This window comes from Rhizobium sp. BK529, from assembly GCF_014194105.1.
GTDB lineage: Bacteria > Pseudomonadota > Alphaproteobacteria > Rhizobiales > Rhizobiaceae > Rhizobium.
In genome coordinates this window covers 1-113,675 of the sequence record NZ_JACIAU010000005.1, presented here as the reverse complement: position 1 = coordinate 113,675, position 113,675 = coordinate 1, and the positions used below count along the sequence as shown (strand labels likewise).

Annotated in this window: 107 protein-coding genes and 5 pseudogenes (1 of these 112 running past the window's edge); 69 read left to right on the top strand and 43 right to left on the bottom strand. The window is 60.2% G+C overall.

What is annotated here, in order from left to right; all coding sequences use genetic code 11:
- Positions 1 to 759, bottom strand: the 5' portion of a protein-coding gene (locus FHX08_RS25810; RefSeq protein WP_184327840.1) for a nitrilase-related carbon-nitrogen hydrolase. Its footprint begins 282 nt before the window's first position; 759 of the gene's 1,041 nt are visible here — the first part of the coding sequence; it begins with the start codon at positions 757 to 759; the stop codon falls past the left edge of the window.
- 230 nt (positions 760 to 989) lie between these two features.
- On the opposite strand from FHX08_RS25810, the gene FHX08_RS25805 reads away from it, so the two are divergent.
- A complete protein-coding gene (locus FHX08_RS25805; protein WP_184327839.1) occupies positions 990 to 1,673 on the top strand; it encodes a GntR family transcriptional regulator in 684 nt (227 codons plus the stop codon).
- 53 nt (positions 1,674 to 1,726) lie between these two features.
- Here the strand turns inward: FHX08_RS25805 and FHX08_RS25800 are convergent, their stop codons facing one another.
- A complete protein-coding gene (locus FHX08_RS25800) occupies positions 1,727 to 3,073 on the bottom strand; it encodes a dihydroorotase (RefSeq protein WP_184327838.1) in 1,347 nt (448 codons plus the stop codon).
- A gap of 138 nt (positions 3,074 to 3,211) precedes the next feature.
- On the opposite strand from FHX08_RS25800, the gene FHX08_RS25795 reads away from it, so the two are divergent.
- From FHX08_RS25795 to istB, 5 genes are all read left to right on the top strand, one after another.
- Entirely contained in the window at positions 3,212 to 3,826 is a 615-nt protein-coding gene (locus FHX08_RS25795) for an NIPSNAP family protein (RefSeq protein ID WP_184327837.1), read from the top strand.
- Entirely contained in the window at positions 3,823 to 4,284 is a 462-nt protein-coding gene (locus tag FHX08_RS25790) for a RidA family protein (RefSeq protein WP_184327836.1), read from the top strand. The genes FHX08_RS25795 and FHX08_RS25790 overlap by 4 nt, the downstream gene beginning before the upstream one ends.
- A gap of 283 nt (positions 4,285 to 4,567) precedes the next feature.
- A complete protein-coding gene (locus FHX08_RS25785) occupies positions 4,568 to 5,116 on the top strand; it encodes a PrpF domain-containing protein (RefSeq protein ID WP_246698376.1) in 549 nt (182 codons plus the stop codon).
- A 158-nt stretch (positions 5,117 to 5,274) separates the two neighbouring features.
- A complete protein-coding gene (istA, locus tag FHX08_RS25780) occupies positions 5,275 to 6,795 on the top strand; it encodes an IS21 family transposase (protein WP_184328037.1) in 1,521 nt (506 codons plus the stop codon).
- On the top strand, positions 6,785 to 7,579 hold the full coding sequence (istB, locus tag FHX08_RS25775) for an IS21-like element helper ATPase IstB (RefSeq protein ID WP_184327835.1): 795 nt from the start codon (positions 6,785 to 6,787) through the stop codon (positions 7,577 to 7,579). Before istA ends, istB begins: the two co-directional genes overlap by 11 nt.
- 149 nt (positions 7,580 to 7,728) lie before the next feature.
- Here istB and FHX08_RS25770 read toward each other — a convergent pair whose 3' ends face one another.
- Positions 7,729 to 8,619, bottom strand: coding sequence for a LysR family transcriptional regulator (locus tag FHX08_RS25770; RefSeq protein WP_184327834.1), 891 nt, complete (start codon positions 8,617 to 8,619; stop codon positions 7,729 to 7,731).
- 103 nt (positions 8,620 to 8,722) lie between these two features.
- Here FHX08_RS25770 and FHX08_RS25765 point away from each other — a divergent pair, with 103 nt between their 5' ends.
- A complete protein-coding gene (locus tag FHX08_RS25765) occupies positions 8,723 to 8,989 on the top strand; it encodes a helix-turn-helix domain-containing protein (RefSeq protein WP_184327833.1) in 267 nt (88 codons plus the stop codon).
- Between the two features lie 318 nt (positions 8,990 to 9,307).
- Here FHX08_RS25765 and FHX08_RS25760 read toward each other — a convergent pair whose 3' ends face one another.
- Positions 9,308 to 13,378 (bottom strand): helix-turn-helix domain-containing protein, encoded by a 4,071-nt coding sequence (locus tag FHX08_RS25760; RefSeq protein WP_184327832.1) that lies wholly within the window; start codon positions 13,376 to 13,378, stop codon positions 9,308 to 9,310.
- A gap of 100 nt (positions 13,379 to 13,478) precedes the next feature.
- Between FHX08_RS25760 and FHX08_RS25755 the strand changes: the two genes are divergently transcribed.
- Together FHX08_RS25755 and FHX08_RS25750 are read left to right on the top strand one after the other, a co-directional pair.
- Positions 13,479 to 14,081, top strand: coding sequence for a type IV toxin-antitoxin system AbiEi family antitoxin domain-containing protein (locus tag FHX08_RS25755; protein WP_184327831.1), 603 nt, complete (start codon positions 13,479 to 13,481; stop codon positions 14,079 to 14,081).
- Positions 14,078 to 14,995, top strand: a complete 918-nt coding sequence (locus FHX08_RS25750) for a nucleotidyl transferase AbiEii/AbiGii toxin family protein (protein ID WP_184327830.1) — start codon at positions 14,078 to 14,080, stop codon at positions 14,993 to 14,995. The genes FHX08_RS25755 and FHX08_RS25750 overlap by 4 nt, the downstream gene beginning before the upstream one ends.
- 821 nt (positions 14,996 to 15,816) lie before the next feature.
- Here the strand turns inward: FHX08_RS25750 and FHX08_RS25745 are convergent.
- Both FHX08_RS25745 and FHX08_RS31670 read right to left on the bottom strand, forming a co-directional pair.
- On the bottom strand, positions 15,817 to 16,830 hold the full coding sequence (locus tag FHX08_RS25745; protein ID WP_184327829.1) for an IS110 family transposase: 1,014 nt from the start codon (positions 16,828 to 16,830) through the stop codon (positions 15,817 to 15,819).
- 101 nt (positions 16,831 to 16,931) lie between these two features.
- Positions 16,932 to 17,924, bottom strand: coding sequence for a TRAFs-binding domain-containing protein (locus FHX08_RS31670; protein ID WP_184327828.1), 993 nt, complete (start codon positions 17,922 to 17,924; stop codon positions 16,932 to 16,934).
- Positions 17,925 to 17,973: 49 nt separating this feature from the next.
- Here FHX08_RS31670 and FHX08_RS25735 point away from each other — a divergent pair.
- Positions 17,974 to 18,207: pseudogene (locus FHX08_RS25735) on the top strand (NTP-binding protein); the annotation flags it as partial.
- A gap of 44 nt (positions 18,208 to 18,251) precedes the next feature.
- On the top strand, positions 18,252 to 19,223 hold the full coding sequence (locus FHX08_RS25730) for a TniQ family protein (RefSeq protein WP_312862189.1): 972 nt from the start codon (positions 18,252 to 18,254) through the stop codon (positions 19,221 to 19,223).
- On the opposite strand, the gene FHX08_RS25725 is transcribed toward FHX08_RS25730, so the two are convergent.
- The 10 genes and pseudogenes from FHX08_RS25725 to FHX08_RS25685 all read right to left on the bottom strand — a co-directional run bounded on the left by FHX08_RS25725 (position 19,203) and on the right by FHX08_RS25685 (position 28,642).
- Positions 19,203 to 21,230 (bottom strand): bifunctional DedA family/phosphatase PAP2 family protein, encoded by a 2,028-nt coding sequence (locus FHX08_RS25725; RefSeq protein ID WP_184327827.1) that lies wholly within the window; start codon positions 21,228 to 21,230, stop codon positions 19,203 to 19,205. The genes FHX08_RS25730 and FHX08_RS25725 overlap by 21 nt on opposite strands.
- Before the next feature lie 9 nt (positions 21,231 to 21,239).
- On the bottom strand, positions 21,240 to 21,791 hold the full coding sequence (locus FHX08_RS25720) for a phosphatase PAP2 family protein (RefSeq protein WP_312862203.1): 552 nt from the start codon (positions 21,789 to 21,791) through the stop codon (positions 21,240 to 21,242).
- Between the two features lie 58 nt (positions 21,792 to 21,849).
- Positions 21,850 to 22,131 (bottom strand): annotated as a pseudogene (locus tag FHX08_RS31665) (MFS transporter); the annotation flags it as partial.
- An 84-nt stretch (positions 22,132 to 22,215) separates the two neighbouring features.
- Positions 22,216 to 23,055, bottom strand: coding sequence for a hypothetical protein (locus FHX08_RS25715; RefSeq protein WP_184327825.1), 840 nt, complete (start codon positions 23,053 to 23,055; stop codon positions 22,216 to 22,218).
- 76 nt (positions 23,056 to 23,131) lie between these two features.
- Positions 23,132 to 23,521, bottom strand: a complete 390-nt coding sequence (locus tag FHX08_RS25710; protein ID WP_184327824.1) for a hypothetical protein — start codon at positions 23,519 to 23,521, stop codon at positions 23,132 to 23,134.
- A gap of 235 nt (positions 23,522 to 23,756) precedes the next feature.
- Positions 23,757 to 24,008, bottom strand: a complete 252-nt coding sequence (locus tag FHX08_RS25705) for a DUF1344 domain-containing protein (protein ID WP_184327823.1) — start codon at positions 24,006 to 24,008, stop codon at positions 23,757 to 23,759.
- An 82-nt stretch (positions 24,009 to 24,090) separates the two neighbouring features.
- The gene (locus tag FHX08_RS25700; protein WP_184327822.1) at positions 24,091 to 26,745 is read right to left on the bottom strand and encodes an FtsX-like permease family protein; all 2,655 of its coding nucleotides are present in this window, start codon (positions 26,743 to 26,745) and stop codon (positions 24,091 to 24,093) included.
- A complete protein-coding gene (locus FHX08_RS25695) occupies positions 26,727 to 27,410 on the bottom strand; it encodes an ABC transporter ATP-binding protein (protein ID WP_184327821.1) in 684 nt (227 codons plus the stop codon). The genes FHX08_RS25700 and FHX08_RS25695 overlap by 19 nt, the downstream gene beginning before the upstream one ends.
- Entirely contained in the window at positions 27,403 to 28,065 is a 663-nt protein-coding gene (locus FHX08_RS25690; protein WP_184327820.1) for an ABC transporter ATP-binding protein, read from the bottom strand. The genes FHX08_RS25695 and FHX08_RS25690 overlap by 8 nt, the downstream gene beginning before the upstream one ends.
- 4 nt (positions 28,066 to 28,069) lie before the next feature.
- Positions 28,070 to 28,642, bottom strand: a complete 573-nt coding sequence (locus FHX08_RS25685; RefSeq protein ID WP_184327819.1) for a hypothetical protein — start codon at positions 28,640 to 28,642, stop codon at positions 28,070 to 28,072.
- Positions 28,643 to 28,776: 134 nt separating this feature from the next.
- On the opposite strand from FHX08_RS25685, the gene FHX08_RS25680 reads away from it, so the two are divergent.
- The 16 genes from FHX08_RS25680 to FHX08_RS25610 all read left to right on the top strand — a co-directional run bounded on the left by FHX08_RS25680 (position 28,777) and on the right by FHX08_RS25610 (position 45,295).
- Entirely contained in the window at positions 28,777 to 29,433 is a 657-nt protein-coding gene (locus tag FHX08_RS25680) for a response regulator transcription factor (RefSeq protein WP_184327818.1), read from the top strand.
- A complete protein-coding gene (locus FHX08_RS25675; RefSeq protein ID WP_184327817.1) occupies positions 29,430 to 30,761 on the top strand; it encodes an ATP-binding protein in 1,332 nt (443 codons plus the stop codon). The genes FHX08_RS25680 and FHX08_RS25675 overlap by 4 nt, the downstream gene beginning before the upstream one ends.
- Before the next feature lie 803 nt (positions 30,762 to 31,564).
- Positions 31,565 to 32,221 carry a response regulator transcription factor gene (locus tag FHX08_RS25670; protein ID WP_184327816.1) on the top strand — a complete coding sequence of 219 codons (657 nt, stop codon included), beginning with the start codon at positions 31,565 to 31,567 and terminating at the stop codon, positions 32,219 to 32,221.
- Positions 32,218 to 33,645: an ATP-binding protein gene (locus tag FHX08_RS25665; protein ID WP_184327815.1), complete on the top strand. Its 1,428-nt coding sequence runs from the start codon at positions 32,218 to 32,220 to the stop codon at positions 33,643 to 33,645. Before FHX08_RS25670 ends, FHX08_RS25665 begins: the two co-directional genes overlap by 4 nt.
- A gap of 366 nt (positions 33,646 to 34,011) precedes the next feature.
- Positions 34,012 to 34,869: a glycosyltransferase family 4 protein gene (locus FHX08_RS25660; protein ID WP_184327814.1), complete on the top strand. Its 858-nt coding sequence runs from the start codon at positions 34,012 to 34,014 to the stop codon at positions 34,867 to 34,869.
- Positions 34,870 to 36,088: 1,219 nt separating this feature from the next.
- The gene (locus FHX08_RS31660; RefSeq protein WP_246698375.1) at positions 36,089 to 36,292 is read left to right on the top strand and encodes a hypothetical protein; all 204 of its coding nucleotides are present in this window, start codon (positions 36,089 to 36,091) and stop codon (positions 36,290 to 36,292) included.
- 56 nt (positions 36,293 to 36,348) lie between these two features.
- Complete coding sequence (locus tag FHX08_RS25655; protein ID WP_246698374.1) at positions 36,349 to 37,200, top strand: pyridoxal phosphate-dependent decarboxylase family protein; 852 nt, start codon at positions 36,349 to 36,351, stop codon at positions 37,198 to 37,200.
- Between the two features lie 119 nt (positions 37,201 to 37,319).
- Positions 37,320 to 38,003, top strand: coding sequence for an MtnX-like HAD-IB family phosphatase (locus FHX08_RS25650; RefSeq protein ID WP_184327812.1), 684 nt, complete (start codon positions 37,320 to 37,322; stop codon positions 38,001 to 38,003).
- A 24-nt stretch (positions 38,004 to 38,027) separates the two neighbouring features.
- Complete coding sequence (locus tag FHX08_RS25645) at positions 38,028 to 39,449, top strand: aspartate aminotransferase family protein (protein ID WP_184327811.1); 1,422 nt, start codon at positions 38,028 to 38,030, stop codon at positions 39,447 to 39,449.
- A gap of 4 nt (positions 39,450 to 39,453) precedes the next feature.
- The gene (locus FHX08_RS25640; RefSeq protein ID WP_184327810.1) at positions 39,454 to 40,407 is read left to right on the top strand and encodes an arginase; all 954 of its coding nucleotides are present in this window, start codon (positions 39,454 to 39,456) and stop codon (positions 40,405 to 40,407) included.
- Positions 40,404 to 40,757, top strand: coding sequence for a permease (locus FHX08_RS25635; protein WP_184327809.1), 354 nt, complete (start codon positions 40,404 to 40,406; stop codon positions 40,755 to 40,757). Before FHX08_RS25640 ends, FHX08_RS25635 begins: the two co-directional genes overlap by 4 nt.
- The gene (locus tag FHX08_RS25630; RefSeq protein WP_184327808.1) at positions 40,754 to 41,626 is read left to right on the top strand and encodes a fatty acid desaturase family protein; all 873 of its coding nucleotides are present in this window, start codon (positions 40,754 to 40,756) and stop codon (positions 41,624 to 41,626) included. Before FHX08_RS25635 ends, FHX08_RS25630 begins: the two co-directional genes overlap by 4 nt.
- The gene (locus tag FHX08_RS25625; RefSeq protein ID WP_184327807.1) at positions 41,616 to 42,431 is read left to right on the top strand and encodes a carboxylesterase; all 816 of its coding nucleotides are present in this window, start codon (positions 41,616 to 41,618) and stop codon (positions 42,429 to 42,431) included. Before FHX08_RS25630 ends, FHX08_RS25625 begins: the two co-directional genes overlap by 11 nt.
- Entirely contained in the window at positions 42,412 to 43,557 is a 1,146-nt protein-coding gene (locus FHX08_RS25620) for a peptidogalycan biosysnthesis protein (protein WP_184327806.1), read from the top strand. Before FHX08_RS25625 ends, FHX08_RS25620 begins: the two co-directional genes overlap by 20 nt.
- Complete coding sequence (locus FHX08_RS25615; RefSeq protein ID WP_184328035.1) at positions 43,557 to 43,988, top strand: EamA family transporter; 432 nt, start codon at positions 43,557 to 43,559, stop codon at positions 43,986 to 43,988. Before FHX08_RS25620 ends, FHX08_RS25615 begins: the two co-directional genes overlap by 1 nt.
- A complete protein-coding gene (locus FHX08_RS25610) occupies positions 43,988 to 45,295 on the top strand; it encodes a cyclopropane-fatty-acyl-phospholipid synthase family protein (RefSeq protein WP_184327805.1) in 1,308 nt (435 codons plus the stop codon). The genes FHX08_RS25615 and FHX08_RS25610 overlap by 1 nt, the downstream gene beginning before the upstream one ends.
- Here the strand turns inward: FHX08_RS25610 and FHX08_RS25605 are convergent.
- Together FHX08_RS25605 and FHX08_RS25600 are read right to left on the bottom strand one after the other, a co-directional pair.
- Positions 45,266 to 46,090, bottom strand: a complete 825-nt coding sequence (locus tag FHX08_RS25605; RefSeq protein ID WP_184327804.1) for a MipA/OmpV family protein — start codon at positions 46,088 to 46,090, stop codon at positions 45,266 to 45,268. The genes FHX08_RS25610 and FHX08_RS25605 overlap by 30 nt on opposite strands.
- 642 nt (positions 46,091 to 46,732) lie before the next feature.
- Positions 46,733 to 47,443: a hypothetical protein gene (locus tag FHX08_RS25600; RefSeq protein WP_184327803.1), complete on the bottom strand. Its 711-nt coding sequence runs from the start codon at positions 47,441 to 47,443 to the stop codon at positions 46,733 to 46,735.
- A gap of 450 nt (positions 47,444 to 47,893) precedes the next feature.
- Between FHX08_RS25600 and FHX08_RS25595 the strand changes: the two genes are divergently transcribed.
- From FHX08_RS25595 to FHX08_RS25580, 4 genes are read left to right on the top strand one after another with little or no spacing between them, the layout of a single operon-like run.
- A complete protein-coding gene (locus FHX08_RS25595; protein ID WP_132657882.1) occupies positions 47,894 to 48,151 on the top strand; it encodes a type II toxin-antitoxin system VapB family antitoxin in 258 nt (85 codons plus the stop codon).
- On the top strand, positions 48,148 to 48,549 hold the full coding sequence (locus FHX08_RS25590; protein ID WP_132657884.1) for a type II toxin-antitoxin system VapC family toxin: 402 nt from the start codon (positions 48,148 to 48,150) through the stop codon (positions 48,547 to 48,549). The genes FHX08_RS25595 and FHX08_RS25590 overlap by 4 nt, the downstream gene beginning before the upstream one ends.
- 13 nt (positions 48,550 to 48,562) lie before the next feature.
- Entirely contained in the window at positions 48,563 to 48,853 is a 291-nt protein-coding gene (locus tag FHX08_RS25585) for a hypothetical protein (protein WP_184328034.1), read from the top strand.
- Positions 48,850 to 50,001, top strand: coding sequence for a site-specific integrase (locus FHX08_RS25580; protein ID WP_184327802.1), 1,152 nt, complete (start codon positions 48,850 to 48,852; stop codon positions 49,999 to 50,001). Before FHX08_RS25585 ends, FHX08_RS25580 begins: the two co-directional genes overlap by 4 nt.
- 191 nt (positions 50,002 to 50,192) lie before the next feature.
- Here FHX08_RS25580 and FHX08_RS25575 read toward each other — a convergent pair whose 3' ends face one another.
- Positions 50,193 to 50,924, bottom strand: coding sequence for an SDR family NAD(P)-dependent oxidoreductase (locus FHX08_RS25575; protein WP_184327801.1), 732 nt, complete (start codon positions 50,922 to 50,924; stop codon positions 50,193 to 50,195).
- Positions 50,925 to 51,005: 81 nt separating this feature from the next.
- On the opposite strand from FHX08_RS25575, the gene FHX08_RS25570 reads away from it, so the two are divergent.
- Positions 51,006 to 51,398 (top strand): helix-turn-helix domain-containing protein, encoded by a 393-nt coding sequence (locus FHX08_RS25570; protein ID WP_184327800.1) that lies wholly within the window; start codon positions 51,006 to 51,008, stop codon positions 51,396 to 51,398.
- Between the two features lie 153 nt (positions 51,399 to 51,551).
- A complete protein-coding gene (locus tag FHX08_RS25565) occupies positions 51,552 to 51,845 on the top strand; it encodes a GCG_CRPN prefix-to-repeats domain-containing protein (RefSeq protein ID WP_184327799.1) in 294 nt (97 codons plus the stop codon).
- 329 nt (positions 51,846 to 52,174) lie between these two features.
- Here FHX08_RS25565 and FHX08_RS25560 read toward each other — a convergent pair whose 3' ends face one another.
- The 5 genes from FHX08_RS25560 to FHX08_RS25540 all read right to left on the bottom strand — a co-directional run bounded on the left by FHX08_RS25560 (position 52,175) and on the right by FHX08_RS25540 (position 57,720).
- Positions 52,175 to 52,465: a DUF2934 domain-containing protein gene (locus tag FHX08_RS25560; RefSeq protein WP_184327798.1), complete on the bottom strand. Its 291-nt coding sequence runs from the start codon at positions 52,463 to 52,465 to the stop codon at positions 52,175 to 52,177.
- Between the two features lie 215 nt (positions 52,466 to 52,680).
- On the bottom strand, positions 52,681 to 53,961 hold the full coding sequence (gene repC / locus FHX08_RS25555; RefSeq protein WP_184327797.1) for a plasmid replication protein RepC: 1,281 nt from the start codon (positions 53,959 to 53,961) through the stop codon (positions 52,681 to 52,683).
- 154 nt (positions 53,962 to 54,115) lie between these two features.
- The gene (repB, locus tag FHX08_RS25550) at positions 54,116 to 55,123 is read right to left on the bottom strand and encodes a plasmid partitioning protein RepB (RefSeq protein ID WP_184327796.1); all 1,008 of its coding nucleotides are present in this window, start codon (positions 55,121 to 55,123) and stop codon (positions 54,116 to 54,118) included.
- 4 nt (positions 55,124 to 55,127) lie between these two features.
- Positions 55,128 to 56,321 carry a plasmid partitioning protein RepA gene (gene repA / locus FHX08_RS25545; RefSeq protein ID WP_184327795.1) on the bottom strand — a complete coding sequence of 398 codons (1,194 nt, stop codon included), beginning with the start codon at positions 56,319 to 56,321 and terminating at the stop codon, positions 55,128 to 55,130.
- 1,177 nt (positions 56,322 to 57,498) lie between these two features.
- Entirely contained in the window at positions 57,499 to 57,720 is a 222-nt protein-coding gene (locus tag FHX08_RS25540; RefSeq protein ID WP_184327794.1) for a hypothetical protein, read from the bottom strand.
- Between the two features lie 143 nt (positions 57,721 to 57,863).
- Between FHX08_RS25540 and FHX08_RS25535 the strand changes: the two genes are divergently transcribed.
- From FHX08_RS25535 to trbI, 11 genes are read left to right on the top strand one after another with little or no spacing between them, the layout of a single operon-like run.
- The gene (locus FHX08_RS25535) at positions 57,864 to 58,493 is read left to right on the top strand and encodes an acyl-homoserine-lactone synthase (protein ID WP_184327793.1); all 630 of its coding nucleotides are present in this window, start codon (positions 57,864 to 57,866) and stop codon (positions 58,491 to 58,493) included.
- Between the two features lie 10 nt (positions 58,494 to 58,503).
- Positions 58,504 to 59,463, top strand: coding sequence for a P-type conjugative transfer ATPase TrbB (trbB, locus tag FHX08_RS25530; RefSeq protein WP_184327792.1), 960 nt, complete (start codon positions 58,504 to 58,506; stop codon positions 59,461 to 59,463).
- The gene (locus tag FHX08_RS25525) at positions 59,453 to 59,821 is read left to right on the top strand and encodes a TrbC/VirB2 family protein (protein ID WP_184327791.1); all 369 of its coding nucleotides are present in this window, start codon (positions 59,453 to 59,455) and stop codon (positions 59,819 to 59,821) included. The genes trbB and FHX08_RS25525 overlap by 11 nt, the downstream gene beginning before the upstream one ends.
- On the top strand, positions 59,818 to 60,117 hold the full coding sequence (locus tag FHX08_RS25520; RefSeq protein ID WP_184327790.1) for a conjugal transfer protein TrbD: 300 nt from the start codon (positions 59,818 to 59,820) through the stop codon (positions 60,115 to 60,117). The genes FHX08_RS25525 and FHX08_RS25520 overlap by 4 nt, the downstream gene beginning before the upstream one ends.
- 8 nt (positions 60,118 to 60,125) lie before the next feature.
- The gene (locus FHX08_RS25515) at positions 60,126 to 62,555 is read left to right on the top strand and encodes a conjugal transfer protein TrbE (RefSeq protein WP_184327789.1); all 2,430 of its coding nucleotides are present in this window, start codon (positions 60,126 to 60,128) and stop codon (positions 62,553 to 62,555) included.
- Positions 62,556 to 62,589: 34 nt separating this feature from the next.
- Positions 62,590 to 63,339 carry a P-type conjugative transfer protein TrbJ gene (trbJ, locus tag FHX08_RS25510; protein WP_246698403.1) on the top strand — a complete coding sequence of 250 codons (750 nt, stop codon included), beginning with the start codon at positions 62,590 to 62,592 and terminating at the stop codon, positions 63,337 to 63,339.
- A complete protein-coding gene (gene trbL / locus FHX08_RS25505; protein WP_184327787.1) occupies positions 63,333 to 64,535 on the top strand; it encodes a P-type conjugative transfer protein TrbL in 1,203 nt (400 codons plus the stop codon). Before trbJ ends, trbL begins: the two co-directional genes overlap by 7 nt.
- 17 nt (positions 64,536 to 64,552) lie before the next feature.
- Positions 64,553 to 65,212, top strand: coding sequence for a conjugal transfer protein TrbF (trbF, locus tag FHX08_RS25500; protein WP_132658051.1), 660 nt, complete (start codon positions 64,553 to 64,555; stop codon positions 65,210 to 65,212).
- A 14-nt stretch (positions 65,213 to 65,226) separates the two neighbouring features.
- On the top strand, positions 65,227 to 66,057 hold the full coding sequence (gene trbG, locus FHX08_RS25495; protein WP_184327786.1) for a P-type conjugative transfer protein TrbG: 831 nt from the start codon (positions 65,227 to 65,229) through the stop codon (positions 66,055 to 66,057).
- A 1-nt stretch (position 66,058) separates the two neighbouring features.
- Positions 66,059 to 66,484: a hypothetical protein gene (locus FHX08_RS25490; RefSeq protein ID WP_184327785.1), complete on the top strand. Its 426-nt coding sequence runs from the start codon at positions 66,059 to 66,061 to the stop codon at positions 66,482 to 66,484.
- A gap of 11 nt (positions 66,485 to 66,495) precedes the next feature.
- Entirely contained in the window at positions 66,496 to 67,797 is a 1,302-nt protein-coding gene (gene trbI / locus FHX08_RS25485) for an IncP-type conjugal transfer protein TrbI (protein WP_184327784.1), read from the top strand.
- A gap of 253 nt (positions 67,798 to 68,050) precedes the next feature.
- Here trbI and FHX08_RS25480 read toward each other — a convergent pair whose 3' ends face one another.
- Together FHX08_RS25480 and FHX08_RS25475 are read right to left on the bottom strand one after the other, a co-directional pair.
- Positions 68,051 to 68,752 carry an autoinducer binding domain-containing protein gene (locus tag FHX08_RS25480; protein ID WP_184327783.1) on the bottom strand — a complete coding sequence of 234 codons (702 nt, stop codon included), beginning with the start codon at positions 68,750 to 68,752 and terminating at the stop codon, positions 68,051 to 68,053.
- Between the two features lie 121 nt (positions 68,753 to 68,873).
- Positions 68,874 to 69,581, bottom strand: a complete 708-nt coding sequence (locus FHX08_RS25475) for a response regulator transcription factor (protein WP_184327782.1) — start codon at positions 69,579 to 69,581, stop codon at positions 68,874 to 68,876.
- 201 nt (positions 69,582 to 69,782) lie between these two features.
- Between FHX08_RS25475 and FHX08_RS31885 the strand changes: the two genes are divergently transcribed.
- Both FHX08_RS31885 and FHX08_RS25465 read left to right on the top strand, forming a co-directional pair.
- Complete coding sequence (locus tag FHX08_RS31885) at positions 69,783 to 70,481, top strand: response regulator transcription factor (protein ID WP_184327781.1); 699 nt, start codon at positions 69,783 to 69,785, stop codon at positions 70,479 to 70,481.
- A 14-nt stretch (positions 70,482 to 70,495) separates the two neighbouring features.
- Positions 70,496 to 71,896: an amidohydrolase family protein gene (locus FHX08_RS25465; RefSeq protein ID WP_184327780.1), complete on the top strand. Its 1,401-nt coding sequence runs from the start codon at positions 70,496 to 70,498 to the stop codon at positions 71,894 to 71,896.
- Here the strand turns inward: FHX08_RS25465 and FHX08_RS25460 are convergent.
- The gene (locus tag FHX08_RS25460) at positions 71,893 to 73,239 is read right to left on the bottom strand and encodes an MmgE/PrpD family protein (protein WP_184327779.1); all 1,347 of its coding nucleotides are present in this window, start codon (positions 73,237 to 73,239) and stop codon (positions 71,893 to 71,895) included. The two genes, FHX08_RS25465 and FHX08_RS25460, sit on opposite strands and share 4 nt — an antisense overlap.
- Positions 73,227 to 74,300, bottom strand: coding sequence for an ornithine cyclodeaminase (locus FHX08_RS25455; RefSeq protein ID WP_184327778.1), 1,074 nt, complete (start codon positions 74,298 to 74,300; stop codon positions 73,227 to 73,229). Before FHX08_RS25455 ends, FHX08_RS25460 begins: the two co-directional genes overlap by 13 nt.
- 270 nt (positions 74,301 to 74,570) lie before the next feature.
- On the opposite strand from FHX08_RS25455, the gene FHX08_RS25450 reads away from it, so the two are divergent.
- The 7 genes from FHX08_RS25450 (at position 74,571) to FHX08_RS25420 (ending at position 85,613) form a co-directional block, all read left to right on the top strand.
- The gene (locus FHX08_RS25450) at positions 74,571 to 74,834 is read left to right on the top strand and encodes a DUF6894 family protein (RefSeq protein ID WP_184328033.1); all 264 of its coding nucleotides are present in this window, start codon (positions 74,571 to 74,573) and stop codon (positions 74,832 to 74,834) included.
- A 210-nt stretch (positions 74,835 to 75,044) separates the two neighbouring features.
- The gene (locus FHX08_RS25445; protein ID WP_184327777.1) at positions 75,045 to 75,329 is read left to right on the top strand and encodes a hypothetical protein; all 285 of its coding nucleotides are present in this window, start codon (positions 75,045 to 75,047) and stop codon (positions 75,327 to 75,329) included.
- A 302-nt stretch (positions 75,330 to 75,631) separates the two neighbouring features.
- Positions 75,632 to 78,847 carry a maltotransferase domain-containing protein gene (locus FHX08_RS25440; RefSeq protein ID WP_184328032.1) on the top strand — a complete coding sequence of 1,072 codons (3,216 nt, stop codon included), beginning with the start codon at positions 75,632 to 75,634 and terminating at the stop codon, positions 78,845 to 78,847.
- Position 78,848: 1 nt separating this feature from the next.
- Positions 78,849 to 82,142, top strand: a complete 3,294-nt coding sequence (treS, locus tag FHX08_RS25435) for a maltose alpha-D-glucosyltransferase (protein WP_184327776.1) — start codon at positions 78,849 to 78,851, stop codon at positions 82,140 to 82,142.
- The gene (glgB, locus tag FHX08_RS25430) at positions 82,139 to 84,361 is read left to right on the top strand and encodes a 1,4-alpha-glucan branching protein GlgB (RefSeq protein WP_184327775.1); all 2,223 of its coding nucleotides are present in this window, start codon (positions 82,139 to 82,141) and stop codon (positions 84,359 to 84,361) included. The genes treS and glgB overlap by 4 nt, the downstream gene beginning before the upstream one ends.
- A 251-nt stretch (positions 84,362 to 84,612) precedes the next feature.
- On the top strand, positions 84,613 to 85,344 hold the full coding sequence (locus FHX08_RS25425; protein ID WP_184327774.1) for a Crp/Fnr family transcriptional regulator: 732 nt from the start codon (positions 84,613 to 84,615) through the stop codon (positions 85,342 to 85,344).
- 38 nt (positions 85,345 to 85,382) lie between these two features.
- A complete protein-coding gene (locus tag FHX08_RS25420; protein WP_132657980.1) occupies positions 85,383 to 85,613 on the top strand; it encodes a DUF6894 family protein in 231 nt (76 codons plus the stop codon).
- 196 nt (positions 85,614 to 85,809) lie between these two features.
- Here the strand turns inward: FHX08_RS25420 and FHX08_RS25415 are convergent, their stop codons facing one another.
- Positions 85,810 to 87,342 (bottom strand): sensor histidine kinase, encoded by a 1,533-nt coding sequence (locus FHX08_RS25415; protein ID WP_184327773.1) that lies wholly within the window; start codon positions 87,340 to 87,342, stop codon positions 85,810 to 85,812.
- A 236-nt stretch (positions 87,343 to 87,578) separates the two neighbouring features.
- Here FHX08_RS25415 and FHX08_RS25410 point away from each other — a divergent pair, with 236 nt between their 5' ends.
- Positions 87,579 to 89,240: an alpha-amylase family protein gene (locus tag FHX08_RS25410; protein ID WP_184327772.1), complete on the top strand. Its 1,662-nt coding sequence runs from the start codon at positions 87,579 to 87,581 to the stop codon at positions 89,238 to 89,240.
- 158 nt (positions 89,241 to 89,398) lie between these two features.
- Here FHX08_RS25410 and FHX08_RS25405 read toward each other — a convergent pair whose 3' ends face one another.
- Positions 89,399 to 89,701 (bottom strand): DUF982 domain-containing protein, encoded by a 303-nt coding sequence (locus FHX08_RS25405; protein ID WP_184327771.1) that lies wholly within the window; start codon positions 89,699 to 89,701, stop codon positions 89,399 to 89,401.
- A gap of 279 nt (positions 89,702 to 89,980) precedes the next feature.
- On the opposite strand from FHX08_RS25405, the gene FHX08_RS25400 reads away from it, so the two are divergent.
- The 7 genes from FHX08_RS25400 (at position 89,981) to FHX08_RS25370 (ending at position 96,331) form a co-directional block, all read left to right on the top strand.
- Positions 89,981 to 91,003: an ABC transporter substrate-binding protein gene (locus FHX08_RS25400; protein WP_409527421.1), complete on the top strand. Its 1,023-nt coding sequence runs from the start codon at positions 89,981 to 89,983 to the stop codon at positions 91,001 to 91,003.
- A gap of 9 nt (positions 91,004 to 91,012) precedes the next feature.
- Positions 91,013 to 91,912, top strand: a complete 900-nt coding sequence (locus FHX08_RS25395) for an ABC transporter permease (RefSeq protein ID WP_184327769.1) — start codon at positions 91,013 to 91,015, stop codon at positions 91,910 to 91,912.
- Positions 91,909 to 92,712, top strand: coding sequence for an ABC transporter permease (locus FHX08_RS25390; RefSeq protein ID WP_132657987.1), 804 nt, complete (start codon positions 91,909 to 91,911; stop codon positions 92,710 to 92,712). The genes FHX08_RS25395 and FHX08_RS25390 overlap by 4 nt, the downstream gene beginning before the upstream one ends.
- Positions 92,709 to 93,791, top strand: a complete 1,083-nt coding sequence (locus FHX08_RS25385; RefSeq protein ID WP_184327768.1) for an ABC transporter ATP-binding protein — start codon at positions 92,709 to 92,711, stop codon at positions 93,789 to 93,791. Before FHX08_RS25390 ends, FHX08_RS25385 begins: the two co-directional genes overlap by 4 nt.
- A 114-nt stretch (positions 93,792 to 93,905) precedes the next feature.
- The gene (locus FHX08_RS25380; RefSeq protein WP_184327767.1) at positions 93,906 to 94,769 is read left to right on the top strand and encodes a TauD/TfdA family dioxygenase; all 864 of its coding nucleotides are present in this window, start codon (positions 93,906 to 93,908) and stop codon (positions 94,767 to 94,769) included.
- Between the two features lie 24 nt (positions 94,770 to 94,793).
- Entirely contained in the window at positions 94,794 to 95,447 is a 654-nt protein-coding gene (locus FHX08_RS25375) for an RraA family protein (protein ID WP_184327766.1), read from the top strand.
- A complete protein-coding gene (locus tag FHX08_RS25370) occupies positions 95,444 to 96,331 on the top strand; it encodes a carbon-nitrogen hydrolase family protein (RefSeq protein ID WP_184327765.1) in 888 nt (295 codons plus the stop codon). Before FHX08_RS25375 ends, FHX08_RS25370 begins: the two co-directional genes overlap by 4 nt.
- A gap of 191 nt (positions 96,332 to 96,522) precedes the next feature.
- Here FHX08_RS25370 and FHX08_RS25365 read toward each other — a convergent pair whose 3' ends face one another.
- Genes FHX08_RS25365 through traA form a run of 4 tightly spaced genes read right to left on the bottom strand, consistent with a single transcriptional unit; the run spans position 96,523 to position 102,172 of the window.
- Positions 96,523 to 97,134: a TraH family protein gene (locus FHX08_RS25365; RefSeq protein WP_184327764.1), complete on the bottom strand. Its 612-nt coding sequence runs from the start codon at positions 97,132 to 97,134 to the stop codon at positions 96,523 to 96,525.
- 14 nt (positions 97,135 to 97,148) lie between these two features.
- On the bottom strand, positions 97,149 to 98,309 hold the full coding sequence (locus tag FHX08_RS25360) for a conjugal transfer protein TraB (RefSeq protein WP_184327763.1): 1,161 nt from the start codon (positions 98,307 to 98,309) through the stop codon (positions 97,149 to 97,151).
- Positions 98,299 to 98,865, bottom strand: coding sequence for a conjugative transfer signal peptidase TraF (gene traF, locus FHX08_RS25355; RefSeq protein WP_184327762.1), 567 nt, complete (start codon positions 98,863 to 98,865; stop codon positions 98,299 to 98,301). The genes FHX08_RS25360 and traF overlap by 11 nt, the downstream gene beginning before the upstream one ends.
- Position 98,866: 1 nt before the next feature.
- A complete protein-coding gene (gene traA, locus FHX08_RS25350) occupies positions 98,867 to 102,172 on the bottom strand; it encodes a Ti-type conjugative transfer relaxase TraA (protein WP_184327761.1) in 3,306 nt (1,101 codons plus the stop codon).
- 257 nt (positions 102,173 to 102,429) lie between these two features.
- Here traA and traC point away from each other — a divergent pair, with 257 nt between their 5' ends.
- The 3 genes from traC to traG are packed head-to-tail and all read left to right on the top strand — an operon-like array spanning position 102,430 to position 104,852.
- Positions 102,430 to 102,726 (top strand): conjugal transfer protein TraC, encoded by a 297-nt coding sequence (gene traC / locus FHX08_RS25345; protein WP_184327760.1) that lies wholly within the window; start codon positions 102,430 to 102,432, stop codon positions 102,724 to 102,726.
- Between the two features lie 4 nt (positions 102,727 to 102,730).
- Entirely contained in the window at positions 102,731 to 102,943 is a 213-nt protein-coding gene (gene traD / locus FHX08_RS25340) for a type IV conjugative transfer system coupling protein TraD (protein WP_184327759.1), read from the top strand.
- The gene (gene traG / locus FHX08_RS25335; protein ID WP_184327758.1) at positions 102,933 to 104,852 is read left to right on the top strand and encodes a Ti-type conjugative transfer system protein TraG; all 1,920 of its coding nucleotides are present in this window, start codon (positions 102,933 to 102,935) and stop codon (positions 104,850 to 104,852) included. Before traD ends, traG begins: the two co-directional genes overlap by 11 nt.
- Before the next feature lie 150 nt (positions 104,853 to 105,002).
- Here traG and FHX08_RS25330 read toward each other — a convergent pair whose 3' ends face one another.
- The 6 genes and pseudogenes from FHX08_RS25330 to FHX08_RS25315 form a co-directional block, all read right to left on the bottom strand.
- Positions 105,003 to 105,173, bottom strand: coding sequence for a hypothetical protein (locus FHX08_RS25330; protein WP_184327757.1), 171 nt, complete (start codon positions 105,171 to 105,173; stop codon positions 105,003 to 105,005).
- Positions 105,174 to 105,426: 253 nt separating this feature from the next.
- Positions 105,427 to 105,697, bottom strand: a pseudogene (locus FHX08_RS31650) (hypothetical protein); the annotation flags it as partial.
- 12 nt (positions 105,698 to 105,709) lie between these two features.
- Positions 105,710 to 106,129 (bottom strand): type II toxin-antitoxin system VapC family toxin, encoded by a 420-nt coding sequence (locus FHX08_RS25325; protein WP_184327756.1) that lies wholly within the window; start codon positions 106,127 to 106,129, stop codon positions 105,710 to 105,712.
- A complete protein-coding gene (locus tag FHX08_RS31645; protein WP_246698399.1) occupies positions 106,126 to 106,380 on the bottom strand; it encodes a FitA-like ribbon-helix-helix domain-containing protein in 255 nt (84 codons plus the stop codon). The genes FHX08_RS25325 and FHX08_RS31645 overlap by 4 nt, the downstream gene beginning before the upstream one ends.
- 306 nt (positions 106,381 to 106,686) lie before the next feature.
- Positions 106,687 to 106,770 (bottom strand): annotated as a pseudogene (locus FHX08_RS25320) (GFA family protein); the annotation flags it as partial.
- 138 nt (positions 106,771 to 106,908) lie between these two features.
- Positions 106,909 to 107,220 carry a DUF736 domain-containing protein gene (locus FHX08_RS25315; RefSeq protein ID WP_184327755.1) on the bottom strand — a complete coding sequence of 104 codons (312 nt, stop codon included), beginning with the start codon at positions 107,218 to 107,220 and terminating at the stop codon, positions 106,909 to 106,911.
- Positions 107,221 to 107,661: 441 nt separating this feature from the next.
- On the opposite strand from FHX08_RS25315, the gene FHX08_RS25310 reads away from it, so the two are divergent.
- Complete coding sequence (locus FHX08_RS25310) at positions 107,662 to 107,832, top strand: hypothetical protein (protein WP_184327754.1); 171 nt, start codon at positions 107,662 to 107,664, stop codon at positions 107,830 to 107,832.
- A gap of 58 nt (positions 107,833 to 107,890) precedes the next feature.
- Here the strand turns inward: FHX08_RS25310 and FHX08_RS25305 are convergent, their stop codons facing one another.
- Positions 107,891 to 108,154, bottom strand: a complete 264-nt coding sequence (locus tag FHX08_RS25305) for a WGR domain-containing protein (protein ID WP_184327753.1) — start codon at positions 108,152 to 108,154, stop codon at positions 107,891 to 107,893.
- A gap of 567 nt (positions 108,155 to 108,721) precedes the next feature.
- Between FHX08_RS25305 and FHX08_RS25300 the strand changes: the two genes are divergently transcribed.
- The 4 genes from FHX08_RS25300 to FHX08_RS25285 all read left to right on the top strand — a co-directional run bounded on the left by FHX08_RS25300 (position 108,722) and on the right by FHX08_RS25285 (position 110,723).
- Entirely contained in the window at positions 108,722 to 108,973 is a 252-nt protein-coding gene (locus FHX08_RS25300; RefSeq protein ID WP_132658036.1) for an AbrB/MazE/SpoVT family DNA-binding domain-containing protein, read from the top strand.
- A complete protein-coding gene (locus FHX08_RS25295; RefSeq protein ID WP_184327752.1) occupies positions 108,970 to 109,368 on the top strand; it encodes a type II toxin-antitoxin system VapC family toxin in 399 nt (132 codons plus the stop codon). The genes FHX08_RS25300 and FHX08_RS25295 overlap by 4 nt, the downstream gene beginning before the upstream one ends.
- Positions 109,369 to 109,867: 499 nt before the next feature.
- Positions 109,868 to 110,041, top strand: coding sequence for a hypothetical protein (locus tag FHX08_RS25290; RefSeq protein WP_184327751.1), 174 nt, complete (start codon positions 109,868 to 109,870; stop codon positions 110,039 to 110,041).
- 10 nt (positions 110,042 to 110,051) lie between these two features.
- Positions 110,052 to 110,723, top strand: coding sequence for a zeta toxin family protein (locus tag FHX08_RS25285; protein WP_184327750.1), 672 nt, complete (start codon positions 110,052 to 110,054; stop codon positions 110,721 to 110,723).
- 36 nt (positions 110,724 to 110,759) lie between these two features.
- On the opposite strand, the pseudogene FHX08_RS25280 reads toward FHX08_RS25285, so the two are convergent.
- Together FHX08_RS25280 and FHX08_RS25275 are read right to left on the bottom strand one after the other, a co-directional pair.
- Positions 110,760 to 111,761 (bottom strand): annotated as a pseudogene (locus FHX08_RS25280) (IS30 family transposase).
- Positions 111,762 to 112,018: 257 nt separating this feature from the next.
- Positions 112,019 to 113,446, bottom strand: a complete 1,428-nt coding sequence (locus FHX08_RS25275; protein ID WP_184327749.1) for an ISNCY family transposase — start codon at positions 113,444 to 113,446, stop codon at positions 112,019 to 112,021.
- Positions 113,447 to 113,675 lie beyond the last annotated feature (229 nt).

The following is a 113,675-nucleotide window of genomic DNA, read 5'->3' as shown; positions in this document are numbered from 1 at the left end:
GTTGCCGAAATGATCGAGAATATGCGAGCGGCCGCCCAGGATGGAATTGTCGGGAGAAAAGCCGATCGGGCCTGCGACATTGGCGCTGATCAGATAACACATGTTTTCTGCCGCGCGCGCGACCTTGGCTGCCTCTTGCCCCGTCGTGAACTTGGAGTTGGTCGGATGCAAGATCACTTCAGCGCCCTGCATCATGTAACAGCGGGCTACCTCGGGAACGTTGATTTCGCCGCAAGGGATCAGCGCCAGCCTGCCGAGTTCGGTATCGGCGATCGGGAAGACCTGGTCCTGCGGCGTCGCACGCAGATAGTCGGACATGAAATCGTGGACCGAGGGAAAGGCCGCCGTGTTGACGCGTCGATAATTGACGACGATCTCGCCGTCGCGTCCGATCAGGAAGGACGAGTTGAAGTAACGGCCGGGCCATTCGGGCGGCGCTTCGAACATGTTGCCGGCGATGTAAATCTTCTCGCGCTTCGCAAGCGCCTGCAGCGGCGCGGTCAAAGGACCGGGGATTGTCGAACAGGCCCTCTGGATCCAGGGCACGACAGTCATCGACAGCGGCGGCCCCTGCAATGCGAACTCCGGAAATACTACGAGATCCGGCTTCTCGTCGGAAGCGCAGGCCGTTTCGATGAGACCGATCAACCGATCGAGATTGCGCCCGATGACGGCACGCGCCGTCTCGTCGTCGGGTGCCTGTGTGGCCCGCTCACTGCGCATCTGGATGCTGGTCGCGCGCCAGGGTTTGACAGCCATAATCGATCTCCACTTCTTGGCAGACACATTGCACGCCATTGGTATACCAAGGTTTTAGCGCGGCTTTTCGATTTTGCCAAGCCCCGTTTCAGAACGGATTTCGAGGCAGGACCGGGAATGGCCGGGTTTGGTATAGAAAACGTGGGGTTTGGAATACCGAGATTATTCCCATCGTCTTCCAGTGGAGCACAAGCTGGGTTAGTGGATAGAAGATTTGATCGGGGGTGAGCATGACCGAATCTGACCATGACCAGTTTGCCGAAGCGCTTTCGGCCGAGCGCGCGAACCTGACCGAGCAGGTATATGAGCAGTTGATCGACATTCTGATCCGCGGCGAGTTGCGGCCGGGCGATGTCATCGTCGAACGGCGCATGGCCGACCGGTTGAACGCCTCGCGCACGCCAATCCGCGAGGCTCTTGGCCGGCTCGAGGCCGAAGGACTTGTCTACAAGCAGCCCGGTCGCGGCGTCACCGTCAGCCCGTTCTCGACGGAGGCTTTCGTCGAACTGCTGCATGTGCGCCAACTGCTGGAATCAGAGGCCGCCCGGCTTGCGGCAGGCCGTATTCCTGCGGAGCGCCTCGAGCAGATCCGCGCCGCTTTGCAGGAACTCGGCAACAAGACCGCGCCATCGCTCAGCGAAATCTGGGAGGTCGACGACATGCTGCATGGCGAAATCGCCGATGCGGCCGGTAACGCGCTGCTCGCAGGCATGATCCGCGACCTGCGTCGGCGCACCCATGTCTTCAACGCCTATCGCAATCCGTCAAAATACAAGTTCGGCGTCGAAGAAAATGCAGCTTTGCTTGATGCCATGTCGAGCGGAGATCAGGAGATGGCGCGCAAGGCGATGGCCCATCACATCGAAAGCGTCAAGCTTGCCATCATCGATCGGCTGGCTAGCAGCGCCCGCTAGCCTTGCAATCGCTTCCGCTTATGCCAGGGCGGGAAACCCGATCGATTGAATCATCACTGGCGCGGAATATAGCGACCGTAACCCGGCGCTTCGGTTATGGCTACGCCGTCGAAGACCTTGCGGCCGCGCACGAAGGTCGCCGCAGGCCGAACCGAAAATGCCATGCCATGATAAGCGCTCCAGCCCGGACCCTCCGGGTTGGCCCTGGCGTCGTAGACATAATTATCAGGCGCAAGCACGGCGATGTCGGCATCGAAACCAGGCGCGATACGTCCCTTTTTTGATAGTCCGAAGAAGCGCGCCGGGCGATCGGCAAGATAGTCAGCAGTCATAAGAGCTGCCTGAGCATCGCCTTTGCGCTTTGCTGCTGCGGTAAAGAAGGCCGGCAGCATCGCTTCCAGGCCCGGCATGCCGGCCGCCACGTCGAAGATCGACGCATTGGTCTTTCTCTCCAGCGGCCAGGCGCTGTGGTCCGAAGAAACGAAACTGCAAAGCCCCTCTTCCAGCACCTGCCAGAGCGCATCCATCTGCCCCGGACGGATCGGCGGGTTGACTTTGAGCAGCCCTTTCAGCCGCGGCATGTCGATCTCTGCGTCGAAGAGCAGATAGTGCACGCACATTTCCGCCGTGGCTTGTCGGCCGCGCGCGCGATAGGCCCGCACCATCTCGAAACCCTCCGGTATGGAGATGTGGACGATATGCGCATGTGCCTGCGTCGAAGCAGCGAGTTCTAGAAAGGTGCCTGTGGCGGCGAGTTCCGCCACAGGCGGACGGCCCTGGCTGTGATATTCGGCGCCCGTCTTACCCGCCTCCTTCAGTATCCTCGTCGCATGCGCCACGATTTCCTGATCCTCATTGTGGAGGCCGAGCGGCAGGCCCGTGCCCTCCAGCGCGTGAAGCAAGGTCAGCGTCGCGGCATTGTCGATCCGGGGAAACCGATCCGGATGCGCCTCGAAGGACGAAATCTTGAAGGCACAGACGCCGAGATCGATCAGCCCCCGGATATCGGCAGGATCCGGTTTCGGAGGCACCGTGCCATAGAGGGCGACATCGCAGACGGCATATTGATGGATGGCGCTGACCTTTTCCCGCAGCACAGGCGCGGCGGTGACCGGGATTGGATGATCGTAGGGCATATCGACGATGGTTGTGACACCACCAATGACGGCAGCCTTCGTCGTCGGCGCCATGCCGGGAAAACCGATCTGGCTGCCGGCGTGCGTCTGTCCATCGACCGCTCCCGGCAATAGCCAGGCTGAACCGAAATCCTGCATTTCCGCCGCCGTTGGCGCGTTGCCGGTGCCGACTGCCGAAATCTTGCCGCCAGTCACGGCGATCCAGCCATCCTCGACGATATCGGACGCCGTCACCACCCGCCCCTTCAATATAAGTTCCGTCATTTGCAGGCTCCTTTCGCGCTCTTCCCTCGATCCAGTTGCCGCTCAATTTTTGGCGTGCAATTGGAATTCCTTTGGTGTACCAAGCAAAAAACGAGTTTGAAAGACCCCTTCAACATTTCGGGAAGAACGAGACTGAATATGATCTACGACCTGACGATCCTGTCGCTGCTGCCCAACACGCTCGGCGCCGTCATGCCCATATTGCCTGAGACCTATCGGAGCTTTTCGGCGACCGGCAAACCGCTCGGCGCTTTCGCCTGTGAGTTCGGTACGCTCAACCGCTTCGCCTTCCTGACGGCCTATGAGGGTGTCGAGGCGCTTGCCGAGGAGCGCGCCCGGCTGATGACCGCCGATGACCCGTACAAGATCGGTCCTTATCTTGCGGGCGTCATGAGCACAGCCTTCAAGCCGTTGTCTTTCGCCAAGCCAATCGTGCCCGGAAACTACGGGCCTTTCTATGAGTTCCGCACCTACACGCTTGCGCCGAACGGCCTTGCCGGGACGGAAGCAGCCTGGGCGAAGATCATCGATCGCCGTCACGAAATGTCGCCGCTCCTGACCAACATGGCATCAATCGAGGAAGGTCCTCAGAAGATGGTACATATCTGGCCCTACCAGACCATCGAATCTCGCGTGGCCGCAAGAGCGCAGGCGAGCAAGGAGGGCATCTGGCCGCCGCCGGGCGGTTCCGGCAGTCTTACCAACCTGCAGTCGGAACTCTTCGTCGCGACCGCTTTCTCGGATCTGAAATGAGCATCTCAGACCGTCTCCAACAACTCGGGATCGAACTGCCGCCGCCGCCTGCCCCGATCGCGCGCTTCCTCCCGGCCGTCGAGGCGGGCGGCCTGCTCTTCCTGTCAGGCCTTGCTCCCCTCGATGAGAACGGCAAGGCCTATGCAGGCATCGTCGGACGCGACTACAGCGCTGAGCAGGCGCAGCACTTCGCAAGGCTGGTCGGTATCAACCTCCTGGCTGTCGCCCGAGCCAGCCTCGGCAGCCTCGACCGGGTGACAAGGGTCGTTAAAGTTTTCGGCATGGTCAATGCCACGCCCGATTTCACCCGCCACCCCTTCGTAATTGACGGATGCTCGAATCTCTTTTGGGACGTTTTTGGCGACAGCGGCATGCACGCGCGCACCGCCATGGGAGCGGGGTCCTTGCCAGGCAGAATTCCGCTTGAAATCGAAGCAGTGCTCAAGGTGAGGTCGTGACATGGACAAAGAGATCGCCTCGCGAGTGGCGTCGATGGTCCAGCCCTGGCGATCACGAGCCTCACGACCTGTCCAAACATGTCGAACAAAGAGCAGGTAGTTACCAGTACCTCAAAACAACGAACATAATCTCAGAGCGTCATAAATAGCGGCGTGGATGTTGCGGCTAGAAATCGCATCACCGATCCGCACAGATCGAAGCGTGCAGAACGACCGAGATCGCAGGCGTCCCCGGCAGCCACGCGGCGGTCCCTCTCCTGTTCGAAAACACTGCCGGCTCGCATTGCGGAGCTCTCTTGCGAACTGGCCGGGAGGTGATGCGATCGTCGGCATCAACGCCACGCTGATCGACAACGGTATGCCCTGCGTCGTCATGCTCGCATCCGATCTTGGCGTGAACGGTCGTGAAACGCGCGAGGAAATGGAAGCGAACGAGGAGTTGAAACAGCGCGTCGAGAAGATCCGCCTTGTTGCGGGACCGATGATGAATCTGGGCGATGTGAAGACTGCCTCTGTTCCGAAAATGGTCCTTGTTTCCGCTCCGACAGCCGGTGGAGGGATCAACACACGTTGCTTCATCCCTGACCGGGTCCATGCAACGGTTGGCGTCCTCGCCGCCGTGACGATCGCTACGGCCTCGGGTCTGAAGGAGTCGCCGGCACATTCGGTGGTCGCTGCTCCTGATGACGGACGATACAAGGTGGAGCACACCACCGGCGACATGGAGGTCTTCCTCGACATCGCGGAAAATGGTTCGATCAAAGGCGCGGGCACGATCAGAACGGCGCGAAAGCTATTTGATGGACGGGTGTTCCCGAAGGTCACCCTCTGAGCAGAGAGGCAGAGAGCTTTGAGCTTGGCTCGGTCCATTCAACAAGTGTTGGTTTCCACGCAGAACTGAGCCGGTTAGGCGCATAATTTCCATTGAGAATTGAGCCATGTGAACCTTCCCCCAACGCGGTGAGCGACGGGGGCAACGGAGTGATCCACATGGGACTTTTAAACATCATCCGTCGGATGGCGCTGCGCGAGAAGTTGTCGGTGCGCGAGATCAGTCGACGAACCGGATTGTCGCGCAATACGATTGCAAAGTATCTGAACGCTGGCACGATCGAGCCGAAGTTCACGATACCGGAACGAGCCAGCAAGCTGGACCCTTTTGCAGACAAATTGGCGGGCTGGCTGAGGACCGAAGCCGGGCGGTCGCGCAAGCATCGCAGAACGCTGAAGCAGCTTCATGCCGATCTGGTGGCTCTCGGCTTCACCGGCTCCTATGGCCGCGTCGCCGCGTTCGCCCGTGAGTGGCGGGCTGAGCAGCAGACGGCGGGTCGCGGCATATTCGTACCGCTGTCTTTCCGCCCAGGCGAAGCATTCCAATTCGATTGGAGTGAGGATTATGCCGTGATCGGCGGCGAACGCACGAAGCTTCAGGTCGCGCACATGAAGCTATCGCACAGTCGGGCTTTCCTGATCAGGGCCTACCTGCTGCAAACGCACGAGATGCTGTTTGACGCCCACTGGCATGGCTTCCGTGTGTTTGGCGGCATACCTGGTCGCGGCATCTACGATAACATGAAGACGGCTGTCGATCGCGTCGGCCGCGGCAAGGAGCGACAGGTCAACATTCGCTTCCTCGCGATGACGAACCACTACGTCTTTGCGCCTGAGTTCTGCAATCCGGCTGCGGGCTGGGAGAAGGGTCAGGTCGAGAAGAACGTCCAGGATGCCCGACCGCGGCTGTGGCAACAGATGCCCGACTTCCCGGACCTGGCGGCGTTGAATGTCTGGCTGGAACAACGATGCCAGGAGCTGTGGCGGGAAACGCCGCATGGCACCTTGCCCGGCACGATCGCGGATGTTTGGGCTGATGAACGGGCAGCCTTGATGGCATTGCCTACCGCTTTTGACGGCTTTATCGAGCAGAGCAAGCGCGTCTCGCCGACATGCCTGATCACCTTCGAGCGGAACCGCTACAGCGTGCCTGCGTCTTTTGCGAACCGGCCCGTCAGTCTGCGGATTTATCCGGAGCGGCTGGTCGTTGCGGCCGAGGGCAATATCCTCTGCGAACATCCGCGGATCATTGAACGCAGCCACGATAAGCCGCCGCGAACGATTTACGACTGGCGGCACTATCTCGCCGTCATCCAGCGCAAGCCCGGTGCCCTGCGCAATGGCGCACCCTTCCAGGAATTACCGGTAGCCTTGCGGCAACTGCAGGACCAGATGCTTCGCCGCCCCGGCGGTGACCGTGAGATGGTCGATATCCTCGCGCTTGTGCTTCATCACGACGAACAGGTCGTTGTCAGGGCTGTGGAACTGGCTCTGGATGCAGGCGTAGCGACCAAGACGCACGTGCTGAACCTGTTGCATCGGCTGATCGACGGCAAGTCGACCGACGGCCCCGACGTCGATACGCCACAAGCGCTGACCTTGCTGCGTGAACCCAAGGCCAACGTCGAACGCTACGACGGCTTGCGGGTCCGGATCGTAGGAGGTCGTCATGCGTCATGATCCTGCCAGTGCAGCCGTCGTCATCATGCTGCGTAGCCTGAAGATGTATGGCATGGCCCAAGCGGTCACAGACCTGATCGAGCAAGAGGCACCAGCCTTCGATGCGGCCGTGCCTATCCTGTCCCAGTTGCTGAAAGCCGAAATGGCCGAGCGCGAGGTGCGCTCCATCGCCTATCACATGAAGGCCGCTCGCTTCCCTGCCTACAAGGATATCTCCGGATTCGACTTCGCCGCCAGCGAGATCAACGAAGCAACGGTGCGCCAACTGCATCGATGCGAGTTCATGGACGGAGCACAGAATATCGTGCTCGTCGGCGGACCTGGCACAGGCAAAACACATGTCGCGACCGCCCTTGGCGTCCAGGCCATCGAGCATCATCGCCGAAAGGTCCGCTTCTGCTCGACCATCGAATTGGTCAATGCCCTCGAGCAGGAGAAGGCCAAAGGCAAGGCGGGCCAGATCGCTGAGACCCTGGTCCGCCTCGATCTGCTGATCCTGGACGAGTTGGGCTACCTTCCCTTCAGTGCCTCAGGCGGAGCGCTGCTCTTCCATCTGCTGAGCAAGCTTTATGAACGCACCAGCGTCATCATCACCACCAACCTCAGCTTCAGCGAATGGGCGACCGTCTTCGGCGACGCCAAGATGACGACCGCGCTGCTCGACCGCCTGACCCACCGTTGCCATATTCTGGAAACAGGAAACGACAGCTTTCGCTTCAAGGCCAGCTCGGCCGCAGCAGCACAGAAGAGAGGAGAAAAGACGAATCCCTTGACCAAACCCTGATCAGAAAACCATACTCAAAGGTGGCTCACTTCTCGGTGGAAAAACCGGCTCAGTTCCGCGTGGAAACCAACACCGAACTCTTAGAGGCGCCAGAGGCTTGGAAATCCCAGTGCCATGTCGGCAACCGGCGTCCCGGCCCTCTCCTGCCCTCACCGGCCCGGCCGCGCCAATGACCGCGCGATATCGATGATGTCGTCACGGCCGGCAGTCGGATCCTCCCGGTTCCAGGCGACACCGAGCCCGATCTTGAAATCGATGCCCTTCACCTTCTTCAGCTCAAAGCCGCGGTTCGGCAGATCCTGCGTCCATTCCGGCACAAAGCCGATCCCAAGCCCGGCCGAGACCAGCGACACCAGCGAGAAGGTGTCGTCACAGGTGTAAGCGACATTGTCGGTCAGATCGTGCTCCTCGAACTTTTCTGCGAAATAGCGCTCGCTGTAGGAGAGGTTCTGGCGGGAGAACGAGATGATTTTCTCGGAGCGCAGATCCTCAAGATCGATCTCGCTCTTCAATGACAGCGGGCTCTCTTTGGCCACCGCCAGCAGGTAGCGCTCATGAGCAATCGAGAAGAAGCGCAACGAGCCGATATTCTCCACCGGCCGGATGAAGCCGAGATTGACGCGGCCTGCCTCGATATGGCGGATGATGTCATCGGTGGTGCCGCTTTCGATATGCATGCGGATGTCGGGATATTTGCGGCCGATGCGCGACAGGAAGGATGGCAGCACGCCGATGGTGGCCGGATAGACGGTGCCAATGGCAATCCTCCTCGCTGCCTTACCGGCCACCGACCGGGCGATCTCCCTCGACAGATCGACTTCGCTCAGAATCCGCACCGATCGGTCATAGAACGCCGCCCCTGCCCTCGTCAGTTCCACCCTTCTCGTCGAGCGGATGAAGAGCTGCACGCCGAGTTCCTTCTCCAGCGCCATCACCTGGTTCGACAGCGCCGGCTGGGCGATATGCACCTTGGCTGCAGCCCTGCCGAAATGCAGCTCCTCGGCCACCGCAACGAAATAGGACAGCTGGCGTAGTTCCATAGAGCAAATCTCCTCGTGATGCCTCTCCAAATCCTGCATCACGATTTAATTAGGGACTGTCAGTCCGTCGATTGTCAAGCCTCGTATATGCGTTTCTTGTCGAATGGATGTTCGAGAAACGATCGGCTGGAACCTACGACGCCTGCGCGTAGCCAAGGGGCTATCGCAAGAACGCCTCGCGTTGGAATCGGAGATCGACCGGTCTTACGTCGGGCGTGTCGAACGCGGAAAGGAAAACGTCACGGTGTCGACGCTGGCGGCTTTTGCCCGGGTTCTGGAGGTGGATGTCTCGGCGCTGTTCTCCCCTATCGATCCCAACGCCCAAAAGCCAAACGCTCTTCAGTCCGGGAGAAAGCGAAAGCGATCCTGACGCCAACAGTATGTCAATCGCTCATGTATTGGCGCTCTTGAAAGGATGTGAACCATCGGCCCAGTTATTGCAATTGAGCTAAGATACCGAGATTCCTCAACGCGGCACCTCTGTACGCCTCTCGCAGGAATAATGGGCCGAGCGCCTTCCTAATCTACTGGGTAGCTTAGAAACACGGTCCTCATGCGGCCGAAGTCAGTTCTTTGACCGTTCTATTGTGACAAAAAGGGCGATGCGCATTTTCGGCACATGTCCGCACGTCTCGCAAGACCCCCGTTCATTCCCATCACTCTGACGGCAAAGTCGACAGGGAAAACACTAGTCGCGCCAATCTAGCCGTTCGGCCAGCTCGTCCTCGCGTCTGGCGTCTCGCTCGTAGTAGTCCGCAAGGCGGATCAAAGCGTTGGCCGTGCGAGGATAATCAAAAATGAGGGCATCTGCCCACCGACGATAGCGCGCTTCCTCTCTTCGCTCCAACAATCCGCCATCGCGAGGCATACGGGTTGTCACGCCGCGGCGGTTCATTTTGCCCACGACGAAGCCGTCGATCATTTCCTTACTGTGGAACAGATCAATGACCTCCCTGACAGCCTCGGCTGGCCAATTGCCATCCATGCCATCTGGTGACGAGGAGAGCATATGCCCGATGCGGCTATCGCCGATATCAAGGCGGCCGGCCTCGCGGGCGAGCTTCCTCGCCTCTTTAATCCATTCAGTCAGTCTGATTGGATCGATTGACCCGTCGCTCTGTGAGCCAGGAATTCTGTTCCAATGTCCGAGCAATGCGTAAGCACGGTTCGCCACAGCTTTCGCCATTTCAGGCATCGCGGGCACCGGTTCGTCCGCGTCACTGTCTTCATCATCGCTTTTTCGATAGACGGCTTTCAGGAGATCGACAAAAAGCTTCGGTTGTTTCGAAAGCTCGGCGAGAAGCGCTTTTGCAGGTCGCTGGGAATGCTCGAGGACTTCAAGATAATTCCATTCGAGCGTCGCGAGCACTTCCTGCTCGACATCATCGCGATTGTCGAGGATCTGCATGAGCTCCGCAACATGATGACGAAACATGCCGAGTTCATTATGGTTTACATCGCCAGTGAACGGTTGCTTTGCTGCCTCGCGCAGTACCTCGATGATAAGGTCCGAAGGAAGATCGGACTTTCGCATCCGGCCAGCGAGCCCCACCGCTCGCAGTGGCACGCCCATCTGAATGAGCTTCCGTACAGCATATACGACGTCATCCTCGCGATCATCAATCCACATGACCTGCGCGGTCTGCCAATATGTCGTTTCGATGGCGCCGCCGATTTCGGCGACGCGCTCCCAGACCCAGCGAGCTGCAGGCATGGCGCGAACTAATGTGAGAAGCGCCACCTCGTTCCAGTTCTCAGCAAGTGCTTTCTCGATCAGGCCCTCGAGCCATTCTTTCTCACGATCCCGCGACGCGGTGACCACAATGCCATGCGCGACATCCCGTTCTGAGGGATCCTCGGCTTTGAGAAAAAACTCAAGCAGGCTATCGAACTCGGTGGAGGGCAGGCCAGCATCGTAAAGCGCCTTGCCAATGTAGCCTGCAGCTTCCGCTCGTCGTGCAAGCTTTTGGATCCCCTGGATTCCTCCGACTTCGTAAACTGACGCCGCTGCTCGCTTGCGGGCTTCCTCAATATCGCGTTGTTCCGTTTCCCAACCGGCAGAGACGCGGTCAGGGAGTTCCACGGTCTGGTTGAACAGCCATGCCTCCCTCTCGATCGGATCGACAGGAGCAAACCGATGATAGACCTCTTCCAAGGCGATCAAGACGGGCTCGTCCAGCGACCATTCGGCATCGGGAAATTGCCGATGTCTGTGGAGAGTTGAACGGAGCTTGCGCCACATGGTAGCGCGAGCGTCCACGTCAATCATCTTCGGCTCGGCGGCGGCAAGGTTCGCGAGTGCGACTTCCGTGCCCGGGACGAGGTCGGCGAGGCAGTCCAGCAGGTCCGACCACCGTTGCGGATCAAGCCCAGCATCATCGAGCAAACGCTTGCTGATTTCCGTTGTACCTCGTTCTACGAGCCCCCAGGTGAGGACTTCCTCGTCATCTACCGAGTAGTCACGCCACCGCGGCACAGCAGACGGCGACATGTGATCGCGCCCCTGCGGAAGTATTCCGATCATCAGCTTCCAGGCACTCGCCGGCTCGCGCTTCCTGATCAGGTCAAGCGCTCTCAGTCGTTCGTCGAGTGTCGCAAATGTCTCCGGATGCCATAGAAGGTGGATGTTGCGAAGGCTGTTGGCCGGGCCGTTTGTGAATCGACGCGGCTTCGCATCAATCGCGTTGAGGCGTGCGAGCACGTGGGTGACACGCGGCATAAGCTGCTTTGACCAGGCGAGGGATTCGAGAGCCCACATCAGGTCGGCAAGATGTTCCTGACCGGTAATCCCACCTCCATCGCTTCCGAAAAGCGCCTCGATCGGAGGCTGATTTCGATCAAGGCTTTCCTCGATAGCGTCCAGGAATGCACCCGGAGCGGCCTCCGCGAGGAGCCTGAAATCACCTGAGAGAGACCACCACCGATGCCCGTCGGCTCCATGGAGGAGTTTTCGCACGATATGATCTACACGTCGCCCCACGTCTGGAACTGTCCGGACCCTGTCGCCCCATAGCGCCATCAGGATCATCGAATGACCGATCCCGTGACGCAGGAGGCCAGAGTAGGCGGGCTGAATTCCGCGGACGTTGGCCATCCAACGGTCATCTGGTTCCATATCGAAACGGGGGTCCGATGCGCCAAAAATCTCCAAAGCCGCAGTCTCATACCGGGAGATATCATCAGTGGTGAGATTCTGAGCGAGCAGAAACCAGGCATCGATTGGCGAGGTTATACGCCATGCCGGTCCAACCTTCTGCAAGGGGCTGTCCAAGTCGCGAACCATAGGAGCTAGCTCCTTGATGATTTCTTCATATGGCTGGCCAGCGATTTCCTCGAGAATGCGACAATCATCCTTTCTCTCTTCATGCCAGCCACCAATCAGCAGCGCTGCCAGTAAGGCGCGAGGGGGTGACGCAACTGCCCAGGCCGGCAGGCGGCCCGGCGCGCCCGGCAGGCGCCGCCTGAGGACCGACAGCTCTCGCGCGCTATCGCGCGCAAGTGTTTCCGCCCGTTTATCAGACATGCCAGCTGCGATAAGCGCGTTCGCGATGCCTTCCCGAGACGGCCGGGCAAGTGTCCTCGCATCTCCATTGACCGCCGCCCGCTCATCATAGATCTGAAGGACGAAATGTCCCTTCCCGGCAAGGACCCGGCTGAGGCCTGGGTTTGGATCCGTCAAAACGAGTATGAGAGACCCCGAAGCATCTCCAAGCCGTCGCGCAGCATCTTCGCTCGTAGCCACAAGGCAGCGTGCGCGGTAAGTCTGCGCAAATTCATCCGGCAACTCGCTCAATGCCGCATGAAAAAACGCCACAGCTTCGTCGGCCGTTGTCGCCCGGATGGACATGACCGACGGAGGGGTTCTCAGCCATCGAAGTACCGCCGCGACATCCTCGTCGCGGTCGGTAAGGACGAGATCGGCCGTGAGCGGCAGTTCCGTGGCTTGCGACCACTCGTTCCACACGTCCTCTAGCTCGCGAGTTTCGTCGGGACGCTTACCGAGCCTTCTTGCAAGCCACGCGCCGACGGCCGGGCTTTGCTCGATCCAATGCACCAGGTCGTTTACGTCGTAGACCCGGACGTCGCGCCACGGACCCTCCTTCTTCCGCGTCTTCGCCCATTCGTCTTTGCCCGGCCAATGCCGGGGTGTAACGAAGATGTAGGTCGCATCAGCAGGCTCAATGGGTGAAGGGTTTAGGCTACGTTTCTCGTAGTCTGCGGTGGCCTTATGAGAGACATTCTTGCGCTGGGCGCCAATTTCCCAGCCGGCCTCACCTTGCGGGACATAAACACTTCCCTTCGCAGTAATTGTGTGCCCGTCCCAGCCCGAGTGCCGGACACCTTCATCAGAAGGAAACCGCAAGTGGGCCGATCCATGTGTGGCACGGACGAGGTTTGCAATCAGCGTCGGTAGGCCAGAAACGCCGTCATTGCGGTCTGCCCAATCTGAAAGATCCTGTGCACTCACCCAGCGAATGGGCATACCCGGTCGATCGGACACGTCCATTGGCGGAATGGCTGGACCGATGACTGCACCTGTCGGCAAAAACCGTACGCCGGCGGTTTCAAGCGCGCTCCTGATTGCCTGTGCGTTGTTGGAGACAGGTGTTCGTTGTCCTCGTTCGAAATCAGCGATAGTCGAAGTCGCTACGCCTGCATTCTTGGCGAGGTCTTGCTGAGACCACGCCAAGAGGGCGCGCGCGGCGCGCACGTGTTTCGGTGTCAGTTCAGAGATCTGGCTAGACTTCATCATGGTCATATGAAATATATGACGTCATGCGATTAATTCAACCTGTTATTTTTTTACGGCAAGACGTATGTATCTGCCTACATAAGGTAACAAGTAAGGCGATGGTCATATGAATTATCGGGATAGCGCACTCGAACTGGCCAGATCTCGCGGCATAGTGCGGGCCCGTGATTTCAAGTCCGCTGGCATTCCACTTGTCTATCTGAAACGCCTGACCGATTCCGGCGATCTCGTGCGACTGGGACGTGGACTGTATCAGGATCCGGACCGTGTCGGTGAGCATGTCGCACACGATCTGGCAGAAGCTACCCGGCTGATGGCGAACGGCACAGTCTGCCTGATCAGCGCACTTCGCCAACACGAACTGACCACTCAGCTACCGCACGCGGTCTGGATGATGATCCCCCATAAGGCAAGAGCGCCGAGATCACCATCGTTTCCGCTAAAAATCGTTCGGGCAAGCGGTGATGCGCTTACGACCGGCATTGAGAGGATATCGGTCGAAGGTGTCGAGGTGCCTATATATGGCGTCGCAAAAACCGTAGCGGACTGCTTCAAATATCGGCGCCTTGTTGGCGAGGATGTCGCGATTGAAGCACTTCGCGATGCGCTGCGATTTCGCAAGACCACACCAGGCGAACTTATGAAATACGCAGCGATCAACCGATGCTCGGCGCGCATGGAGCCTCTTATCCGGGCGCTACAGGAATGACTAAAATAATCAAGGACAAATCGGCGTCGATCCGCGCAAGACTGCTAATGCACTCGAAGCAGTTTGGTGAGGAATATCAGCGTACTTTAACACGCTTCGCTATCGAACGTTTGCTTTTTCGGCTAAGTCAGTCGGATGTGCGCGACCGCTACGTTCTCAAAGGAGCGATGCTCTTCGTAACCTGGCCAGAGCATGTCTTTCGACCGACCGGCGATCTCGATCTCTTGGGTCACGGCGATCCTGACCCCTCCGCGATAGTTGAAACCTTCCAGCAAATCTGTGCGGTCGAAGCCGACGACGGTCTGCACTTCGACCTTGCGAGCATCAAGGTCGATCCGGTCCGGGAGGCGGACAAGTATCAGGGCGCGCGGGTCATGCTGAATGGCAAGCTCGCCAGAGCGATCATTCGCGTGCAGGTCGACATCGGCTTCGGAGATCATGTCTATCCGGCCCCCAAGCTCGCATCTTTCCCAAACATTCTTTCGGATCTGCCGGCGGCCAAGATCCTGATGTATCCGCCCGAAACCGTCGTCGCAGAGAAGTTCGAAGCAATGATCCGTTTCGGACTGACAAACGGCCGGATCAAGGATTTCTATGACATCTGGCTCACAACCCAGATTTTTCGATTTCAGCTCTCAACTGTGATAGATGCGATAGCGGGTACATTGACGCGCCGAGGCACCGACGTCCCGACGGCGACGCCGCAATGTCTCGAACAGGCTTACGCGACAATCGCCGACGAGAAAGGTCTGTGGCGCGGTTTCCTCGAGCGCAACCCGCCAATGCTTGCGCCTCCCGCCTTTCCGGAGCTTCAACGCCAGCTCGCGCGTTTCTTTGGACCAGTCATTGCTGGCCTTAATGCGTCCGTTAGCGGCGACAGCAACTGGGACCCGATCGAATACAGCTGGCGATAGCCGATCGGGACCTCTCCTGTCTTACTCAACCCGCTGATGTGCCGGGTCAGACTGCCAAAGGAATCTCATTGGCTGCGCTAACGAGGCAACTCAGCCGATGTGGTCGGCACCTGGCTGCGGCCGTTTATGCAGTCGCAATCGGACTCATTTGGCCTGAGGTATTGTTGAAACGCCATAGGTCGTGTCCGCGATAGTGCTTTCCAGAAAAATTGGATCGTTACGTCTCCAAGCCCTAAGATAAACCACACGTTCGATCACTACAAAGTCAGCTCTTGTGCCTCCTCACGCCATCTCCTGTTCGCGATCCTTGTTACCCACTAAGGCACTAAGGGTCACCTTGGTTTTCTCAAAAGTCTCCACATGCTGAACTGATGGGGTGGATGCCCCCTTCGGCGGGCGTCGTATGATGCCTGCTCAGCGCCGGGGTGGCGCTCACGAAGGAGAGGCAGATGACAGCAGTGCATATCCTTGCGATCGACCTTGCAAAGCGAAGCTTCCAGGTCTGTGCAACAGATCGCGGCGGGGCGTGTGTGGATGCCCCCGTTTTGGCAAGAAGAATTTTCTGACGATTGTCCTCGGAATAGGAATTCTATCGGTCGTGTGTCAGGCCTCTCGATGTGGCCTGAGTAGCCACGGGCCGGGATGCAGTTCGAAGAACAAGGGCCACATCGGTTCAGAGAGCTTTTCTGCTCGAGCGCCGGGACTGGTTTACCCCATTCTGAACATTGAAGTCCTTTCCGCATCGTTTCGTCAGTCGATCTTCTCACCGGAGCTCTTCGCCCCAGGCGCTTTCCGCGTTGCCTTCACATGAAGGCAGCGGATCACGCCATTCTGTAGTTCTGTTCCCTCGTCATCATGGCCCATATGATGCGGGCCATCTTATTGGCGAGCGCGACGGCCGCCACCATTCGAGGCTTTCGTCCCAGGATGCTCCCCAGCCAATTGTCGGGTAAGACGCCCTTGCGCACGATCCAGCGGATCAGACTCATCGCTCCGACGATGAGCAGCTTGCGAATGTCAGTCTGTCCCATCTTGCTGACGCTGCCCAGACGGGTCTTTCCACCGGTGGAGTGCTGTCGAGGCACAAGGCCGAGCCAGGCGGCAAAGTTCCGGCCGCTTCTAAAGGCGCGAAGATCGGGAGCAAACGCGAGGATTGCTCCCGCCGTCACAGGTCCGACGCCCGGAACGGTGCAAAGCCGGCGCATATCTTCATTCGCTTTGGTGGCCTCTCGAAGCCTCAGGGTCAGGCCGTCGATCTTCTCGGTGAGCAGCTTGATCTGCTCCAGATAAAGATGGCCGACTTCTCTCACTTCCGCAGGGAGATCAACAGCCTTATCTGCCAGAATGCCTGCGACCGCTCCGAGATTGGCTGGTCCTTGCGCAACGATTATCCCAAACTCTGCGAGATGTCCGCGCAGTGCGTTGATGAGCTGCGTGCGCTGACGGACAAAGCACTGATGTGTGCGGAATGCAACGGCGCGGGCTTGATGCTCGGCACTCTTTACCTCGACATAATGCATGTTCGGGCGAAGCACGGCCTCCGCAATCGCGGCTGCATCGGCCGCGTCATTCTTCTGGCGTTTCACGAACGGCTTCACGTAGATAGGCGGGATCAGCCGCACGTCATGGCCGCGGCTTTGAGCGAACCGGCCCCAGAAGTGACTGGTGGCACAGGCTTCCATCGCCACGATGCACGGCGATTGCTCGCTCAGAAATTGTTGCAATCGAGCCCGCGACAGGACCCGGTTAAATAGAACCGCCCCGCCGCGATCTGTTGCACAGACCTGGAAGCTTCGCTTTGCAAGGTCGATCGCAAGGATATGCACTGCTGTCATCTGCCTCTCCTTCGTGAGCGCCACCCCGGCGCTGAGCAGGCATCATACGACGCCCGCCGAAGGGGGCATCCACCCCATCAGTTCATGCCATTCGGGTGGGTTTAGCTTCCTGAATTCATCTTCGTATAATGCACCCTCCGCAGTGCGGCCGAGTCCATACATCGTATTCGCCAAGGTGCATAGACCCAAGCCTGGTCGGAGCGCTCAGAGAAGGAAGGCTCCGACACTATAGACTGCAATATGCCAACCAGGGCTACCCGCGTCTTGCTTGCGCTCATTTTGTCGAATAGTCGCTCCGCCGGATCTTCTTGCTCGATGGAACGCATATCGAAGCAGCTGGCCAGATTCTCGCCATTGTAGTAGTCGCGCCTGATTTCGAAACCGCGACTATAATACCTGAGAGCGAAATCAAGATGCACACGTTCCCCCTGCAGGAGCCAAAGGTTTTTATGGATGGCTCCCGTGATCCCGAGGGTTTCCGGATCATTGGAATCATCGGGCTTGAGCACTTCCATAATTTTTAACGCTCGCAGCAGGGCGACCTCTGCGGATGGCTTTTGGGATTTATAGGTCGCCAATGCAAATTGCTGCCTAAAGGATGGTTCCTCGGGCTTCAATTCGGACGCCTTCTCAAACGCCACGGCCGCTCCGATCATATCGCTGGCATCGAAAGCGTCCCTACCCTGCTGCAGGACCGCACTCAAAACCTGATGGGCTTCCTCTGCCTCGTTCAACACCTCGGCGTATTGCTCATCCGATAGCCGAGGCCGCTGCAACTTCGGTAGATATGTGTAGACCGGACTATCTGGAACGGTCGATGCCAGCGCCTTCTTTATGAGGTCGCCGAGTTCGGCACTGGCACGTTTGGCTTCTTTATGGCCGATATCTGGCCCGAGGTGCTCATACATAAACGTATTGATATGATTCAGGTCGAAATGGAGTTTCCCGTCCTTTTCCTTCATGATGACGGTAGTATTCGGCCGTAACGCGTGCCTCACTCCCAGTTCGTAGACAGCATTAACATTTCCTGTTGAGATGTCAGCAACCACGACCTCGGCCCGGAGAAGTAGGTCGTACATTGCGACATCGATCACGCCGCTCGCATTGATGTCGATTGCTCGAATTGGTCGAAGCCCCGCAGATTCGGCAGCGGCTAGTCGCTTCGACCTAGTGCCAATTCCTCGGTGGCAATATGACGAGAACTATCTGATGCTGCTCGACAGCCTCGAGGCCGCTTTGCCGCTTGTCCGAACCTCGGACCTATCAAACCAGCCAATGGCGCGCCGGATATACAGCCTCTCGGAAGGCTTGATCGGTGAGATCGTTGGCATCGTCACCAAAGCAGCCGTCGCTGCGATCAGATCCGGCGCCGAACGTAGATCCTCGGGCCGGCAATCAGCATCGGCGAACGATATCGTGACGTGGCCTCTCATCGATGGCCCGTTATCGTTGCGCCACAGTTCGACGAGCTGCTGTCGAGCTGGCTACATCGGCTTGCCTTTGCCAATGGTGTTGCGCCTCGAGCGTTTGCCCGTGTGCTCGGCCTGGCGCCAGGTATGTGGTCCGCTTCGCTTGATCTGAGGCTTCCGGGCAACACCGCAAGCCAGCTGTGTACGAATACCGGCGTTTCTCTCGATCACCTCTCGGGCATGACGTTGTCGCACGCGCTACCGAAACGCATCTTGTTGCCACTTCGCAGTAGCGGTCGGCGCGATCGCTCGACCTGGCTGCAATTCTGCTCGAGGTGCCTTGCCGAGGACCCACATCCCTACTTTCGGCGGCGATGGCGGCTGGCAAGCCGGGTTGCATGCTCCAGGCATGGCTGTAGATTGCGGGACCGATGTCCCTTCTGCCGCAGTCGAATTGCGGTATTCGACCAGGGCAAGCTCGTGCCGCAACATTATTGTGTCCGTTGTTGGTACGATCTGCGCCGCGCATCCATCGTCGCGATCAGTCCAGGAGCAAAATGGTTCGACGGCTGCATCGACGATATCTTTCGGTCGGAAGCACTTTCGAGCTCGCCGCCGGGTCGGGCGCTCGTTCGACGTCTCCAGAGCATTCCTCGGCTCGCCGGTAGCTTTCCAGAATCTGTCCTTACCAATCTCTCCACCGCTGCGCGGACGCGCTGCGTCGAACGGTTGACACGTCACCTCAGTGACTGGTTGATGAATGAGGAGGATGTGGACGATGGTGTGCGGCAAAGTTTGATCCCGGCTGCGGACAGCCACAGCTCATTGGTTGAGCTACTTGTGGCAGCCCTCGCGCCCAAAAGGGGACGGCCATCAACCGCGATGAATGGCCGCCGTCCAACTTTGGACCCTGCAAAGCTGTTCAAAGCCCATATAGAGACCTTAGACATGCGCTCGTTGTCGTCAACCGGGATCGGACAGTAGCAAAATACGACCATCCCAGTCGGCATTCTCCGCAGACCCAGATCTCGCAACGAGCCGGTCCGACTGAGAAGTGCCGAGAAGCAGGCCGCGTGACGCATTCACGTTCGATCGTGTTTGGGAGACGGTGATGAGAGAAACTGGTCGATCGAAATGCTCATCGACCACTGAGCCGATCCAGACATCGGATGAGTTCCTATCTGACAATTCGAGGCCACTTGCCCACAGCCGCAGAACGAAGCGTGACGCCTCCGGCATTTTGTCGTTTGCCAACACAAGAGTAAGGGTCGGGAGCCTGCCACTAGCCAGACGCGGGACCACCGGCAATTCGACGGGAGCGGCCTTGGCCGTAAGCCAGCCGAGCGCGTTTGTCGCGGTCCACGGAGCGGGCGTGCGCCAACCTATATTTTGCAAGTGCTGCTGGATTACTGACAGGCTGCCAGCCCACTGAACCGTCAGGGGTTCCTCAATCTCGCCAAACATATCGATGCGATGAGACGGAAGCCTTTCCCAACCCTTCGTCCACCAGTCGGTCGCCGTCATCGTCTGTTCGGCCGGTTTGAAGGCGTAACGACCGGTGTCAGAGGAATGGTGCCTGTAGACGTTCAGGCTACCCACCAGCGCAAGCGCCGTGATGCTGACAATCGCAAGACCAATCACGCCATAAGGCTGAGTTGGCTTGCGCAGGTATGTGAACGCAAGCACGGCGATCCAGGCGGTCCCGAAAGCCAATCCTCCGGTCACATCCGAGAACCAGTGGGCTCCCAGATAGAGGCGCGAAAACGCGATCAGAAGCACAATAAACGTGGCCGTGAACGCGATGGGCAGACGCCAGGCTGGGCGCAGCCCGAGTGCAATCAGGAAGGCGAGGAACCCGCAAAGGATGGTGTTGGCGGTGCTGTGGCCGCTCGGAAAGGAGAAGGCGCTGGAGCCAGTATAAGACAACCCGGCGGGACGCGTGCGATGGAGCGCAATCTTGATCACTGTATTGATCGCCGAAGCCCCAGCGATTGCAAGCAACCAGAATGCGGCGGTCCGCCAACTGCGTCTCCAGGCGAGCCAGAGCAAAACGGCGGTCGCTACAGCTACGACGACGACGGTGTCGCCCAGTTCGGTGACCGCGATCATCACGGCGTCGCCGGGTCCAGTCCGCAGGTCCTGGAGAGCGTTGTAGATTGCTGTGTCGGCCCTGACCAAAGGATCGCCGCTAACGACGTCTTCCAAGATGCCGAAGAAGAGCCAGGCAGAGCCGATCAGCACGACGGCCAGAACGGCAAGAAAGCGCACGTCCGGCCGTGCGGGATCAAGAAGATCAAGGACGATCCGACTGGAGCGGGAATCGCGAGCGGCCGCCCAGGTTCGCAGCCTCTGCGTTGCCGCCAAAGCGAGCGGAATCGCATGCCGTAGTGACAGACGAACCGCGTGGATTGCCGCCCGGATCGTCACAATGAGGATGATCAGCAGGATGGCAAGCGGCGCGGCCGCCGCGCCGAAGTGCTTGAACGCGCTTCCGACCAGGACTGCAGGAAGAATGTGAGACGGCGCCCAGACAAGTGCGGAAAGGATGTTGGCCACGTAGAAGCGCGATACTCGCATTCGAAGAGCACCTGCGATCAACGGAATGAAGGCGCGCACGCCCGGGACGAAGCGGGCGATGAAGACGCTCTTGTCGCCATGACGTGCAAAGAAGGCTTCGCTTCGAGTAACAAGATCGGGATGGCGGTTGATCGGCCAGCTTTCGAGGATTCTTTGATTATAGCGATGACCGATCCAGAACGAGAGGCCGTCGCCGAGGATAGCACCGACGACCGCGGCGGCGAGCAGCGGCCAGAGGGTCACTACACCCGTTGGAACGAGAGCGCTGATAGCCAGAATGACGGCGGTGCCCGGCACGACCGCTCCGATCACCGGGATGGATTCCGACAGGGCCAGCAGGAGCACGGCCGCATAGGCGAAATGCGGATGCGCTGCAATGAATTCGGTAACGGCAGAAAAGAACGACGCCACCATTCCAGGCCTTTACAAGATCCTCGTAATGAGCCGGTCCAGTCGCGTCCCCTCCCAGTAAAGGGCGCGGATGACAATCGCGGCAACGATGCCGGTCAATGCTCCTCCGAGCACGTCGCTCACATAATGCGTACCGATGTAGACTCGGGAGACGGTCACCAGGAGGGCGGCGGCGAGGAACCAGTGCCCGAGACGGCGCATTCCGTGCATCAGAAATGCAGCCGCGATCGCGAATGTTGCGGTCGCATGATCGGAGGGGAAGGAGGGATCGGCGCTTGGGGCAATCAGGAGATGGCTGATACCTGCGTCATAGGGTCGTATGCGATGGACTAGCAACAGGATCACCTGATTGATGGCGAGACCGAATAGAAAGGAAAGCCCTGCGGCGACGAGTGCGTGGCGCGTGTGATCCCTGTCGCCTTGTCGCCACCACTGCCCGGCGACTGCCAGAACCAGAAGCGGAACGCCGATTGCCGAGACCCATATCATCAGAAAATCGACGGCGGCGTTGGTTCCGGCAAGGCTGTTGACGGCACGTGTGAGGGAGGCATCCAAGTCGTACAATTGCATCTCGACATCCTGCTCTGAGATTGGTTCGATCTTTTTCTGTTGTGCCTTCCAGTCAGGCACCGGCATTCATTGTGAGCCAGGAGCGGACGGCCCCGAAACCGGCGATAGTCAGCGCTGCGAATCCTGCGCCGGCGAGGAATGTCCGTTGCGGATCCGCGGGGAATCGCACCCGCAATGACGCTGGCGAGCAGCAGTGCAATCTCGGTGATCAGGTTGAACATGCCGAAGGTGTGCCGCGCAGTTCCGCAGGCGACGTGTCGGCAACCAACTTCGCCAGCAGCCCTTGCGTGAACCCCATATGCAGGTCCCGAAGAACGACGCCTAGTCCCGCGCCGTAAGCGTCCATCGGAAATCCATATCAACGCCCTAAACCGACACTGGTGTATTCATAGGTGACAATGTAAATGGCGGCCCATTTTTAGAGCTCTTCTTCGGCAACCATAAACCTCTCGCCTCGGCTGGCCTTTGTCAATTTGCCATCCTCGTCGATCTCAGCCAACTCCTCGCCTTCATGCCGCACGCTCATGAAGGCGACGATCGTGACGATCGCGGCGAGGAAGATTGCACTCGTTATGATCGTGCCGAAACCGAGGCCGCCATATTGTGCGGGCTGAGACATCAGGTCGCCAAACGAAGCACCCAGAGGCCTTGTCAGAATGTAGACCAGCCAGAAGGCAAGTATCGGATCGAGACCCAAGAAGAAGTAGCCGATGGCAAGCGAGATGATGATCATGCCGAACAGGACGCCGGTAGCCAGGTATCCCAGCGCGAATTTTTCGGCTACCAGATCGCCGGCGGCCGTGCCGAGCGCGAAGGTGAACAGAATGGCGAGCCAATAGAAAGCCTCGCGCCGCCCGGTGAATATGGAGTGGATCGAAAGAGTCCGCTCCGTCTGGAACCACCGCAGGAAAGTTACCGCCAGGGCGATCGAGAAAGCAATGGTCGTATCCAGCAGCGGCACACGGAAGTTGTCGACCAGATTGTCGGTAATCAACGTACCAACGATGCTGATCAGCACCACGGAAAACCAGTAGGCGGCGGGAACATATTTCTTCTGCGCAAACTGCCATACCAATGCGACGGTCAGAATAGCAGACATAATCAGCGATGTCGCCGTCAGCCCCAAACCCATTTGCACGTTAAGATAGTCGGCCGCGGTTTCACCCATGGTAACGGCCATCAGCTTGATGAGCCAGAAATCGGTCGTGACGCGAGGAACGCGATTATAAACGGCAGCTTTGGCAATCGGTGCAGACATAACGGGTCTCCTTTAACGAGCTTTGAACGTCTCGCGGGCAATTCGGGCATGCGGGATGACTCGGTTCGCCGACCGCCTATTGAGCAGGCTGCGCCGGATTGTTGAGAACCGCCATGAGAGCGGCAAGCGTCTTATTGACTTTGTCCGCCGACGGAGCGGATTGACGCAGCGCCTTCAGGGCCGCGTCGGAGGCGGCGTCAATATTGTTCCAGTCGTTCGGGTTCAGCGGACGGATCGCGGTCTCGGCCTGGTCCCAGGCCGTCTCATAGTCTGTGATGCGCTTTGCGGCGGCCGACAGATCCCCCTTGGAAGCGAGGCTCTGGACGTCGGCGATGATGGCCTTGAACGATGATAGATCGCCGAGATTCCCCGTTTTGGCGGGAGCGTTGTTGGCGTAGAGTTCAAAACTCGTGAAGGCCGCCACCGGAGCGGCAATGAGCGCGATGACAAGAAAGATCTGTCTCATCAGCGGATTTCCCGAATTTGGCAGTGCAAGGAAGGCGTCACTTCAGTGTCACCCCTCGCCGGTTGAATGGCCCGCGGTGGCAGCGCCATACGTTCGCTCCTGTGCCGGCAGCTTTCGGCTGGCCTGCTTTGACTACGCGGGTTTAATTAGCTGAGAATTAGAGCGGATATCGGCGTAGCACCCGATAGTAATCACCGGGTGCGGCGGCCGGTAATGGCACCGGCCGCCGCAATCTTCATTTCTGCGGAACCAGATGGGAGACAACCGCCTTACCGCCCTTGTCCGCATAGGTTAGCTGGACCTTTTCGCCGACGCTGAGTTTGGTGTCTTCGATCCCTTCGGGCAGGACGTAGGTCTTTCCGTCCGACAGCGTGATCGTATCGGCATTCTTGCTGATCGCGGTGATCGTGCCGGACGTCTGGGCAGCGAATGCGGTACTGATCGGCGCCAGCACCAGCATCGCGGCCATAAGCATTTGCGTTTTCATTGTCGTTCTCCTTTCATGGCTTCAGCCCCGTCTCTGCAAACTTTCACAACCGCAGCATGGTCTTGCCAAGTCACGCCCGTTCTCATTCACCTCTGAGTTTCTCGGTGACATGTGTCCGGCTACGCATCGCTTCGCCTGTCGCGGCCAGCAAAGCGGCGCCGGCCGCCGTGACAATGAGGGCAGCGAGATAGAGCCAGGGCACGGAAAGGACATCGGGCGGCGGATCGAACACGCCCGTCAGCAGCTTGACGAGCACATAGGCAATCAGGGCGCCCGCCAGGAGACCGAGGACCATGCCGCTGCCGACGACCAGTGCGGCTTCGCTCCAAACGAACGCGCCGAGTTGTCGTGGTCTGGCCCCGAGCGCGACGAGGACTGCGAAGGAGCGTTCGCGGTCGGCAAAGCCGAGGCCAAGTACCAGTCCGCCCGAGGCAGCCAGCACGACCAGCGCGAAGATCAGCTCAAGCCGCGTCAAACCGGCGAGATCGACTGCGGTGAGGCTCGACCCGATCAAGGCGACTGCATCACCGATCTGACTGACCTTGAGCCCAGGAAGCCCCGCAGCCGCGCTTTGGGCGGCCCGCGCGATGCGGGCCGGATCGCCGTTCGACCGGATGAGAACGACCTCGCTTTCCGCAGAACCTGTCTGCTGCGCAATGTAAGCGGCGTTGGCCACCAGAAACGAATCCTTGGGTGCAGTCGGGAATTCGCGGACCACGCCCACTATGTGGAAGGGCACGATATGGTATTGGTGATCGGTCGCGTTTTGCAGGCGAAGATTGATGCTGTCGCCGCGACTGAGTTGGTAGTCGTTGACCGTTTCCTGCGATACGAGCACGCCGTCGGGCGTTTGTGCAAGGTCGGTGAGTGTCGCCTTGGCGTCGCCATTGGCGAAATAGGCATCGGACATCGCCGTGGCTGTCCCGATGCGCACCGGATCGATGCCGTATAGATCCTGAAGGTCGGTTCCGACGTAGGCGTATCGATGTTGCATCGGCTGGGAAGCCACTATGCCCGGCAACTTGGAAAGACGCTCGAGCGCCTGGGATGCGGGCACTGCGGATGTGCCTGTGACGGTGATGTCGGCCCCGTTGGTGAGTTCAGCATCGACCCGTGCCTGAGCCTGATAGGTCGCGTTGAAAATCGCCGTCGATGCGGCGAAGGCAAAGGCAAGCGCAGCCAGGCCGATGCCCGCAGTCAGTCGCGGACTTTGCCGTCCCCATGTTGCGGCCACCACATCCGCGAGACGACCGGCGACGGGTCGCAAGCCTCTGGCGATCACCGACCGGCCTTGTTGCAACCCGGCCCCGACCAGTCGCATCGCCGATAGCCCCATGCCAGTCCAGAGCAACAAGGGGGTGAGGAAGGCGGTGTAGTCGACCGCCGACGCTGCCACGCCTTCCGGCGCAAGAACGACCTGGTATCCGCTCGCTGCCGAACGCCAGTAGAGCGCTGCAGCGAGCGCCAGCAGCACGAGGTCGAGATGGAAGCGGGCCCTAGGCGGTGTCCGGTCATTGCCGATTGGCCGCCGCGCGACCGCAACGGTCGAGCCGCGTGCATCGCGCCAGGCGGGGATCAGGATCGCTGCGAGCGAAAGCGCGATCCCGGCCACCGCCACAGCGCTGAGCAAAGGAACAGCTGCGCTGCGCAAGAGCACCACCCCGAGAATGAAATGTGCAGCAGCAGCAGCAAGGAGAATACCGAGGATCGCACCGCCGACGCCCGCAACTGCCGCTTCAGCGGCAGCCAAGCGAAGAACCGTATCGACCGTTGCCCCCCGCAAGCGCAGCAACGCCTGGTCGCGGCGACGTTTGTCCCGTCCTGCTCCGGCTACGGCAAGGGTCAGCAGGATGGCAAGGATGGCGCCGGGGGCGCCAAGGAACAGGAAAACCAGCCGCGCATAGAGGGCATCCTCGCGCACCGCTCCCAATCGGGCCGCCAGGTTGTTTGCAAGCAGCGCGGTTCCAGCGACGCGAGCCTCGAAATTGTGGCCGCGCTCAGCTGCCCAGGTGCTCGCAGCGACCGGGTCTGACGGAAGATCATCATGATCGAGCTTGACGTGGAACTCGGTCCGAATGGTATCGGGCCGTCTGGCACCTTGCTGCTCGAACACCTGCTGCCACTGAGATATCGGCAACAGCAGAACGTTGTCCGGTGGCGCTTGCGGTGCAGCGCCAGCCGGGACGCCGATCGCCTGAAACATCGCATCGGCGTTCGGCAAATCGACGATGCCGGCGATCGTCACGCTGAGATCAGGCGCTTGGTGGCGGTGGATGATGACCTGGTTCCCCACCGCGACATGCAGGTTGGCGGCAGCCTGCTGCGCTATCAGGACGCCCTCGACCGATCCTGCGAGCCCTCGAACCTGTGCCGGGAATTGGTCGAAATAGCCCGGTCCGATGCCAAGCACCGTGCCGCCACCCGAGGTCTGCACGGTGCCTCCCGTGTTCGCCTCAAAGCCTGGTACGTCGGCATAGTTGATCAACTGCAAGCCGGCAACCCGCGCGGCGGAACGGATCGCAGCCTCGATTGCAGTATGATCTGCCCCCGGCAGCGACTGAACCTGCCAGTCGACGGGAACCTGGGCGACCGACCGCGCCGTCATCTGAGCCGCGCTAGATTGCAAAAAGGCACCGAGGCACGCGATAAAGGCGACCGTGAGCGCTACACCGCCGATGGTCCCGACGAGGCGGCCGGAACGGGTTCGCACAAGTCCGATCAACCAGTGCCTATACATGTGAGCCTCTCGTCCATGCTTTCAAATTTGCCATGACGCATGCGCCAGATATGGTTCATTTTCGCCGCTACGCGCTCATCATGCGTAGCGATGATGATGGCGCTTCCAGTCTGCTGTCCCCACGCAAGGAGCCGGTCGACCAGCAACGCAGCCCCAGCCTGGTCGAGTTGGCCTGTCGGCTCGTCAGCGACGATCAATTCCGGATTGGTGACAATGGCACGGGCTACGGCTATCCGCTCAGCCTGGCCGCCGGAGAGCTGCTCCGGCAACTTTCCTGCGAGCGCTTCGACGCCGAAAGTGGCAAGTGCTGCCAGGGCGCGCGCCTCGGCTTCGGAGCCGTTACCGAGAAGGATCGGTAGCTCGACATTCTCGACGGCGGTGAGTGCGGGCATCAGGTTCGCAGATTGGAAGACGACGCCGATCCGCTCGGGGCGCAATGTGTCGGGCGAACCAAGCCCAGGCCATTCCACTCGTCCTGAACTCGGGACGTCCAGTCCTGCGATCAGGTTTAAAAGGGTCGTCTTGCCGCAGCCCGACGGTCCCACGATTGCAATAGTTTCCCCGGCTTTAATCTTGAACGCGCATCCCTGAACGGCTGCCACGACGTCACGTTCGCGCTGGAAGCTGCGCCAAAGATCGGCGGCCACAACTAGGGTTCTAGTCATGCACGATGCCTCCATTCCGGATGTCGATCATGCGATCGGCTTGTGCGGCGAGCGCGCCGCTGTGCGTAACGACCAGGACGGCAGTGCCGCTGCGACAAATTTCGATGAGGCGATCGATGACAAGCTGTTCCGTTGCCGCGTCGACTTCGGCAGTGGGCTCATCGCAGAGCAGGATCTGTGGTTTTGCTGCGAGCGCGACGGCTAGGCCAGCACGTGCTGCCTCCCCGCCTGAAAGGTGGGCAGGTAATATTTCGGCGAGGCCATCGAGGCCCAGGCTGCCGACAAGATCGTCAATTTCGCCCGATCGGCCGCGGCCGGAAATCTCCATCTGAAGACGGATGTTGGCTCGCACCGTCAGATGCTCGAACAGATTGCCGGATTGCATGAGCATGCCAAAATGGCGCGCCCTAAGCCGAGCCCGCTCCGGCTCGGGGCGCCGGGTCATGCGCTCGCCGAGGACAGACACCATCCCCCCGTCCGGCTCGTCGAGCCCGGCAAGACAGGCAAGCAGCGTCGATTTCCCGCTGCCCGACGGGCCCCTCAAAGCGGTAAACTCCCCGGCATCGAGCGTGAGGGCAACCCCGCGCAAAGCCACGACTTCGTCGTCGCCTGCATGATAGAAGCGATAAAGCTCGGTCGCCTCCAGTACACGCATGTGGTCATCTCCACTGCAATGAGTTGGAGATCAACTGCCACTGGTCGACATTGTCTGCACCTGCCGGTGCAGCAAGATCGAGTGTGACCGTCCTGCCATCCTTGAACAGAATGAAGCGCTCGTGCTCGAGCCTGATCTGCTTGTTCGTCACCGGATTTGGCGCGGAGTTCGACACATAACTGATGCGGACGGCCGGCCCGGCTGCGAGATTTACATCCTTGACTGCGGTAACTTTGACGGCGTGTCCGGCCGTTTTGAGGTCAGGGATTTCGTGGGCTTTGGCTGAGGACGCCGTTGGAGGAGCGCTCGCGGCGCCAAGGGTAGCATCGATTTCATCGTATTTATCGAAGAACCGAACGCCATGGTCGATCTCAGTACGTGACCATCCTTCCGGCACCTTCAGATCAAACCCCTCAGGAGAGGTGTAGGTGACGAAGACCTGATTATCCGGAATGTCACCCGGCGGGTTCGTCTCAGGCGCAACGAGTTTCTCCTGCGCCATAGCGGGAGGGGCCGCGCCGGATGACACTATGAGCAGCAAGGCTAATGCGGCGGATATTCGATAGCGGACAGTCATGATATAGCGCTCCTCTTCGGACTTGGGCAGGCATGTGACGCCGGCAGAATTAGGAGGGGCTTAGAAGATCAGCCACAGTGCAGTTGGCCCACACCAAATCTGTCCAGGGGGACGCGTTTAGGCTAGTTTGAAGCATGCGTATTCTCGTGATCGAAGATGATGTCATGCTTGGCCGGGCCCTCGTACAAGCCCTCGACGATGCCGGCATGTCGGTAGACTGGGTGCGGGACGGGCACCTCGGGGACGAAGCCGCCGCGGTTGGCGGGCATGGTCTTGTGTTGCTCGACCTCGGCTTGCCTGGCCGTTCCGGCCTTGAAATTCTTAGCTCGCTGCGGGCAGCCGGCGACAAGAGGCCAATCCTGGTGATCACCGCGCGTGACGAACTCGACGATCGCGTGACGGGGCTCGACCTCGGGGCCGACGACTATCTTGTGAAGCCGTTCGAGGTCAAAGAACTGCTCGCACGCATGCGTGCGGTCCTGCGCCGGCACGGAGGTCAGGCGGTTTCCATCCTCTACACGAGCGAAATCGAGCTCGACCTATCTAGCCATGAAGTAAAATATCGTGGGTGCGGCGAAGTGCTGCCGGCGCGCGAATTCGCGCTGCTTCAGGCACTCTTGGAGCGTCCCGGAACCATTCTCTCGCGCACCCAGCTTGAGGAAAGGCTCTATGGCTGGGGTGAGGAGGTGGAAAGCAACGCTATCGACGTCCTCATCCATTACGTGCGACGCAAGTTCGACAAGGACATCATACGCAACGTCCGAGGGGCCGGCTGGATGGTCCCGAAGTGACAAACACCATATCGATCCGACGCACGGCTTTCTTATGGCTCGCCGGCTTGATGGCGACCATCGGCGTCTGCGCGGCGACAACGTCATATGTGCTGGTTCAGAACGAGGCATCCGACTTCCTTGACAATCAGCTTCGGCAGATCGCACTTTATGTCGGGGATGCGCATTCATCGCCAGAAACAGGACCAGATAAAGTTGCGCCGCACGATCCCGAAGACGACTTCGTCATCCAGGTCTGGGACGCGGCCGGAAGGACGTTACGACAATCACATCCCGCCGTGGGTATTCCCCGCCAAACAGCGACCGGGTTTGCCGACGTTTCGACCGGCAGTGACAATTGGCGCGTCTACACGCTGGCCGCGCCGGATCGAACCGTTCAGGTTTCCCAGGACATGAGCGTCCGCCAGGAACTGGCGGCCAGTGCAGCGCTCCAGGCGGCACTTCCCATCATCGTTCTCATTCCATTGTCATTGCTGACACTGAGCTGGATCATCGACCGGATCATGGCTCGACTGAATCGCCTGGCCGTCGCGGTCGCCTCCCGAGACACGACGGTTGACAGCCCTGTTCCGACCGACGACGTGCCCGCCGAAGTCATTCCCTTCGTAAGTTCGATCAATTTGTTGCTCTCCCGGCTGCGCGCATTGCTGGAGAAACAGCGGCGGTTCATCTCGGATGCGGCCCATGAATTGCGCACCCCGCTCTCGGCGCTGCAAATTCAAATCGACAACCTTCGACACGACGATCGGGATGGCCGATTTTCCGAGCGTTTGACCGAGCTCGAAGCCGGAATAGGCAGGGCGACTAGCCTCGTGAGCAAGCTCCTGCGTCTCGCGCGCTACGACGCTCACGAGACCGCGCCCGCGCCGCAGCCGATCGACCTCGTCCAGCTTGCGCTTGACACTGTTGCGCGCCTCACCCCGCTCGCCGAGAGCCGGGGCATTGACCTAGGCATCACGCGCCGAGACGCGGCTATCACGGTCGGTGCGCTGGCTGATTTCGAGATCATCCTTGACAATCTGGTTGAGAACGCAGTGCGGTACACGCCACCGAGCGGAACCGTCGACGTCGCGGTGGCCGTCGCTGGACAAGAGATACGAATCGAAATCCGCGACACCGGTCCCGGCATCGCGGAGGAAGAGATGCCACGCGTCTTTGAACGGTTCTTCAGGGCAAGGCCTCAGGATAGCGAGGGGAGCGGCTTGGGGCTAGCGATCGCGAAAGCCGCAGCCGAAAGGCAAGGAGCGCGGCTGGCCCTCGCCATGCGAGAGGACGGCCTCGGCCTTGTCGCAAGCCTCATTGTGAGAAATGCCTTACTGCAAGGTTAGCTTTTGTTTCCCTACAAGGTCTCGTCGAAAGTCTAATTGGCGGTTTTGCACCGCACGGGCATCAGTATCGCTCGGCTAAGCGGGCTCTTGCTAGACTAGGATGCTGCCCCTTCTGCGAACGCCCCTTCCCGTCGATCAATGTCCCGCTAGAGATTTCGACCGATGTGGCCGGCGGCTCCAGGTTCCACATCTCGGCCACACTGCGGGTTGGCTCGCTGAGCGTTGGGTCGGCCGGTGAACAGACCCGCGCCTATGTTCGCGATTTGATCGCCGATTTCAAGACGGCGGCCCCGGATTACAATCTACCCGAGAGCGGCCAAGAGTTTGGCTAAGGGCATCTACTTCAGAGACGATCCTGAGGGGCCCTCGAGAACCTGTCGGTACAGGGCAGCACATCCCGGTTGCGTCTCATCACGCATTGCATCCTCAAATATTCGAAAAATTCGCTGCCCGAAATATCGGAACATGAGGCGGTTGCGACCGCTTTTATCTCCATACCGACGATCCACCTGTCGGCCGAGTTCAGCATGACTCCGCTCCAACCGGCAACCAGAGGTCGTCCTGCACGACCTGGCGCACGACATCATCAGCCGCAGTTCGTGGTACCCAGCACACACACCAGCCTGCCGCGCATACTGTTATATATCCGTCGCATCGAAGAGACCTAAAAAGGGCACAGGTCACCCAATCTGTCGATTAGCCAGACGGTTCTGAATTTTGCCATTCTATCGCCGTCTGCCACAACAAAGCTTCAAATCGCGCTTCTCATCGAAAGCGTCCGCTACCGCAGGAATGAAACGACCTTGCGCATTCTACTTGTCGAAGACGACAGCATTCTCGGCTCATCCCTGAAGAAGGCACTGGAAAAGCATGCCTATGGCGTCGACTGGATGCGTGACGGCCAATCCGGCCTGGAGGCAATGGAGCATTCGGATTTTGCAGCCCTTGTCCTCGACATAAACCTGCCACTTCTTAGCGGCATCGAGGTTCTGAAGGGTATAAGACGCAAGGGCAACACCGTCCCCATCCTGCTTTTGACGGCGCTCGACAACGTCCGGCGCAAAGTCGAGGGTCTCGACGAGGGAGCAGACGACTATCTGGTAAAACCCTTCGATCTCGACGAATTACTGGCCCGCCTGCGTGCGCTTATCCGACGACGCGACGGCCGGACGGAAAGCCTGCTCCGGTGCGGTGATGTCGAAGTGGATCCGTCGGCAATGGTGGCGCGCAAAGGCAATATGCAAGTGCACACGACGGCAAAGGAATTCCATCTGCTCAAGCTCCTAATGGAGCGCAGCGGTCGCTACGTGACGAAGAACGATATCGAATACGCGCTTTACGATGCCTATAGCAGCGTCGAAAGCAACGCCATCGAGGTAACGATCTACAATCTGCGCAAGAAGCTAGGCACCGAATTCATCAAATCGATCCGCGGCATAGGCTATATGATTGAACGATGAGCCGATCAACCCTTACGCGCAACCTCTTCCTTCGTGTGGCCCCCGTCGTCGTGGTGACCATCCTGGTCATCGGCGCCTTCGCCTTTAACAGTGCCACGCGCGAGATCAACAACATCTACGACGCGCAACTCATCAATGACGCCAACATCTTATGGGGACTGTTGCATAACCGGCTGCGGCACCCGCTGGAGCACGCGCCGCAACAGGTCGACGACATCGACTTTAGCATGGACAATCAGCTCGCCTTCAACGAAGACGCAGACGATTATGCCGATGCGCATATGTTCCGAGCCTGGGTGAACGGTAAGATCATGTTCTACTCCAGCACGGCCTTTCTCTCCGACGTGCAGTACCAAAAGGCGGGCTTCACCGACCTTTCCTACCGCGGCGAGAGCTGGAGGGTCTATTCGCTACCGATCCCGGCTTCGGGAATTGTCATGGAAGTCGGCGAAAAGATCTCCCTGCGTCAGACGCTGGTCTCCAACATCCTTCTAAATCTGTTCTTTCCACTGCTCGTGCTGGTGCCCGTGATCGGATTTCTGATCTGGCTCGGAATCCGCAATGGCCTGCGGACCATCCACGGGCTCGTGCACCAGATCCGCACCCGTTCGCCGGACGATCTTTCAGCCGTTGCTGTGGAGGATCTCCCGAGGGACCTTCTGCCTCTCGGCCGATCGATCAACCAGCTCCTCGCTAAGCTCAGTCGATCTCTGACCCTTGAACGGCGCTTTTCCGATCTGGCGGCCCACCAGCTTCGCACGCCGCAGGCGAGCGTCAAGCTGCTGCTGCAGATGCTCGCAAGCACCGATGACCAGCAGGAACAGAAGGCAATCATTTCGGATCTGGTGACCAGCAATAACAGGGCCACGCATCTCATCGAGCAATTGCTGCGCCTTGCTAGGGTCAGTCACTATCCGCTCAATCCGATGCCGGTTCCGCTCTATCACATGATCGCATCGACGCTGGCGGACTTTGGCAACATCATCAATAGCCGCAATCTCGATGTCTCGCTGGAGGGGCCGGAATCGGCGTCGATCAGGACGGATGAATCGCTGTTGCAGATGATGATCAGCAACCTCTTGGATAATGCGATCAAATATTCACCGGTCGGCGGCATGATCGAGGTCGTCCTCTCCTTGGAAGGCGAGGTCTGGCTGATATCGATCAGCGATAGCGGACCGGGCATACCGCCCAAAGAGCGGGAGGCCGTGTTCAACCGCTTCTATCGCCTCGAAACGCTGAATGCCGAAGGTGCGGGCCTAGGCCTTGCAATCGTTGCCGACACGGCGGAGCGGCTTGCCGCTTCCGTGAAGCTTTCCACACCCTCCTGGGGCAGCGGCCTGCGGGTCGAGCTGCGACTGTCCATGAACGGCGACATCACCGGCCCTTCGGTCCCGATCGAGCTTGGTCGGAACCGACGATAGTCTCGTCATTTTAGACAAGATCCTGGGCGACCGCAGCGGCGGCTGCTGCATTTTCATTTTCGCGTCATTTTCACCTCAGGCCTGCTTCATCGTCAGTTGGTAAAAGGTAAGTACCGGGCAGACCCAGAAAACTGCGTTGATACCATGCGTCGCCTCGTCTCCGTGATCAATCTGGAGAGTTGCTTTTGATTTACCGGAATGCAACAATAGGGGAATCTAACCCTTTTCGAAGATTTCGATCGGGATCTATTCAAAATATCCCCTTTCCACCACAAAATGAGCTTCGCATTCTCCATGTTTTGTTTGCATCAAACATTGCCGGATCACAGATATACTGCGTCGATCTTGCCAATGCGCAGGCCGAACTTGGCAACGAAGTTCACCTCGTCTCAGTCCGTCACGCGGCGATGTCCGCTCGGCTCTCGAAGGAAGTTGTCTTTCACGGTTTTGCGACATCTGAGCCCCGCCTGCAAGGCGCTTAGCGGGGTTCGCGACGGCGTGACCAAAGTGGCAACACTTCATGTCGGCTTCAAGCCGAAGCAGCACGGGCATCTGGATGGTGTTATTTGCGTGAATAAGGCCGAATTGTCGCGCATCGGCGCCTATGCCGGCTACGTCAGTCACGTTCCAAATTGGCTGCCCGAAGTGAAGGACGTCAAGAGCATTGATTTGCGCGCCAGGCTCGGTTTGCCGCCCGAGATAAAACTTGTCGGAGCGGTTGGCCGTCTGCACCCAAGCAAGGGAAACGATGTTCTCATTTCGGCCTTCCTACGCGTTGTGGCCGACGACGCCGCCTTGGTGATCGCCGGCGACGGACCCCAGCGGGCCGCTCTGGAGAGACTGTCGAAGGCGAGCAGGCGCATCCATCTCGGCTTTTGTGAGGACGTCGCAGGTTTTCTGCAGAACCTCGACCTCTTCGTGTCACCCTCGCGCGAAGAAAGTGCGGGTCTGGCTATTCTGGAAGCGATGAGCGAAGGGCTTCCGATCATTACCACCGCGACGGACGGCCCCTCAGAATATCTAAAAAATTATCCGGTGCGCTTCGTTCAAGCGGGGTCCGTCGAAGACTTGAGCGCGGCCCTGACGGAAGCGCTTCGAAGTGAGAAGGGCCCTTCACTGGCGCGTATTGACTACGACATGGATCCTTTTGCAAGAGCGACAGGGGTTGGCAACGTGTTGTGGTTCTATTCGCAAGTCGCAGCTTCTAAGAAACAGGCGCAGTAGGTGACAAGCGGAGCCACCGACAAGAGACGGCGGAACGAAGGCTGCCCATGCCGCTGAAGGAAAGGTGCTCCGATCCTTCATAGGAGGAGCGTATTCCACGGAGCCGCCAAGCGTTATGATCCACTGACTATCCGAGGATTTCGCCTCTTGGCTCAAGGCCGAATAAGGAGCGCTCCCCCAACAGACCGCCCGGTGGACTACGACGACGAGATGGACAAAGCACCCATCCGTTCAGGCCTTTGTGGACTATGGGACCGGCAAGGATGGGGGGCAATCCAAGCGAGGGCACCTCGTTCGAATATGCGATCGGCAAGGGAGCGGAATCCAATTCGAAACTTGTCTCTCCGACAAAAGGCCGAACCGGTTAAGCTAACACTAGAGGGTCACCGAGCTCCCGAGCGACGCTGGAATTCTCTGAATGCGTAGCAATCTCTCTTCAGACTTGTGGGCGCCATCGAGGCGGCCGTAACGACACCACGACACCACGGAAGGACATGACAAGTATTTTCCTTCCAAGTACGAGGGTCTGGGCGCACGGAGCCGGCGCCAGTTTTGTGGAGCGACAGCAGAGCACCCGGTTGGCACCGCAGCTCTTATATGAGCTCGCCGCCGGCCCGAAATCACTCAGCCGCCTTTGTGAGTCCCGTCGACCGTCCTTGTGAAGGGCACGAAGTTGACGATGGAGCCGTGGTAGCGGTCGGCTGCCCGGCACGCGTTGGATCTTGGGAGGGGACGGGTTTTCGGGCTTATCGATGCCTGCCAGTTGCGGTCATCTCCCGCACGTCTGCGAGAAGATATCGCCGACGGCTTCATTGTCGCCGTCACCGGCTCGAAATATCTGGCTGGTCCGCCCTCCTGCGGTGCCCTGTTACTGCCCGAACCGCTCGCCAATGCCCACGCGAATAAGCTTTGCCCCGCTGAACTTAAGGATTATTCCTGCAAGCCCGACTGGCCGGACGGGCTTGCTGGGCGCGTTTCGCGTTCGAGCCTATCCCGAGCTTTAATCTCGGCCTTGGGCTCAGGTGGATCGCCGCCCTCGAGCAGGCTGCACACTGGCCCAGCCGGCCGCGCGCGAAGCAAAGCAGTATTTCGTCCAACTCGTCCGCGACCGCGCAGCACGCGGCAATGGCCAGAGAATTAATCCTGATGACGAGGGAGCGCATATCGCCTCGAGCGCAATGGTCTCCTTGTCGCTGATCGATCCTGGATACAAACAGGTATGATCGCCGACATGATCGGCGCCGGTCTCAACACGAATTGCGGCGGGCGCAATCACATCGGCATCGATATAGAAAACCAGATCGTGCGCTGGATCGGCCAGACCGTCGGCTATCCGCAATACGCTTCCGGAGTATTCGTCACCGGTTCGTCGATCGCCAATTTCATGGCCGCCCCAGCCACCGGGCGGGGCTGCGCGGCATAGGGGTCGATCTCATTGCCTATGCTTCCAGCGAAGCGCATGGTTGCATCGCTCAACCCATGGAACTTGCAGGCATCGGGTCGGCAAATCTTCGATCGATCCCGGTTGAACGAGCGAGGCAGATGGATTTGCTGGCGCTTGAGCGCGCCATAGAAGAAGACCGGGCCGCAGGCCTTCATCCCTTTCTCGTCGTCGCAACTGCTGGAACCGTCAATTCCGGGCCATCGATAGCCTCGAAGCCATTGCCAATATCGCCAGTCAGTGTGGCCTCTGGTTTCCCGTCGACGGTGCGATCGGCGCTCTGGCTGTTTTCGGACGAGCTTCGCGCAAAGTTCCGCGGCATAGAGCGATCGTCCTCGCTCGCGCTCGACTTTCACAAATGGGGCCATGTTCCCTACGATGCAGGCTTTCTGCTGGTGCGCGAACGCGAGCTTCATAGGCAGGCTTTCGCTCAGGACGTCGCCTATCTTCAAAGGACCAACCGAGGCCTCACCAAAGGAGAGACTTGGCCTTGCGATCTCGGCCCCGACCTATCGCGTGGATCCCGGGCTCTCAAAACCGGGATGACGCTGCGCGTGCTTGGCACAGACGCGATCGGAAGGTCGATTGCCCATACCTGTATCCTTGCCCGGTACCTGGGCGAGCGCCTAGCGGGGCTGAACGAGATCGAACTGAAGGCTCCCGTCGACTTGAACATTGTCTGCTTCGGCATAAGGGGAATGGGAGCCGACGACCTCAAGCGGCTGGTCCTCGACCTGCATGAACAGGGGCTGGCGGCGCCTTCATGGACAATGATCGACGGAGAACTCACCATTCGCTGTGCCATCGTCAACCACCGCACCACCAGGAAGGACATCGACGTCTTCGCGGGTTTATTATCGCAACGAATTCTAAGGCTGGGCGCCACCTGAGCGGTAACGTGCAGATGGGCTCCGTTCCATCAATTTTCATCTTCGCATCATTTTCCTCTCAGGTCTGCCTCATCGGCCGTCGGTAAACACGACCGCAAGGCAGATCGAAGGGCTATTTGATGCAGCTATTTTCTGATTTCGACGGCACGATTTCCATACAGGACGTGACGGACGTGGTGCTGTCCTGTTTTGCTGAACCTGAATGGGAAGATATCGAGCAGCAATGGAAAGATGGCCTGATCGGATCGGCAGAGTGCATGCACCGCCAGATTGCCCTCGTCCGGGCAAGTCGTCGCGAACTTGATGCGATCCTCGACACCGTGGCCATCGACGTCGGCTTTCTCGCATTCCGCGACTACTGCCGCATCAACGGCTTGGCCCTGACGATCGTCAGCGACGGCGTCGACTATTTCATCCGCCATGTGCTGATGCGCAACGGCATCACCGATCTGCCCGTCGTCGCCAACTTGCTTCACTGCAACCTCGTCGACGGCCGTGAGAGCTACAGCCTGGCACCCGCGCCGAACTCGGCCGGCTGTTCGTCAAGCTCGGGCGTGTGCAAGTGCCGGGTCGTCTCCGGCACCGAGCCGCAGGTCTATATCGGCGACGGACGGAGCGATTTCTGTGTCGCCGGCAGAGCCGACCTCGTCTTCGCCAAGGACAACCTCGCCGATTACTGCAGCGACAAGAACATCCCTTTCATCGCCTTCGATAATTTCGCCGACCTGCTTTCCAGAATGAAAGCTGTCATTCCGAGCATCGCGCGTCAGCGCCGTGCGGCGCTGCAATCCAAAATCGCCTAACCAGAACACCGAAAGGCCTCCTTAATGAACATTGTGAACGCTCAATCCTTCAACGAAAAGACGCCGCTCTCCGACCTGTCGGAAGCCGAGCTGCGTTCGCTAGAGGAGACCTATTGCTCTCACGGCGATACGGTCCATTATTCGGCGGAACCGAAATTCTTCGAGGAATGCGAAGGTTCCTACGTCTATGATGCCAAGGGAACACCGTTTCTCGATCTGCAGATGTGGTATTCCGCTGTCAATTTCGGCTATCGCAACGAAAGGCTGAATGCCGCCGTTCATCGCCAGCTCGATCGGCTGCCGCAGGTCGCCTCGCAATATCTGCATCGCGAGAAGGTCGAACTGGCCGCCATGATCGCGCAGGACGCGGAACGCAAATTCGGCCGCAAGGGACGCGTTCATTTCAATGTCGGAGGGTCGCAAGCAATCGAGGATTCGCTGAAGCTGGTGCGTAACTATACCGGCGGCAAAAGCCTGATGTTTGCCTTCGAAGGCGGCTATCACGGCCGGACGTTGGGCGCCTCGGCGATCACCTCCAGCTATCGCTATCGCCGCCGCTTCGGGCATTTCGGCGAAAGAGCGCAATTCATCGAGTTTCCCTATCATTTCCGTGGGCCGAAGGGCATGTCGAAGGAGGAGTATGGCGAACATTGCCTGCGCAAGTTCGCCCGCCTCTTCGAGAGCGAATACAACGGCGTCTGGGATCCCAAAGTCGGCAGCGCGGAATATGCCGCCTTCTATGTCGAGCCGATCCAGGGCACGGGCGGCTATGTCATTCCGCCGATGAATTTCTTCACCGAGCTCAAAAGGATTTTGGATCAGCACGGCATCCTGCTTGTCGTCGACGAGATTCAGATGGGTGTCTACCGGACCGGTAAACTCTGGTCGATCGAACATTTCGGCGTTTCGCCAGACGTTCTCGTCTTTGGCAAGGCGATCACCAATGGCCTCAACCCGCTGTCGGGCGTCTGGGCAAGGGAAGAGATGATCAATCCGACGATCTTCCCGCCCGGCTCCACCCATTCCACGTTCGCCAGCAACCCGATGGGAACCGCCGTCGCGCTAGAAACCATGAAGATGCTGGAGGAAGAGGATTTCGGCGCCGCGATCATGGCGAAGGGGGCTTATTTCCTCGATGGTCTGAAACAGCTCCAGAAGCGCCATGCGATCGTCGGTGATGTCGACGGGCTCGGGTTGGCGCTGCGGTGCGAGATCTGCGAGGAAGATGGTTTCACGCCTGACAAGGCGACGATGGACTGGCTTTGCGACGAGGGCATGAAGGGCGATCTCAAGATCGGCAACGAGACCTACGGTCTCGTTCTCGACGTCGGCGGCTACCATAAAAACGTCATCACGCTGGCCCCGAACCTGCTGATTACCCGCGAGGAGATCGACCTGGCGCTGACGCTGCTCGACCAGCTCTTCACCCGCGCAGTCCGGAGGTAGGACAGTGCAGCTTCTCCTCCTTCATCTCGACGATGCTTTGGAGTTGCAGCCGGACTTCGTGCGCGCCTGCACGCTTGCAGGCGCGTGCCACCATGCCGACAAGTTGAGCGGCAAGGCGATCAGACTATGGGGCAGACACAAGATGCTTGCCGAACTCGGACGGGACATAGCAAGGTCGCTGCCGCCGCGCAGCAAAGGACCGCAGCTTGCCTTCATGGGCTCGGGCGATTTCCATCATGTGACCGCCCTGCTGCTCGATGCCGCCCTCGAACGGCACCCCGCCTCGACCACGCTCGTTCATTTCGACAATCACCCCGACTGGGTGAACTTCCGAGGCGGCATGCATTGCGGCTCATGGGTCAACAGCGCCCTTTCAAACCGTTACATCGAAAAGGTTGTTACGGTCGGAGTCTGCAGCCACGACCTGCGCAATCCGGAGCGCAAGGGCGCCAATCTGGACTGGCTGCGGCAAGGCAAGCTCGAACTTTATCCTTACGAGCATCCGCCAAGCCGGGTGAAGGCCGATTATGGCAACGGCGCGAGCTATCACCAGGACGGGGGCGCCTTGCACTGGAATTCCATCTCTGAGATCGGCGAGGACAATTTCATCGACCGCATCCTCAGCCGCATCGGCACCGAGGCGGTCTATTTCACGATCGATAAGGACGTGCTCACCGCCGATGACGCCGTGACCAACTGGGATCAGGGGCGCATGCGGCTGCCGTACCTGATGGCGCTGATCAGCGAGATCGGCAGCCGCCATCGCATCATCGGTGCCGATGTCATTGGCGACTATTCGGTGCCGAGTTATGCCGGCGGCTTCACGACCCGCCTTCTCAAACAGGCCGAAATCTTCATGGATCAACCGCGTCTGCGGCAGGCGGCGGACGCCGTGCGAAACATCAACAGCGCCGCGAATTACGCGCTGCTCGAAGTCCTGGCGGAATCGATGGGATGACCGGCAGCCTCACATTGCCGATGCTCGGCCTGATCTTGTTCTGCGTGCTGGCGGACACGGCGCGCGAGGTCTGCTTCAAGCAAGCCGCAAGCAACAACCCCGTGCTGGCGACGCTCACTAAACCGCTGACCTGGCTCGGCATCGCCTTCTGGGCCATCGAACTGCTCGCCTGGACGGCTGTGCTTGCCAGCGTGCCGCTGACCATCGCCTTCCCGCTGATGGCACTGAGCTATGTGGCGACCGTCGTCGCCGGCGCCGTTATCTTCAGGGAAAATATCAACCTTCGTCACGCGACGGGCGTGTTCTTCGTTACCGCCGGCGTGGCCTGTGTCGGAGCAACCGGACTATGAAAATCTTTGCTCACACCAGGTGGGATGCCGCTCCCGTGCTTGCCGCTGTGGCGCATCTCGCTTTCGACGTCTACCTGATCGCGGGTTTCCAGAGCCGGCCGCTGTGGGCCTCATGGGTCCTGGGATGCCTCTATGCCGTGTCGATATCCTGGAACATCAACAGCATCTCGCACAATTTCATCCACACCCCCTATTTCAAGCCGCGCTGGATGAACTACGCCTTCAGTCTGACGGAGTCGGTGGCGATCGGCTTTTCCCAGACCTATTACCACTGGGTGCATATGCGCCATCATTCCGGCAACAGCGACCGGCCGGACGACAAGGGCGAGACGATCGACCTTCTGTCGATCTATCGCCATGGCCGCAACGGCGAACCGGAAAACGTCTGGTCCTATACGCTGAAGAGCTTCTTTCGCGACAGTCTCGGCGACATTCATAAGGCCATCGCCAAGAATCGTCCTTTCGATGCCGCATGGGGCCGTTTCGAGCTTGTGGCCTTTCTCGGCCTGGCGGCGATCGCGCTGATCTACGACTGGAAGGCCGTACTGTTCTTTGCACCCTTCTATTATGCCGGCAACTGCCTGTCGTCGCTGAACGGCTATTACGAGCATCTCCACGGCGATCCGGACGAACCGATTGCCTGGGGCGTGAGCAGCCACAAGCCGTTCTACAATTGGCTTTGGTTCGGCAATGGCTATCATGCCGAACATCATTACCGCCCGCGCACCCACTGGACGAAGCTTGTGGCGTTGCACGAACAGATCAAAGAGGAACAGGAAAAAGCCGGCACGCATGTGATCAGCACCTGCCATGCGCTAGGCTTCATGGCTCCGGAAAACCGCGAGGCGGAGCTTCGGCATGAGGTCTGAGGGATTGAGTTTCTTCCTGGAAGGCACGAACGGCAAAGGTGTGCTGCTGATCCATGGCCTGACCGGGGCGCCGGCCGAGATGAAGCTAGTCGCCCGCCAGCTCAATCGACGCGGCTACAGCGTGCATGCGCCGCTGCTGGCCGGCCACGGCGAGGATATCAGGACATTGCGCCGGACGCATTGGGAAGACTGGCTGAAAAGCGTGCTTCAGGCCTGCGAATTCCTGGCCGAGCGCACGCAGGAGACATTTGCAGCCGGCATCTGCGTTGGCGGCAAGCTGTCACTGCTTGCGGCCGAACAGCGACCGGATCTAATAAAGGCGGTCGCCATCTATTCGCCCTGCTTCCACTATGACGGCTGGGACGTTCCCAGACACTATACATTGCTATCGCCGCATATTGGATGGTTGTCGCGCATCCCGTTCCTGGACCGTCTCAATTTCAGGGAGAATGATTCGCTCGGCATCAAGGACGAGCGGATGCGGCGCATGGTCGAAGGTATGGCAGGCGAAGGTATGCTCGAGAAATTCCCCGGCCGCGGCATCGTAGAAATGCACCGGCTGGGCAAGGCGCTTCGCGGAACCCTACCGCAGATCCAGACACCGACCCTGATCCTGCATGCGGAAGAAGACGATCTGAGCAATCCCAGACATGCGCTCTATATTTCCGAGCATATTGGCGGTCCGCACGAACTGCGATGGATCAAAGACAGCTATCACATGATCCATCTCGATCGCCAGCATCGGCAGGTCGCGGCTTTCACGGCGGATTTTTTCGAGGCAAGCCATGCTGCAATTCGCGCATAAACGTCCCCTCTCCGGCAGGCCCGAGCCCACCACGCAGATCTATGAGACGATTCGTGCCATCGGCCGCGAGGCGTGGAACGCCTGTTTCCGTGGTCATGTCGAGGATTACGATTGCCTGCTGGCGATAGAAGGCGCCGGTATCGGCGACTTCGAGTGGCGCTACCTGACCGTCGTGGAAGACGGCAACATCTGCGCCGCCATGCCGGCGTTCCTGTGCCCCTACCCGTTGGATACCACGCTGGAAGAAGGCATGCCGCGCCGGCTGATACGTCGGGTGCGCCAGCATGTACCGGGTTTTCTCGTTCTGCGGCTGGCCTGCCTTGGCTCGCCGTGCACCGAAACGGGCGCGATTGGCTTGCATCCCGACGTGCCGAACGAGCGCCGCGAGGCGCTGTTTTGCGAATTGCTCACTGCCTTCGAGGCGCTTGCGGCCGAAGAAGGCTGCGCACTGATGGGGATCAAGGATATTCCGGCACCGGTTGCCGCCGAATTCGGCGCGCTGTTTTCAAAACGCCATTATGCTGCCGTCGGCGCCCTGCCGTCCGCCTGGCTCGATATCGATTTCGAGGCCATCGACAATTACATGGGCCGACTGTCGGCAGGCACACGAAAGGACATGCGGCGCAAGCTGAAATCCTTTGACGCCGTTAGGGTCGAAATCAGGACCGATATCGGCGATCTGCTTTCACGGGTGATGGCGCTCTATCATGATACGCGCAATCGCAGCGAGTGGCAGTTCGAGGAACTGACCCCGGCTTATTTTGAAGGCATCCTTAGCCATATGGCCGGCCGCTCGTTCTGCGCCCTTTATTTCGTCGGCGACGAGCTGCTCGCCGCCAACCTGATCGTTCATGACGAACGGCTCGCCATCGACAAGTTCTTTTGCATGGATGGCGAGCGAGGAAGACCTTACAACCTCTATTTCCTCAGCTGGTTCACCAATCTGCGCTATTGCCTCGATCATGGCCTTTGCCGCTACCAGAGCGGCCAGGCCTATTATGAAAACAAAGTGCGGCTCGGCAGCCAGCTTACGGCAAACACCATGTTCTTCCGCCACCGCAATCGGTTGCTGCAGGCGCTCTTGCGGCTAGTCTCCCCGCTCTTTTCGCAGGATAAGGCCAAGTGATGAAGTCGATGCGTCTGACATGGCTTGCCGTGCCTATCCTCAACACACTGTTCCAAATCTTTACCAAGTTTGGCGCGACGCAGCTCGGCAATGCCGAGGGGACGACGACCTGGATTAAGGATGCACTGACCTCGCACTGGATCCTGGCAGCCGTCGTCGTCGAGATCGCCTGCTTCTTCATCTGGATGACGGTGCTTGCCGAACTCGACCTCAGCAAGGCCTTTCCGCTTTCCGGCGTCAGCTACGTGCTAATCATTGCCACCGGCTGGCTCGCCTTCGGCGAACCAGTCATAGGCCTTCAAATCGTCGGCAGTGGTCTCATCCTCGCCGGTGTCTGGCTGATCGCCGGCGCAACGGACAAAACGGGCTTCGCCAGTGATCGCGATGCCGGACCGATCCTGCCGCACGCCCATGCCAGCAAGGATCGCTGATGCAAGCACTTCAGAATTTCATTCCCCGGCGTGGTAAGGCCGCAGCGTCGGCGTTCAGCAATTGGGTCCTGGAGCGTGCGCTCTCGCGCATCGTCACCCGCGGTTGCCTCAGCGTCACAGCATCCGATGGGCAGCTGTTTTCCTTTGGCGACGGGTCGGGAGAGCGGGTGAACGTCGCCTTTGGCGACCTTGCAGCGCAATGGTCGTTTCTCATCGACGCCGATCTACGGCTCGGCGAACTCTATATGGATCGGCGCTTTCTCATCGAGCAGGGCTCGCTCCATGACTTCCTGGCGATGATGCTGCGTGAGGCGCAGAATGCCAAGCATCCGCTGATCGCCCGGTTGATCGATCGTGCCCGCACATGGCTGCGAATCTTCCGCCACCGCAATCTACCGGCCTGCTCCAAAGCCAATGTCGCCCACCATTACGATCTGGATGGCCGCCTCTACGAACTCTTCCTCGACGCGGACCGGCAATATTCCTGCGCCTATTTCGAGAGCCCGGACCAGGCGCTTGATGCGGCGCAACTTGCCAAGAAGCGGCATCTCGCCGCAAAACTACTGCTTGAGCCTGGCAAGAGCGTGCTCGATATCGGTTGCGGTTGGGGCGGGCTCGCTATGCATCTCGCCAGGCATGTGCCGTACGGGCATGTGCTCGGCATCACCCTCTCGGAGGAGCAGCATGGCTACGCCCAGAAGCGGCTCGCCGAACACCAGCGAATGGAGGCGGGCATCCAGTTTGGTCTGCAGGACTACCGCAGCCTGAGCGGACGGTTCGACCGGATCGTGTCGGTCGGCATGTTCGAGCATGTCGGCCTTGCATCCTATCGCGCCTTCTTCGAGAAATGTGCGGGCCTGCTGGAAGATGACGGTATCATGGTCTTGCACACGATCGGCTGTTCTGCGACACCTGGCTTCACCACCCCTTGGCTCGATAAATATATCTTTCCAGGCGGCTACATTCCCGCCTTGTCGGAGATCCTCCCGGAAATTGAAAAAGCCGGTCTTGCGGTTACCGATATCGAGGTTCTGCGCCTGCACTATGCCTGGACGTTGGCTCATTGGCGAAAGCGCTTTCTGGCGCGCTGGCAAGAGGCTGCCGCCCTTTACGACGAACGCTTCTGCCGCATGTGGGAATTCTACCTTGCAAGCGCCGAAGCGGCGTTCCGCCACGAGGATCTGGTGGTTTTCCAGATACAGCTAAGCAAGCGCAACGACGTCGTTCCCGTAACGCGCGACTATATCGCCGGGCATGAGACAGCAGCAGCACAAGGCTTAAAAGCTGATCTGGAAGGAGCGGTTTAGCGTGATACCGATGACGTTCTGGTCGGCCGCACCAAGTCTTGAGGTAATCGGGCTGTCGGCGGCATCGCCCACCAGGCGGCTATATTTGTCGTAGATCTGGACGCTCCAGGCCGGTGACAGCGTATAGGTGGCGGCCACCGTGAAACCGATGGATTTGAGACCGCCATTCGCGTCAAACGCCTCGACACGACCACTATTTGCGGCTTCCTCGGCGGAAACCGAGAAATTGTTGCGCATATAGGTGCCGTTTGCCAGGGACAGGCGCGGACCGGCTGACAGCAGCCACCGATCACCGAGCGGCTGGAACCAATCGAGATAGAGATCGGCAAGCAAACCGTCGCCGCCCCAAAGTGCCTGACGCGTCTCGGCCCGCACCCGCAGGCGATCCTCTATCGGCCAGTATTGCGCAACGACGCCAGCATCCAAGTTCCACTGGACCGAATGCAAACCCTGCAGTTCGGAATCGTCGAATGCCGACCGTCCACCTCTCAAGCCCAAGACGGGGCCGATTTCGACACCACCGATGTCGAACAGCCTGTAGTCGATATTATCGTCCGGCGCGCTGTATTCGGGCGCTTCGCCGAGGCGTCGAAAATCGAAAGACGGCGTGCCGCTGAAGGAAAGGTGCTTCGATCCTTCATAGGAGGGACCGTATTCCACGGAGCCGCCAAGCGTTATGATCCACTGACTATCGGAGGATTTTGCCTCTTGGCTCAAGGCCGAATGAGGGTCCAGGAATATCAGCGGGAACGATAGCATCGCCGCCCGGAATAAAGCCGTGTCCGATGAGACCATATATACCCTGCTCCCTGCCTCCGATGTCAGCCAACGATCGCACGTTCACAGGCGGCGCCGCAGCAGTCTTTTAAAGCAATTTTCTCGACTAAGCCAACTGCCTTAGCGGCATGCGGGTTGATCTGGCGCACCGCATTTCTTCCTTTCGGCGGCAGGCGGTCTCTTCGCCTGCTGCTCGACGGCCGCCGGCTTGGGTTGAGGCTGCGGCTTCGGTTCGGCGTGACCTTTGGGCTGAGCCTGGGGTTTGGGCTGAGACTGCAGCTTCGGTTCGGCCCGCAGCTTGGGTTCGGCCGGTGCTTTCGGAGCAGGCGCCTGTGGCGGCGCTGCAATATGCGGCTCCCTGGGTAAGGATGGCGGAGGGGCAACATGCCGCTGATTGCGGATCTGCGGTTCGCTGTTATTGCGAAGGCCGGGCTTTGCTGGCGTGTTGTCAATAATTGCAGTCGTCGCAGGCTTTGTCTGCAGGCTGTGAACCTCAGGTTCCAAAGTTGAGCCGCCTCCCTTCGGCTTCGCATTTGCAGCTGCCGTTGGTGCCGTGGCCTTGGTAATCCGCCTCTGATCTTTGACGGCAGGCGCATTGGCCCCGGGCAATCGCGGCTGGCCCTTCGCACCGGGAAGCGCATGCGCGTCGGGGGTTGCACCCTAAAGCGGCGGTTGCGTGCCCCTCGTCAGCTTCTGCGGCTGCGCTTTTTCGGGCTGCGTTTTTGCTGCTGCGGCAGATTGCGGCCTGTTTGTCAGCCCGCCCGCTCGCAGCGGCCCGGCCGCACTACCGGCCTGGGTTTGCAGCTGTTGTGCGTGTATCTTTGTCTGCGCCTCCGGCTGGCCGGAAGGGACCGGTGCCGGCGCTAAACCAGCTGCGGGTGTCGCCTTCTCTACTGCGGGCCGGACCTGCGTTTGCAAAATCGTCGTCAAGTGGCAAGAGAGCTGCGACCAACGCAGATAGTACGCAAATATGGAAGGAAGTGGAGCGCCGGCTGCCCGGTTCCGATCGCGGGCGACATCGAAAGTGCGAGCCTGTTCAAGGAGAATTTCGACACTCGGAGATAATGTGGCAGCGCGACTGAGGTGAAATATAGCTCGGTCGAAATCTCGCCACGACCGCGCGATACGGCCGGCAAGCAGTCGGCCGGGCGCGTTATCAGGCGTGTCCGCCAAACTCATTTCAATATAGATGCTTGCCTTTGCAGCATCGCCCTTGCCGAACAGAATCGCCGCGAAAAGGTGGTTAAGGGTCGGGTCGCTCCGATTTTGCCGCAAGCTTGTCTCACGCAAGGACATCGCCTGGTCCAAACGGCCGGCGTTGAAATCAGCCACGATTCGCCGCACCTGATTTTCGACCGCCGCAACACGCATGCCCAGCTCCCCTTTATCCGCCGCCGCCGCAGGACAAGGCGGCGCTCGCGGCAAAAATCCTGAACCAGGTCTGGGAAGCGGCATAGCCGGAACGAGCGATCGGGCCGAACTCCGTTTACATACTGGTTCAGTCAGTGGCCAGCCGAGCTTCCCGTCGCGTCGATGGCAGGCTCGGTCTGCCTCGGTTGCCTATGGTTTCAGCGTCGCCGTTATCGCCACTTCGCGGAAGTTGCTGGTGTTTGCGCCTCGTTAACCATATGGATTAACGCTGTTCTTTTCTATAGCCGAAGCCAACGGTTCACTAGCTTCCGTCACCTATGATGACCTGAAGTGCGAATGCTAACCATCGATAAGTGATGTTTATCGAATGTAAGCCATCCAATCCTGTTTCCCTTGCCATCTGAAGCCCCGACCGCTATATTTCAGGCACGATTTCGATGAGGAAACGCAATGTCCGAACCGCAACTCTCCGTCCGCAGCACCAAGGCCAGGGATCTCGCCCATGCGCTGGCGAAGCGCACCGGCCAGCCGATCAACAAGCTTGTCGAAATCGCGCTCGAGCGCTACGACCGGGAACTGCGGCAAAACCCGACGCAGACGCCTGGTGACGCGCTCTGGGAACTGATGGTCGAAGGCCGACGATCCGTGCCGCCCGGCACAACCTCTGCGCATGATGACCTCTACGACGAAAACGGCTTACCGAAATGATCGCCGTCGATACGTCGGTCATTGTCGCCACCGCACTCGGCGAGCCTGAAGCTGAACAGTTTCATGCGCTGGTTACCGGTGAGGAGATCGTGATCGGGTGGCCCACCTTACTTGAAGCGCGCATGGTGCTGGCCGGCAAGAACTTTCCCAATGCCGCGACAATCATTTCACAGCTGGTTGCCTTGCCAAATGTCACCGCCGTGGCTTTTGGTGAGCGGCACTACTACGCCGCTGAGAAGGCTTTTGAACTTTTCGGTAAGGGCCGTCATCCGGCCGGCCTCAACATGGGCGACTGTTTTTCCTATGCGGTGGCCGCAATCGCCAAGGCGCCGCTCCTATTCAAGGGTCAGGATTTTGGGAAGACGGACCTGAAACTTCACCCGTCGTCGTCGCAGTGAAGGACACAGAGTGATCGAAGACCGAGTGAGATTTGCGCTGGAGAAATTGTTGAACGTCGCCCACGAAGACACCGGCCAGGGCCGGCGGGTGGCGAATTTCCTGCTGGCCTGGTGGAACGCCGAAGTGCATGGCGGCTTCGATCTCACCGATCTCGCCAATGTCGATCGCGATATTGCCGAGGACATGGCGACGATCTTCACATTTCTCGCCCGCGAGGAGGATGTCATCTATCCCTACGACTACCGCAGCGAAATCGAAGCGATCATCGCGCGCTGGCGACCACAGGCGGAGAGCGTCGGATGACCCTGGCGTCGGAACCACCTGCGAGCGATGTCGAACGTCGGGCCGAAGCGCTCGACACCATCGCCGCCATCCTGCCGATCGACCGGCGCGACAAGCTCGCCGAACTACTCACCGACGCCGACGTCGAGACGCTGCGGCATCTGGTCAACGAGGGGATGGGCGACAATACTGTTCGGGCGCTGTCGTCCGACTTGGCCTACCTCGAAGCCTGGTCGCTTGCCGCGACCGGCGCTCCCCTGCCCTGGCCAGCGCCCGAAGCACTGCTTTTAAAATTCGTCGCCCATCATCTGTGGGATCCGGCGAAACGGGAGAGCGATCCCGATCATGGCATGCCGGCCCCCGTTGACCGGGTCTTGCGGGAGGGTGGCTTCCTGCGGGCTGCCGGACCGCATGCGCCGGACACGGTGCGCCGGCGGCTCGCCAGCTGGTCGACCTTGACGAAGTGGCGAGGCCTCGACGGCGCCTTTCCCTCCCCTGCCCTGAAATCCGCCATTCGGCTTGCGGTGCGCGCCGTGCCGCGGCCTCGACGGCGCAAGAGTGCAAAGGCGGTCACCGGTGACGTCCTTGCCCAATTGTTGGCCGCCTGCGGCGGCGACAGCCTGCGCGATATCAGGGACCGGGCGATCCTGATGGTTGCCTTTGCCTCCGGCGGCCGCCGGCGCAGCGAGATCGCCAGTTTGCGCAAGGAGCAGCTGACGGTCGAGGCGCCAGTAAAGGGTGGCGAGGATCTCCCCCTCCCCTCGCTCTCCATTCATCTCGGCCGTACCAAGAACTCCGGGGCCAGCCAGGATGAAGTCGTCTATCTCGTCGGTCGGCCGGTCGACGCGCTGAACGCCTGGTTGGCCGCCGCCAGGATCGACAGCGGCAGTGTGTTTCGGGCGATCGACCGTTGGGGCAATGTATCCCGCCGGGTACTCGACCCGAAGGCGGTCAACGATATCGTCAAGCGGCGGGCGAGATTGGCTGGATTGGATGCTGGAGATTTTTCGGCGCACGGGCTGCGGTCAGGATACCTGACTGAAGCAGCGAACCGCGGTATCCCTCTTCCCGAAGCGATGGAACAATCACGCCATCGCTCGATTCCACAAGCGTCGAGCTATTACAACAGCGCGACTCGGCGCAGCGGCAGGGCGGCGCGGCTTCTGTGATGGCCGGCCCGAAGCCGACGTTTCATGACAGGCAGACGGGGTTTGCCGAGGACAGAGGAGGCGCTAACAAGATCAATGTTCAGTGACTTCTTTTCGATGTTGAACGGCTCCGGCTCAAAGTCGATCTATCGTCCGGCGCGTTTTGCTATACCCGACCTACTGAGGATCGGGTACAGCGCGTTGAGAGCTCCTTAGACTTGCCGCAAGCCGCCGTCGACGCACAGTTCGGCACCGGCGATATAGCTCGCGTCATCGCTCAACAAGAACAAGGCGGCTGCAGCGACTTCTGAAGGCCGCGCCATTCGCCCCATCGGGATCGGAGCGACAAGTGCTGCACGCATGTCTTCCGGAACCGCAGCCATCATTTCCGTATCCGTTGGCCCGGGCGCAACAACGTTGACGCGGATACCTTTGGGCGCGAGTTCTGCCGTCCAGGTTCGGGCATAGGAACGGACGGCCGCTTTGGTGGCGGCGTAGGTTCCGTAGGAAGAATAGCCCGCGCTATCGGCGATGGATCCAACGAGGACGACCGATCCACCTCCTATCATCGCGGGGAGAGCCGCCTGCAGACCGAAAACCATCCCGCGGACGTTGACGCCGAAGTGGCGGTCGAAGTGGTCTGGCGTTATGTCCGCGATTTGCGCAGGCTCGGAGAGACCCGCATTCAATACGAGTGCGTCAATACGGCCGCATGCTTTTCGCACTTTTCCGACAGCCTCCACCATATCTTCGGGGACACTGGCATCGGCGGCAATGCCGACCGCGTCATTGCCGATACCCTTGGCCGCCTTCCCGGCATCTTCACTTCTACGACTGGTGATGAAGACCTTCGCCCCTTCGGCAGAAAGCCGCTCTGCAATTGCCAAGCCGATACCCTTGGCGCCCCCGACGATCAGGGCAACCTTGTCACTCATTCGAGCCATCGTGAATCCTTTCAATTGATGGTCTCATCATGATATACGTCCTATATCTGGTATCAATTACGCACCTGAAGTAGCCTAGATATGGACGAGTATACTGACCTGGAAGCCCTTTCTCAGTGCGCCTTTGACGACATGGCACGGGTTCGCCCGGTGCTGGACAAGATCGCTGACAAATGGACGATCCTGATACTGACAGTGATCTGTCCCAAACCGTCGCGCTTCAACGAGATCAAGCGGCGCCTCGATGGGATCACGCACAAGGCTCTGGCCGACGCTTTGAAGAGGCTTGAGCGGAACGGCCTTGTGACGAGAACCGTACTCCCGACGCAGCCGATTGGCGTGGAATACGCGATTACCCCACTCGGCCATTCACTGCGCGAGCCGTTTGAAGCACTGTGTTCATGGGCAGCGGCCAACGCTGACAAGGTCGAGGCAGCCACGCTGCACTATGACAACACGGCATCTCCTCGCTGACGATGTCGCTTAGCAACGATCGACGGGCCGATTACAGACGTGATCGGTGGGAGCGCGATTAGCGGCGGAAGCTGTCGCTTGCGTGAACGGCGTCTTCAGCGCCGGTTCACGCCAACGCGCGTTAAATGTGCCCACAACATCAGGAGAGTCCAGATGCGAAAACTGCTTATCACAGTGGCCCTTCTTGCGGCCGGAGCAACTTCAGGAGTGGCGAACGCGGCGCCTGTGGGCGGCGTTGCCGTTTCGAACACTTCGAATGTCCTAACGGTCGATTATGCTTGCGGGCGCGGATATCATCTGAGCCCCCGTGGCTTCTGCCGCCCCAATCGATGGGGACCACCGCCACGCTATTACGGATGGGATCGCGGCTATGGTTGGGGGCGCCCGTATCGCGGCGAATGGCGCGAATACAGGCGCTACGATCGTTGGGACCGCGACTGGCGGTGATAGCCGCGTGCAGATCCTCGATCTGCTGCGGGGCTTATCCGGTGTTAAGGGCAGCTCCGCAGCGCGTCAATGTCGGCCATGAGCAATTCGACCAGTTCCGGCCGGCTCGCCGATCTGCAGAACCTGGTGGATCCCGTTGCGATCACAAGGCGGGGACTATAGCTTAAGGCGCTAGCACGACCTGGGACAAGGTGCGGCATGAAAGTTGATATGTCCCGCCCGACGATGCGGACTGGAGATCCTCACTTCGATAGTGACATCGCCGAGCGGGATGACCGCGACGTGATCTTGCGTCGGGTCGAAGCTGCCTCGACAGCCGAAGAGTTGCCTCAGTGCCTTGTAGCTCCTCGTGCTGTTCTTTGGCCTGCAGGAGGCGGGCTTGTGGTCGAAACGCCCTGTGCGCTGCCGGCCTTTGGTTTTGCCCTCGACTTCGGCGCTGCAGCCGTGGCTGTCGCCTTCTTGGCCCGAGGCTTCTTGGCGGCTTGGTCATCCGCCTCCGCCTTCGCGGCAATCTCCTGGAATGCCTCCAGCCAGTGCTTCATATCCTCGCCATGTGGCCGGCCTTCCCGTTCCCATATCTCGTAGGCCCTCTGCCTGATGCGATCCTCGTTCGACGCCATCTCTGCCTCCATCCAAACCGTGACCTGCAAAGTCAAATGGCGCAGGAACCCGGTATGGCAATAGCCGTTCTTCGCGGTTTCCGTGCGCTTATTCCGCTGTCACCCAGGCGTCGCGTGCACCATCTCTCGACCAGTCCGGTTCTCGCAGATTTTAGATCCGCTTAACCATGTTTCACTGACCAGGTTCAAACGAAACGCTTGTTGGCGCCTTACGATCATCCCGTTCTTCTGGCGGTAACGCCATTTGCCCTTACGAGCGCCATCAGCATCGGACCAAGCGCAAATTCACCGCGTTCGGCCCGTCTTGTCAGGTCACGCAGATAGCCGCCAGCCGAGTTGATGTGCCCTCCCCTCTCCAGGATGCAGGCAATGACCGTTGCGGCATTTTCCGGCCCCATGATGTCGCAGGCCTCCTGATAGGCAGACGGGCTGACGCCAAGCATCGAGCGGACGATAACGGCGGCCGCCATCAGATCCCGCCAGCTGCTGATCGAGCCGCCCGCCGCATAGTCGGATATTTGCGGGCAGGCCTGTAGCACCAAGCCCAGCGGAAAGGATTTCAGGTCTCCGATGGGCTGCCCCCTTGCCCGTCTTGCTGCTGTCCCGCTGCGGCTGTCCTGCTGGGCGTCCGTCTTGGCAGGCCGTTCGTTGTCGCCCTCGCCTTTCGCGCCCAGCTTCGTTTCGAAGCCAGGTTCAAGTTCAGAAATAGAGTCGGGGTTTGAATTCTGTATGTGCCGCTCATCCTGATCGGGATTGCCGCTTATTTTTCTGGAATCGAGCAGGTTTTCCAACTGGTTGACCACATCCTCGCGCAGCTGCTCCATGTCTTCGAGGGCTCCCTCGAGTTCAGAGGCGCCGGGATTACGCGAGAGTGCGCCGATAAGGTCCCGCTGATATGTGATCACAGCGTCCCAATCGCCGGTAAGGTCCTCTTCGAGCGCGGTTTCCACGAGCTTTGAAACGTCGCGACGGCAAAGGGTGAGGCGCTCTCTCAGGCGCTGCAGATGCAGCCGATCGGCGACGACCTGGGCGGCCAACGCCTCGATTTCGTCCGAGCGCGCAAGCAGCGGAGCGAGCGAAAAGCCGAAAGCATCCTCTATGGACCCGGACCTGTCCTTGCGCGCGTAGCGCTTGCCATTCGGGCTATCCTTGCGGATCAATAGCCCAGCGCCGACAAGGACCGCCAGATGGCGACGGATCGTTTGCTCGGCCATGCCATGGGCGCGCAGGGACAATTGAGCATTGGACGGGAAAACCACGAGGCCGTTTTCCTCCGAAAGCTCATTCTTCGGATAGAAGCTCAAAAGTGCGTTCATGACGGCGAGCGCCCTGTCGGATATGCCAAGCAACAAGCGCGCTTCGCACAGCGCCCGATACAGTTTCCATTTGTCGACCGATTTGTCCGGTTCGATCTGGCGCGAGACGACCTGGCTTGAAAACATGCCAAGCGTCATCGCCCGCCGCCCAAAGGGCGTCGTCACACTTCCACCATTCATTTTCTTTCACCCTCTGTCAGGCAAAAGAAACCCGCTCGCCAAACTGACGCCTAAAGACTCTTGACTGCGATTCGTGGAAATGCGATTCTTGATTTGCTAGAACGAGAAGGGCTTCCACGACGGTGACGTTTGGGGGCCTTTTTCTTTTGCTTTCCTAAGCTCCTCTTTGCTCTTGATATTCCGCATAGAGGCGCTTGAGCCTCTCCTGCACGAATTCATCGAAACCAGGCGCTGCCTTACTGTCGAAGACGAAGGTTGCAGTCGCCGGCGTACGTTTGAACTTCACCGGCAGATCGCCGACTCGCGTGGACGTTGGGGCAGCCTTCGCACCCCCAGGTTTTTTCGTCGCAAGCGCAAAGGCATGATGGAACCGGTCATTGCTCGACATGCCGCGCATGTTGTCCGCGGACAACATTGTTAGGAGCGCGTCTATGTCGGCCGTCTCGAGATGCTCGCCGAACTCAAACCAGCGCCGTCGGCCGATCTCCGGCGCCGATCCGATCGCACTGATCAACGCGATGGGAACCTGACGCGTGACGACGCGCATTTTTGACAAGGCAGCCCGGTCGACGTTCAGCGCAGCCATCACCACGTCGCTGCCGAAACCTTTTTCATCGAGCCGATAGGCAAAGAGCGCCCGCTCGATGTAGGAAAGATCCGTGCGGGCATTGTTTTCCTGACCTTGGCTGACGACCAGCTGTTCGTCGCTCAGCACCCGCACGATCGCCTTGACCTTGATGCCCAGTGCTTTGGCCGCGGCGAGGCGGCGATGGCCGAAGGCAACCTGGAAACGGCCTTTGGCATCAGGATGCGGACGCACCAGAATGGGAACTTGCTGGCCGTGTTCGCGGATCTGATCAGTCAACTGCGCAAGCTCGGCCGCGTCGACCTCAAGCCTGTCGGCGACGAAGGAGGCATCGATCAGCGCCGTGTCGAGTTCAACGACCGTCTGGCCTTCGGCAAGTTGGCGCTCCAGGTCATTGGCGCGCTCAACCTTTTCGGTGATATTACCAAGCGTCCTGGTAATCCCGCCGACCGGGCCGCCACTGCGAGCCTGGGGAATGAAGCCGGCGATCGGCCGGCTATCACGCGGCGCTACCGATGGCGGTTCGGGACGAACCTCGTTTGGGTTTGCGACTTCGATAAGGTTCTTGCGCGCCATTCAGCTATCTCCTGCCCCAGGTCGAGCGGATGTGGGCCTCTATCTCGCCGTTGACGAGATTCATCGATTCCAGCGCCCGGTCGTAAGTCCCACGGGTGAACTGGGAGCGGTCGACTTCGTAGAGCGTCTGCTTGGTGACGCCGGCATCCGAGATTGCCGTCGACTTCAGCATCGAATTCTGAAGCATACGATTGCCGAAGATCGCCCGCATGAAGCCGGTCATCTGGCTCTGCGGTCCGTCATTGGGTTCAAAGCGTGTCACGAGATAGCGCATCCAGTCGTAGCTGGTGCGCCCGCCTGCCCGCTCGACGACCGACATCAGTTCGCTCGTCATCGTCAGGAACTGCGACATCGACATGACGTCGAGCATCTGCGGGTGCACGGTGATCAACACGGAGGTCGCAGCACAAAGGGCCGACATCGTGAGAAAGCCCAGCTGCGGCGGGCAGTCTATGACAACGATATCATAAAGGCTTTCGATATCGGTCAGCGCTTCACCGATGCGGGCGAAGAACAGGGACTCGGCAGTGCCCCCCGCCATCGCCTTCGGCGTCTCGTGCTCGAATTCCATCAGTTCGAGATTGCCGGGGACGATATGGAGGTTCGGCGTGTAGGTCGAGCGTACCACCTCCGAGATCGGCACCGGGTTCTCGTAGCGGATGGCGCCGTAAATCGTTTCTCCCTCACCGACGTCGAGTTCCGGCTGATGGCCGAAGAGCGCCGAGAGGGAGGCCTGCGGGTCAAGATCGATGGCAAGGACGCGGTAACCGCGCAGCGCCAGAAACTGTGCCAGATGCGCTGCAGTCGTCGTCTTGCCGGACCCGCCCTTGAAGTTCATGACCGAGACGACCTGCAGTTTTTCGGCGCCGCGCCGGATCGGCACGTATTTCGGCGTGCCGTTGCGCTCGTCGAGCGCCTGACGGATGCGGTTCATGTCGTCGGCATCATACTGGCGCCGGCCGTTGGCCAGCGGATCCGGTCCGTGACCGTCCTTGGCGATCTGACGGAGATAACCTTCGCCGATGCCGATATAGGAAGCGGCTTCCGCCGGAGAAAATAGCCGCATCGTCTTTCGAGACAGGGGCGGGAAGATTTTCGCCTGGTGCTGCTGGAGCTGATAGGCGAGCTCCTGAGCATCCGTTGCCAGAAGCGACGGAAGGTGCTCTTGATCGTCTTTCAGAACTGGATTCGCTAGCATCTTGGTTTCCGATTCAATTGCGCAATTTTGGGGGAAAGGGCATCAACTGCGCAGTTATATTATCGCGCGATTCGTTACCGATTTACAAACGCTTAACCATAAGGCTATCCACAGGCCTGTTTGACCTCCTTTTCTCCAGCACGACCCTCCTTGATGCCCCGCTGTCGAAGCGAAAAAGGCCTGCTGGTCAACTGCATGATCCGCGTACCAAGAGCTTCGATAGGCGCAACGATCCTGTACCTTCTGCGTACTTGTGCGCCGGAATCGATGATATGCGAAAGTCCACCGAGTCTCATCCCCACGCATGTGAGGGGGCCCGCGTTGCGTTGCCAATCGTGAGAGCAAAAATGTTGTCCGCGGACTACATCAGGTGTGATGCAACGAATGCAGCGGCGAGATCAGAGCGGCATCGGTCAGGCCAAATGCCCGATTGACCCATCACTCGCGCGCTGTCCGCGTCTCGGGTCTTAGAGTTGCTCAGCCGCGAAATCCCTCTGTCCGAACCAGCAAGACTCGAAGAACGTGACTCGTGCGGGAAACGACCGAGGGCTTCGGCGATTGTCCGTTGAGCAGACCAGAGGCCAAAACGGTCGCCATTCCCATAAAGGACCGATCCACGATCGCATCAGCTTCCGATACCGCCCTCGACGCTCACCACCGATCAGGTCTGTTCGCAGAAGTAACGCAGGGCAGGAACTGAAGGGCCCGGGGTGAGGTCGCCATCGGCCAAGGTAGCGCGACAGCTTGCGGATCACATGAAACGGTCACGACTTGACTGTGGGGGAGGGGAGGGGGATCGAAGCGGCAGTGGAGGGGCGCAGAAGGTTGGCTTCAGGAAACCACCCCACGGCACCTCTGGCTGGCGCCGCCAAGCCAGGAACAGCATTTCGTGCGCGTGGATCCGCTCTGATGACTGCGAGCTCTGGCTCCGCACCACAGCCCAATTCGCGTGCCGCTTGCCCGTCGATCGAGCGATCTCGAATGGCCCGGCAGTCTTGCTTGAGGGCTGCAATCGATAGACGACGACCTTCGATTTGCTCAAATCCGGTCACGTGGCCGGGCGCCCAGATGGCGGGTTCTCTGCGCGACATCAACATGCCCAACGGAAGTGAGCGCAAATTTCGCTTCCGCCTGCCGAAATAACGCAATTTAGTCACATGGTTAATGAACCTGAAATTCAAGCACCCGGCTGCTCACGAGCAACAGCGCGTGTCGCTTGCAGGTCAGGGCCTGGCGAAAAGCATCCCCGGTCGAAACTTCGCTGCCGAGCACCAAGGGCTGTCCAGCGCACGCCGCCAGTGTTGCAGAGATCGTCAGCAATGGCTGCACTGAGGATCTCGTTCCCGGCAGCCGCGATCGTCGCCGACGTGCCGACGAGCATCGTTTCGAATGGCTTCACCGACAACATGTCCAGCCCACGACGGATAGGGGCACATGTGCGCCGGGGCCAGCATGATCAGGGGCCCCTCACATTAGAGGGTCTGACAAGCTGCAGACATCGTGATTTGGATACCCGCAGCTCAATTGGCGTGGAGAACCATCATGTTTACGACGGCTATCGCACCGGCAGATGCGGCATCACATCAATATCTTCTCGACAGTATGTTCCGCCTCAGGGCGCGCGTGTTTGGCGCGCGGCTGAAATGGCAGGTCACGGTCGAAGAGGGGAGGGAGCGCGATTGCTTCGACGCCCTTACAGCCTCCTACATCATCATCGTCGATGAGGGCGGTGAGGCAATCGCCTCGGCACGTCTGCTTCCAGCGCTTGGCCCGACCATGCTTGTCGATGTCTTTCCGGAACTTCTGGGTGACAGGCCATTCGTGCCGCATGCACGAATGGTGGAAAGTTCCAGGTTCTGCGTCGACACAGAGACGAATCCGGCCGCGACCGGAGCCTTCGGTTTGAACGAGGCGACGGTCTTTTTGTTTGCCGGCATTCTCGAATGGTGCCTGGCCAACGACGTGACGGAAATTGCCACCGTGACGGACCTGCGGTTCGAGCGCATTCTCAAACGCGCCGCCTGGCCGCTTTCGCGCTACGGCAAACCGCGTTTGATTGGCAACGTCATGAGCGTTGCCGGAAGCCTGCCGGTCTCGCAGCAGCTTTTCCAGGCGCTGCGGCCGCCTACCTATCGCTCGACCCTGTCGAGCTCCTTTCGCTGTGCGGCTTGAGGACCTGGCCATGCAAGCACGCTCATTGCCGCGGCTCGTGCGAAAGCTCGAGGACGCTCTTGGTCCCTCGCTCCTGACTGCGCTCGAAGACGCCTCGGTAAGCGAGATCATGCTCAACCCTGATGGGTGCCTCTTCATCGAACGGCTCGGCGCCGGCATCGCCCGCGCGGGCGAGATGGAGCAAGGGAGCGCCGAAATCATCATCGGCGCCGTCGCTCATGTCCTGAACACGGAGGTCGATACGGCACGACCCATCGTATCAGGGGAGCTGCCGATCGGCGGCCATCGTTTCGAGGGCCTGCTCCCGCCGATCGTGGCGGGTCCAGCCTTCTCTATCCGCAGGCATGCGAGCCAGCTCATCGCGCTCGATGACTACGTGACCTCGCGTATCATGACCGCAAGACAGGCCAGCATCATGCGCGAGGCCGTCGATGCCCGGCTGAACGTCGTCGTCTCGGGCGGCACCGGATCGGGCAAGACGACGCTGTCGAACGCGCTCATCGCCGAGATTGCAAGCCGTTGCCCCAACGATCGTCTCATCGTTCTTGAAGACACGAGCGAGCTTCATTGTGCTGCTGCAAACGTCCTGTCCCTGCGAACGAGTGACGAGGTTGGCATGGCGCAGCTCCTCAAGAGCACGATGCGCCTGCGCCCCGACCGCATCATCGTCGGCGAGGTACGCGACGGCGCAGCACTGACCCTTCTGAAAGCATGGAACACCGGTCACCCTGGCGGTCTGACGACCCTTCATGCCAATTCGGCGCGGTCTGCGCTCGTCCGTCTCGAACAGCTGACCGCCGAGGCCAGTCGCCAGCCCATGCAGGCGGTCATCGGCGAGGCCGTCGATCTCGTCGTGTCGATCGAACGGACCCCGCTGGGCAGACGCATCACGGATATCCTTAGGGTGAAAGGATTTTCCGGCGGCGCCTATCATCTCGAACCCGACATGGAGGGACGTCATGCGGCATAGACATCGTGCTCTGATCGGAGTTGTTTTCCTGGCGCTCACAGGCCTTCGACATCCGGCTCTTGCAAGTTCGGGAGGTAGCTTGCCCTGGGAAGCGCCGCTCGAACAGATCCAGGAATCGATCACAGGTCCGGTCGCAGGCTTCATCGCCCTTGCGGCTGTGGCGGTCGCCGGGGGCATGCTGATCTTCGGCGGCGAACTCAATGATTTTGCGCGGCGCCTGATGTACGTGGTTCTCGTAGCCGGCGTTCTCCTCGGAGCCACCCAGATCGTCGCCCTCTTCAATGCGACAGGCGCCACGGTCGGCATATCTGCGCTCGCGGTCCAGGTGAAAGACGAGCGGGGAGGCGAGGCCCGATGAGCCCGCACCTCCCGGCGCTGCAGAAAAACCGGATCCACCGCGCCCTCTCTCGGCCGAACCTTCTGATGGGCGCCGATCGTGAGCTTGTGCTCGTCACCGGCCTCGCAGCCATCATTCTCATCTTCGTCGTGCTGACCGTCTACTCCGTCCTGATCGGCATTGCGATCTGGCTGGCGATCATCGGGCTGCTGCGTCGCATGGCCAAGGCTGATCCGATGATGCGCAGGATCTATCTTCGCCATATTCGGTACCGCTCGCACTACCGGGCAACGTCGACGCCCTGGCGAAGGGTTTGAGGTGGGTCATGGTGGCGCTTCGCCTTTTCCGCCATGCCGGACCGTCCTTTGCCGATCTCGTCCCCTATGCCGGCCTCGTCGGCGAGGGGGTCCTTCTCCTGAAGGACGGCTCCCTGATGGCGGGGTGGTATTTCTCCGGGCCGGATTGCGAAAGCTCGACCGACGGCGAGCGTAACGACGTCGCCCGGCAGATCAACCAGGTGCTTTCGCGTCTTGGCTCCGGATGGATGATCCAGGTGGAGTCCGTCCGCGTGGCAACGGCCGATTATGCCAGCCCCGATCGCTCGCATTTCCCAGACCGCGTGACGCGCGCAATCGACGAGGAGCGCCGGCGGCATTTCGAGAGCGAAGGCGGCCACTTCGAATGTCATCACGCCATCATTCTCACCCATCGACCACCCGAGCCCCGCCGGTCCGCTTTCGTCAAATACCTCTATTCTGACCCCGGCAGCCGCAAGCAAGGTCATGCCGAGATCGCACTTTCAGCCTTCGAGGCGGCAACACGCGAGATCGAGCAATATCTCGCGACCACGTTGTCGATCCGCAGGATGCGCACGCGCAGCTTAAAGGCCGGACGCGATAGCGGCCGCTATGACGAGCTCCTGCAATTCATCCGCTTCTGCATCACCGGCGACAATCACCCCGTCCGGCTGCCCGACGTGCCCATGTATCTCGATTGCCTCTTGACCGCACAACTGGAGCACGGGTTGGCGCCAAAGATCGACAACCGGTTCGTCGCAGTCGTTGCAATCGACGGATTGCCGGCCGAAAGCTGGCCCGGGATCCTCAACAGTCTCGACCTGATGCCGCTTGCCTATCGCTGGTCGTCGCGCTTCATCTTCCTCGACGCCACGGAAGCGCGGATCAGGCTCGAGCGAACGAGAAAGAAGTGGCAGCAGAAGGTACGACCATTTGTCGACCAGCTCTTTCAGACACAGAGCAGATCGATCGACCAGGACGCGCTGTCGATGGTAAGCGAAACCGAAGATGCGATCGCTGAAGCCGCATCCGAGCTCGTCGCCTATGGTTACTATACCCCCGTCGTCGTCCTTTTCGACGATCATGCAGAAGGCCTGCAAGCGAAGGCCGAAGCGGTTCGCCGGCTGATACAGGCCGAGGGGTTTGGCTCTCGTATCGAAACGCTCAATGCCACAGAGGCCTATCTCGGCAGCCTGCCCGGCAACTGGTACTGCAATGTCCGCGAACCCCTTATCACCACCCGCAACCTCTCCGATCTCCTGCCGTTGAACGCGGTGTGGACAGGCAGCGCGACCGCCCCATGCCCGTTCTACGAGGAGGCCGCACCGCCCTTGATGCAGGTCGCCTCCGGCTCGACCCCGTTTCGCCTCAACCTGCACGTTGACGACGTCGGCCATACCTTGATCTTCGGGCCGACGGGCTCGGGAAAATCGACGCTCCTGGCTCTGATCGCCGCCCAGTTCCTACGCTACCGCGGTGCACAGCTCTTCGTCTTCGACAAGGGCTCGTCCATGTTGCCGCTCACTCTTGCTGCCTGCGGCGACCACTATGAGATCGGCGGGCAAGGGGAGGGCGCCGCCCTCAGCTTCTGCCCACTCGCGTCCCTGTCGGACGAGGCCGATCGCGCCTGGGCGTGCGAATGGATCGAAACGCTGATCGGCCTTCAGGGCATTTCCATTACGCCCGATCATCGCAATGCAATAGCGCGGCAGATCGCACTGATGGCCAATTCACCAGGGCGTTCGCTATCGGATTTCGTAAGCGGAGTACAGGTGCGCGACCTGAAGGCGGCGCTGCGTCATTTCACGGTGGACGGTCCGATGGGGCAGCTACTCGATGCCGAAAGCGACGGGTTGGTGCTCGGGCATTTCCAGACATTCGAGATCGAACAGCTGATGACGATGGGCGAGCGGACACTGCTTCCGGTTCTGACCTATCTCTTCCGGCGTATCGAAAAACGGCTGACGGGCGCACCGAGCCTCATCATTCTCGATGAAGCCTGGCTGATGCTCGGCCATCCGACCTTTCGCGAGAAGATCCGCGAGTGGCTCAAAGTACTGCGCAAGGCCAATTGCGCCGTCGTCCTCGCCACCCAGTCTATTTCGGATGCCGATCGATCGGGCATCATCGACGTCCTGAAGGAAAGCTGCCCGACGAAGATCTGCCTGCCGAACGGTTCGGCGCGCGAACCCGGCACACGCGAGTTCTATGAGCGGATAGGGTTCAACGAACGCCAGCTCGAAATTGTCGCCACCGCCAGACCAAAACGGGACTATTACGTCGTCTCGCCTGACGGCCGGCGCCTCTTCGACATGGCGCTCGGACCGCTTACGCTTTCCTTCGTCGGTGCCTCCGGCAAGGACGACCTCAAACGCATCCGCAAGCTGCGCAGCGAGCATGGCGATGAATGGCCCTCGGTCTGGCTGAGGGAGAGGGGAGTGTCGGATGTCATCTTCTAACAGCCGCATCTTGGCCCTCTCACTGACTGTCCTCATGACGGTAGCAGCCAGAGCGCCTATCGTTATGGCGGGGGCGGCAACCGGTGCTGCCACCGAGTTCACGCAACTTGCCAACAATGGCGAGCTCGTCAAGCTGCTCGAAAGTTCGGGCGTCCAGGTCGACAATCAGCTGACCCAGATCACCCAGCTTGCCGAGCAGATCCAAAACCAGCTGAAGATCTACGAGAACATGCTGCAGAATACGAAGCAGCTTCCAGCCCATATCTGGGGAGAGGTCGAAGGCGACCTCAATCAGCTGCGCTCGATCGTCTCCGACGGCCAGAGCATCGCCTTCTCGATGGCCAATGCCGACGACCTTTTGCGGCAGCGTTTTGCAAGCTACGCGAGCCTGCGGACAAACCTGCCGGAAGCAGAGAACTTTTCAACGATCTATCAGACCTGGTCGGATACCAATCGAGACACGATCGCGGCAACTCTGAGTGCGGCGAGCCTCACCGCAAGACAATTCGACAGCGAGGAGTCGACGATGGCAGCCCTTCGCTCGCTATCGGAGGGCGCCGACGGGCAGCTGAAGGCACTTCAGGTCGGCCACCAGATCGCCGCCCAGCAAGTCGCCCAGATGCAGAAGCTGCGTGGTCTCGTCTCGCAACAGATGACGATGATGGGCGCGTGGCTGCAAAACGAGCAGACGGACAGGGACCTTGCGCAGGCCCGCCGCGAGCGCTTTTTCGAGTCCACCGTCCCGCCGACGACGGGCGGCCGGACCATGGAGCCGCAATGGTGAGGTTCGTAAAAAGTCACACCGCGCCGATTGCCGGGCGCGCCGTTGCCTCCACAGTCTTCTTTCTTGCCCTGACGATCGTTCCCGCCCATGCCCAGGAAGGTTCCCTCATCACATCCTTGCAGGACGAGATCAGCAGTGCGGCCAGGGGTTGGGAACAAACCGTTTCGAATGCGGCACGATCGCTCTTCTGGATCCTCGCCTCGATCGAGATCGGTCTGGCGGCGATCTGGCTCGCATTGCAGGCGCCATCGCTGCAGGAATGGTTCGCAGCGCTGGTGCGCCGTATCCTGTTCGTCGGCTTCTTCGCACTCGTCCTCGACCAAGGCCCGAGCTTTGCAAAGGCCGTTGTCGACAGTCTCTTCCAGATCGGGGCGTCCGGCGGCAACGCCTCACCGGCAGACATCTTCAACGCAGGCCTGGTGGTGGCCGGCAAGATGGCTGAAAAAATCCGTTTCGGCCTTTTTGAGGACAACGCGCTCGCCATCTCGGCCGCCTTCGCAACGATCGTGGTGGTCATCGCCTTTTCGCTGGTGGCAGCGATCTTCGTGGCGATCATGGCGGAGATGTATATCGGCCTTCTCGCCGGCATGATCATGCTCGGGCTCGGCGGTTCGTCCTTCACCAAGGACTTCGCCATCAAATATCTTGTCTACGCGTTCAGCGTCGGAATGAAATTGATGGCGCTCGTCATGATCGCCCGCATAGGCTCGCAGGTTTTGATCGGTCTGGCCAACCGTCCGGAGATCGGCGAGCAGTTCCAGACGCTGCTTGCGATCGCCGGAATTGCTGTCGTGGTCTTCGTTATCGCGATCTATGTACCAAACATCATCCAGGGCGTCATCCAGGGTGTGTCGGTCGGCAACGGCATGGAGGTCATGCGCCACGGCGGCCAGGCCGCATCCTTTGCAGCGGGCGCAGGCTTCCTCGTCGCTGGCAGCGCATCGGCCGGCATGGCGGCGGCCCGGTCGAGCCGGGCAGGCGGCGCTTCGATGGCGGGCGCCATCTTAAGCGGCATGGCCGAAGGTGTCGGTGCAGCAGGCAAGGCGACCGCGTTGGCCATGAAGGACAAGGCCATCGAAGCGCCCGGCTCCCATGCGAGCTCGCTGCTCGGCCTTGCCAATGCCAAGCTCGACCAGGGACGCATGACCGCGGCCAGGCCGTCCTCGACGGCGGCCAGACAAGGGCAGCGCCGATGAGGAGCGACGACAAGGTCATGATGCCGGATGCCCCGGAGAACCCCTACCTGGCGGCGCGGCTGGAATGGAACGAGCGCTACGGGTCCTACGTGAGGGCAGCGACGGTCTGGCGCATCGTTGCCATTCTCTCCCTGTCGATCGCCCTCGTCGGCGTCGGCTACGCATTATACCTTAGCACTCAGGTTAAACTCGTGCCCTATATCGTCGAGGTCGACAGGCTTGGCACGCCCGTTTCGGCCGGCTTTCCCGAGCATATCGAATATGCCGATGCCCGCGTCGTGCGCGCGACCCTCGGAGGCTTCGTTACCAGCTTTCGATCGGTTACCCCAGATGCGGTCGTGCAGAAGCAATATATCGACCGGACCTATGCGTTGCTCAGAACCTCCGATCCGTCGACCCAGAAGATCAACGCCTGGTTTCGAGGCAATTCCCCCTTTGAAAAGGCAAAGACCGCAACGGTAGCCGTCGAAGTCAACAATATCGTCGCATTGTCAAACCAGTCATACCAGGTCGACTGGACCGAATTCGAACGGGATCGGCGCGGCAAGGAAACCGGCACGCGACGGTTCAGGGCAATCGCCACGGTGACGATGACGGCACCACAGGACGAGGCGACGATCCGCCTAAACCCGATCGGGCTTTATATCAAAGACCTCGACTGGACCGCACAGCTGTGAAAGGAGGACAATTCATGGATCGCCGGACATATCGATTGCTTACCTTCTCCTTTGTGATCCTTGCTGCGACGGCCACCGCCATGGCGCCGGCCAAAGCACAGTCGATGAGCGCAAACGAGACGAAGGGGACGAGCCTGTCGTCCAGATGGCGCGACGGTGCCGGCCTCGTCACCAGGGGCCCCGATGGCAAGATTGTCTTCCTCTTCGGCGAGACCCAGCCGTCCATTGTGTGTTCACCCCTTCAGGTCTGCGACATCGAACTCGAACCGGGCGAAGTCGTACGCGACGTTCTCGTCGGCGATACTGTCAGATGGAAGGTGGAGCCGGCAACTTCGGGAGCGGTCGGGGGTCAGGCGATCCACCTGATCGTCAAGCCCGCAGAGCCCGGCTTGGTGACATCGATGGTCATTACAACATCGCGGCGCACCTATCATATCCAGCTAAAATCTCACCCCAGTCAGTACATGGCACGCGTCGGCTTCTCCTATCCGGACAACGTTTCCGACAGGCTCGCCGAAATCAATGCGCGCCTGGAGGCCAAAGGAGCGCCCGGAACGGGCGTGCCGGCAGAAGCTCTGAACTTCTCCTATACCGTCAGCGGCAACGCATCATGGAAGCCGACGCGCGTCTATTCCGACGGGTTAAAGACCTATATCCAGTTCCCCCGCACGCTGGCCGGACAGGACGCACCCGTTCTCTTCGTCGTTTCCGGCGGGCAGAACCGCATCGTCAACTATCGCCTCGCAAACAATATGATGGTGGTCGACTACAATGTCGAACGCGCGGTCCTTGTCTCCGGTGTCGGCTGGCGCAAGCAGCAGGTGACGATCCGGCGGAGCAGCTGACATGCGCCGACCCCTCCTTGCATTGGCCTGCTGCATGGCTCTCGACGGCTGTCAGGCCCCGATCGAGGACGGGAGGCCTGCGATCGAGCCAGTCCAGGTTTCGCCGGATGTCGCGGCGGTGATCGCAGGCGACATGGCGGTCCGGCTTTCCGAGCGTCTGTCTCCTGCATCGAGCCTGATCAGGCTCTCAGATGAGGCATCGGAATTCTCGCCGGCGCTGCGCGCGTCCCTGAAAGCGTCGGGGTACACCGTCGTGAGCGATTCAGCACCCAAGGCGAAGGCGATCGTCCTCTCCTACGGTCTTACGCAATCTTCCGATGGCCTTCTCGCCAGTCTCTCGACAGATGGGATCCGGCTTGCCCGGATCTACGCCGTCTCGGGTGCACGGGTAACGCCGATCGGCCCCTTGTCCGTTGCGACATTCTAGAGGAGCACGCCATGGCCCAATCACTCCAGCTCGGCCTCCCAACGGAGGGACAGGGCCAGGCGATGCGTCGCCTCAGCCGGTTGCCGGTGCTCGTGGCGCTCGGCCTGATCCTCATCTTCTTTGCGGTGATCGTTTTCGGCCTTGCAGGACGGGGATTCTACGGCAGGCAAGCGCAGCAGGAAGAGCGAACCGGCAGCCCGGCCTCGAACTATGCGGACCAGCTCAAACGGGGGATTCAGGACGGCATCATCGGCGAGCCAGAGCCGGCCGACGGCTTCAGACCGCAGGCTCCCGAGATGCCCAAACAGCTGGCGCCCGATCCAGCGCCCGTCGTCCAGAAGGCGGCTCGCGAAGCGGTCGAGCCTGAATCCGATGACAATTTTGAAGCTCGCCTGGCGCGCGAAGGGCGCGAACGCTATCTGCGGGAGATCGAGCGCCGCCGCATGGCACGCTTGCAGGCGGCGGAAGCGGCGCTGGATTCGCCGCTTCAGGTCGATATCACGCAGGCGCGCGTCCAGGCGCAGCCCGGCGATGAGGCAGAGGGACGATCCGACAGCAGCAAGGCGGCAGCGGCGCCTCTCGATCTCTATCAAGCGGCGCTTGAGGCGGGATCTGCCGGCCAGAATGCAGATCCGAACAAGCAGCTCTCGAAGGAGGACTTCTTCAACGAGGACATAAAGGAACTCGGCTACCTGCCAAACAGGGTCGTGCCGCAGCTTTCGCCCTACGAGCTCAAACGGGGATCTGTCATTCCCGCAACGCTGATCTCCGGCATCAATTCGGACCTGCCGGGGCGGATCAGCGCCCAGGTCAGCCAGAACGTCTATGACAGTGCGACCGGCAACCGCCTGCTGATCCCGCAAGGGGCAAAACTCTTCGGTCGTTACGATTCGAAGATCGCTTTCGGCCAGGCGCGCGTGCTGGTCGTGTGGACCGACCTCATCTTCCCGAACGGCCAGACGCTGCAGATCGGCGGCATGGCCGGAACGGACGCCGAAGGTTACGGGGGCTTCAGAGATCGCGTCAACAACCACACGCTTCGGACGTTTGGGTCAGCAGCACTCATCGCACTGATTGGAACGGGCATCGATGCCTCTATCCCCGAAAGCTCGACACGAGCGACACAGGACACCGCCTCTAACGCGGCAAGGCGCAATTTCGCAGAAAGCTTCGGACGCGTTGCCGAGCGGACGATCGAGAAGAACCTGAACGTTCAGCCGACATTGCAGATCCGGCCCGGTTACAGGTTCAACCTCCTCGTCGACCAGGACATCGTCTTTCCGGGCGCCTATCCCCGATTCTCGGATCGATAGCCATGTGATTTGATCGAATTCTCCAACAGAGACATCTATTGTCAGCGCGTCGCTTGCTCCAGTTGTGTGTAGCGAAAGGACGACGCCAAGCGGGACGTCGCGGTAGGACACCGCGAAGGGAGTGTGTAGCACGCAGCTCCAATCCGACCCTTATCTAGCCCGGGGGGCCCGCGCGTTAAAAATGCCCTGACATCCGCAGTCCGGCTTAAACCAGACGCGCTTGCTCTGATACGAAGCGCCGCGGTCCATATTTTCAGATCAGCCCGCGGCGGGTCGCCAGATAGATCGCATTCGACGTCGTATTGGCTTCGAGCTTGCGCCGTGCGTGGTCCAAGTAGTAGCGAACGGTCACCTTCTTGATCCCGAGAATGTCGGCAATCAGCGACATCGATTTACCGCGTGCGGCCCAGCCCAGGCATTCCTTTTCCCGCACGGACAGGCTCACATCCGGTCTGCGCATGATCAACGGGTCGGCGCCTTTTAACCTTGTATGGACCATCGCTGTGGCGGTCGCCGCGCGAATGTCATCGATGGCGCCGTCGAACCGGAAATCCGGGAGCTTCGACGCCAGTGTCAAAATTGCTGTCCGACCAAATTCGGTCGGTATCGGCATGGAGAGCCCGGAGACGATGCCGAATTGACGGGCATGCGCATAGAATTTTCGTTCTTCCGGGGAGGAGGACCACCACAGCGGCGCAGACCAGTGAAACGGCTTCAGCAACCGTTTTGCGAAGGTGATGACGGGATCGACCGTCTGATACTGGTTTGCGAAGTAGATATCCTGCCATTCCTGCGGATAGCTGGAGAAGGCTTCGGTATCACCGGCACGTACGTTCACATAAGCAAAATTGTCAAAGCCGCATTGCTCGGCGAATGACAAGAGCGCGTGGTGGGTCGACCGTTCGTCGGTCGAAAGGCTTAGAACATCAATCAGATCATCCAGTCGTTTCTTCAATGCACATTACTCCCGTTGGTCGGCCGGCGACCAAAGACAATCGCCCAACCGGGCTCCTCGCTACTCCCACATGCCTGCAACCGGGATTAAACACCTATGGCACGATAATTGGAATCCGTACTTATTCAGGGTTGATCTTCCCGATGAAGACATAGCCGCCCAGGCGCACGGTCTGGATGAGTTCGGCGGCATTTCCGCCCTGTGCCAGCTTGCGGCGCAGCCGGCAGATGTGGACGTCCACACTGCGCTCGAGCGGCCTGCCGAGACCGATATGCGTGGCGTCCAAAAGCGACCGCCGTGACAGGACGACGCCTGGCTGTCGGCAGAGGGCAATCAGGATCTCGAACTCTGCCGCAAGGAGTGCGACATGCGAGCCATCGGGCGCCAACAACTCTCGACGGCGCGGATCGACGCGCCATCCCTCAAAATTGACGGTGAGCCGCCGCTCGTCCTCATTCAAGTCGGATCTGCGCAGGAGTGCGCGAACGTGGACCATCAGCCGGCGCATGTCCGTGTGAAAAGGAAGGCAATAATCGGCTCCCGCCTCAAGACCGTCGAGCTGCTCCTCAGCTCCACTCAGAAGGACGATCGGTATCGAGCTTGTCGTGCGGATGCGCCGGCACAGGTCGAGGCCGATTCCGGCCGTTGTGGACGCCACGATGATAAGGATCCCAAAGCGGTCGCCTGAGCGCACTTGATCGGTAGCTTGGGCGAGCGCGACGACCGCGCTTGCGAGACCGTGTCTGCCGAGCTCCTCCGCAAGCGGTGCGGCGAAGGCGAAATCGTCGGTCGCAATGAGTATGACGGACTTCCGTCGCGGCGTTTCCATCCGGTCAGCACAGCACAGAATGCGGCACCTTCAAGTCGCAGATGTGAGGGGATCAATCCGCGCGGCGAAAGGGTTAGTTCGACTGCCATCGAGGAAATAATATTTAATATCATAGCCTTTGCAGCCGATGGCCCTTCATGGCATCGTTGCACTCAAGAGTTGTCGGATTCGAAAAGGAACTCGATTTCTTGCGGTCCGCCAGTGAAACCCAATATCGTCATAAGCTCGCTCGATGCCGACTTTTCGCTGACGCTGCGCCATATTCTCGAGGTTGAGGGATTTTCGACCGACCTTGCCATGAGCCCGGCTGAAACGGTCGACGCGATCAGGCAGAAACAAAATGTCGGGCTCGTCCTCGATGGCAGGAACGAGTTCGCAATCAACCTGTGCAGGTCACTCAAATCGGATGCAGGGACAGGCCAAGTTCGTATTGTCGCGCTCGTCCCGAAAGAAGCGGAGCATCGTTACGAGGCGTTTCTCAACGCCGGCGTTGATGAGATCTTTATCCGGCCGATCGAGCCCGAGCGATATCTGCGCGCGCTCAAACGGCTGCTTGGCGGCAACGGCCACCGATCGTGCACGCATCGGGAACAAGAGGCCATCACTTACGGCGGGCTGACCGTCGATACGCGCGCCCATCGTATCACCTATGACGGTCGCGACATTCATCTTGGGCCGATCGAATTCGCACTCTTGCGGACGATGACCAGCGAGCCCACCCGTGTCTTCCGGCGCGACGAGCTGGCATTCAGGGCCTGGCCGCAAGGCGTGTTCGTGGACCCGAAAACCGTCAACGTCCATATCGGCAGGCTGCGAAAGGCGCTCTTAGCCGTCATGACGAGGGACATCATCCGTACCGTTCGCGGGATTGGCTACGGCATCGAATTCGACGGCGATTGAAGAAAGGAAAGTCTTTGAGCCAGGTCCGTCCGATCGCGATCATCAATGGGAGCGTCATCACGGGTGACGGCGTAACTGTGCTCGACAAGGCGAGCGTACTTCTTGCAAATGGCCGCATCGAGGCGGTCGCGGAGGTCGATCCGGCTTCGCTCTCGCCGGACTATCTTGTGCTGGACGCGTCGGGCTGCACCATCCTGCCGGGAGTGATCAACGCTCATGCGCATGGCTGCGTCATCGGTCCTTCAATGCCAAGCGGATCGCCGCCCTTCGATCAAAGAGAGGTCGAATACCAGCGTAACCGCCACCTTCTGTCCGGCACGACGACGCTCTTGAACGTCTGCGGCCTTGCCCTCGATAACGAGATCGATCCCGGCCCGAACGGAGGCCATGCGCTCGACGTCCACATCAGCACCGCTCACACGCCAGCCAGCCTCGCCGCCGCTCGGGCAGTCGATGGCGAGGGGCTTTCGGACAGACACATGAGAGCAAGGATCGATGACCTTCTTAGCCGCGGCGCCAAGGCGCTCGGGGAGGCGGGCGGTGGCCAGACGCTTGGCGGCGGCGCCCAGGACTATCGGTTTCTTCCTGCCGTGATCGAAAAAGCCTCCGGCCTCCTCGTGCATCCGAATCTTGCGAGGCTCCTCAAAGAGGCAACGCTCGGGCGCAATCTAGACGGCGCGGACAATCCGGGCGGCGAAGCGCTGGCGCGGTTGATCGAGGAGAACGGGCTCGGGCGGCATTTCACCGTCGAAAGCCTGTCCAGTCTGATCCGCGGGACTGTGATGCCGCCAGTAGCGCTCGCCCGAAGGGGTCTCGCCGAAATCGCAGCCGAGGCGGCCCGCACTGCGATGCCGGCTATTTTTCACACCGCAGCACCAACCGCCAGGCAGCTGATCGATCTTGCGAGAGCCCATCCGACGGCGAGGATCGTCGCCGGCCATAGCAACCATCCCTCATTCACGGCCGAGGAAGCGATGGCGACCGCCGTGGCGCTGCGCGGTCTCGGCGCCAGCATCGACGTCTCGACACTCGACTGCATCTCGACACGCTGGCGCAATGAGCCACGCAATTTCGATGTCCTTGTCGAAGCCGGTCTGGTCGATACGATTTCGACCGATTTTGCCGGCGGCGACTGGGACGGTATTCTCGAAGCGGTTCATCGGCTGGTGAGAAAGAGGCTGTGCCTGCCGGCGGAAGCAATTGCCAAGGCGACGGGAAACGTGGCGCGGATCTTTCCTGAGCTTGCCGGCGATCGCGGCTTGATCACCAGAGGCAAGCGGGCCGACATCGTCATCTGCCACTCGCACAATCTCGCGCGGGTCCGCCACGTCCTGTGCGCTGGCAGGATCGTCGTCTCCGACGGAAAGCTCCTGTCCGGCCCCCTCTCATCTCAGGCGGCGTCAGACGGCGCTTAAGACGATCGGGGCACGTGCTCCAGGGACCTCGCAATTGCGGCGGGGTTTCCGTCCGGCAGTGCCGCGACGGCATCGATAAGCTCCTGCTGGTGCTCTTCCTGAAGCCGATGTCGGGTGACGGTCATAAACTTCCGCACGATCGCCGACCAGTCCATCGGTCTCGTCGGGTCTCCGATCGGCGTGTGGACTGACGAGACGAGCTGCAACGTCCGAGTTCTTACGATCACCCGCGCCAGGGTTTGCGCCGGGAAGGATCGGTCGATCTGCTGATCCACGCTCAGCCGGACCTTGCGTGCCAACCGCTGCAGGTCTTTGCGTCCAATCGTACCGGCATCGATCGGCGACAAAGCCCGGCCGCCGTCGATCGCGAAAATAGCCAGGCAATAGGGAAGGCTATATTGCACGTCGACCAGGTTTTGCGGTTCGAGACTGTTCGCAAGTTTCTGGACCCAGGCAAAGCTCTGAACCTCGATCTCGACGATGTCCTCGGCGTCGATCGTATCCGCCGCGGCGATTTCGCCATAGGCGTCGAGGGCTGCATGAATATAGCGGCAACAGCCATAGGGCTTGAAATAGGTGTCGGCGATTTCCCATCGTTTTCCGAGGTCCGCAACGATGCGGCCGCCGTCGTAATAGTCGGAGTGGTCGAGAATATCCAACGGACCCGTAAACCCGGCACCTCCCAGATGGGCGGCCGTCAGCCCGAGAACGCTGCTCCAGGCAATTCCTTCCTTCACATCGTTGCCGGTCATGTTCGAATAGCCCGAGCTGCCATTGGCAAGCTGGTTTGGCGCAAGCACGCCGGCGATGGCGAGCGCATGGGCAAGGCAGTCGGGTTCGAGCCGCAGCAGACGGCCGACGGTTGCCGCGGCCGCAAAGCTTGCCCACCTTCCCGACTGTCGCGTCCCGATCCGTTCACCGATCTGGCCCGCGGCAATCCGCACCCCGACATCATAGCCACAGATGACGGCGCTCAGCATGTCCGCCCCGGTTGCACCGGCCCGACCTGTCAACATCAGTGCTGCCGGAATGACGGCGGCACCCGGATGGCCGCGCGCCGCACGATGTCCATCATCGATGTCGAGGGCCGTCGCAGCTGTTGAATTGCAGAACAGTGCGCCGGCCAACGAGCTGTTGCCTGTCAACCAGATGGTGTCGGTGCCGCTCCCAAAAACGGACGAGGCGATGGCGCGCGCGGCAACCGCACCCGGCATGTCGGCGCCGGCGACGGCGGCCCCCACGAGGTCCAGGATGCAACGTCGGGCGACATCGTTCAGTTCGGCCGGATAGGCGGCCGGGGCCTGGCATACATGGTCGGCAAGAACGCGGCTCAGACAGTGCATGCGTCGTTCCGATCAAGACCCACGGCCCGGCAATATTTCTCGTAGCTTGCCTGCGCAACAAAAAGATCGAGCACGGGCAGGCCGACGCACGTAATACACGTCGGCCCCTCCGCGTCCACGGACCAGTCGCCCATTTGACAAAGCGAACGAATGCCGATCAGCGGCCCGACGGCTTCCAACGACAGGCCCTGGCGGGAGAAATGCAAGGCAATGCTCTGCGAGTTGCGGCGCGAGACGGTCTGCAGGTCGTCGCAGATGACGAGCCCGGAGCGCAGCGCTCGCCGCAGGTAGTCGGCCGGTGCCTCGTCACCGCCGAGATGCAGGGTCGTCGCGTCCTCTGCAAGTTCCTCGTCGCCAAAGACGGGGCCACGGGCATTGGTCGCGGTGACAACGAGCGCGCAGTCGCGCATCGCGTTGTTATCCTCGACGCAGCGGAGGGGGATCGTCGTCTCACCCGAAAGCGCGATCGCCAGGGCACGGGCGTTTTCGATCCTGCGGCTGCGGATGAAGATCTGCTCGACCCGAGTTTGACACGAATAGGTGAGCGAGCGGATCACGCTGCGGGCAACCGGCCCCGATCCCAGCAGGAAGACGGAGACGGTGGCCCGACGGCGCAGGCATCGCTCGGCCACGATCGATGCGTAGGTTCCGGTCCGCTCGGCCGATAGCGCCGTTTCGTCGAGGATGGCGATCGGCCGAAGCGTATATTTGTCGAAGAGGATGAAGGTCGATGTCGATCGCGGCAGCCCAAGGCGCCGATTGAAGGCGTTTGCCCCGATGACCTTCACGCCGCCATATGTCGAGTTGATGCCATAAAGCGACGACAGTTTCCAGCCAAGCCGCTCGTCGGCAAAATCCCCCTTGAAGGGAGCGAAGTCCGGCCGCGACCAGAACTCCTCTTCCGAAAGCGAAAAAACGGCCTTTCCGCCGCGCGCTGTTCCGGATCGAATCTCATCCCAGGCGTTCGTCGTGGCAAGGTGAATCTCGCCGATCGTAAGCGCGCGATCGCCTTGCTCCAGGTCCTTGGCATCCAAAAGCAAGATATCGTCCGATGCCTTCATCGTCGTCTCCTCCCTTGTCAGCGATCTAAGGCCTGCACGAGTTCAGCTTACGGCTTTTGCGGGCAGCTGCGGGTGAACATTCGGCCAATCTTTGTGCTTCACGACGCAGCGAAAACAACGGTTCGGGAACCTTTCGGCGACGTTTCGGGTGATCGCGGCCGCAGCCGTGATACGCCGTGGCCCGCGCCTTCGACTGGAGGTGGCTTGGCCCCTGCTGCGCGTTGCGGGAACAAAGAGGCGTGGTTGATGTTTGCGGCCAAGGAGGTGCCCATGCCGAAATTCTTCTTTCAGGTCATCGATCGCACGAGCCCCGAACCAACTGAAGTCGCGAACGAATTCCCGAGCCTCGACGACGCCAAACGCGAGGCGAGGTTGGCGCTGGCGCAGATGGCTTGCGACGGACTGCCGGAGGCTCCGCTCAACATGATCTCTGTCGAACTCTTCGATGAAGATCGTCTCCCGATCGCCGAATTCCGGCTGCTCCTCGAGGAAATCTCGAAAAAGCCACCTCCTTTACCACCCGCCGGGCAATGACACCCTCGAATGCCGCCGGCAGTGCGACTCCCGGAGCGCGCGGACCGCCTGCTGCGGTCTCTCTAGGCTGCCGGGCGAGCCGGCAGCTGTCGCCTGCACCGGGTGGCCCATAAGACCGGAAGGCTGGGGATGAAATCCTTGCGCTGGGAAGCACACACGGGAACTTCGTGGTTTTCAGCGACGTTAAGCGACGAAGATATGGAGGAAGACATGATCCAATCGAAATCCCCTGCCGTGGAGGCTTACGAACTCGACAAGGCAAGGAAGCAGGAGCAAGACAGAGGCGGCGAACTCGACCAGGCGCTCGAGGATACCTTTCCTGCCTCCGACCCGGTGTCGCACTCGATCACCTCCGTGGCTGGCGCGCCGGCCGCCACCACGCCAACGGATCCCCAAGGCCTGCTCGGCGGGGTCAGGGTCTGGGTCAAGGATAATCCGATCGCAGCCGTCGCCATCACGGCCGCCGTCGCCTGGATGATCGGCTCCAGTCGATAAAAGCAGCCTCGCCCTTCGCCCCGTCAGATGGTCCTGGAAGAATGGCCGCGGTCTCATATGGCGCTTTATCAAGACCTTGAGGCGCATTGCCTCTCCCGGAATGGGGAGCGGTAGCAGCTGCGCCGCCGGCTGGTCGTTGGTTGTCGCATGGATCTGACAAGACCAGGCGCTCGGCCAGCTGATTGGTCCCGGTGCGTGCATCATCTGTCGCGGTGAGTGGAACAAGTAAAGCGCCAGCAGGTTCAGTTCGGCAATCTTCAAAGACTGTTCATGCGACTGGACGCGCGGAGACAGACCGAGTGATGACAACAGCAATCTCTTCGACCGCTTTCTCCCGATCTCCGCGGATCTATTACGTCAACCCGCTTCTGCTGTCCGGCAGAGACCGCTGGGTTGAGATGTTCGACCACTCAGCCTCTCTTGGCTTTGATACCGTGCTGTCAGCCCCACCGTTTCAAAGAACAGCCGAAAGCCTCTTCTCGCCGCTGGAATACGGCAGCTTGGATCCGGCCCTCAGCCTTTCCGGGAATGCCGAGGAGGCGCTTGCAATGCTGGTCCGCGAGGCCGAAGACCGCGGGATCAAATTGATGCTGGACCTCGCGATCAGCGCAGGGGCCGAACGGAACGATCAGAGGCTTGCGTCTCTCGACCCACGGCGATCACCGCTCATCCCATTTCGCGACCCGTCCGCCTCGGCCTCGCCCGGCCTTACCGACGCCTGGCAGAAGAGGCTTTCTGGTTTCGCCGCCGCCGGAATCGCTGGCTACCGCCTTGTCGGCCTCGATGTCCTGGACATCGCCGAATGGCGGCAACTGATTGCCGCCGCCAGAGCCGCAAACCCGTCGACGGTTTTTCTTGCCTATACCCCCGGCACGGACTTTGCCCTCCGAAAAAGCCTGGGCGATTGCGGGCTCGACGCCACATTCACTTCGCTTGCCTGGTGGGACCTGCGGGAGAGCTGGATCCTTGACGAGTATCGGCTGCAGCGCTTGCTCGGACCGCAGATAGCCTTTCCGGAGCCCCCCTTCGGCAAGCGGCTCGCGCATGGCACGGAGAGCCGAGAGATCCGCGAGCGACGGTCGCGCCGCGCCCTGCGCCTGGCGGTGGAGATCGGTGACGGTCTTCTCGTGCCGATTGGTTTCGAATTCGGAGCGGTGCTGTCGCTAGACCCGACGCATGGACATGGCGAAGGCCTGCGCAGGATGAGAGCCGAGGCCACGTTCGATATGACCGGCGAGTTGCGCGATCTCATGGCAGCCCGCAGCAATGGGGCAAAGCAGCTCCTCACTCGCGAAATCGCGAGCCAGGTTACCGTCATCTCACAAGCCGACGCGGCCGACGTCAGGAGCGCCCGCTCGGTACAGCTGATTGCCGTCAATCGAGACCTGCGTCATCCCGCCATCCTTCCCGAGACTATTCTCAATCGGGCCGTCGCACCTTTCGTTCCCGTGGACATAGCGCCATCCGGACTGCACCTGAAGCCCGGCGAGGCCCGCTTGATCCTCACCGAGGCGCGCGCCGCCATCACGGCCGAACAGGGTGACCTGCCGCTTGTCCAGGCGACGTCCTCGCCGCGCATCGCGATCGAAAAGGTCGCGCCGGCGGTCGATGACGGTCGCTTCCCGATCAAGCGCATCGTCGGCGAGACGGTCGTCGTCGAGGCCGACATCTTTGCCGACGGGCATGATCTTCTGTCGGCAGCGCTTCTCTTCCGCGCGCGCGGACAAGACGGGTGGGGCGAGGCGCGCATGGGCCTTTTCGAAAACGATCGGTGGAAGGGCAGTTTCGTTCTCGATCGTGTCGGCCGCTTCGAGTTCTGCGTGGAAGCCTGGAAGAACCCATTTGCGATCTTCCGCTACGAGCTCGTCAAGAAACACGAAGCCCGCCTCGACCTCAGACTGGAAATGATCGAAGGAGAAGAGTTGATCCGCAGCGCGGCGGCCGAACCGGCGGCGACGATGACGCCCGAGGAGCGGACCGAGCTTGAGGCGCTTCTCGGCGAACTGGAGCGCGGGGAGGGCGCCGCGAAGCTTGACATCCTGCTGGCACCGCGCACCGCCGAGCTGATGAGGCGTGCCGACAGGCGGCCCTTTGCCTGCCGCACAGGTGTCTACGGTGTTGAATCGGAGCGGCGCGAGGCCGGATTTGCGAGCTGGTACCAGATCTTTCCGCGATCGCAGAGCGGCGATCCCAATCGTCACGGCACCTTCGAGGACGTAATCCCCCGTCTGCCGGCCATTCGCGATATGGGTTTCGACGTTCTCTATTTTCCACCGATCCACCCGATCGGCCGCACCAACCGCAAGGGCCGCAACAATTCTCTCGTTGCCGCACCCAATGATCCGGGCAGTCCCTATGCCATTGGCTCGGAAGAAGGTGGCCATGAGGCCATTCATCCCGAGCTCGGGGAATTCGATGATTTCGAACACCTGGTCGATGAGGCGAGAAAGGTCGGGCTTGAGATCGCCCTCGATCTGGCGATCCAGGCTTCGCCCGACCATCCGTGGCTGAGCGAACATCCCGGCTGGTTCGACTGGCGTCCCGACGGCACCATCCGTTACGCCGAGAATCCCCCGAAGAAATACGAGGATATCGTCAACGTTGATTTCTACGCTCGCGATGCCATCCCCTCGCTGTGGGTGGAATTGCGCGATATCGTCGAGATGTGGGTCGACGAAGGCGTCAGGCTGTTTCGCGTCGACAATCCGCACACAAAGCCTTTTCCGTTCTGGGAATGGCTGATCGGCGACATTCGCGCGCGCCACCCGGATGTGATTTTTCTGTCGGAGGCCTTCACACGCCCGAAGGTCATGTACCGGCTGGCCAAGATCGGCTTCTCGCAGTCATACACGTATTTCACCTGGCGCAACGAACGGTGGGAGCTCGAGCAATATATGCGCGAGCTGACCGCAAGCGAGGTGCGCGAGTATTTCCGGCCGCATTTCTTCGTCAATACCCACGACATCAACCCAGACTTCCTGCAGAACGCGCCGCGGCCGGCTTACGTCATTCGCGCCGCGCTCGCCGCCACGCTGTCGGGCCTTTGGGGCGTCTACAACGGGTTCGAGCTTTGCGAGGGACGTCCAGACGCCAAGCGCAAGGAATATGCCGACAGCGAAAAATACGAGATCCGCGCCTGGGACTACGACCGGCCCGGCAACATCAAGGCGGAAATCGCCATGCTCAACCGCATCCGCAGGGACAATCCGGCACTCCATTCGCATCTCGGCCTGTCGCTTTTGCCCTCTTCCAACAGCAACGTCATGTTTTTCGAGAAGGCAGATGCCGGACGTCACAACGTGCTGCTGATCGCCGTCAATCTCAATCCCCACGGGATCGAGGAGAGCAGCGTCGAGTTTCCGCTCTGGAAGTTCGGACTCCGCGACGAGAGCGCGATTGCCCTCGAAGACCTCGTCACCGGCCAGAATTTCAAGCGCACCGGAAAGTGGCAAACGATCAGGCTGGACCCGGCCCATTTGCCCTTCGCCATATGGCGGGTCAGGGCAGGAGAGGCCTGAAATGGATACAGCCTTCATAGAACACGACAAGACGACCACCGATGATGGGCTCTGGTACAAGGATGCGATCATCTACCAGCTGCACATCAAGTCCTTCTACGATGCAAACGGGGATGGCATCGGCGATTTCGAAGGCCTCTATCAGAAGCTCGACCATATCGCCGCTCTTGGCGTCAACGCCATCTGGCTTCTTCCCTTCTTTCCCTCGCCGCGACGCGACGACGGTTACGACATTGCCGATTATCGCAATGTCAGCCCCGACTACGGTACGCTCGACGACTTCCGCCGGTTCGTCGAAGCCGCCCATGATCGTCACATCAGGGTGATCATCGAACTCGTCATCAATCACACCTCCGACCAGCATCCCTGGTTCCAGCGTGCCCGCCAAGCGCCAGTCGGCAGCCCAGAGCGCGATTTCTATGTGTGGTCGGACAATGACCACAAATTCCCGGAGACCCGTATCATCTTCCTCGACACCGAAAAGTCCAACTGGACCTTCGACCCAGTCGCCGGCGCCTATTACTGGCATCGCTTCTATTCCCATCAGCCGGACCTCAACTTCGACAATCCGAAGGTGTTGGAGGAGCTCATCGATGTCATGCGCTTCTGGCTCGAAACCGGCATTGACGGTTTCCGCCTCGATGCGATTCCCTATCTGGTCGAGCGTGAGGGCACGAATAACGAGAACCTGCCCGAGACTCATGCAGTCCTCAAACAGATCCGTGCGGCCCTCGACGCCACCCATTCCGGCGTCATGCTATTGGCCGAAGCCAATCAATGGCCGGAGGATACGCGGGAATATTTTGGTGACGGGGATGAGTGCCACATGGCGTTCCATTTCCCCTTGATGCCGCGCATGTACATGGCGATCGCCAAGGAAGACCGCTTCCCGATCACCGATATCATGCGACAGACGCCGGATATCCCGGAAACCTGTCAATGGGCGATCTTCCTGAGGAACCATGACGAGCTGACGCTCGAAATGGTGACGGATGCCGAGCGGGATTATCTCTGGGAGACCTATGCGTCCGACAAGCGGGCCCGGATCAATCTCGGAATCCGTCGGCGGCTGGCGCCGCTCATGGAGCGCGACCGGCGGCGGATAGAGTTGATGAATGCGCTGCTCTTGTCGATGCCCGGTACACCCGTCGTCTATTATGGAGACGAGATCGGCATGGGCGACAATATCTATCTCGGCGACCGGGATGGCGTGCGCACGCCGATGCAATGGTCGCCCGACCGCAACGGCGGCTTCTCCCGCGCAGATCCGGCACGCCTCGTCCTGCCGCCTGTCGCCGATCCCCTTTACGGCTTCGAGGCCCTCAACGTCGAGGCACAGGTCGCCGACGCTCATTCGCTGTTGAACTGGACGCGGCGCATGCTGGCGCTGCGGCGCCGTCACAGCGCCTTCGGGCGTGGGTCCTTGCGGTTCCTGACGCCGAGCAACCGCCGGATCCTCGCCTATCTGCGCGAATATCAGGACGAGGTCATCCTGTGCGTTGCTAATCTCTCGCGCCTTCCCCAGGCCGTCGAACTCGATCTGTCGGCTTTCGAAGGCCGCATCCCGATCGAACTCACCGGCATGTCGCCCTTTCCGCCGATCGGCCAGCTGACCTATCTCTTGACGCTTCCGCCCTACGGCTTCTTCTGGTTTCAGCTCAACAGCGAGGCGGACGGCCCCGCCTGGCGCACGGCCCCGCCCGAGCAGCTGGCCGACTTCGTCACCGTTGTCATCCGGCGCAGCCTGACGGAACTTGTCGAACAGCCCCAGCACGCAGCAATGCTCAGCCGCGACATCCTGCCGGCCTACCTGTCCAAGCGGCGCTGGTTCGGTGCCAAGGACCAGCCGCTTCAAGAGGCTCGGCTCGTATCTGCCACGCCTGTTCCCTTCGCCGATGGCGTCGTGCTCGGCGAGCTTGAGGCCGTGCTGCCCGATCACGTGGAGAGCTATCAGTTGCCGCTTGCGGCCGAATGGGATGATACCGCGCCCAACGTACTCGGCCAGCAGCTATCGCTCGCGCGCATCCGGCAGGGTCGGCGTGTCGGCTTCCTGACGGATGGATTTGCCGTCGAGACGATGGCGCGCGCCATCCTGCGGGGCCTGCGCGACCGGTCCGTTGTCAGCGGGCGGACGGGACAGATCGCGTTCATCGGCACCGACCAGCTCGACCGCCTGGCATTGTCTGACGACATGCCGATCCACTGGCTATCGGCGGAGCAATCCAACAGTTCGCTCATTGTCGGCGACGTGGCAATGATCAAGCTGATCCGACATGTCTTCGTCGGCATTCATCCGGAGGTGGAGATGACCCGCTATCTGACGGAGCACGGCTACGAACATACCGCCCCGTTACTGGGGGAGGTCGTCCGCACCGACAGCGACGGGCGGCGATCCACGCTGATCATCGCCCAGGGCGCGATCCGCAACCAGGGCGACGCTTGGAACTGGATGCTTGCCAATCTCAGACGTGTGGCCGACGAGATCGTCATGACGGAAGCCGCCGTCGAGACGGCCGACGAGCAGCTGCGACCGCTTGTCAGTTTCGTCGCAATGATCGGCGAGCGGCTCGGCGAGCTGCATGTGCTCCTGTCGCGGCCGACGGATGACGAAGCCTTTTCGCCGCGCCGGGCCGGCGGGTCCGACCTTGAAGCCATCCGGACATCCGTCACCGGTGAAATTGCCTACGCCTTCTCCAAGCTTACCGACCTCGGTGCAGAGATCGATGATGGGGTGGGTGGTTTAGTCGGATCACTCCTTAAGCGCCAGGGCGCCATCATTGAGCGTGCCGCAGCGCTGGCGGACGGAGCCAACGGAACGCTGCTCACCCGCGCTCATGGCGATTTCCATCTTGGCCAGGTTCTGGTGACGGAAGCGGACGCCGTCATCATCGATTTCGAGGGGGAACCGGCCCGCAATCTTGCCGAACGGAGGGCAAAGACAAGCCCGCTGCGGGACGTCGCCGGGCTTTTGCGCTCGCTCGACTACCTGTCGGCGACCGCGACACTCGAAAACGATGCGATCTCCGACCATCATGACGCGCGTCGGCGCGAGGTCATTTCGCGCTTTGGCGCCAGCGCCGAACAGGCCTTCATGCAGGCCTATGCACAGGCGCTTTCGGCCTCGCCGGATCTGCCCAATTCGGAAGCTGAGGTCAGACGCATCCTCGACGTCTTCCTCTTGGAAAAGGCGGCTTACGAAATCGCTTATGAGGCGCGCAATCGCCCGAAGTGGCTACCAATACCGCTGAATGGCTTTGCCGACATCCTGACCCGCCTCTCGGGGACCCGCTCATGACGACGGACCTCGCCGACATCTTCTTCGGTGTGGCGTCGGATGCCATCCAGGCCCTTGCCGAGGGACGCCATGGTGATCCATTTTCCATCCTCGGCCCGCATCAATGCGGCGATGGTCGCTACGCTGTCCGCGTCTTTTTGCCGGGGGCGGCGGGCGTCGACTTGATCGCCAGCGAAAGTGACCGTCTTCTCGCCTCTGCGGATCTCGTCCATCCGGCCGGCCTGTTCGGCACCGTGCTGCCGGAACTGGTCTCCTATCGCTTGCGGGTGCACTGGCCCGACGCGATCCAGGTCACCGATGATCCCTACAGATTCGCTCCATTGCTCGGCGACCTCGACCTCCACCTCGTTGCCGAAGGCACCCATTACAATCTGACGCGTGCCCTCGGGGCCAATCCGATGACGATCGACGACGTTGCTGGTGTGCGCTTTGCTGTCTGGGCGCCCAATGCACGGCGCGTTTCCGTGGTCGGCGACTTCAACAGCTGGGACGGCCGGCGCCATCCCATGCGCCTTCGGCCACAGGCGGGTGTCTGGGAAATATTCATTCCGCAAGTGACCGTCGGCGAGCGTTACAAATTCGAGATCCTCGATCCGTACGGCAATCTGCTGGCCCAGAAGGCCGATCCGGTTGCAAGAGCGGCGGAGCCGGCGCCGTCGACGGCATCGGTGGTCGCCTCCACCGATCCCTTCGCCTGGACCGATGCAGCCTGGTTGAGCGCCCGCCGCAGCGCCGACAAACAGACAGAGGCGATCAGCATCTACGAGGTGCACGCCGGTTCGTGGCTGCGCGACATGAGCGATGGCGCGCGCGCGCTCGACTGGGTCGAGCTCTCGCAGCGCCTCATACCCTATGTTCGTGACATGGGCTTCACACACATCGAGTTGCTACCGATCATGGAGCATCCCTTCGGCGGCTCCTGGGGCTACCAGCCGCTCGGCCTGTTTGCGCCAACCGGCCGCTATGGGACGCCCGAGGATTTTGCCTATTTCGTCGATCGCTGCCATGGCGCAGGGATCGGTGTCATCCTCGACTGGGTGCCGGCGCATTTCCCGACGGATGTCTGGGGTCTGGCGCGTTTCGACGGGACAGCACTCTATGAACACGAAGACCCTCGTGAGGGTTTTCATCAGGATTGGAACACATTGATCTACAATCTCGGTCGCAACGAGGTCAAAGGCTTCCTGATCGCCAGCGCCCTTGAGTGGCTCGAGCACTATCATGTCGACGGGTTACGCGTCGATGCGGTCGCATCGATGCTTTACCGCGACTATAGCCGGGCGGCGGGCGAATGGATCCCGAACCGCTACGGCGGCCGCGAAAACCTCGAAGCCATCGAGTTCTTCAAGCATCTCAACAGCATCGTTCATGAACGGTTTCCGCATGCGCTGATGATCGCCGAGGAATCGACTGCCTTTCCCAACATTACCAGGTCACCGCAGGACGGTGGGCTGGGATTCGACATGAAATGGAATATGGGGTGGATGCACGACACGCTTCATTACATGTCCGACGACCCGGTCTATCGCAAATACCACCATGGTTCGATGACCTTCGGCATGATCTATGCTTACAGCGAGCACTTCATCCTGCCGTTCTCGCATGACGAGGTCGTGCATGGAAAGGGATCAATATTTGCCAAGATGCCGGGAGACGCCTGGCAGAAGATGGCCAATCTACGCGCCCTTTTTGGCTTCATGTGGGGCCATCCGGGCAGGAAGCTCCTCTTCATGGGCTGTGAGATCGGTCAAAAGGCGGAATGGAGCCACGACGGCTCGGTCGAATGGGATCTCCTTGATGATCCGCTTCATTTTGGCCTGCAGCGACTGATGCGCGACCTCAACCGCATCTACCGCCATTTCGCCTGCCTGCACTATGGCGACAGCGAACCGTCCGGGTTTGAATGGGCTGTCGCCGACGACGCGGAAAATTCCGTGCTCGCCATGCTGCGCTATGATCGCGAACGCCGGTCCGTCGCTCTCGTCATTTCGAACTTCACGCCGGTTCCGCGTCACAGTTACCGGGTGGGCGTTCCCTTGCCGGGCCACTGGCGGCAGATCCTCAACACCGATGCATCGATCTATGGGGGCACTGGCGCGGGCGGTGGAGATCGCGGCAGCGAGAGTATCACTGCCCATGGCCGCGCCCAATCGCTTCTACTCGACCTTCCGCCTATGTCGACGATGGTTTTCGTCCGTGAGGACAGTTTGTCCGCGTGAGCCCTCGCCGAGCGATCGAGCCCAGACGGCGCGACCGGTGCCGGCAGGGCTCGCTCTGTCTCTCCGCGCTTGAGATCCGAAGATCCCCTTGGCCGCCAATGGCGCACAGCGGCGGCTTAAAGCACAGACGCTGGCGTGGCCGGCGAACGCGCTCTGGAACCAGAAGCCCGGGCGACAGTTCATTCGATACTGTTGCCAGGGTTGGAGCCTGCGGATCGCCGCTCGCGCTACAGGCAACTCGGGAGACACGGATGGCGCCGAACCAGGGACAAATATCGAACCGCATGCTGACCGCGCTCGATCTACATGATTTTGCGCTGCTTGCACCATATCTCGAGCGGGTCGATCTTCCCGCTCAGTTCCAGATCGCCAAACCGCGCGAAAGGCTCGAGCACGTCTATTTTCCCGAAAGCGGGATCGGAGCGGTCATGACGGTCTCTTCCACCGGCCAGATTGCGGAGGCCGGAATGTTCGGCTGGGAAGGCTTCGTGCCGACCGCCACCATCATCGGCGACAATGTCGTTCCCTATATTGTCGAAATGAACATCGCCGGGTGGGGGTATCGGGTGCCGATCGAGGCAATGCGGCAGGCGACGATGGAGAGCTCTTCCTTCCAGGTCCCGCTCATCAAATACATGCATGTCTTTGCCACGCAGGTCGCCTTCACCGCGCTTGCCAATATTCGCTATCTGCTCGAACAGCGGCTCGCCCGGTGGATTCTGATGTGCCACGATCGCCTTCGCAGCGACGAGATGTGCATCACGCATGAATATATCGCCCTGATGCTCGGCGCCAGGCGCCCGGGTGTGACGACGGCACTTCATATCCTGGAAGGGCATCGTCTGATCCGCTCCCTGCGCGGCTCCGTCGTCATCCGTGACCGCGAGGGGCTTGAGGCATTTGCGGCCGGATCCTATGGAGTTCCCGAACAGGAATTCGAGCGGCTTATCGGGAGCCGCGCGATCAGTCACAAACCGGCATGAGCGGCGCCGAGATCCAAGAGACAATCAGACGGTGAAGCATGCGGTATTTTTTCCACATACGTGACGGCGAGGATTTGATCCTGGACCAGGAGGGAAGCGACTGCGCGAGCCTTGCGGCTGCCATCGAGGAGGCCAAGGCCGACGCCCGCGAACTCATGGCCGAGCGGTTGCGGTCGGGCCGCGAACTCGACGGCCAGTCCTTCGAGATCGTCGATGATGCTGGACTATTGGCAGCCGTCGTGCGGTTCAAGGACGCCTTGCCATTATGATCGTGACGGCTCGTGGCACAGGCGCCGCGGGCAGGAGGGCGGATCGGATTTCACATCACCCTTGGCAGACGTGCGACCTGCGGCAGCTCCGTCATTGCTCAATTCGCGACTATCCGGCTTTACGAAAGACACTTCAGCGCAATTTGGGAGTAGGCATACAGCGGCTGGCGCCAAGGCGCTGCCGGACGGACCGACTTCAGCGCGTCAATGCCAACTGCGCCCTAAAAAGGGTGCCATTCATGCGCTCGATCGTAAAGGTCCCGCTCAGCTCGGTGACGAAGGCTTTGATCAGCCGGCTGCCCATACCCGCCTTTGTCGCGGTCGGATCATATCCGATGCCGTCATCGGCAAATTCGAACAGCACGACATCGTTCGGCTGTCGCAAAAGCCGGACGCGGATCTGCCCCTGAGATCGATCGGCGAAGGCGTATTTTATGCTGTTTGTCAGCAGTTCGTTGAGCAGAAGCGCAAAAGGCGTCGCCTTCTCCGCATCGATCTCGATATCGTCGAGTTCGAACGCCAGGTCGATAGGGCGATCGTTGAGCCCAACCAGCGTACGCGCGAGGCTCGGAACGAGCTGGCGGGCATTGACGCTGCTGAACTGATCGAAGCCGTACATCTGCTCGTGAACGGCGGACATGGCCTGAATCCGGTCATTCAACTTCTGGACTGTTTCCGGCCTGAGGCCCTGCAGGCGCACGAGTGCCATGACGGTCTGCAGGTTGTTCTTCACGCGGTGGTGAATTTCACGCATCAGAATCTGATTGGTGCGCAGGGCTTCTGCCAGTTCGGCCATGTGATGGGCGTCGGCCCGTGCCAGGCTCAGGATATTCCATCCGACGGCCATGCTTGCAGCAAGGGCAACCGCGGTGATGAGTGCCACGATTGCAACATCCGTCCAGAAGGGTTTCAGAATTAGCGAAGTCTCGGCGGAGGCGATCGCCACGAACGGCGTCCGCTCGACAATGCGATAGGCCACCAGACGCCGCACCTGGTCGACAGGCGAGACTGAAGTATAGGTTCCGGTGGTGGCCTTGCGCATATAGTCGGTAAACAGCACGTAGTTGCCGAGATCGACCATTTCCTTCGGTTCGGGATGGCGCGCGATGAGTTTGCCATCCCGCCGAAAGATGCTGACGGTCGAACCCGGTCCAAGCGGCGACGCATCCCAGATCGAACGCAACATCCCGACATCGAAGGCTAGAACGGCGACGCCTAAGAACTTGCGGTCGCGCTCGATGCGGGCGGCCGACAGGAAGACGCGCCTTCCAGTATTGGCCATCTCGGTCATCGCCGACGTGTAGGCTTCCGCTCCATTGGCCAGCCGCTGGAAGTAGGTCCGATCGACGATGTCGGCTGGCGTGCTCTCACGGTCTGTCGAATAGATAAGCGAGCCGTCGGAGGCCAGGACATAGGCTGTCGCTGTGCTTGGCAGCTCCGCCGTCGCAATGTTCAGCCGCCTCAGGCGTTCACCGTTATCCGGGCCAATTGCCGCCCCGAAGGCATCGTCCATTCGAAAAAGGGTCTGACGCGCGAGAGAATTGATCCAGACAGCGTTGGCCGCGACGATTTTGGCGGTTGCAACAACCTGTTGCTCACCACTTTTTACCGCCGCCGAATAGCTCGAATGCAGCCAGACTGCCAGGACGAGACACAACGCGGTAAACAGGCAGACAACTGCGGCGATGGCGGCCCTGCCGACAATTGTGAAGCCGCTGGTCAGGCCCATCCAACCCTCATGATCTGACGAAGCGGTACTGTCGGATGGCAAGCCATTGGATGTCAAGAATTAGTACGTTTGGAATCAATGGGCGGCGTCTTATTCGCGATCCAGCCGTCACGTGACCATTGGCCTCCGGCGCCGTTTTCACGCCTCTCGTTTCTGCGGAGACCGACTGGAGGGTGGAGCGGCTGCGGAACAATCAACGGCATAGGCCATTGCCTTGTCCAACAAGGAGGGATCCGATGATCAACGATCTCTGGTACAAGAATGCCGTCGTCTACTGCCTGTCGGTCGAAACCTTCATGGATGCCAATGGTGACGGGATCGGCGACTTCCAGGGTCTTGCACGCCGTCTCGACTATCTTGCAGGTCTCGGCATCACGGCGATCTGGCTCATGCCGTTCCAGACGTCGCCCGGCAAGGACGACGGCTACGATGTCTCGGACTATTATAACGTCGATCCGCGCTACGGGACGCTCGGCGACTTCGTCGAGTTCACGCATGGCGCAAAACAGCGCGGCATCAGGGTCATGATCGACCTCGTCGTCAACCACACCTCCGATGAACATCCCTGGTTTCAGGAGGCGCGCAAGGACGAGAATTCGCCTTATCGCGACTGGTATGTCTGGTCGAAGGAAAAGCCCGAAAATGCCAGCCAGGGAATGGTCTTTCCCGGTGTCCAGAAGACCACCTGGTCCCGCGACAAGGTCTCCAGGAAATATTATTTCCACCGCTTTTACGATTTTCAGCCCGATCTCAACACCGCCAATCCGCATGTGCAGGCAGAGATCCTGAAAATCATGGGCTTCTGGATCCAGCTCGGCGTCTCCGGCTTCCGGATGGACGCCGTTCCCTTCGTGATCGCAAGGAAGGGTGCCGACGTAGACAAACCGGTAGAACAATACGACATGCTGCGGACCTTTCGTGAATTCCTGCAATGGCGCCAGGGCGACGCGATCATCCTGGCCGAAGCCAACGTCCTGCCGAAAACGGATATGAACTATTTCGGCGAGGACGGTGACAGAATGCACATGATGTTCAATTTCCAGGTCAACCAGACGCTCTTCTACGCCCTTGCAAGCGGCGATTGCGCACCGCTTGCCAAGGCGCTTGAGGCGACCCGGGCGCGACCGCCGACCGCCCAGTGGGGCCACTTCCTGAGGAACCACGACGAACTCGATCTCGGCCGATTGAGCGAGGCGCAACGCAACATGGTTTTCGCCGCCTTCGGCCCCGATAAGGATATGCAGCTTTATGACCGCGGCATCCGGCGCCGCTTTTCGCCTATGCTCGGTGGCAACCGTGACCGCATGCGCATGGCCTATTCGCTGATGTTCTCCCTCCCAGGCACGCCCGTGCTGCGCTACGGCGACGAGATCGGCATGGGAGAGGATCTTTCATTGCCGGAACGAAATTGTGCGCGTACACCGATGCAGTGGTCGACCGAGCCGCAAGCCGGTTTCACCAAGAGCGACGCACCCGTGCTGCCGGTCATTTCCGACGGCGCTTACGGATTTCAGCATATCAATGTCGCCGATCAGCGCAGAAATCCGGATTCGATGCTGAATTGGATGGAACGGCTCATCAGGATGCGCAAGGAGGCGCCTGAGATCGGCTGGGGAGACTTCCGCGTTCTCGATGTTGAGGAAGACGGTGTCCTCGCCATCCGGTATGACTGGCGCAACAACGCCGTTCTGATCGTTCACAATCTCAACGAAAGTCCAATCGAGGTGCGGATCGATCCGGGCTCGGGGGAAGGGAGCCAATTGCTTGTCGACATTGCGGGCGGCTCCGACAGCCGAGCAGACGAGGCCGGTCTCCACCGCCTTTATCTCGAAGGCTATGCGTATAAGTGGTTCCGCGTCGGCGGTCTGGACTACCTGCTTCGTCGCACGGAGATTTGAGACGGTGATCTGATGCCGTAACAGGCAGTGGGCCAATCGGGATAGGGGAAGAATTGCCTGTGTCAGGGCGCAAGACGGCTCCACTTCCTCGAAGGGCCTGGAGCGCTAGGCACTCGAGATCGAAGGAATGGGCCGGCCTCGAATTCCGGCGCCATGCCTCAGCTGTGCAATTCAGCAGTCTTGCCGCTGGCAGCGTCGAACGCAACGACGCTGAAGGTCACGATATCGGCCTCCCTGGCGGCACGCAGCAGCGCATGCCGAAATTCTTCGACCTCGATCTTTCCGCTGATCGCGTCTACGCAGGCTTTCACCGCGGTGACGTATTCCTCGCCGTCGTCTATCGGCCAGTCCTTGATCAGGACGTAGGCCGCATCTCCGAGCGTGCGCACGATCCTTTGCGTCGACCGGTTTCGCAGAACGAACCCGATCGGAGCAATCGCAGAGGCCGCGTTCCAGTCCATGGTCTTCGATCCCAATCAAGGAAATGCAATTAAGAGGCGTATCATAGGCACGATATCTTAAAGATTGGAACTGGGTTTTCGTCCGGGTGATTTTTCCCAGACGGCTGCGCTCGCGGCGGCTCAGACGTTGCCGTTGCCGCTCGCTCGCCTCGATTCATAGCATCGAGGCATGAATGCGAGTTGATTGTTATTAGACCTATGAAGTCGGCGTCGGCACCATTTTTCCGGGAACAATATCAACCGGGAGAAACCAACGTGCGACCATTCCAGCCACCTTCCATTCTGTATGCAGCCTTTGCCCTGTGTCTGCCGCAGCTCGCGCATGGGGAAACGCTTGTCGTCAACAGCTATGGCGGACCCTACGAGACAATCATTCGGCAGGCCATCATCGAGCCTTTCGAACGCAAGACTGGAATCGACGTCATCTACGACGCGGTCGGCTCCGCCGCGCAGGACTATGCCAAGATAAAGGCGACGAAGGGGCGGCCGGGCTTCGACGTCGTCGTCATGACAGCCTCGCAATCGCTTCAAGGCTGCCGCGACGGCCTGCTCGACAGGCTGGACGTTGCTTCGATCCCGAACCTCGCTTCCCTGACGACGAGCCTTCAGGAGGTTGCGGGCTCCTGCGGCGCGGTCCACGAGGTCCAGTACATGTCGCTGCTCTACAGGACCGACAAGCTTGCCTTAGCGCCGAGCTCTTGGAATGATCTGCTCCGGCCGGATCTTGCCGGCAAGGTGGTCCTGCCGACCTTCCAGAACGTCATGGCCGTCTATCTGCTGGAAATGATGTCGGTCACCGAAGGTGGCGGGCTGATCGACAATATCGACCCCGGTTTTGCCGCCATGGCGCGCCTGGCCAAGCAATCGATCGGCTTCGAACAATCCTCCGCCATCCTCGAAAGCTACATCAAGGACGGTACGGTCTGGGCGATGCCCTTCTGGAACGGTCGCGCTCAGCTCCTGGTCGACGAGGGTCTGCCCGTCGACTACGTGCGGCCGAGGGAGGGAACCATCCCGCTGATTGCGACGCTCAACATCCCCGTTAGCGCCGAGCACAAGGCGGCGGCGAGATCCTTCATCAATTTCTTCCTGGAAAAGGCCAGCCAGGAAGCCTGGGTAACAGGTTACAAGGTCGGAAGCGCTCGCGCCGACCTCGAGATCCCCGAAGCCCTTCGCCGCCGACAGGTCACGTCGCAAGAGGATCTCAGTTCGCTCAAGTTGCCCGATCTGACCGAGCTTGGCGACAAGCTCCCGGAATGGGGGGAACGATGGGACCGGGACGTCGTCTCGCAGGCGCGTTGAGGAGTGTCCATGACAACGCTTACCGCTACTGCCCCGGCCGTTTCCGGGCGACTTGCCGTGCGAACGTCGGCACCGATGTTGCTGGCGCCGTCCTTCCTGCTGCTGCTGATCTTCTTCGCCCTCCCAATGGGCATGATGATTGGCATGAGTTTTCTCGACAGCCGAACGCTCACGCCGACATTTGGAAATTACGAACGCTTCTTCCTCGATGGCTTGTCGCTTGCCGGTTTTCTCCGCACCGCGGTCATGTCGTCCGTGGTCGCCGTTGCCGTCACGCTTCTTGGCTATCCCGTGGCCTATTTCCTCGCCCGGTCACAGTCACGCTGGCGCACCGTTGTCTTCGCGCTTGCCTTGGCGCCCGAGCTTGCCGGCGTGGTGCTGCGCACCTATGGCTGGCTGATCATCCTGGAAGATCGTGGCTTCATCAATGATGCGCTCATTCATCTCGGCATCATCTCGACGCCTCTTCCCCTCTCAAAGAACCTGTTTGCAGTCGTCGTCGGACTGACGCATGTCGTGCTGCCCTTCGGCATATTGTCATTGATGACGAGCATCCAGGGGATTGACGTCAACCTTGAACGCGCCGCCCAGATGCTTGGAGCCTCCAGAGCGGCCGTCATCCGCCACATCGTCGTTCCGCTCTCCGTGCCGGGCATCGTCAGTTCACTGTTGATCAGCTTCACCATGGCGGCGAGCGCCTACGCAACGCCGGCCCTTCTCGGCGGCGCACGCTTCAAGGTGCTGGCGACGATGATCTCCGAACAGGTGCTGTTTTACGTCGACTGGCCCTTCTCGAGCGTCATGGCGATCGCCCTGCTTGCCATGATGCTCGTAGTCTCAATCATCGGAATTCGGTGGGAGTCACGTCTCAAGGTGAAAAAGTCGTCCTGGGCGGGAGAGGTACGATGACGAAAATGATTGCAATCGGCTTCTGGTCGGCGCTCGCTCTCGTCCTGGCTTTCATCGCGCTGCCGCTCCTCGTCGTCATCGCGGCCTCCGTCAGCCCGACCTCGGCCGTGACGTTCCGGCCATGGGAATGGACAGCTATCTGGTACGGCGGGCTTTTCGAGGAACGGTGGGTCGAACCCTTCCTTTTGAGCGTCAAGCTCGCCGTGATCGTGGCGGCGATCAGCGGCGTTGTCGGGACGCTTGCTGCCTTTGCCCTTGTCCATGAACGTATTCCAGGCTCGAGCGTCATCATGGCGGCGCTCTTGTCGCCGCTTTCGGTCCCGCAGATCGTCAAGGGCGTGGCGATCGTGCTTTTCCTGTCGATCATCGGCCTGCAGACCATGCTTGGGATGCCGGCTCTGATCGCCGCGCATGTCGTGCTGGCTCTGCCTTTCGTCATGCGAATGGCTGCCGGCGCCCTTGCGAATTTCGACGAGAACCTCGACCGCGCCGCCCAGATTCTCGGCGCCAGCAAACGTCAGCGGACGCTCTATGTCGTGCTGCCGCTCATCAAGCCGGGCGTGCTGTCCGGCGTGACTTTCGCCTTTATCATTTCGTTCAACAACATTCCGCTGTCGGTCTTTCTGGTCCGCCCGGGCGACACGACCCTGCCGATCGCCGTCATCAATCACCTCGAATACAGCCTCGACCCGGTCATGGCGGCGGTCAATGTCGCCTCGATGATCTTCATCCTGGTCGTGATCCTGGCTTTCGAAAAACTCGGCGGTTTTTCCGCGCAGCTCCATGGAGGAAGCAAATGAGCGAATTCGATATCGAACTCCTGTCGGTCGCAAAGTCCTTCGGTCCTCATCTCGCCGTCAGGGACATCAATCTGCAGATCCCTGCAGGCGAGTTCGTCAGCATCCTTGGTCCGTCCGGCTGCGGCAAGACGACGACCCTGAACATGATCGCAGGTTTCAACACGCCGAGCCGGGGCGACGTCCGCATCCGCGGCCGCAGCCAGCTGAACGTGCCGCCCGAGAAGCGCAACCTCGGGCTGGTGTTTCAGAACTACGCGCTCTTCCCTCACATGACGATTGCCGAAAACGTTGGTTTCGGCCTTCGCGTGCGAGGCGCGCGGCGCGCGGAGATCAATGCGAGCGTGGAGAAGGCACTGCGAAGCGTGCATCTGGAGGGTTTCGATCAGCGCTATCCGAAGGAACTCTCTGGCGGCCAGCAGCAGCGTGTCGCGCTTGCCCGGGCCATCGCCCCGCGGCCCTCGCTCCTGCTCCTCGACGAGCCGCTCTCCAATCTCGATCTTAAATTGCGCGAGTCCATGCGCGCCGAGCTCAAGGAAATCCACGAGACACTCGGCATGACGTTCGTGTACGTCACACACGACCAGGAAGAAGCCATGGCCATGTCCGATCGAATCGTCGTCATGGATCGTGGCGTCATCGTTCAGCAAGGCACACCCGGGGACATCTATCGCCAGCCGGCATCACGATTCGTGGCCGATTTCATCGGGCGGTCGAACATCCTGCCGATTTCGGGATGCTCACGCTCGGGGTCGGGTGTCAAACTGTCGATCGAGGGCGGTCCCACCATCCTGACGTCCGGCGGCTCGAACGCGCCAGACACGATCAGCTTCTGCTCCATGCGACCACAGAGCGTCAAGCTTGCCGGGGTGGACGAGGTTCCGCCCGGGATGAACCGGCTTGAAGGGACCTTGCGCCGCGTGACCGACTTCGGAGCCTATGCGGAGCTCGAGGCGATCATCGGTGGCGGGCACCGGTTGATCCTGCACCACCCATCCCTCGCAACCGGACATGCGCTCACGCCTGGCAGACCCGTGACGCTCGCTGTCGATCCGTCGGACGTCCGGCCGCTTTCGGCCTGAACGGGATCGATCGACCACCGCTATCAATGCGCGATGATCGCTATTGGAGTTCGGAACTCCGGCGGACGTAGCATCGCATCGGCCCGACAAGGGGACCACAAAAGGAGATTGAAAATGCTGAAGGAAAGACTGAAGGCGGTACAGGCCGAGAGCAATGTCTGCGCCGACATCGAGGGGTTTGATTTCAACAACTATGATGCGCGCGATATCGAGGAACTGCGTCACTACTGGCTGCAATATGGCGTTCTCCGCTTCAAGCAAACCCGGATCTCCGATGCGGACCAGGTGGCCTTTTCGCGCCATTTCGGCGAGTTCGTCATCCATCCGAAACAGCTGCAGGAGGGAGGCCATCCCACCCATCCGGAAATTCTCGTCATCAGCAACGCAACGCAAGACGGCAAGCCTACCGGTGCCATGGGCAACAGCGAAGCGACCTGGCATACCGATACATGGTTTTACGAAAAGCCACCGGCTGGCGCCATTCTACGTGCCGTCAAGGTGCCGCCCACAGGCGGCGATACCTATTTCCTATCAACCTATATGGCATATGAAACCTTGCCGGCGGCGCTGAAAAACCTGGTCGACGGTCGCCAGATCTTCTTCCAGAACGTCTACGACAAGACAGGCAAGCTGCGGCTCGGCAAGACGGAGCCTGCGAGCAAGGATTTCCGCGAGTGGGGCGGCATCGTCCATCCGCTGGTACGCACCCATGGCGAAACCGGCCGCAAGGCGCTCTATCTCGGCGGCACCTCCGATGGCGCATGGGTCGTCGGCATGCCGCTCGACGAGAGCAATGCGCTGCTTGCCGAACTCTGGGATCACACGACGAGGGACCAGGAGATCTTCGTCCAACGCTGGGATGAAGGCGACATCATGATGTGGGACAACCGGTGCACGATGCATCGGCGCGACTCCTTCGACCCGGCATCGATCCGCATCATGCACCGGACGACAACCTCCGGCGAACGCCCGATCTGATCTCGTTTCAGGAAAGACCGTGACATGACACCCTTCTACCGGGCTTATGAACGCCAGCTCAGCCTACCCCCGGATCTCATTGACATGCTCCCAGCGGTCGAAACCGCAACGATCGGGCATGTCGAGCATCTGGGCTTTGTCGGCGACAATGTCCGTCCCGTCTTTCCCTGCCGGGCCTTCGGTCCGGCCTTGACCGTCGCGGCGCCAGGCCGCGACGGTGTCATCATCTACAGGGCGATCGACATGCTGAAGCCGGGCGACATGCTGGTCATCTCCCGTGTCGACCGCGACGATGTGGCATGTGTAGGGGGCGGTGTTGCCGCAGCCGCCAAGGCGAAGGGGGCAAGCGGCATCGTCATCGACGGGCCATGCACCGATGTCGAGGAGATTGTCGCGGTCGGCCTTCCGGTCTGGTGCCGAGGCGTGTCGTCGCGGACGACAAACCGGATCTTTTCGATCGGCGGATCGATCAATGTTCCGATCGCCTGCGGCGGGGCAGCAATTCTGCCGGGTTATGCCGTTCTGGCCGATAGCGAAGGCGTCTTTGCCGCCGAGACCGAGCGCATGCGCGCCCTTGCGGAAATGGCGATCGCACGCCAGCAGCGCTCGGCTGCGCTGCGGGCGCATCTCACGGCCGGTAAATCCATATTCCTGTTCGAGCAAGAGGACCTTGCATGAAAATCTCGCTTATTCAGATGAATGCCCGCCCGGATCGGGCCTATAATCTTGCCGAAGCCAGCCGGCTGATGTTGAAGGCGGTCCGAAACGAAAGGCCGGACCTCATCGTGCTGCCGGAACATTTCGACTGGACGGGTGGTACGGCAGCCGAAAAGCAGGCGGCCGCCGATCTCATTCCCGGCGGCCGAGCCTATAACATGGTGCAACGCTTTGCCGCCGAGCATGGTGTCGCCATCCATGCCGGCAGCATCCTTGAAAGCGTTCCCGGCCACGACCGGATCTTCAATACAAGTGTCGTCTTCAACGCCAATGGGACCCAAATTGGTGCCTATCGGAAGATCCATCTCTTCGACATCATTGCTCCGGATGGAAAACGCTACGCAGAGTCAGAGACGGTCGCACCCGGCAATCAGCTGCTGATCTATGAGATCGGCGGCTTCCGGATAGCCTGCTGTATCTGCTACGACCTGCGCTTCTCGCGTCTTTTCGATCGCCTGGCCAGCGAAAAGGCGGATGTCTTCGTCCTGCCGGCAGCCTTCACGGCGCAGACCGGAAAATATCATTGGGAAGTCTTGTGTCGGGCACGCGCAATCGAATTCCAGGCTTTCATGGTCGCATGCGGGCAATGCGGTTCCTACAAGACACCTGACGGGGAGGAACGGCACATGTTCGGAAACTCCATGATCTGCGACCCATGGGGACAAATCCTGGCACGGGCGGACGACAGGCCGGGAGTTCTCAGCGCGAGAGTCGAACGTGACAGGCTGAGGCAGGTTAGAGGTTGGATTCCAATGGAAGCACATAGGGTCGATGTTACCGCGATGCCGCTTGCAACCGCCAGTGCTACGATGGCCAACCGTCGGGTGCCGGACGTGACCTTTTGACGGCCTCTAGCCGGTTCGAAACTGAACATTCGGTCGCTCATCGCCGGCTTCGGACGGGCGCGCTTTCGCCCTTTCGTGACCAGCAGCGTGATGTGTCCGATATCGCTGTCGACGACAGCAGGTGCGAATTCTTGGTATCGACATAGATGCGGCTGAAGCCGGCGTGGGTCCGCAATCCTTCGGGCGATCGCCTAGTTGCTCCCAATCCTCGAAAGATCGATCCGGATACCGGCGTCCTGCGCCTTCGCCTTCGCTTGAGACGGCATGGGCGGCTCGGTTGGTTGATCGGACGTCGCTGCGGTTTCGCTAGGAACAACGTTGTTCGGCTGTGCGTCAAGCGTGCCCCCGGGATCCTCTGCCCGGAACACATTCAAGCCTTCGAACCTGGCAGTCCTCCAGGCATGAATGGCGTCTTCGAAGATCTGCGCAAAAGCCTCCTCGCTTTTCGGATTGCCGTACCATTTGCTGACGATCCGCAGGACCTTGGCAAACATTGCGGTGCCCATGCGGAGGTTGCCACACGGCTCCACCAGATCCGGTTTCAGCTCGGTGGCGTCTTTTGCACCCACTCCAGCCGGGAACTGGGTGATCCCGACGCGCACGATCGCCTTCCCGGCATATTCGCGCACGATCCCCAAAGCCTCATCCGGCGATTTCGGCGTTGGGACCAGGATAAGACGCCCTCCCGACTGAACGGCGAGGGCGAGGGGGTCGCTGGAACCCGCCGCCTCTACGAATTGCTCGACGACCGCGGGCTTCAGCGAAGGATCGGCACATTGGTCTAACAATGCAGGATCGAGCATCAAGGCTCCGTTTGTCACGTGTTGAAGGAAAGAACGATGGGCTTGGCGAACAGCCGCGCCCAGGCGATGGCACTCGCACGTTGGATGGGGACAATCGACGTCCCCGATGTCCACCAGCCGTTTCCGATCGCGATGATGAGGTCCGGGTCGTGAAGCATCGACTGCAGGATCGGCCAGACGATCAGTTGCTCGTAACAGATAAGCGGCGCTGCTCGCGCTCCGGCAACGCCAACGACAGGATTGGCAAATAAATGGGCTCTGGCGCCGCCACGTCCGCCGAGCAGGCGCTGCCACGGTTGCCACATCGACCCCGGCACCGGCATCCTCTCGCGATAGATGACCGAGCTCTCGCTCTCGGAGATCGCAACCATGACATTGTCGTAGCCATCCTCGCCGGCAACCGCGGCGCCAGCGACGACTGTCACTCCTGTCCCGATCAGTTGACGTTGCCAGAAGCGTTGCACCGTGATCGTCCAAAACCCGAATGAGCTCTCTGGAAGGACAACGACGTCGCCCGGCATTCCCGCAATCGCCTGAACCGTTGCGGCCAGGTCACGGTGCCTCGCCAGATCGCTTGTCCGCCCCAGGGACGCACCCAGATGAAGATCGACAGCGTGCCAGGCCGGTGGTAGCGTCGATCCTGTTCCAGATGCGGCGGACCAGAGCCAGGCGCCTGCCACGGCAACGGCTGCAGCCGGCCGGCGCGATGTCGTCAGACCCGCCAGGCCGACTGTCATCGCCACAAGACCAAGCCAACGCCATCCTGGAAACAGGACACCGGCAGCGGTCAGCGGATGTGCCCATCCGAGAATGCCGAACGGCGGCACTGCCATGAGCCCTGCTGCGGCGAGATAGCGGAGTGGCAACCGGCCCTGCCTCGACCAGAAAACGGTGTGCACAAGGACGAAGACACTGGACGCCGAAAGCCATAACAGCAGGCCAGGCAGGATATCCGACGCATAGAATTGGGCGACACCCTGCGGGAGGCCGCGCGAAGCCGACAGGAAATATGCGGCGGAAACGGCAGCTGCAGTCCTGCGGCTATTGGCCAGGGACCAGAGCGCCGGGAACGCTGCGGACAAGGGAAGAAAAAGCACATTGCCGTTCCATCCAGCCCAACCGACTGCCGCTGCTGCAAAGATCAGGATACCGATCTTAATCCGGTCAGGGCGCATAAGTCAGCACCTCCTCGGCCAGACCAAGGATTCCCGATGCGGGCACAGGTCCGAAATATCGGGAGTCGAACGAGCCTGGGAATGAGGAATGAAGGAAGACTTCGCCCCTGCCGACCTTGCTGCCGGAAATTGCCACCATGATAGGTCGGCCTTGCCCGTCCTCGGGCGACAGGGCCGAATGCGGCAGGACAACACCATCGATTGTGACCGAGCGATCGATGTGGATATTTTGGCCTGCGGTCGCGACAATGGTCTTGATCAAGGGCGCATAGCCGCCGCGGCACAATCCGGAACGAAGATAACCGCGCTGCCGGGCTATCTGCATGGTCGCGCTGAGGGGCGGGCAGATGAAGACGATATCGCCGACGGCGGCCGGCCGTCTCAGCGGTTGAATGTGCCAAATCCCCAACGGTTCGCTTGGCGTCAGGTTGACGCGATACCCCGCAAGTCCGCCGGCAAGGATCGCCGATGCAAGCACCGCCGCGATCGCGACAGCCGTGGGGCCGGCGCGAAAAGCCTGGCGGCGTGAAGGTCCTCGAGCGCCGATGATCGTCATTTCAGGAAAGTCCCTGGCTCTTCGCCTGACGGAGCGACTCTGCCTGCTTCATTGCGGCGGCGCTGCGTTCGTGGACCGCAAGTTGCTGTGCGGTCCGCATCGCATTCCACGCTGCTTTGACCTCGGCCGTCTGAGCCGGGCTCATTCCCGCCGTCACCGACTGGAAGGTCTCGCCATTCGCGTCCTTCGCCGCGATACCGAGGAAGGTGCGTTCGCCGAACCGCTCGGCGACGGCTTTGGCGAAAGCCTCGAGTTCGGCCTTCACCTGTCGGTCTGAACAGGCATATGCCAGACCAGCGCGAAGATCATTCCTGTCGATCGCGTCGCGCGCCCGCTCAAGCACCGTCTTGGCATTCGGCGACAGCGCAGGGATGTCAATGGAAGCCTTCAATCTGGCTGCGCGCTCCAGCCGCTGATATTTGCGCTCTGCCTCGGCGCGCATTTCAAGGAAGCGTTCGAGATTGCGGGCGAGGGCGGGCACGTTGCGCAGGGCGGCCTCCCGGTTCTGCTTGTCGGTCTTGCTGGCAAGAATGCCCGTTCTTCCCCGCATCGCGCCGAAGGTTTCAGGCTCGTCTGCCAGTTTGGACAGTGTGGTTGCTGCGCTCGCCTTGTCCTTGAGCATGGCGTCGACATCGACGGCGTTGAACGCGGCCTCTGGGTGGGCGTAGACAAGCTGGAACCGGATCGAAACATCCTGCCATTGCCGCTTCAGACCCGGATCGGACGAGAGCTTGTCTTTTACCGATTGGTCGACGGAACTGGGGAAGGTCGTGATGCCGGATACCATCGGCTTTGCCTCCTCGAGTGGATCGGCAAGACTGGTTTGGCGCGGACTGACCGAGAGGCCGATCCTTGCTGCAATTTCCGCCAGGCGGCTCGCCAAATCCTTGAGCAACTGCTTCTGGCGAACCGTCCATTCGAACCGATCGCGAATCAGGGTTCGGGCGACGTTGACGAGATGGAGACCGCGAGCCTCGGCGAAGCGAAGCGCCTGGCGATAGAAGGGGCCATCGGCATAGTCGAGGGTCGTTTCCTTTGCGTTCCTGCGCGAAAGAACCGCCACCAGTCCGCCGGCCTTGGCGAAGGACCGGCGGCCGTAATAGACGTTGAGATCCTGGCGGTGACGGGTCATGGCGACATAGGTCAAGTGCCGGTCGAGCGAGAGCGAGGCCAGTACCTTGACCTGATCGACGGTGGCCCCCTGGCTCTTGTGGATCGTCGCAGCATAACCATGATCGATGTCGGCGTAGAAGCGCTGCTCGACCACGACGTGACGGCGCCGTTCGCCGTCACCGATCTCCGCAACGATGCGGCCGGGTGTGGCCTCAACGACCCTCGCCAGCATGCCGTTCTTGATGCCGAGCGAGCTCTCGTTCCTGAGGAAGACGATCTGGTCGCCGATCGCGAAATTGCGGTCGCCCTCAGCCGTCTTGAACACGGATCCTTTGCCGATAACCCCGCGCTCGATCAGTCTGCTGCGGGCCATTCGGTTCAGCATGCGAACGTCGCGGCGCAGATGAGCGAGGATCAGCGACGTCGTTGCGGGATTGTAGTCGCGGTCCCAGTCGGCGATCAGATTGTCAACGGCATCCGCCTTCAGGTCGGAACCAATCACCTTGCCGTTGGCACGGTAGGCGTTGAGGGCCTTGCCGGTCCTGCCGCGCGCAAGATCAAGCGAAGCGTCACGCATCCATTGCTGGCGTTGGCGATAGATGGTTTCGAGTTCAGCATAGCCGATGCGGTCGGCGATCGCTCGAAAGGCAGCCCCGGCTTCGATCGGCTGAAGCTGTTCGGGATCGCCAATGAGAACGAGTTTGGCACCGGCCCTGGTTACTGTTTCGACAAACAGCGCCATCTGCCGCGACGACACCATGCCGGCTTCGTCGAGCACGAGGACCGTCTCGCTGTCGAGCCGGTTGCGCCCTTGGTTCCAGCGCAGTTCCCAGGACGCCAGGGTGCGCGAGGCAATGCCTGCTTCCTTCTCCAGGCCTTCGGCTGCCTTGCCGGCGAGTGCCGCGCCGACAACCCGATAGCCGGCCGCTTCCCAGGCCTCGCATGCCGCTTTCATCATTGTCGTTTTGCCGGCGCCGGCGCGGCCGATCACGGCGGCGATACGCTCGGGCCCTGCGATATGTTCGATCGCCGCTTTCTGCTCGTCCGACAAGCCCAGATGACGCGCAAGCGTTGCCTGCAACACTGCTGCGCGCACACCATGCGACGATCGCTGCGAAAGCCAGACGGCACGATTGGCCATCTTCGCTTCGAGCATGATCATGTCGCGGGTCGTATATTTGGCGGGAAGGCTCTGCCCGGTGGCTAGCTCGACCCGCTCCCGCTCGAGACGCAAGATCTCGGGGCACAGGAGAATCCGAACCATGAGATTCTGGAAGAGAGAAGGATCGTCGACGTAGCGGTAAAGGACCTTGGCGACGTCGCGTTCGTCGAAGACGCTTTTCTCGCGCGTGATCAGGTCGAGGACGAGCTCGGGACTTCGTTCTATCCGCCTTGCGTTCTCGGCTCTTCGCGCCTGCTGCTCTTCGAGCCGCTTAAGTGAACTAGCCTCCCGTGCATCCGCCGACTTCCGCTCGATGGCTTTGGTACCGACGCCGAGGTGGATGGTCGGTTCCAGCTCGATCCCTCGCTTTTCAAACGATCGTCCATCGACGCGAAGGTCGACACCGGCAAGGGTCAGATGGTGGTTCTGGCAGGCGAACCACCCATCGCGGAACGCCTTGAAATCGTCGAGGCCACCGGCCCAGAGTTCGTAGACGACCTTGCCGGCATCGTTGCGGATCGGATTGCCGTCCGCGCCAACAACCGCGACCTTCTTGGCGCCGAAACCGACCTCGGTCAGGGGGCGCACGGTGGTCATAAGGTGGACATGAGGATTGCCGGGGGCATCGTGATAGACCCAATCGGCAATCATGCCTTTCGAGGTGATGTGCCGTTCGATAAAATCCCTCATGAGTTCGATGTTTTGCTGGGCGCTCAGCTCCAGGGGCAGCGCGATGGTTACGTCTTTGGCGAGCTGCGCGTCCGACCGCTTTTCGAAAGCCTCCACCTTGTTCCAAAAGGCCTCGGATGCACCCGAGACCGAGCGGTCGGCGATTAACGACCGCAGCCAATGAGGCGCGTCGGGCGGGATGACAAACTCTTCGTGAAGCAGTCCCCGCTTGGCGCGATAGTCGACCGAGCGCGCTTCCCGCTCGAAGCTCATCTTGGCGCAGTGCCGGTAGGCTGCCGACAGAACCGCGCTGCGGCCGCAGCCGCGGGCGACGACGCCGACGGAGAAGTGAGGGACGGCCACGGCGGAGTTCCTTCACGGTTGCTAACGAAATCAACGGGTTCATCGGGAGCGGCAGGCCCGCGGGGCCCAAACGGCAAAGCGTCGCATCAGCGACGTATAATTGCGCCCTTCGGATCCGCTCCTTCGGAACGGCCGGGATGATGTTCAAATGTGTTGGCTGCGCCAACTCGCATTTATGTTAGTAGATCGAAAGCGCGATCTCATGGGACTCTCACGCCGTTAGAAACATCAACCGGCATGAAAAGGGCTATCCCGACATGAAGAAACCGTCCTTCAGGATTCGCGCTGAAATCGCCGAGCTGCAAGAGCAGCTCAAAGCCGCAGAGACCCGCGAGGCCGAACGCATCGGTCGCATCGCGCTGAAGGCCGGATTTGGCGAGATCGACATTGACGAGGCGCACCTTCAGACAGCTTTTGAGGATCTGGCCAAACGGTTTCACGCAGGCAAGGGAGGATCGAACGGGAAGGAGAGGGCAGGTGCAGGCGCCTCGAGCGCGACCGACGCCACGACGTTCGCGTCTGGCGCGGCTGCGAGCGGCACTGCGGAGGCTTGAGCGGATGGCGCGCACCTCCACCTTGGATGCCCGCAAGAAGGATACGCGGGAGAAGATCGAACTCGGCGGGCTGATCGTCAAGGCGGGTCTCAGATACGAGAAGCGTACGCTCCTCCTCGGCGCGCTGGTCGAACTCAAGCAAAGGCTCGGTGATGATGCGGGGGAACGCCTGCGGCTGACGCTGATCGGTGCGAAGGCGTTCGGCGATGACGCTTAAGAAAATTGCAGCGTTTCTCGTCCCGCTGATGTTCATGCTCGTTGCGACCATGTCCACCAGCGGCGGCGAGCAGTGGCTCTCGGGTCTGGCAAGATCGGAAGCCGGTAAGCTCGTGCTCGCTCGTGCAGCCATTACATTGCCGTATGCGATAGCCGCAGCTCTTGGCATCGTCTTTCTCTTGGCCACTGCAGGGTCCACGAACATCAAAGCCGTGGGATGGGGGGTTGCGGCGGGCGGAGCCGCAACGACAGCGATCGCTGCAGGCCGGAAGATCGTGCGGCTCCAGACCCTCGCGAGCGGACTGCCCCCGCAACAATCGATCCTGACCTATGCGGATCTCGCCACGGCGGTTGGGGCCGTTGCGGTCACGATGACCGCGATTTTGGCTTTGCGCGTGGCAATCGTCGGCAACGCTGCGTTCAGGCGACCGGAACCGAAGCGCATCAGCGGCAGCCGAGCCCTGCATGGGCAAGCGGACTGGATGAAGTTGCAGGCGGCTGCGAACCTTTTTCCGGATTCGGGCGGCATCGTCATCGGCGAACGATACCGTGTCGACCGCGACAGCACAGCGACGCTTTCCTTTCGCGCAGACAAGCCCGAGACATGGGGCGCTGGCGGCAAGTCGCCGCTTCTGTGTTTCGACGGCTCGTTCGGTTCATCGCACGGCATCGTGTTCGCCGGCTCCGGCGGCTTCAAGACGACCTCGGTGACGATCCCGACGGCTCTCAAATGGGGCGGCTCGCTGATCGTTCTCGATCCTTCCAATGAAGTTGCACCGATGGTCCTCGGTCATCGGTGCAAGGACGGCCGGGATGTCTTCGTGCTCGACCCGAAACGCCCCGGTATCGGCATCAATGTGCTCGACTGGATCGGCCGCTTCGGCGGCACCAAGGAAGAGGATATAGCCTCCGTCGCGTCCTGGATCATCAGCGACAGCGGACGGGCGCAGGGTGCGCGCGACGACTTCTTCCGTACCTCCGGACTGCAACTGCTGACCGCCATCATCGCCGACATCTGCCTGTCGGGTCGTACGGAAAAGGAGATGCAAACGCTTCGCCAGGTGCGTTCCAATCTCGCCGAGCCGGAGCCGAAACTGCGCCAGAGATTACAGGACATTTACGACGGGTCGAAATCCGCCTTCGTGAAAGAAAACGTCGCGGCCTTCGTGAACATGACACCGGAGACGTTCAGCGGGGTCTACGCGAACGCAGTCAAGGAGACGCACTGGCTGTCCTATCCGAACTATGCGGCGCTGGTTTCGGGCTCGACCTTCGCGACCGACGCCATTGCCGGAGGCGATACCGACGTCTTTATCAACATCGATCTTAAGACGCTCGAGACGCATGCCGGCCTTGCCCGTGTCATCATCGGCTCGTTGCTCAACGCGATCTATAATCGTGACGGCGCGGTCAAGGGTCGAACGCTCTTCCTTCTCGACGAGGTTGCGCGGCTCGGCTACATGCGCATGCTGGAAACTGCGAGGGATGCAGGGCGTAAATATGGGATTACGCTCACCTTGATCTTTCAGTCGATCGGTCAGATGCGTGAAACCTATGGCGGTCGGGATGCAGCGAGCAAGTGGTTCGAGAGTGCGAGCTGGATCTCGTTTGCGGCAATCAACGACCCGGAGACGGCCGATTACATCTCACGCCGCTGCGGCATGACGACGGTCGAGATCGACCAGGTCAGTCACAGTTTTCAGGCAAGGGGATCATCCCGCACACGATCGAAACAACTGGCGGCGCGACCGCTGATCCAACCCCATGAAGTGCTTCACATGCGGGCCGACGAGCAGATCGTCTTTACGGCCGGCAACGCGCCGCTCAGATGCGGGAGGGCCATTTGGTTTCGCAGACGCGACATGCGGTCATGCGTGAACGCGAACCGCTTCGATAACGGCGCGCATTGACCCCTGCCGTTCCGTTAGCTCCCGAAACCGATGTCGATAAATCCGGCGGCTTTGGTCCATCATAACGAAACAGCCCGAAGGGTGCGATTGAAAGACCAGCAGGCGCAAATCCGGTGCCTGCAAAGCCGCACCGGCGAATGGGCTGCGCCCTCAGAAAGGCGGCTCGGTGTCGACGGTGCCCGACAGTTCGGCAACGGCCAGATTGAGCTCGGCCTGTGCCAGATAAAGCTCTGCAATGATCTGGCATCGTTCGGCCGGATCGACCGCATTCGAAAGTTCGGCCCGCAATTCCTCGATCTGCTCTTCGATCGAAATCGTCATCGTCAATCTCCGTGAGTGGGTGAAAGATGACGCAGGGCGGTGCAGCGAATGGGCGGGGTCAAGGATCGCGAAGCGACCGCATGGCGGGGCGTGGGGGCACCGATTTTGTGTGGGCGGACGCCGTCCGGCCGCGCAAAATTGGCGGGACCGCGCATCCTTGAGGCCACCCATCCGGTGCGCCAGACTTGGAGGATCTGAGCAGACATCCCCCGCTTTCCGTATGGCACCCATAAGACGCAATCGGCTCCGATGCTCACGTCTGCCGGCCATTGTGCCGATCAGCGGACCGGATGACCTCCGTCATCGATTTGCGACGAGCAATGAATTCACGAAGAAGAGGAAGAAAGAAAGCCTTGCTGAAGCGGCCGACGGCAGGTTCAGGTTCAAGATTGAACGACCGTCCGATTTAGATCACTGTTGAACTCATCAAGGATGATCCAAAGCCGAAGATCCGTGTCGAGACCGGCTCAACGTTTCTCGATCGTCGGGACTTCTGCAACGAAGCGCCCAGCCTTCGGCTGCTCACATTGCTGCCGTTATCGTGGCCAGGGATTGATCACTTTCAGTCCGGCGGCCTCGAACGGGCTTGTATCACGCGTTGCGATTGCGAGGCCATTCGCTGCTGCTATGGCGGCAATGTAGCCATCAACCGTTCCAATCGCTTTCCCAGATACTCGAGCGCGAGCCATCAGTTCCGCGTAAAACTGTGAACTGGCCAGATCGAAGGCCAAGATTCGCTCGGAAAAGTGAGGCAGCACTTCGCCCTCAAGGCGGTCGCGGAGGATAGTCTTCCGTTTCCCTGAGGGCATAGCAGCGATCCCGAAGCGAAGTTCAGCAATCGTTATTGCGGAAAGGAACAGCGTCTCGATGGCTTGGGCGTCCAACCAAGCGACCACTGACTCATCAGGGGCCGATTTCCACGGCTCGGATATAACATTGGTGTCCAGCAAGATCATTCGAAAGTCATCGGTTCAGGGGGCGTCTTGTCGCGACCGTTCTGCAGGGTTCCAACATCGTCGTCGGAAAGCTCAGCGTCTCGACCAATGGCCGCTAGTAAAGAGCCGAGCTTGACGCGTTCAGGGGGACGAACCGCGGCCTCGATAATGTCACGGATCTCGGCCTCAGTGCTTCGGCCATGACGAGCCGCTCGCAACCGCAGAGCCCGATGCGTTTCGTCAGAAAGATTTCGAATGGTAACCGCAGGCATCGACATCATGTCCATAAAAATGATGGCTTTGATATCAAAGTACGCATAATGATATCAGCTTTCAAGAGGCTCGATGATAGGGACTAAAACCAAGTCTATTCGGGTCTTTCGCTTGAACGGAACTGGAGCGACGGTCCTAGTCCCCAACCTTTTCGTCGCAGAAGCGCTGGTGAGGCTACATCGGCTCGGTTGATGGCCCCCCGACTTGAGACTGGAAGCTGAAAGGCTGCTTCTAGGCACGGTTGACCAAAGAGAAGACCTCCACGCAGCCGTGGAAACAGAACTCAACCAGCGCCCCCTCGCCACTCATGAGGGAGTATCGTGATCGGGATGCTGATTGTTGCTCTCCTTGATTGCTGCGGCCCGATCGGCGCCGTTTTCGGTCGCACCAGGGACGCGACCGCTTGCCGTCATCGATGGCCAGACACGTCGGCCCCGCATCCGCAAGAAGACTGGAAGCGGCTTCGATACCGGCTCCGAAGCCTATGTTTCGGAAGGGCCCCGCCTCTTCGGCGGGGCCGGCTCGTGTCAGTCCTGGCTGACGCGGCGCGACCAGATCAGCTGGTATCCGTCTTCACCCTCGACCTCTGAGAGTGTCGCGTAGATCGGTGCGGAGAAGCTCGGATCGTCGAGCTTGACCGAGAGGTAGTCGCGACCCTGCTCTGAGGTCTTCTGCCAAGCCACACCGAGCTCGACGGCGCCGGCGTAGATGCGGTAGTGCGGGCCCTTGTCGGAGGGATTGTCGATCCGGGCGATGCGAGCCTTGACGTTGAGGGCGAGGGTCCGGATCGAGCCGGAGAAGCCAGTTTCGTTGGAGGTGAAAGTGCCGATGGTTGCCATTGTCCTGTTCCTTTCGCTGTTTCGGGGCCGCGCCCATCGCGGCCTCGATGGCTGTCGAAAAGACCGGGGACGATCGGACCGCACCCATAGGGCCGGAATGCAATGGAGGACGGCAAGTCGCAATTTTGTTAGTCGGTGCGGAATGGCGGCGACGCCGCCAGGGGTAAGAAAATTGCGGCTGCCGTTGCGTGCTCGATCGAGGCGAAGCCGATTTCCGGTCAGACATGCCTCATCGAGCCCGCTGATGGGCCGCCCCGGCAACGCGAGTCAAAGGAACGGCATCGGCAATCCGGCGCCTCTTTTCGCCGGAGCTCGCTGATGATCGGTTCTTCTCAACCCATCGACGACAAGGCAGAACAGAGCCTGGAACGGTCCCGACCCACCAGTTGCCAAGGCTGACGCAGCAGATATCGTTGCCGAACGATTCGTTGCGGAGGAAATATGCGCCAGAAAAAGCCGTTCATCGTCGAGATCAAGAGGCCCAGGAAGCCGAAGACGGGCCTTTGCAAACCGGCTATCTGGGGTGATCTGGATCTCCGTCAGGATCAGGATGTTGCGGCCACGGCACCGACGAACGGACCGGCTTCGGTTTCGGAAGGCGCGCCCGACTGACGCGGGTCGAACACGGTGTCTTGCCGGCGAACTGGGACCTGCGATCGCAAGCGATCTTTCATTCACGCTGCCGCCCCGCGCCAACCGGCGCATATCCCCTTTTTCGCTTCCGGCGGGCGAGCTCCAGGAAATGCGAAATCGCCTGTTGGTCACTGGAAAAGACCTCGCTTTTTTCCCCGCCAGCCCTGCCGATGCGCCCCCAGCTGCGCATGACGGCGATCTCTCCGAACAGCGTCGGCTGGAGCGAGAGGTCATAATAACGGGCCATGTTTCGGCTCGCATCGATACGCTGACAATAAAGGTGGTAGGAGTGAATTGGCATGCGTACAGCATCGCCGGCCTCTTGGGACGCGTCCAACGACAAGTTTGAATCGATCTGGTCGCACCGATTCATGACGATGATGGATCGCCGGAAAGGACTGTCTGGCACGAACCGCCCGATCTGCGTGCGCCGCCGTCATACTCGTCATCGCGCACGGGATGCTCCGTCGGTTGAGCCGCGGCGCGACGTCCGGCGGCGCGACCTGCAACACAGGCTTGGTGTCCCAAAGGGCCGTCGGTCTTCCATCCGGCACGTGCCGGGCATTACAACCCCAATATCCAACAACGGGAAGTTACAAGGGGTAGGGGAAAGCCTCGCCGACTTCGAAGGACGTCAACTGAAAGCAGGGTTAGAGGGAAAACTCCGGAATTATTCACATCATGGGTAAATACGTTTCCGCGCCAACAACACCAAAGCGCACGATGCTGCGAAGCGGTTGGCTTGATAGCGCATCGGTTGATGCATGGGCAAAAAAGGCGGTCGCGGACAACCCCCACCGTCGTGGAGGTTGAAAGTAAGTGAAATTTACATTACTTTTATAGTTCGTATATAGCCCGGGAGAATTTCATGCCTTCAGTAGCTCTCTCAATGAAAGGTCAAGTCACGCTCAAACGCGACTTGCTTGCGCATCTCGGTGTAAAACCCGGGGAGCGGATCGAATTCGAGAAACTGCCGGGCGGCGAGTTACGAATCCGGGCTGTCCGTGCGACGGGCACGATTGGTAATTTTATCGGACGGCACGCCGGCAAGGCGAAAAAGACCCTGACGATCGAGGAAATGAATGAAATTGCAGCCGAGGGCTGGAGCGACGACGCGTGAAAATCGCGGTTGATACGAATGTTCTGGTGCGAGCGGTTTTGCAAGATGATCCTGAGCAGGGGCAGGCAGCCGCAAAACTTCTCGAGGAAGCCACATTGATTGCCGTTTCATTGCCAACTCTCTGTGAGTTGGTTTGGATCCTGCGGCACGGTGCAAAACTTTCCACAGATGATGTTGCACAGACAATCCGTGATCTTCTGGCGACGGCTAACGTCTCAATGGACAGGCCGGCCGTGGAAGCGGGTTTGGCTGTTCTTGAAGCTGGAGGTGATTTCGCAGACGGTGTCATCGCACATGAGGGAGCCTGGCTTGGGGGCGAGATTTTCGTGTCTTTCGACCGAAATGCGGTCGAGTTGCTGAATCTTCAAGGTCGGCAAACGCTTCTTGTGACCTAGCTGGTTGCCGAAGAGCGAACTTCGGAAACGTCAGGATTATGCGCCGTGCCAAGAGCAGACCCAACTGTCGCATTACTAAATTGCCCTGGAGGAGCTAACCCAAGTGCGTCACGCCTGTTTTGCAGGGCTGGCGATCTTTTCGTGACCGACGATCTCAGCCGTCTCGCTCAAGATGATGCAGCGCGCGAAAGGCATGGCCTCTGGTTTGCCGGGTAGGGGTTATCTTCCTCACGCCGCGCATTGCGGATTCGGCATAGATGTTGGCTTCGGGGAATGCGGCCTGCAGGCGTGCCTTCCGGTCGGCCTGCTGGGCTTGTCATCGCCAAGGACATAATCGATGATCTTCATGCGGGTCTCTTCCTTCTAGTCGTCGAACCCATTTCCGAGATAGATTCGGCCCGTTGCATTCAGTGTTGCTGTCGGCGGCACTTGGAACAAGCGATATTTGCCGCCGACGGGCTGTCGCATTATGTTATGGAGGAATGGAAGGAGATCGTCGATGCTGTTGCAGAAATACCGCGAGAATAAACAAGCCTTGAAGCAGATCGGCCGGGAAGCCATTGCCGAGAGCCGTCGTATGGGCCTAACGATCTCTGCCAAGGACCGCCAGAACGAGGCGAAGGATAAGGCCCAGCGCGAGCGCAAGGAACGTGCTCCGGCTACCGTGAGGTAGCAATTGCTTCATGCCGGAATTGTCGTGCATCCTCCTCGCAGGGCCGAACGGCTCCGGCAAAACCTCCGCCTTCGGGAAGCTGAAGCTTGAGGGTGTCTGGATCAACGCGGACGAGATCGCCAAAGCGATGCCAGCGGCCGATGACAGATCGACCGACATCCAAGCTGGTCGAGCTGCCCTCCTGAAAATTGCCGAGATGATCGCCACCCGGCAGTCTTTCATTTTCGAGACGACGCTGAGTAGTAACCAATCGCTGAGAATGATGCGCGATGCCAAGGCGGCCGGGTTCACGGTCGGCCTCTACTACGTCGCTCTGGATTCCGTTGAGACAAACGTCGAGCGTGTCAGACAGCGTGTCCTCAAGGGCGGTCACGACATCCCGGAGGAAAATATCCGTAGGCGGCACGATGGATCCTTCGAGAAGCTGACCGAAGCGCTCAGAATCGCCGACGAAGTTCTGTTGATCGACAACTCAGGGATAGAGCCGCACGAGGTCTTCGCCATCGGCGGCGGCGCCGTCCAGTCCTTCGACATCGATGACAGCCAAGCGCTGCACAAGCTCTTCGAGGCCAAGGTCTGCGAGGCGTACGGACTGGTTCGGTACGACAACGGATTCCGGAAGGTGCCGAAGCTGGCAGCTCGTCGAGGCGATGACGTGGATGCTAATTTTTGGAGGAGCTAACCCAAGTGCGTCACGCCTGTTTTGCAGGGTAGGGGATCACACCTGATCCTGCAAATGCGCCATGAACACCTCGGCCGGTGTCTTGTAGCCAAGGCATTTACGGGGTTGGTCGTTGAGATGTCGTGCGAGTTGGATGAGGTCGCGTTGTGACACGGCGGCCAGATCTGTAGCTCCTGGCATGAAGCGGCGCATACGTTTGTTGGCGTTTTCGACAGTTCCCTTTTGCCACGGTGCACTCGGGTCGCAGAACCAGCTACGCGCGCCGATCCCTTCTTCCAAAGCCCTGAATCCGGCAAACTCGGTACCGCGATCAAAGGTGAAGCTTTGACGCGCAAAGGCTGGCAGAGGAGAAAAAGCTCTGATGATCTCGTCCATGATCGGGCGAGAATGCCGGCTTGGATTCTTGATGAGAACGGTATAGCGGCTCTTGCGCTCCACCAGAGATGTCACATTGGCATGGCCGAGTGGACGTTCGAAGATAAGGAGGTCGCCTTCCCAATGCCCGAATTGCGATCGATCTCCAATAAAATCAGGACGTTGAGATATACGATGCGAGGCCGGAAACACACCGTCGCGCGGCTTCCTGGAGCGCAGTGGACGACGTTTGCGGCGCGCTTCCGGGAGATACTGATAGAGGCCAAGCCCGTAATCTTCCTTGCTGTAAATGAACCGGTAGATTGTCTCTTTACAGACGCGCACGAGGCTGCGCCCCTCCAACAACAGGCGACCAGCGATCTGCTCAGGAGACCAGCGTGCCTCCAACTAGGTGATGATCTCCTGGCGCAAATTCGGGTGCCGCCGCAGCTTTCTCAGCCGGCGTCGTCGGTCCTTGGAGATATCGTGCGCGACCGTGCTGTAGTAGCCGTCGTAGTCCGGCAGTTCGCGATCATGAAACGTGTTGCGCTTGATCTCGCGGTAAATGGTGGAGCGGTGACGGCCAAGTTGGCGGGCCATTTCGTGGACGGGAACATTTGCCGCCATCAGCTGCTGTAGGCGTCGTCGGTCGGCGAGAGCAAGCTGCGTATAGCATCGGGACATGCCAAAATCTCCAAAGTGAAGCCATTGAAATCATTGGCATGTCGCACTTGGAAATAGAATGTACCCCCCTTACACACGCTGTCAAAGCTGGTTAGAGGTGCGGCTTCGCCGGCCAGTTAGAAATGCGACACTCAGCATCTCCGCTGGCGCTTTCGGCAGCCCCCGATCCGCCCGGCTGGTCCGGGTTGCAAGGAAGGAGCGGGGGCGGGTGAGGGCCACCCTTCGGCTTTAGCTTTGAGACGATGAGTGCCAGCGGTTCATTCCGCTGCCTCCATGCGCGCGAGCGCCTTCTGCCTTCTGGCAATGACCTCCGGATCATTCATGAAGTCCGTCCGGCGGCCGGGCTTGCGGCCGCGCTTCTGATAGCCGTTGCTCTGGCTGCCATCGCGAATGCCGAACATATGATCCGTCTGGCCGGTGCGGCGAGGGCCGCCCTTGCTGCGCTGCTGTTCACGCCCGGCCTGCATCTCGGCGACGATCGAAAGCATGTCGTCTAGGCGCTTGTTATCGACGATATCCGCGCGATGCACGGAGCGTAACGTGTCAAAGGTTCTGTAGGGCAGGGCAAAGCTCTCGTGCATGATCTCGAGGCGGCCGTCCGGATAGTCGCAAACGACCACCTTCTTACCCGCCAGCGCCTTGGCCTGCTCCGTCGGATCGAGAATGAACAGCACCTTGTCATAGCGCAGCGTCAATGACTGCGACAGCGTGCGGACTTCCTTGCGGCACATGGCGCTATCGAGGTTCTCATGCGCGGCAAGCGGCCGATGCATGTCCTTCGGATTGCGCGGCGGCTTGCCAAAGCGACGATTGAAGTCGGCCATGAACTCCGGCGCATAGGCATTGGCCGCCGCGATCGTGTCGATGCCGCGCAGCCGCAGTTCCTTGACCAATCGATCCTGCAGCGTCTGGTTGGCGCGCTCGACGCGCCCTTTGGCCTGCGGGGTGTTGGCGCAGATGATGTCGATGTTGAGCTCGTAAAGCGCCCGTCCGAACTGCGTCAGGCCGCTCGTCCGGTCCTTCTCCGAGGCATGGGTCGAACGAAAGACACCGTGCTTGTCGCTGTAAAATGCCAGAGGCTTGCCCCATTGCTGCAGATACGCCTTCGTCGCATGCAGGTAATCGAAGGTGTTCTCCGATCCGGCGAAGCGCAGATGCAACAGCTTGCCGGTGGCGTCGTCGATATAGACGAGCAGGGCGCATTTGGGACCGCGGTTCTCGAACCACCAGTGATGCGAGCCGTCGATCTGGACCAGTTCACCGAAGCAGTCACGCCGGCCGCGCGGCTGGAAGACCCGCTGCTTGCGCTCGCGTCGCGAGACCCAGATGCCGGCCTCGGTCATCCATTGGCGCAGCGTCTCCTTGGCGACCGAGATGTGATGCAGTTCGATCAGCTTCTCGCGAGCCAGCGTCGGACCGAAATCCAGATAGCGTTCACGGATCAGATCCAGCGCCGCATTGCGAAAATCCTCGCTGTGGCGGCGATTGCTTGGCCGAGATCGCTTCTTTGAAACCAGACCGGCCGCACCGGCCCGGTCATAAGCCTGCAGCAGCCTGTGCACCTGACTTCGGCTGAGGCCGAGCAACTCCGCTGCCTGGACAACGCTTAGGCGTCGATCATTGATCTTCTGGATGACTTCGAGGCGATGCAATTCTTTCTGCGACATGGTGATCAAACAGGACATCACGACTCCAAACGCTCATGGTCTCCACCAGGCGGAAGGTCGTCATCCTTGCTCCCAACGTTGACATTGACCAGCGCGTCGAGAGGCGAGACTGTCGCATCTTTAACTGGCCCAACTGTCGCATTACTAAATAGCCCTGCTGGTTCCAGATTGAATGCAACGCGGGTTGGAATCTATATGACCTGGTCCTCCATAGCCAATAGATGCTGGTTGAAGATCTCCGTCGGTG

Coding starts and splice junctions, on each gene's coding strand:
- FHX08_RS25795 (WP_184327837.1), top strand. CDS start 3,212: ATGATCTACGACCTGACGATCCTGTCGCTGCTGCCCAACACGCTCGGC.
- FHX08_RS25535 (WP_184327793.1), top strand. CDS start 57,864: ATGTTTACGACGGCTATCGCACCGGCAGATGCGGCATCACATCAATAT.
- FHX08_RS25590 (WP_132657884.1), top strand. CDS start 48,148: ATGATCGCCGTCGATACGTCGGTCATTGTCGCCACCGCACTCGGCGAG.
- istB (WP_184327835.1), top strand. CDS start 6,785: ATGCGTCATGATCCTGCCAGTGCAGCCGTCGTCATCATGCTGCGTAGC.
- FHX08_RS25800 (WP_184327838.1), bottom strand. CDS start 3,073: ATGACGGAACTTATATTGAAGGGGCGGGTGGTGACGGCGTCCGATATC.
- glgB (WP_184327775.1), top strand. CDS start 82,139: ATGACGACGGACCTCGCCGACATCTTCTTCGGTGTGGCGTCGGATGCC.
- FHX08_RS25770 (WP_184327834.1), bottom strand. CDS start 8,619: ATGGAACTACGCCAGCTGTCCTATTTCGTTGCGGTGGCCGAGGAGCTG.
- FHX08_RS25385 (WP_184327768.1), top strand. CDS start 92,709: ATGAGCGAATTCGATATCGAACTCCTGTCGGTCGCAAAGTCCTTCGGT.
- FHX08_RS25610 (WP_184327805.1), top strand. CDS start 43,988: ATGCAAGCACTTCAGAATTTCATTCCCCGGCGTGGTAAGGCCGCAGCG.
- FHX08_RS25565 (WP_184327799.1), top strand. CDS start 51,552: ATGCGAAAACTGCTTATCACAGTGGCCCTTCTTGCGGCCGGAGCAACT.
- repB (WP_184327796.1), bottom strand. CDS start 55,123: ATGGCGCGCAAGAACCTTATCGAAGTCGCAAACCCAAACGAGGTTCGT.
- FHX08_RS25805 (WP_184327839.1), top strand. CDS start 990: ATGACCGAATCTGACCATGACCAGTTTGCCGAAGCGCTTTCGGCCGAG.
- FHX08_RS25765 (WP_184327833.1), top strand. CDS start 8,723: ATGGATGTTCGAGAAACGATCGGCTGGAACCTACGACGCCTGCGCGTA.
- FHX08_RS25700 (WP_184327822.1), bottom strand. CDS start 26,745: ATGTATAGGCACTGGTTGATCGGACTTGTGCGAACCCGTTCCGGCCGC.
- FHX08_RS25360 (WP_184327763.1), bottom strand. CDS start 98,309: ATGCGCCCTGACCGGATTAAGATCGGTATCCTGATCTTTGCAGCAGCG.
- FHX08_RS25715 (WP_184327825.1), bottom strand. CDS start 23,055: ATGTCTGCACCGATTGCCAAAGCTGCCGTTTATAATCGCGTTCCTCGC.
- FHX08_RS25455 (WP_184327778.1), bottom strand. CDS start 74,300: ATGAAGGCATCGGACGATATCTTGCTTTTGGATGCCAAGGACCTGGAG.
- FHX08_RS25290 (WP_184327751.1), top strand. CDS start 109,868: ATGCTGTTGCAGAAATACCGCGAGAATAAACAAGCCTTGAAGCAGATC.
- FHX08_RS25705 (WP_184327823.1), bottom strand. CDS start 24,008: ATGAAAACGCAAATGCTTATGGCCGCGATGCTGGTGCTGGCGCCGATC.
- FHX08_RS25460 (WP_184327779.1), bottom strand. CDS start 73,239: ATGCACTGTCTGAGCCGCGTTCTTGCCGACCATGTATGCCAGGCCCCG.
- FHX08_RS25520 (WP_184327790.1), top strand. CDS start 59,818: ATGAGCCCGCACCTCCCGGCGCTGCAGAAAAACCGGATCCACCGCGCC.
- repA (WP_184327795.1), bottom strand. CDS start 56,321: ATGCTAGCGAATCCAGTTCTGAAAGACGATCAAGAGCACCTTCCGTCG.
- FHX08_RS25450 (WP_184328033.1), top strand. CDS start 74,571: ATGCCGAAATTCTTCTTTCAGGTCATCGATCGCACGAGCCCCGAACCA.
- FHX08_RS25790 (WP_184327836.1), top strand. CDS start 3,823: ATGAGCATCTCAGACCGTCTCCAACAACTCGGGATCGAACTGCCGCCG.
- FHX08_RS25710 (WP_184327824.1), bottom strand. CDS start 23,521: ATGAGACAGATCTTTCTTGTCATCGCGCTCATTGCCGCTCCGGTGGCG.
- traD (WP_184327759.1), top strand. CDS start 102,731: ATGGCGCGCACCTCCACCTTGGATGCCCGCAAGAAGGATACGCGGGAG.
- FHX08_RS25445 (WP_184327777.1), top strand. CDS start 75,045: ATGATCCAATCGAAATCCCCTGCCGTGGAGGCTTACGAACTCGACAAG.
- FHX08_RS25515 (WP_184327789.1), top strand. CDS start 60,126: ATGGTGGCGCTTCGCCTTTTCCGCCATGCCGGACCGTCCTTTGCCGAT.
- FHX08_RS31660 (WP_246698375.1), top strand. CDS start 36,089: ATGATCGCCGACATGATCGGCGCCGGTCTCAACACGAATTGCGGCGGG.
- FHX08_RS25615 (WP_184328035.1), top strand. CDS start 43,557: ATGAAGTCGATGCGTCTGACATGGCTTGCCGTGCCTATCCTCAACACA.
- FHX08_RS25605 (WP_184327804.1), bottom strand. CDS start 46,090: ATGGTCTCATCGGACACGGCTTTATTCCGGGCGGCGATGCTATCGTTC.
- istA (WP_184328037.1), top strand. CDS start 5,275: ATGGGACTTTTAAACATCATCCGTCGGATGGCGCTGCGCGAGAAGTTG.
- FHX08_RS25415 (WP_184327773.1), bottom strand. CDS start 87,342: ATGGGCCTGACCAGCGGCTTCACAATTGTCGGCAGGGCCGCCATCGCC.
- FHX08_RS25420 (WP_132657980.1), top strand. CDS start 85,383: ATGCGGTATTTTTTCCACATACGTGACGGCGAGGATTTGATCCTGGAC.
- FHX08_RS25745 (WP_184327829.1), bottom strand. CDS start 16,830: ATGACAGCAGTGCATATCCTTGCGATCGACCTTGCAAAGCGAAGCTTC.
- FHX08_RS25630 (WP_184327808.1), top strand. CDS start 40,754: ATGAAAATCTTTGCTCACACCAGGTGGGATGCCGCTCCCGTGCTTGCC.
- FHX08_RS31645 (WP_246698399.1), bottom strand. CDS start 106,380: ATGCCTGCGGTTACCATTCGAAATCTTTCTGACGAAACGCATCGGGCT.
- trbB (WP_184327792.1), top strand. CDS start 58,504: ATGCAAGCACGCTCATTGCCGCGGCTCGTGCGAAAGCTCGAGGACGCT.
- FHX08_RS25370 (WP_184327765.1), top strand. CDS start 95,444: ATGAAAATCTCGCTTATTCAGATGAATGCCCGCCCGGATCGGGCCTAT.
- FHX08_RS25525 (WP_184327791.1), top strand. CDS start 59,453: ATGCGGCATAGACATCGTGCTCTGATCGGAGTTGTTTTCCTGGCGCTC.
- FHX08_RS25635 (WP_184327809.1), top strand. CDS start 40,404: ATGACCGGCAGCCTCACATTGCCGATGCTCGGCCTGATCTTGTTCTGC.
- trbG (WP_184327786.1), top strand. CDS start 65,227: ATGGATCGCCGGACATATCGATTGCTTACCTTCTCCTTTGTGATCCTT.
- FHX08_RS25425 (WP_184327774.1), top strand. CDS start 84,613: ATGGCGCCGAACCAGGGACAAATATCGAACCGCATGCTGACCGCGCTC.
- FHX08_RS25315 (WP_184327755.1), bottom strand. CDS start 107,220: ATGGCAACCATCGGCACTTTCACCTCCAACGAAACTGGCTTCTCCGGC.
- FHX08_RS25760 (WP_184327832.1), bottom strand. CDS start 13,378: ATGACCATGATGAAGTCTAGCCAGATCTCTGAACTGACACCGAAACAC.
- FHX08_RS25285 (WP_184327750.1), top strand. CDS start 110,052: ATGCCGGAATTGTCGTGCATCCTCCTCGCAGGGCCGAACGGCTCCGGC.
- FHX08_RS25690 (WP_184327820.1), bottom strand. CDS start 28,065: ATGCGTGTACTGGAGGCGACCGAGCTTTATCGCTTCTATCATGCAGGC.
- FHX08_RS25325 (WP_184327756.1), bottom strand. CDS start 106,129: ATGATCTTGCTGGACACCAATGTTATATCCGAGCCGTGGAAATCGGCC.
- FHX08_RS25725 (WP_184327827.1), bottom strand. CDS start 21,230: ATGGTGGCGTCGTTCTTTTCTGCCGTTACCGAATTCATTGCAGCGCAT.
- FHX08_RS25390 (WP_132657987.1), top strand. CDS start 91,909: ATGACGAAAATGATTGCAATCGGCTTCTGGTCGGCGCTCGCTCTCGTC.
- trbI (WP_184327784.1), top strand. CDS start 66,496: ATGGCCCAATCACTCCAGCTCGGCCTCCCAACGGAGGGACAGGGCCAG.
- FHX08_RS25275 (WP_184327749.1), bottom strand. CDS start 113,446: ATGTCCTGTTTGATCACCATGTCGCAGAAAGAATTGCATCGCCTCGAA.
- FHX08_RS25395 (WP_184327769.1), top strand. CDS start 91,013: ATGACAACGCTTACCGCTACTGCCCCGGCCGTTTCCGGGCGACTTGCC.
- FHX08_RS25305 (WP_184327753.1), bottom strand. CDS start 108,154: ATGCCAATTCACTCCTACCACCTTTATTGTCAGCGTATCGATGCGAGC.
- treS (WP_184327776.1), top strand. CDS start 78,849: ATGGATACAGCCTTCATAGAACACGACAAGACGACCACCGATGATGGG.
- FHX08_RS25655 (WP_246698374.1), top strand. CDS start 36,349: ATGGAACTTGCAGGCATCGGGTCGGCAAATCTTCGATCGATCCCGGTT.
- FHX08_RS25620 (WP_184327806.1), top strand. CDS start 42,412: ATGCTGCAATTCGCGCATAAACGTCCCCTCTCCGGCAGGCCCGAGCCC.
- trbL (WP_184327787.1), top strand. CDS start 63,333: ATGGTGAGGTTCGTAAAAAGTCACACCGCGCCGATTGCCGGGCGCGCC.
- FHX08_RS25695 (WP_184327821.1), bottom strand. CDS start 27,410: ATGACTAGAACCCTAGTTGTGGCCGCCGATCTTTGGCGCAGCTTCCAG.
- FHX08_RS25665 (WP_184327815.1), top strand. CDS start 32,218: ATGAGCCGATCAACCCTTACGCGCAACCTCTTCCTTCGTGTGGCCCCC.
- FHX08_RS25440 (WP_184328032.1), top strand. CDS start 75,632: ATGACAACAGCAATCTCTTCGACCGCTTTCTCCCGATCTCCGCGGATC.
- FHX08_RS25410 (WP_184327772.1), top strand. CDS start 87,579: ATGATCAACGATCTCTGGTACAAGAATGCCGTCGTCTACTGCCTGTCG.
- FHX08_RS25475 (WP_184327782.1), bottom strand. CDS start 69,581: ATGGAAACGCCGCGACGGAAGTCCGTCATACTCATTGCGACCGACGAT.
- FHX08_RS25330 (WP_184327757.1), bottom strand. CDS start 105,173: ATGACGATTTCGATCGAAGAGCAGATCGAGGAATTGCGGGCCGAACTT.
- FHX08_RS25750 (WP_184327830.1), top strand. CDS start 14,078: ATGACTAAAATAATCAAGGACAAATCGGCGTCGATCCGCGCAAGACTG.
- repC (WP_184327797.1), bottom strand. CDS start 53,961: ATGAATGGTGGAAGTGTGACGACGCCCTTTGGGCGGCGGGCGATGACG.
- trbF (WP_132658051.1), top strand. CDS start 64,553: ATGATGCCGGATGCCCCGGAGAACCCCTACCTGGCGGCGCGGCTGGAA.
- FHX08_RS25680 (WP_184327818.1), top strand. CDS start 28,777: ATGCGTATTCTCGTGATCGAAGATGATGTCATGCTTGGCCGGGCCCTC.
- FHX08_RS25755 (WP_184327831.1), top strand. CDS start 13,479: ATGAATTATCGGGATAGCGCACTCGAACTGGCCAGATCTCGCGGCATA.
- trbJ (WP_246698403.1), top strand. CDS start 62,590: ATGACGGTAGCAGCCAGAGCGCCTATCGTTATGGCGGGGGCGGCAACC.
- FHX08_RS25580 (WP_184327802.1), top strand. CDS start 48,850: ATGACCCTGGCGTCGGAACCACCTGCGAGCGATGTCGAACGTCGGGCC.
- FHX08_RS25685 (WP_184327819.1), bottom strand. CDS start 28,642: ATGACTGTCCGCTATCGAATATCCGCCGCATTAGCCTTGCTGCTCATA.
- FHX08_RS25365 (WP_184327764.1), bottom strand. CDS start 97,134: ATGCTCGATCCTGCATTGTTAGACCAATGTGCCGATCCTTCGCTGAAG.
- FHX08_RS25645 (WP_184327811.1), top strand. CDS start 38,028: ATGAACATTGTGAACGCTCAATCCTTCAACGAAAAGACGCCGCTCTCC.
- FHX08_RS25310 (WP_184327754.1), top strand. CDS start 107,662: ATGCGCCAGAAAAAGCCGTTCATCGTCGAGATCAAGAGGCCCAGGAAG.
- FHX08_RS25560 (WP_184327798.1), bottom strand. CDS start 52,465: ATGGCGTCGAACGAGGATCGCATCAGGCAGAGGGCCTACGAGATATGG.
- FHX08_RS25650 (WP_184327812.1), top strand. CDS start 37,320: ATGCAGCTATTTTCTGATTTCGACGGCACGATTTCCATACAGGACGTG.
- FHX08_RS25300 (WP_132658036.1), top strand. CDS start 108,722: ATGCCTTCAGTAGCTCTCTCAATGAAAGGTCAAGTCACGCTCAAACGC.
- FHX08_RS25375 (WP_184327766.1), top strand. CDS start 94,794: ATGACACCCTTCTACCGGGCTTATGAACGCCAGCTCAGCCTACCCCCG.
- FHX08_RS25575 (WP_184327801.1), bottom strand. CDS start 50,924: ATGGCTCGAATGAGTGACAAGGTTGCCCTGATCGTCGGGGGCGCCAAG.
- FHX08_RS25405 (WP_184327771.1), bottom strand. CDS start 89,701: ATGGACTGGAACGCGGCCTCTGCGATTGCTCCGATCGGGTTCGTTCTG.
- FHX08_RS25380 (WP_184327767.1), top strand. CDS start 93,906: ATGCTGAAGGAAAGACTGAAGGCGGTACAGGCCGAGAGCAATGTCTGC.
- traF (WP_184327762.1), bottom strand. CDS start 98,865: ATGACGATCATCGGCGCTCGAGGACCTTCACGCCGCCAGGCTTTTCGC.
- FHX08_RS25600 (WP_184327803.1), bottom strand. CDS start 47,443: ATGCGTGTTGCGGCGGTCGAAAATCAGGTGCGGCGAATCGTGGCTGAT.
- traC (WP_184327760.1), top strand. CDS start 102,430: ATGAAGAAACCGTCCTTCAGGATTCGCGCTGAAATCGCCGAGCTGCAA.
- FHX08_RS25595 (WP_132657882.1), top strand. CDS start 47,894: ATGTCCGAACCGCAACTCTCCGTCCGCAGCACCAAGGCCAGGGATCTC.
- traG (WP_184327758.1), top strand. CDS start 102,933: ATGACGCTTAAGAAAATTGCAGCGTTTCTCGTCCCGCTGATGTTCATG.
- FHX08_RS25625 (WP_184327807.1), top strand. CDS start 41,616: ATGAGGTCTGAGGGATTGAGTTTCTTCCTGGAAGGCACGAACGGCAAA.
- FHX08_RS25490 (WP_184327785.1), top strand. CDS start 66,059: ATGCGCCGACCCCTCCTTGCATTGGCCTGCTGCATGGCTCTCGACGGC.
- FHX08_RS25570 (WP_184327800.1), top strand. CDS start 51,006: ATGGACGAGTATACTGACCTGGAAGCCCTTTCTCAGTGCGCCTTTGAC.